This is a genomic window from Paraburkholderia tropica, from assembly GCF_014171495.1.
Lineage (GTDB): Bacteria > Pseudomonadota > Gammaproteobacteria > Burkholderiales > Burkholderiaceae > Paraburkholderia > Paraburkholderia tropica.
On record NZ_CP049134.1, the window covers coordinates 1,377,605 to 1,492,947 of the forward strand.

The 115,343-nt window shown below is 65.1% G+C and carries 96 protein-coding genes, 8 tRNA genes and 2 pseudogenes (2 of these 106 running past the window's edge); 73 read left to right on the top strand and 33 right to left on the bottom strand.

The features are described from left to right. The 3 genes from mutS to G5S35_RS06175 all read right to left on the bottom strand — a co-directional run. On the bottom strand, positions 1–256 hold the 5' end (the start) of the coding sequence (gene mutS, locus G5S35_RS06165) for a DNA mismatch repair protein MutS (RefSeq protein WP_124261199.1). It extends 2,453 nt beyond the left edge of the window; 256 of the gene's 2,709 nt are visible here — the first part of the coding sequence; it begins with the start codon at positions 254–256; its stop codon lies off the left edge, out of view. Between the two features lie 111 nt (positions 257–367). Continuing rightward, a complete protein-coding gene (gene lplT, locus G5S35_RS06170) occupies positions 368–1,666 on the bottom strand; it encodes a lysophospholipid transporter LplT (protein ID WP_065060217.1) in 1,299 nt (432 codons plus the stop codon). A gap of 343 nt (positions 1,667–2,009) precedes the next feature. Then, complete coding sequence (locus G5S35_RS06175; RefSeq protein WP_074984457.1) at positions 2,010–2,810, bottom strand: inositol monophosphatase family protein; 801 nt, start codon at positions 2,808–2,810, stop codon at positions 2,010–2,012. 396 nt (positions 2,811–3,206) lie between these two features. Between G5S35_RS06175 and G5S35_RS06180 the strand changes: the two genes are divergently transcribed. Continuing rightward, positions 3,207–4,022, top strand: a complete 816-nt coding sequence (locus G5S35_RS06180; RefSeq protein WP_065060215.1) for an RNA methyltransferase — start codon at positions 3,207–3,209, stop codon at positions 4,020–4,022. A gap of 238 nt (positions 4,023–4,260) precedes the next feature. After that, positions 4,261–5,133, top strand: a complete 873-nt coding sequence (cysE, locus tag G5S35_RS06185; RefSeq protein ID WP_065060214.1) for a serine O-acetyltransferase — start codon at positions 4,261–4,263, stop codon at positions 5,131–5,133. Positions 5,134–5,233: 100 nt separating this feature from the next. Here the strand turns inward: cysE and G5S35_RS06190 are convergent, their stop codons facing one another. The 4 genes from G5S35_RS06190 to G5S35_RS06205 form a co-directional block, all read right to left on the bottom strand. Then, positions 5,234–6,031 carry a UDP-2,3-diacylglucosamine diphosphatase gene (locus G5S35_RS06190; RefSeq protein WP_065060213.1) on the bottom strand — a complete coding sequence of 266 codons (798 nt, stop codon included), beginning with the start codon at positions 6,029–6,031 and terminating at the stop codon, positions 5,234–5,236. A gap of 24 nt (positions 6,032–6,055) precedes the next feature. Then, positions 6,056–6,550 (bottom strand): peptidylprolyl isomerase, encoded by a 495-nt coding sequence (locus tag G5S35_RS06195; protein ID WP_065060212.1) that lies wholly within the window; start codon positions 6,548–6,550, stop codon positions 6,056–6,058. Between the two features lie 164 nt (positions 6,551–6,714). Next, complete coding sequence (locus tag G5S35_RS06200; protein WP_074984459.1) at positions 6,715–7,296, bottom strand: peptidylprolyl isomerase; 582 nt, start codon at positions 7,294–7,296, stop codon at positions 6,715–6,717. A 63-nt stretch (positions 7,297–7,359) separates the two neighbouring features. Then, positions 7,360–8,067 carry a tetratricopeptide repeat protein gene (locus tag G5S35_RS06205; RefSeq protein WP_074984460.1) on the bottom strand — a complete coding sequence of 236 codons (708 nt, stop codon included), beginning with the start codon at positions 8,065–8,067 and terminating at the stop codon, positions 7,360–7,362. A 375-nt stretch (positions 8,068–8,442) separates the two neighbouring features. Between G5S35_RS06205 and cysS the strand changes: the two genes are divergently transcribed. The 7 genes and pseudogenes from cysS to G5S35_RS06240 all read left to right on the top strand — a co-directional run bounded on the left by cysS (position 8,443) and on the right by G5S35_RS06240 (position 16,395). After that, positions 8,443–9,840: a cysteine--tRNA ligase gene (gene cysS, locus G5S35_RS06210; RefSeq protein WP_065060209.1), complete on the top strand. Its 1,398-nt coding sequence runs from the start codon at positions 8,443–8,445 to the stop codon at positions 9,838–9,840. Between the two features lie 47 nt (positions 9,841–9,887). Beyond that, a complete protein-coding gene (locus tag G5S35_RS06215; protein ID WP_074984462.1) occupies positions 9,888–10,796 on the top strand; it encodes a DNA-3-methyladenine glycosylase family protein in 909 nt (302 codons plus the stop codon). 182 nt (positions 10,797–10,978) lie between these two features. Further along, positions 10,979–11,950: an acetyl-CoA carboxylase carboxyltransferase subunit alpha gene (locus G5S35_RS06220; protein ID WP_065060207.1), complete on the top strand. Its 972-nt coding sequence runs from the start codon at positions 10,979–10,981 to the stop codon at positions 11,948–11,950. A gap of 44 nt (positions 11,951–11,994) precedes the next feature. Then, positions 11,995–13,479 (top strand): tRNA lysidine(34) synthetase TilS, encoded by a 1,485-nt coding sequence (gene tilS, locus G5S35_RS06225; protein ID WP_124261200.1) that lies wholly within the window; start codon positions 11,995–11,997, stop codon positions 13,477–13,479. A gap of 471 nt (positions 13,480–13,950) precedes the next feature. Further along, positions 13,951–15,201, top strand: coding sequence for an aspartate kinase (locus G5S35_RS06230; protein WP_074984465.1), 1,251 nt, complete (start codon positions 13,951–13,953; stop codon positions 15,199–15,201). Positions 15,202–15,396: 195 nt separating this feature from the next. After that, a tRNA-Ser gene (locus tag G5S35_RS06235) sits at positions 15,397–15,490 on the top strand. Between the two features lie 558 nt (positions 15,491–16,048). Beyond that, positions 16,049–16,395: pseudogene (locus tag G5S35_RS06240) on the top strand (hypothetical protein). 174 nt (positions 16,396–16,569) lie between these two features. Here G5S35_RS06240 and fabI read toward each other — a convergent pair. Beyond that, on the bottom strand, positions 16,570–17,361 hold the full coding sequence (fabI, locus tag G5S35_RS06245; protein WP_074984468.1) for an enoyl-ACP reductase FabI: 792 nt from the start codon (positions 17,359–17,361) through the stop codon (positions 16,570–16,572). A gap of 109 nt (positions 17,362–17,470) precedes the next feature. Between fabI and G5S35_RS06250 the strand changes: the two genes are divergently transcribed. From G5S35_RS06250 to G5S35_RS06270, 5 genes are all read left to right on the top strand, one after another. After that, a complete protein-coding gene (locus G5S35_RS06250) occupies positions 17,471–19,450 on the top strand; it encodes an extracellular solute-binding protein (RefSeq protein WP_183038743.1) in 1,980 nt (659 codons plus the stop codon). A gap of 25 nt (positions 19,451–19,475) precedes the next feature. Continuing rightward, a complete protein-coding gene (locus tag G5S35_RS06255; protein ID WP_065060202.1) occupies positions 19,476–20,513 on the top strand; it encodes a microcin C ABC transporter permease YejB in 1,038 nt (345 codons plus the stop codon). A 1-nt stretch (position 20,514) separates the two neighbouring features. Continuing rightward, the gene (locus tag G5S35_RS06260) at positions 20,515–21,621 is read left to right on the top strand and encodes an ABC transporter permease (protein ID WP_065060201.1); all 1,107 of its coding nucleotides are present in this window, start codon (positions 20,515–20,517) and stop codon (positions 21,619–21,621) included. Between the two features lie 5 nt (positions 21,622–21,626). After that, positions 21,627–23,237 (top strand): ABC transporter ATP-binding protein, encoded by a 1,611-nt coding sequence (locus G5S35_RS06265; protein ID WP_065060364.1) that lies wholly within the window; start codon positions 21,627–21,629, stop codon positions 23,235–23,237. Positions 23,238–23,397: 160 nt separating this feature from the next. After that, positions 23,398–24,096: a C40 family peptidase gene (locus G5S35_RS06270; RefSeq protein ID WP_074984471.1), complete on the top strand. Its 699-nt coding sequence runs from the start codon at positions 23,398–23,400 to the stop codon at positions 24,094–24,096. A gap of 116 nt (positions 24,097–24,212) precedes the next feature. Here G5S35_RS06270 and G5S35_RS06275 read toward each other — a convergent pair whose 3' ends face one another. Next, complete coding sequence (locus G5S35_RS06275) at positions 24,213–25,343, bottom strand: patatin-like phospholipase family protein (RefSeq protein ID WP_373681674.1); 1,131 nt, start codon at positions 25,341–25,343, stop codon at positions 24,213–24,215. Between the two features lie 338 nt (positions 25,344–25,681). On the opposite strand from G5S35_RS06275, the gene gltX reads away from it, so the two are divergent. From gltX to G5S35_RS06320, 9 genes are all read left to right on the top strand, one after another. After that, positions 25,682–27,103: a glutamate--tRNA ligase gene (gene gltX, locus G5S35_RS06280; protein WP_065060199.1), complete on the top strand. Its 1,422-nt coding sequence runs from the start codon at positions 25,682–25,684 to the stop codon at positions 27,101–27,103. A 294-nt stretch (positions 27,104–27,397) separates the two neighbouring features. Next, a tRNA-Ala gene (locus tag G5S35_RS06285) sits at positions 27,398–27,473 on the top strand. An 89-nt stretch (positions 27,474–27,562) separates the two neighbouring features. Further along, positions 27,563–27,638, top strand: a tRNA-Glu gene (locus tag G5S35_RS06290). 75 nt (positions 27,639–27,713) lie between these two features. Next, positions 27,714–27,790 (top strand) — tRNA-Asp (locus tag G5S35_RS06295). A 69-nt stretch (positions 27,791–27,859) separates the two neighbouring features. Then, positions 27,860–27,935, top strand: a tRNA-Glu gene (locus tag G5S35_RS06300). 87 nt (positions 27,936–28,022) lie between these two features. Then, a tRNA-Asp gene (locus G5S35_RS06305) sits at positions 28,023–28,099 on the top strand. Positions 28,100–28,155: 56 nt separating this feature from the next. Continuing rightward, positions 28,156–28,231: transfer RNA gene (locus G5S35_RS06310), tRNA-Glu, on the top strand. A gap of 87 nt (positions 28,232–28,318) precedes the next feature. Beyond that, positions 28,319–28,395: transfer RNA gene (locus G5S35_RS06315), tRNA-Asp, on the top strand. A gap of 232 nt (positions 28,396–28,627) precedes the next feature. Further along, positions 28,628–29,092 carry a GNAT family N-acetyltransferase gene (locus G5S35_RS06320; RefSeq protein WP_065060198.1) on the top strand — a complete coding sequence of 155 codons (465 nt, stop codon included), beginning with the start codon at positions 28,628–28,630 and terminating at the stop codon, positions 29,090–29,092. A 7-nt stretch (positions 29,093–29,099) separates the two neighbouring features. Here G5S35_RS06320 and G5S35_RS06325 read toward each other — a convergent pair whose 3' ends face one another. Next, positions 29,100–29,993 (bottom strand): AraC family transcriptional regulator, encoded by an 894-nt coding sequence (locus tag G5S35_RS06325; RefSeq protein WP_074984475.1) that lies wholly within the window; start codon positions 29,991–29,993, stop codon positions 29,100–29,102. Between the two features lie 196 nt (positions 29,994–30,189). On the opposite strand from G5S35_RS06325, the gene G5S35_RS06330 reads away from it, so the two are divergent. Further along, a complete protein-coding gene (locus G5S35_RS06330) occupies positions 30,190–30,618 on the top strand; it encodes a gamma-glutamylcyclotransferase family protein (protein WP_183038744.1) in 429 nt (142 codons plus the stop codon). A 120-nt stretch (positions 30,619–30,738) separates the two neighbouring features. Here G5S35_RS06330 and aceB read toward each other — a convergent pair whose 3' ends face one another. After that, positions 30,739–32,331: a malate synthase A gene (gene aceB, locus G5S35_RS06335; RefSeq protein WP_074984478.1), complete on the bottom strand. Its 1,593-nt coding sequence runs from the start codon at positions 32,329–32,331 to the stop codon at positions 30,739–30,741. Between the two features lie 71 nt (positions 32,332–32,402). Next, on the bottom strand, positions 32,403–33,167 hold the full coding sequence (locus G5S35_RS06340; RefSeq protein ID WP_065060194.1) for a haloacid dehalogenase type II: 765 nt from the start codon (positions 33,165–33,167) through the stop codon (positions 32,403–32,405). A gap of 168 nt (positions 33,168–33,335) precedes the next feature. Between G5S35_RS06340 and G5S35_RS06345 the strand changes: the two genes are divergently transcribed. Together G5S35_RS06345 and G5S35_RS06350 are read left to right on the top strand one after the other, a co-directional pair. Then, positions 33,336–34,244 carry a LysR family transcriptional regulator gene (locus G5S35_RS06345; RefSeq protein WP_183038745.1) on the top strand — a complete coding sequence of 303 codons (909 nt, stop codon included), beginning with the start codon at positions 33,336–33,338 and terminating at the stop codon, positions 34,242–34,244. 197 nt (positions 34,245–34,441) lie between these two features. Continuing rightward, positions 34,442–34,891: a universal stress protein gene (locus G5S35_RS06350; RefSeq protein WP_183038816.1), complete on the top strand. Its 450-nt coding sequence runs from the start codon at positions 34,442–34,444 to the stop codon at positions 34,889–34,891. Between the two features lie 129 nt (positions 34,892–35,020). Here the strand turns inward: G5S35_RS06350 and aceA are convergent, their stop codons facing one another. The 3 genes from aceA to G5S35_RS06365 all read right to left on the bottom strand — a co-directional run bounded on the left by aceA (position 35,021) and on the right by G5S35_RS06365 (position 39,246). Next, positions 35,021–36,328, bottom strand: coding sequence for an isocitrate lyase (gene aceA, locus G5S35_RS06355; protein WP_065060192.1), 1,308 nt, complete (start codon positions 36,326–36,328; stop codon positions 35,021–35,023). A 421-nt stretch (positions 36,329–36,749) separates the two neighbouring features. Continuing rightward, positions 36,750–38,483 (bottom strand): DEAD/DEAH box helicase, encoded by a 1,734-nt coding sequence (locus tag G5S35_RS06360; RefSeq protein ID WP_110328471.1) that lies wholly within the window; start codon positions 38,481–38,483, stop codon positions 36,750–36,752. A gap of 493 nt (positions 38,484–38,976) precedes the next feature. Next, positions 38,977–39,246 (bottom strand): acyl-CoA-binding protein, encoded by a 270-nt coding sequence (locus tag G5S35_RS06365; RefSeq protein WP_183038746.1) that lies wholly within the window; start codon positions 39,244–39,246, stop codon positions 38,977–38,979. A gap of 173 nt (positions 39,247–39,419) precedes the next feature. Between G5S35_RS06365 and tsaB the strand changes: the two genes are divergently transcribed. The 4 genes from tsaB to G5S35_RS06385 are packed head-to-tail and all read left to right on the top strand — an operon-like array spanning position 39,420 to position 42,883. Further along, entirely contained in the window at positions 39,420–40,226 is an 807-nt protein-coding gene (tsaB, locus tag G5S35_RS06370) for a tRNA (adenosine(37)-N6)-threonylcarbamoyltransferase complex dimerization subunit type 1 TsaB (RefSeq protein WP_074984484.1), read from the top strand. Further along, positions 40,223–40,717, top strand: a complete 495-nt coding sequence (rimI, locus tag G5S35_RS06375) for a ribosomal protein S18-alanine N-acetyltransferase (protein ID WP_065060188.1) — start codon at positions 40,223–40,225, stop codon at positions 40,715–40,717. Before tsaB ends, rimI begins: the two co-directional genes overlap by 4 nt. Beyond that, positions 40,704–41,690, top strand: coding sequence for a uracil-DNA glycosylase (locus G5S35_RS06380; protein WP_183038747.1), 987 nt, complete (start codon positions 40,704–40,706; stop codon positions 41,688–41,690). Before rimI ends, G5S35_RS06380 begins: the two co-directional genes overlap by 14 nt. After that, on the top strand, positions 41,687–42,883 hold the full coding sequence (locus G5S35_RS06385; protein WP_237181352.1) for a DUF1853 family protein: 1,197 nt from the start codon (positions 41,687–41,689) through the stop codon (positions 42,881–42,883). Before G5S35_RS06380 ends, G5S35_RS06385 begins: the two co-directional genes overlap by 4 nt. A 7-nt stretch (positions 42,884–42,890) precedes the next feature. Here the strand turns inward: G5S35_RS06385 and thiD are convergent, their stop codons facing one another. Continuing rightward, positions 42,891–43,697, bottom strand: coding sequence for a bifunctional hydroxymethylpyrimidine kinase/phosphomethylpyrimidine kinase (gene thiD, locus G5S35_RS06390; protein WP_110328545.1), 807 nt, complete (start codon positions 43,695–43,697; stop codon positions 42,891–42,893). Between the two features lie 111 nt (positions 43,698–43,808). After that, positions 43,809–45,119, bottom strand: a complete 1,311-nt coding sequence (lplT, locus tag G5S35_RS06395; RefSeq protein WP_065060185.1) for a lysophospholipid transporter LplT — start codon at positions 45,117–45,119, stop codon at positions 43,809–43,811. Positions 45,120–45,337: 218 nt separating this feature from the next. Between lplT (G5S35_RS06395) and alr the strand changes: the two genes are divergently transcribed. From alr to G5S35_RS06410, 3 genes are all read left to right on the top strand, one after another. Beyond that, positions 45,338–46,408, top strand: a complete 1,071-nt coding sequence (gene alr / locus G5S35_RS06400; RefSeq protein ID WP_074984489.1) for an alanine racemase — start codon at positions 45,338–45,340, stop codon at positions 46,406–46,408. Between the two features lie 65 nt (positions 46,409–46,473). After that, a complete protein-coding gene (gene radA / locus G5S35_RS06405) occupies positions 46,474–47,850 on the top strand; it encodes a DNA repair protein RadA (RefSeq protein WP_065060360.1) in 1,377 nt (458 codons plus the stop codon). A 134-nt stretch (positions 47,851–47,984) separates the two neighbouring features. Next, entirely contained in the window at positions 47,985–48,248 is a 264-nt protein-coding gene (locus G5S35_RS06410; RefSeq protein WP_074984490.1) for a DUF2866 domain-containing protein, read from the top strand. 467 nt (positions 48,249–48,715) lie between these two features. Here the strand turns inward: G5S35_RS06410 and G5S35_RS06415 are convergent. Together G5S35_RS06415 and G5S35_RS06420 are read right to left on the bottom strand one after the other, a co-directional pair. After that, positions 48,716–49,735: pseudogene (locus G5S35_RS06415) on the bottom strand (CaiB/BaiF CoA transferase family protein); the annotation flags it as partial. Positions 49,736–49,838: 103 nt separating this feature from the next. Next, a complete protein-coding gene (locus G5S35_RS06420) occupies positions 49,839–51,794 on the bottom strand; it encodes an ATP-binding cassette domain-containing protein (RefSeq protein WP_183038748.1) in 1,956 nt (651 codons plus the stop codon). A gap of 156 nt (positions 51,795–51,950) precedes the next feature. Between G5S35_RS06420 and G5S35_RS06425 the strand changes: the two genes are divergently transcribed. Continuing rightward, positions 51,951–52,433, top strand: a complete 483-nt coding sequence (locus tag G5S35_RS06425) for a glutathione peroxidase (RefSeq protein WP_124261203.1) — start codon at positions 51,951–51,953, stop codon at positions 52,431–52,433. A 9-nt stretch (positions 52,434–52,442) separates the two neighbouring features. On the opposite strand, the gene cls is transcribed toward G5S35_RS06425, so the two are convergent. The 6 genes from cls to dapC all read right to left on the bottom strand — a co-directional run bounded on the left by cls (position 52,443) and on the right by dapC (position 58,819). After that, a complete protein-coding gene (gene cls, locus G5S35_RS06430; RefSeq protein ID WP_074984493.1) occupies positions 52,443–53,885 on the bottom strand; it encodes a cardiolipin synthase in 1,443 nt (480 codons plus the stop codon). 194 nt (positions 53,886–54,079) lie between these two features. After that, positions 54,080–54,976, bottom strand: a complete 897-nt coding sequence (gene prmB / locus G5S35_RS06435) for a 50S ribosomal protein L3 N(5)-glutamine methyltransferase (RefSeq protein WP_074984495.1) — start codon at positions 54,974–54,976, stop codon at positions 54,080–54,082. A 33-nt stretch (positions 54,977–55,009) separates the two neighbouring features. Next, complete coding sequence (gene dapE / locus G5S35_RS06440; RefSeq protein WP_110328462.1) at positions 55,010–56,146, bottom strand: succinyl-diaminopimelate desuccinylase; 1,137 nt, start codon at positions 56,144–56,146, stop codon at positions 55,010–55,012. A 148-nt stretch (positions 56,147–56,294) separates the two neighbouring features. Next, positions 56,295–56,663: an ArsC family reductase gene (locus G5S35_RS06445; RefSeq protein WP_065060178.1), complete on the bottom strand. Its 369-nt coding sequence runs from the start codon at positions 56,661–56,663 to the stop codon at positions 56,295–56,297. Beyond that, a complete protein-coding gene (gene dapD, locus G5S35_RS06450) occupies positions 56,663–57,490 on the bottom strand; it encodes a 2,3,4,5-tetrahydropyridine-2,6-dicarboxylate N-succinyltransferase (protein ID WP_065060359.1) in 828 nt (275 codons plus the stop codon). The genes G5S35_RS06445 and dapD overlap by 1 nt, the downstream gene beginning before the upstream one ends. A gap of 105 nt (positions 57,491–57,595) precedes the next feature. Beyond that, positions 57,596–58,819 (bottom strand): succinyldiaminopimelate transaminase, encoded by a 1,224-nt coding sequence (gene dapC / locus G5S35_RS06455; protein ID WP_074984498.1) that lies wholly within the window; start codon positions 58,817–58,819, stop codon positions 57,596–57,598. A gap of 462 nt (positions 58,820–59,281) precedes the next feature. Here dapC and G5S35_RS06460 point away from each other — a divergent pair, with 462 nt between their 5' ends. The 5 genes from G5S35_RS06460 (at position 59,282) to def (ending at position 68,738) form a co-directional block, all read left to right on the top strand. Further along, positions 59,282–60,490 (top strand): DMT family transporter, encoded by a 1,209-nt coding sequence (locus G5S35_RS06460; RefSeq protein ID WP_183038749.1) that lies wholly within the window; start codon positions 59,282–59,284, stop codon positions 60,488–60,490. Positions 60,491–60,708: 218 nt separating this feature from the next. Continuing rightward, complete coding sequence (smc, locus tag G5S35_RS06465) at positions 60,709–64,227, top strand: chromosome segregation protein SMC (protein WP_183038750.1); 3,519 nt, start codon at positions 60,709–60,711, stop codon at positions 64,225–64,227. Between the two features lie 123 nt (positions 64,228–64,350). Further along, a complete protein-coding gene (locus tag G5S35_RS06470; RefSeq protein WP_065060175.1) occupies positions 64,351–65,721 on the top strand; it encodes a cell division protein ZipA C-terminal FtsZ-binding domain-containing protein in 1,371 nt (456 codons plus the stop codon). A gap of 426 nt (positions 65,722–66,147) precedes the next feature. Further along, a complete protein-coding gene (ligA, locus tag G5S35_RS06475) occupies positions 66,148–68,208 on the top strand; it encodes an NAD-dependent DNA ligase LigA (protein WP_183038751.1) in 2,061 nt (686 codons plus the stop codon). Next, on the top strand, positions 68,205–68,738 hold the full coding sequence (gene def, locus G5S35_RS06480; RefSeq protein WP_074984502.1) for a peptide deformylase: 534 nt from the start codon (positions 68,205–68,207) through the stop codon (positions 68,736–68,738). Before ligA ends, def begins: the two co-directional genes overlap by 4 nt. Before the next feature lie 128 nt (positions 68,739–68,866). Here def and G5S35_RS40170 read toward each other — a convergent pair whose 3' ends face one another. From G5S35_RS40170 to map, 3 genes are all read right to left on the bottom strand, one after another. Further along, entirely contained in the window at positions 68,867–69,616 is a 750-nt protein-coding gene (locus G5S35_RS40170) for a pseudouridine synthase (protein ID WP_321868120.1), read from the bottom strand. Positions 69,617–70,992: 1,376 nt separating this feature from the next. Then, positions 70,993–73,569, bottom strand: coding sequence for a [protein-PII] uridylyltransferase (locus G5S35_RS06490; protein ID WP_065060171.1), 2,577 nt, complete (start codon positions 73,567–73,569; stop codon positions 70,993–70,995). Between the two features lie 328 nt (positions 73,570–73,897). Continuing rightward, a complete protein-coding gene (map, locus tag G5S35_RS06495) occupies positions 73,898–74,719 on the bottom strand; it encodes a type I methionyl aminopeptidase (RefSeq protein WP_065060170.1) in 822 nt (273 codons plus the stop codon). Positions 74,720–75,176: 457 nt separating this feature from the next. Between map and rpsB the strand changes: the two genes are divergently transcribed. The 16 genes from rpsB (at position 75,177) to G5S35_RS06575 (ending at position 91,616) form a co-directional block, all read left to right on the top strand. Further along, complete coding sequence (rpsB, locus tag G5S35_RS06500) at positions 75,177–75,932, top strand: 30S ribosomal protein S2 (protein WP_065060169.1); 756 nt, start codon at positions 75,177–75,179, stop codon at positions 75,930–75,932. Between the two features lie 213 nt (positions 75,933–76,145). Continuing rightward, positions 76,146–77,027: a translation elongation factor Ts gene (tsf, locus tag G5S35_RS06505; protein WP_065060168.1), complete on the top strand. Its 882-nt coding sequence runs from the start codon at positions 76,146–76,148 to the stop codon at positions 77,025–77,027. A 270-nt stretch (positions 77,028–77,297) separates the two neighbouring features. After that, positions 77,298–78,014, top strand: coding sequence for a UMP kinase (pyrH, locus tag G5S35_RS06510; RefSeq protein ID WP_027814826.1), 717 nt, complete (start codon positions 77,298–77,300; stop codon positions 78,012–78,014). 92 nt (positions 78,015–78,106) lie between these two features. Further along, a complete protein-coding gene (gene frr, locus G5S35_RS06515) occupies positions 78,107–78,667 on the top strand; it encodes a ribosome recycling factor (RefSeq protein ID WP_065060167.1) in 561 nt (186 codons plus the stop codon). Between the two features lie 63 nt (positions 78,668–78,730). Then, the gene (gene uppS, locus G5S35_RS06520) at positions 78,731–79,513 is read left to right on the top strand and encodes a polyprenyl diphosphate synthase (RefSeq protein ID WP_074984510.1); all 783 of its coding nucleotides are present in this window, start codon (positions 78,731–78,733) and stop codon (positions 79,511–79,513) included. After that, a complete protein-coding gene (locus G5S35_RS06525) occupies positions 79,507–80,316 on the top strand; it encodes a phosphatidate cytidylyltransferase (RefSeq protein ID WP_065060166.1) in 810 nt (269 codons plus the stop codon). Before uppS ends, G5S35_RS06525 begins: the two co-directional genes overlap by 7 nt. Positions 80,317–80,340: 24 nt before the next feature. Then, entirely contained in the window at positions 80,341–81,522 is a 1,182-nt protein-coding gene (locus G5S35_RS06530; RefSeq protein ID WP_065060357.1) for a 1-deoxy-D-xylulose-5-phosphate reductoisomerase, read from the top strand. 88 nt (positions 81,523–81,610) lie between these two features. Continuing rightward, positions 81,611–83,083 (top strand): RIP metalloprotease RseP, encoded by a 1,473-nt coding sequence (gene rseP, locus G5S35_RS06535; protein ID WP_074984512.1) that lies wholly within the window; start codon positions 81,611–81,613, stop codon positions 83,081–83,083. Between the two features lie 67 nt (positions 83,084–83,150). Then, entirely contained in the window at positions 83,151–85,457 is a 2,307-nt protein-coding gene (bamA, locus tag G5S35_RS06540; RefSeq protein ID WP_065060164.1) for an outer membrane protein assembly factor BamA, read from the top strand. 44 nt (positions 85,458–85,501) lie between these two features. Next, positions 85,502–86,047 (top strand): OmpH/Skp family outer membrane protein, encoded by a 546-nt coding sequence (locus G5S35_RS06545; RefSeq protein WP_074984514.1) that lies wholly within the window; start codon positions 85,502–85,504, stop codon positions 86,045–86,047. Positions 86,048–86,065: 18 nt separating this feature from the next. Beyond that, the gene (gene lpxD / locus G5S35_RS06550) at positions 86,066–87,136 is read left to right on the top strand and encodes a UDP-3-O-(3-hydroxymyristoyl)glucosamine N-acyltransferase (RefSeq protein WP_065060162.1); all 1,071 of its coding nucleotides are present in this window, start codon (positions 86,066–86,068) and stop codon (positions 87,134–87,136) included. A 318-nt stretch (positions 87,137–87,454) separates the two neighbouring features. Further along, a complete protein-coding gene (fabZ, locus tag G5S35_RS06555) occupies positions 87,455–87,919 on the top strand; it encodes a 3-hydroxyacyl-ACP dehydratase FabZ (protein WP_065060161.1) in 465 nt (154 codons plus the stop codon). A 73-nt stretch (positions 87,920–87,992) separates the two neighbouring features. Continuing rightward, complete coding sequence (lpxA, locus tag G5S35_RS06560; RefSeq protein WP_183038753.1) at positions 87,993–88,781, top strand: acyl-ACP--UDP-N-acetylglucosamine O-acyltransferase; 789 nt, start codon at positions 87,993–87,995, stop codon at positions 88,779–88,781. 3 nt (positions 88,782–88,784) lie between these two features. Beyond that, the gene (gene lpxB, locus G5S35_RS06565; protein WP_065060159.1) at positions 88,785–89,954 is read left to right on the top strand and encodes a lipid-A-disaccharide synthase; all 1,170 of its coding nucleotides are present in this window, start codon (positions 88,785–88,787) and stop codon (positions 89,952–89,954) included. Further along, on the top strand, positions 89,951–90,736 hold the full coding sequence (rnhB, locus tag G5S35_RS06570) for a ribonuclease HII (protein ID WP_080180069.1): 786 nt from the start codon (positions 89,951–89,953) through the stop codon (positions 90,734–90,736). Before lpxB ends, rnhB begins: the two co-directional genes overlap by 4 nt. Before the next feature lie 94 nt (positions 90,737–90,830). Further along, the gene (locus tag G5S35_RS06575) at positions 90,831–91,616 is read left to right on the top strand and encodes a TrmH family RNA methyltransferase (protein WP_183038754.1); all 786 of its coding nucleotides are present in this window, start codon (positions 90,831–90,833) and stop codon (positions 91,614–91,616) included. A gap of 99 nt (positions 91,617–91,715) precedes the next feature. Here G5S35_RS06575 and ppsR read toward each other — a convergent pair whose 3' ends face one another. Further along, on the bottom strand, positions 91,716–92,531 hold the full coding sequence (gene ppsR / locus G5S35_RS06580) for a posphoenolpyruvate synthetase regulatory kinase/phosphorylase PpsR (RefSeq protein ID WP_065060157.1): 816 nt from the start codon (positions 92,529–92,531) through the stop codon (positions 91,716–91,718). A gap of 403 nt (positions 92,532–92,934) precedes the next feature. Here ppsR and ppsA point away from each other — a divergent pair, with 403 nt between their 5' ends. From ppsA to G5S35_RS06595, 3 genes are all read left to right on the top strand, one after another. Then, positions 92,935–95,334 (top strand): phosphoenolpyruvate synthase, encoded by a 2,400-nt coding sequence (gene ppsA / locus G5S35_RS06585; protein WP_176079204.1) that lies wholly within the window; start codon positions 92,935–92,937, stop codon positions 95,332–95,334. 161 nt (positions 95,335–95,495) lie between these two features. Next, on the top strand, positions 95,496–95,951 hold the full coding sequence (locus G5S35_RS06590) for an NfeD family protein (protein ID WP_183038755.1): 456 nt from the start codon (positions 95,496–95,498) through the stop codon (positions 95,949–95,951). A gap of 40 nt (positions 95,952–95,991) precedes the next feature. Then, complete coding sequence (locus G5S35_RS06595; protein WP_074984518.1) at positions 95,992–96,948, top strand: SPFH domain-containing protein; 957 nt, start codon at positions 95,992–95,994, stop codon at positions 96,946–96,948. Positions 96,949–97,100: 152 nt separating this feature from the next. Here G5S35_RS06595 and smpB read toward each other — a convergent pair whose 3' ends face one another. After that, on the bottom strand, positions 97,101–97,547 hold the full coding sequence (gene smpB / locus G5S35_RS06600; RefSeq protein ID WP_065060154.1) for an SsrA-binding protein SmpB: 447 nt from the start codon (positions 97,545–97,547) through the stop codon (positions 97,101–97,103). A 102-nt stretch (positions 97,548–97,649) separates the two neighbouring features. On the opposite strand from smpB, the gene G5S35_RS06605 reads away from it, so the two are divergent. After that, positions 97,650–98,093: a type II toxin-antitoxin system RatA family toxin gene (locus G5S35_RS06605; RefSeq protein ID WP_065060153.1), complete on the top strand. Its 444-nt coding sequence runs from the start codon at positions 97,650–97,652 to the stop codon at positions 98,091–98,093. Continuing rightward, on the top strand, positions 98,090–98,422 hold the full coding sequence (locus tag G5S35_RS06610; protein WP_074984520.1) for an RnfH family protein: 333 nt from the start codon (positions 98,090–98,092) through the stop codon (positions 98,420–98,422). Before G5S35_RS06605 ends, G5S35_RS06610 begins: the two co-directional genes overlap by 4 nt. A 142-nt stretch (positions 98,423–98,564) precedes the next feature. On the opposite strand, the gene G5S35_RS06615 is transcribed toward G5S35_RS06610, so the two are convergent. Then, positions 98,565–99,608 carry a DMT family transporter gene (locus G5S35_RS06615; RefSeq protein ID WP_080180070.1) on the bottom strand — a complete coding sequence of 348 codons (1,044 nt, stop codon included), beginning with the start codon at positions 99,606–99,608 and terminating at the stop codon, positions 98,565–98,567. Between the two features lie 313 nt (positions 99,609–99,921). Here G5S35_RS06615 and guaB point away from each other — a divergent pair, with 313 nt between their 5' ends. The 3 genes from guaB (at position 99,922) to guaA (ending at position 103,836) form a co-directional block, all read left to right on the top strand. Beyond that, a complete protein-coding gene (gene guaB / locus G5S35_RS06620; RefSeq protein WP_065060151.1) occupies positions 99,922–101,382 on the top strand; it encodes an IMP dehydrogenase in 1,461 nt (486 codons plus the stop codon). Positions 101,383–101,388: 6 nt separating this feature from the next. Then, positions 101,389–102,087: a hypothetical protein gene (locus G5S35_RS06625; RefSeq protein ID WP_065060150.1), complete on the top strand. Its 699-nt coding sequence runs from the start codon at positions 101,389–101,391 to the stop codon at positions 102,085–102,087. Positions 102,088–102,252: 165 nt separating this feature from the next. Beyond that, positions 102,253–103,836: a glutamine-hydrolyzing GMP synthase gene (gene guaA / locus G5S35_RS06630; RefSeq protein ID WP_183038756.1), complete on the top strand. Its 1,584-nt coding sequence runs from the start codon at positions 102,253–102,255 to the stop codon at positions 103,834–103,836. A gap of 247 nt (positions 103,837–104,083) precedes the next feature. Here guaA and G5S35_RS06635 read toward each other — a convergent pair whose 3' ends face one another. After that, positions 104,084–104,557, bottom strand: a complete 474-nt coding sequence (locus G5S35_RS06635; protein WP_065060148.1) for an Lrp/AsnC family transcriptional regulator — start codon at positions 104,555–104,557, stop codon at positions 104,084–104,086. A gap of 254 nt (positions 104,558–104,811) precedes the next feature. On the opposite strand from G5S35_RS06635, the gene G5S35_RS06640 reads away from it, so the two are divergent. After that, positions 104,812–106,224, top strand: a complete 1,413-nt coding sequence (locus G5S35_RS06640; RefSeq protein ID WP_065060147.1) for an amino acid permease — start codon at positions 104,812–104,814, stop codon at positions 106,222–106,224. 62 nt (positions 106,225–106,286) lie between these two features. After that, positions 106,287–107,483, top strand: coding sequence for an amino acid aminotransferase (locus G5S35_RS06645; RefSeq protein WP_110329132.1), 1,197 nt, complete (start codon positions 106,287–106,289; stop codon positions 107,481–107,483). A gap of 59 nt (positions 107,484–107,542) precedes the next feature. On the opposite strand, the gene G5S35_RS06650 is transcribed toward G5S35_RS06645, so the two are convergent. Beyond that, positions 107,543–107,731, bottom strand: a complete 189-nt coding sequence (locus tag G5S35_RS06650; RefSeq protein WP_183038859.1) for a hypothetical protein — start codon at positions 107,729–107,731, stop codon at positions 107,543–107,545. Between the two features lie 253 nt (positions 107,732–107,984). On the opposite strand from G5S35_RS06650, the gene G5S35_RS06655 reads away from it, so the two are divergent. The 8 genes from G5S35_RS06655 to uraD form a co-directional block, all read left to right on the top strand. Continuing rightward, complete coding sequence (locus G5S35_RS06655) at positions 107,985–108,389, top strand: DnaJ family domain-containing protein (protein ID WP_065060145.1); 405 nt, start codon at positions 107,985–107,987, stop codon at positions 108,387–108,389. Continuing rightward, positions 108,386–109,066, top strand: a complete 681-nt coding sequence (tadA, locus tag G5S35_RS06660; protein WP_074984527.1) for a tRNA adenosine(34) deaminase TadA — start codon at positions 108,386–108,388, stop codon at positions 109,064–109,066. The genes G5S35_RS06655 and tadA overlap by 4 nt, the downstream gene beginning before the upstream one ends. Positions 109,067–109,107: 41 nt before the next feature. Beyond that, positions 109,108–110,034: a muramoyltetrapeptide carboxypeptidase gene (ldcA, locus tag G5S35_RS06665; protein WP_065060144.1), complete on the top strand. Its 927-nt coding sequence runs from the start codon at positions 109,108–109,110 to the stop codon at positions 110,032–110,034. A gap of 305 nt (positions 110,035–110,339) precedes the next feature. Next, a complete protein-coding gene (locus G5S35_RS06670) occupies positions 110,340–111,068 on the top strand; it encodes a GntR family transcriptional regulator (RefSeq protein ID WP_065060143.1) in 729 nt (242 codons plus the stop codon). 323 nt (positions 111,069–111,391) lie between these two features. Continuing rightward, positions 111,392–112,915: an NCS1 family nucleobase:cation symporter-1 gene (locus tag G5S35_RS06675; RefSeq protein ID WP_065060142.1), complete on the top strand. Its 1,524-nt coding sequence runs from the start codon at positions 111,392–111,394 to the stop codon at positions 112,913–112,915. 43 nt (positions 112,916–112,958) lie between these two features. Continuing rightward, on the top strand, positions 112,959–113,747 hold the full coding sequence (locus tag G5S35_RS06680; RefSeq protein ID WP_183038757.1) for an aspartate/glutamate racemase family protein: 789 nt from the start codon (positions 112,959–112,961) through the stop codon (positions 113,745–113,747). A 258-nt stretch (positions 113,748–114,005) separates the two neighbouring features. Further along, the gene (puuE, locus tag G5S35_RS06685) at positions 114,006–114,965 is read left to right on the top strand and encodes an allantoinase PuuE (protein ID WP_183038758.1); all 960 of its coding nucleotides are present in this window, start codon (positions 114,006–114,008) and stop codon (positions 114,963–114,965) included. Continuing rightward, positions 114,962–115,343, top strand: partial view of a 2-oxo-4-hydroxy-4-carboxy-5-ureidoimidazoline decarboxylase gene (uraD, locus tag G5S35_RS06690; RefSeq protein ID WP_065060139.1) — the 5' portion only. Its footprint extends 140 nt past the window's final position; 382 of the gene's 522 nt are visible here — the first part of the coding sequence; the start codon lies at positions 114,962–114,964; its stop codon lies beyond the right edge, outside the window. The genes puuE and uraD overlap by 4 nt, the downstream gene beginning before the upstream one ends.

Below are 115,343 nucleotides of genomic sequence, written 5' to 3' on the forward strand. Positions count from 1 at the left end.
TGGCGAGATATTGCTCGCAGGCGTGATGCGGCACGCCCGCCATCTTGATGGGATTGCCCGCCGATGCGCCGCGCTGCGTGAGCGTGAGGTCGAGCAGGCGCGCGGCCTTCTCCGCGTCTTCGAAGAACAGCTCGTAGAAGTCGCCCATCCGGTAGAACACCAGCGTGCCCGGATGATCGGCCTTGATGCGCAGATATTGCTGCATCATGGGAGTGTGTTGCGCGATGTCGGCTGCGCCTGCGGTGTGTGTAGCCATCCTCGGTGTCTTGCTTAAGGTTCAGGGCGTGAGTGTAACCCGCGCGGGAGGCGCGTGAACCTGGCCGGATGGCCAGCGCATGCGCGCGTCATCCCGTCAGGCGGTGCGCGCTCATTCGTCGACGAGCGCCTGCAGGTCCACGGTGCGGGCGTTCGCGGCACTGCGTCGCATGGCGAGCCAGATCATGCCGGACACGAACACGCCGAATACGACGATGATCCATTGCACCGGCATTTTCGCCGTGAGCAGCAGCGCATAGGCGCCGAGCATCATCAGCACGGCGAGGTTCTGGTTGAAATTCTGCACGGCGATCGAGTGGCCCGCCGACAGCAGCGTCGCGCCGCGATGCTGGAGCAGGGCGTTCATCGGCACGATGAAAAAGCCCGCGAGCGCGCCGAGCGCGATCATCAGCGGATACGCGAACAGCAGATAAAAGGGCAGCACGAAGGTGCCGAAGCGCAGGCCTTCGCCGGCCGGAAACAGATTCTTGCTGTAGAACGCCATCGCCATGGCCACGACGCCGCAGAGCACGCCCACGGGCAGCACGCGCAGCGACGCGCGCAACGACACCCAGGCCGCCGCCGCGCCCGCGCCGAGCGCGATCCCGAGGCCCGTCACGCCCTGCATCACGGCGGCCTTCGAGAGCGTGAGGCCGAGGTTCGCGTCGGCCCATTTGAGCACCAGCAGTTGCAGCGTGACGGCCGCGCCCCACATCAGGGTCGTGACCCACAGCGCGATCTGCGCGAGCTTGTCGGCCCAGAGCACGTTGAAGCAGTGCACGAAGTCGCCCACCAGCCGCGCCGGTTCCTTGAGGCGGTTCTCGTAGCGCGCGCCCGTATCGGGAATGCCGACGTTGATGAGCGCCGCGATCGCATAAGTGATCATGACTGCGAGCATCGCGAGATCGGCGGCCGAGTGGATCAGCGGCATCGGATGGTGCTGGACGAAACGCTGCGCGTAGGTCGACACTAGCGCGCCGCCGAGCATGGTGCCGACGATGGTCGAGAGCACGGTCGCCGATTCGAGCCACGCGTTGGCCGCGACGAGTTTCTCGGCGGGCAGCAATTCAGTGAGGATTCCATACTTTGCGGGCGAGTAGGCCGCCGCGCCGAAACCGACTACGCCGTACGCGATCATCGGGTGCACGCCCGCGATCATCAGCATGCAGCCGGCGGCCTTGAGCGCGTTCGAGACGAACATCACGTGGCGCTTTTGCAGCGCGTCGGCGAACGCGCCAACGAAGGGCGCGAGCAGCACGTACGAGACCGTGAAGAATATCTGGAGGAGCGGCGTGACCCAGGCCGGCGACGAAATCACCGTGAGCAACGCGATTGCCGCGATCAGCAGTGCGTTGTCGGCGAGCGACGAAACGAACTGCGCGGCGATGATCGTGAAGAAGCCTTTTTTCATCGCGGGTTGGAGCGGTTGAACGGCGGCTCGATGGCCCAGGCGACCACGGCGCGGGAAACGCAATGGAAAGAAACCGGGACGCAACAGGAGCGAACCCGGCGCGCCAAAACCTCGGATTCACGACGAAAAAAGCGGCCGAAGCCGCTTGTTGTGGCGGGTGGGCGTCGTGCGGCGCGTGTTCGCGCTGCCGTGTCGCCGCTTTCCCCGCGGGTTGTGTCGCCGTGATCCTGCTTTTTCCAGTTTGCCCGATTGTGACACGGGCCGCTGCGCGCCGCAGTGTTCCTCGCAATCGCCTGACGGCTTCATGCGCGACGGCGGCAGCGCGGATACGGCGTCAGCGCGCTCAGGCTTCCTTCTTGATGCGCGTGTACTTCGAGAGGATCGGCACCATTTGCGCGTAGATCTTCGGGTTGCCCGCGACGATTTCGCCGACGTGCAGGAAGTCCGAGTCGCCCGTGTAGTTGCCGATCAGGCCGCCGGCTTCCGTCACGAGCAGCGCGCCCGCAGCGACGTCCCAGGGATTGAGGCCCTGTTCGAAGAAGCCGTCCATGCGGCCCGCGGCGACGTTCGCCAGATCGAGCGCGGCGGCGCCCGGGCGGCGCAGGCCGGCGCAGGCGTTGGTCATGGCGGCGAACAGATCGCAGTAGCTGTCGAGGCCGTCCTTTTCGCGGAACGGGAAGCCCGTGCCGATCAGGCCGTCGGCGAGACGGTCGCGGCGGCCGACGCGGATACGGCGGTCGTTCAGGAACGCGCCGCGGCCGCGCGAAGCGGTGAAGAGGTCGTTGCGCGTCGGGTCATAGACCACGGCCTGCGTGACGATGCCCTTGTGTGCGAGCGCGATCGAGACGCAGTAGTACTGGAAACCGTGGATGAAGTTCGTGGTGCCGTCGAGCGGATCGATGATCCACTGGTATTCCGACTCGTGGGCCGATTCGCCCGATTCTTCTGCGAGGATCGCGTGGTCGGGGTAGGCGGTGGAGAGCGTTTCGATGATGGCGGCTTCGGCCGCCTTGTCGACTTCCGTGACGAAATCGTTGTGCTGCTTCTTCGCGACCTGCACGAGGTCGAGATCGAGCGACGCGCGGTTGATGATCTGTCCGGCGCGGCGCGCGGCCTTGACAGCGATGTTGAGCATGGGATGCATGAGCCTGGATCCTTGTTGTCCGGCGCGCGCATCGGCACGCGCACCGGTGGTGCGAAAGATAAAGCGTCTAACGATTGGACAGGGCGCGGGCCGAGCGGCCGCGGAACCTGTCCCGCCAACGGAGACGAATTGAATAAGAACGGGGCGCGGCGGCCTTGCGGACCCGGTTTTACGGCCAGACGACTGACCGTAAAACGCGCGCGAATCTGGCATTTTACCCGATTTCCGGTCCGCTTCGGGGAGACTTCGGATGGGCGCGGCGCGGGCGGTGGCGCAATGGCTCAGGGGCTCGCGCGGCCGTCGTCGCTGCGTCATCCCCGCGCCGTCCCCAATAGGCCGGGCGCGCGAGCCGCGCTAACATACACGCTTCACTGACCACGCCGTACGAGATTCATCTTGGAGCACCCCGATTCACATGCCGCCGAAGCGGCTCACGAGCCGCTGCGCGGCGGTTTCACGTCCACGCGCTTCGTGCTGGTCGAGCCCAGCCATCCGGGCAACGTCGGCGCCGCGGCGCGCGCGCTGAAGACAATGGGCTTCTCGCGGCTCGTGCTGGTCGCACCGCGCGTACCGCAGGTGCACTGCGATCCCGAGGCCGTCGCCATGGCAAGCGGCGCCGACGACGTGCTGGCCGCCGCGCACATCGTGCCGACGCTCGCCGACGCGCTCGTCGGCTCCTCCTGGTCGCTCGCGCTGACCGCGCGTACCCGCGAATACGGACCGCCGCCGGCCGCGCCGCGTCTCGCGGTGCAGGATGCCTGCCGCCAGGTCGCGCACGGCGACATCGCGCTGGTGTTCGGCAACGAGCGCACCGGCCTGTCGAATGAAGACGTCGAGCGCTGCACCGCGCTCGCGCACATTCCGGCCAATCCGGCCTATAGCTCGCTCAATCTCGCGCAGGCCGTGCAGGTGCTGGCCTACGAACTGCGGCTCGCGTATCTGTCCGCGGAGACGCCGGGCGTCGCGCTGCCGACCGCCGGCGCGCAGGAAACGGCGACGCCGCTTGCCACCAGCGACGATATCGAGCGCATGTACGTGCATCTGGAAAACGCGCTGATCGCGCTCGATTTTCTCGATCCCGCCAATCCGAAGAAACTGATGTCGCGCTTGCGGCGTCTGTTTGCGCGTTCGGGGCTCGAGCGTGAGGAAGTCAACATCGTGCGCGGCATCGCCAAGCACATTCTCCTGAAGAGCAAGGACGGCGCGAAGTAGGCGTCTGCGGCGGTTTTCGGCGCGCTGGCGGGTCCAACCTTGATGGCCGCGTGGACTTCCGGGGCCGCGCGCGCCTTTCGCCTACAATCGACTGCACATCACAAGCAAATCAGCGTGGCTGCTAAGGGATTCGACTTTCCCTAAAACCACGCACGAGCCGCGCGCGCCACGCAGCGACGTCGCACTGATGACGCGCGGCCGGTTCCCCTGTTCCTCACGTTCGAAGCGTGTGAAAGCCATGTTCAAGAGACTTCGCGAAGATATCGCCACGATCCGCGAGCGCGATCCCGCCGCTCGCAGCGCCTGGGAAGTCCTCACCTGTTACCCGGGTCTGCACGCGCTCGTGCTGCATCGCTTCGCGCATGCCTGCTGGCGCGCGAAACGCCGCTGGCTCGCGCGTTATGTCTCGCAACTCGCGCGCTTTCTTACCGGCATCGAAATTCATCCGGGCGCGACCATCGGCCGACGCGTATTCATCGATCATGGCATGGGCGTCGTGATCGGCGAAACGGCGGAAGTCGGCGACGACTGCACGATCTATCAGGGCGTGACGCTCGGCGGCACCTCGCTCACGCGCGGCGCGAAGCGCCATCCGACGCTCGGCGCGGGCGTGATCGTGGGGGCGGGCGCGAAAGTGCTCGGCGGATTCACGGTCGGCGCGCAGGCCAAGATCGGCTCGAACGCCGTGGTCGTGAAGCCGGTGCCCGAAGGCGCGACGGCGGTGGGCAATCCGGCGCGTATCGTTGTACCGGCGGTTGTGCCCGCGGTTGCGCCGGCAGTCGGGTCCGCGGCCGCGCACGAGAAGGCGTCGCCGCAGCCGTCGAAGGCCGCCGCGCGCGAGGGCTTTTGCGCGTACGGCATTTCGCCGAACGCCGACGATCCGGTGTCGCTGGCTATTCACGGTTTGATCGATCACGCGGCGACGCAAACGCAGCGCGTCGATTCGATCGTCGTCGCGCTCGAACGTCTGGGCGCGCGCCTCGAAGCGCTGCATGGCGCCGATGCCGCGCTTGCCGAATTGCGTCGTCTTTCGGCGGGTTTCGAGGGCGGCGCTGCGCCTCGCGAAGCGGAGCAGGCGCGGTCGCGCGACGAGTCGACCGCGCGCGTTTGAGCGTTTCCGATCGGCGCCATCATCGCTCGCGTCACCAAATAAAACAGCCGCTTGAAGCGGCTGTTTTCGTATCCGGTGCGATCTCTCGCGCCTCGCGCCCTCAATCGAGCGGCAACATCCTGAACCCTTCCGCGTCCACGCGCAGAAAACCGCCACGCGGTTTGCCGTGATCGAGATCCCAGTCGGGCAGCACCCAGCGTGTGCCGCCGGGTTCCTGATGGCGCGCGGGCCGATGCGTATGACCGTGAATCATCGTGTTCGTGCGCGCGCGCTTGAACAGCGCCGCGACGCCTTTCGCCGTCACGTCGTATTTCGGCAGCGACGGCCCGTCGCGCCGTTCCTCGCTCGCGCGTCGCGCGCGTTCCGCGAGCGCGATGCGCCAACGATACGGCCACGCGAGAAACAGCAGTTGCGGCAGCCGGTTGCGCGCGAATTTACGGAAAAACTGATAGCCGCGATCGTCGGTGCACAGGGCGTCGCCGTGCGCGAGCGCGATGCGCGTGCCGAACGCGGTGATCGCGATGGGGTCGGGCAGCCAGATTGCGCCCGCCGCTTTCATGAAGCGTTTGCCCATCAGGAAATCGCGATTGCCGTGCATGATGTACAGCGCGATGCCGCGCTCGGAGAGCGTGTGCATCAACGCGGCCATGCGCGCGAAAAACGGATTGGCGAGCATGTCGTCGCCGATCCAGTATTCGAAGAGGTCGCCGAGTATGAACACCGAGTCGGCCTGATCGGCCGTCACATGGATGAAGTGTTCGAACGCGGCGACCGTGTGCGGAATCGCTTCATTCAGATGCAGGTCCGAGATGAAGAGAAACGGGCGCGCCGCGTGAGGGCGCTTGCCCTCGCCGGGCACGCCCGCGGCGGCGTGTCTGAGTGCCTTGTCCTGCAGCATCGATGAAGCGAGCGCCCTGTTGCGTTATTCGACGACGACAGCCTTCTCGATCACGACGTCGTCGACCGGCACGTCCTGATGGAAGCCCTTCGAGCCCGTCTTGACCGACTTGATCTTCTCGACCACGTCGAGGCCGTCGACGACCTTGCCGAACACGGCGTAGCCCCAGCCTTGCGGCGTCGGCGACGAGTGGTTCAGGAAGTCGTTGTCGGCCACGTTGATGAAGAACTGCGCCGACGCCGAGTGCGGGTCGTTGGTGCGCGCCATCGCGATCGAGCCGCGCACGTTCTTCAGGCCGTTGTTGGCTTCGTTTTCGATCGGCGCTTCGGTCGGCTTCTGCTTCATGCCGGCTTCGAAACCGCCGCCCTGGATCATGAAGCCGTCGATGACGCGGTGGAACACCGTGCCGTTGTAGTGGCCGCTGTTCACGTAGTTGAGGAAGTTAGCGACCGTCTTCGGCGCCTTTTCGGCGTTCAGTTCGAGCTTGATGACGCCGTGGTTCGTATGCAGTTCGACCATGATGGAATCCTTTGCCAGTGGGTGCCTGAGTGTCTGAGGCGGGGGTGAGAGGGCGGTGCGGTTTCGGCACGAGGCGGGGCGTTTGCCTTCGCGTGTGCCGGCGCCGCGCCGCGCGACGAATGGTGGGGTGTGCGGTGCTTGCTGCCTGCTCGCTGCTGGCGCGCTTACTTGCCGACCACGGTGGCCGACTGGATCACGACGTTCGTTTGCGGCACGTCGGACATCGGGCCGCGCGAGGTCGTCGGCGTGGCTTCGATCTTCTTCACGACGTCGAGACCCTGCGTGACCTTGCCGAACACGGCATAGCCGTTGCCGTCCGGATTCGGATAGTCGAGGTTGGCGTTGTCCACGGTGTTGATGAAGAACTGCGCCGTCGCCGAATTCGGGTCGCTCGTGCGCGCCATCGCGAGCATGCCGGTGGTGTTCTTCAGGCCGTTCTTGCTTTCGAGCGGAATGGGCGCGCGCGTGGGCTTCTCGACGAAGCTCGTGGTGTAGCCGCCGCCCTGGATCATGAAGCCGCGGATCACGCGATGGAAGATCGTGCCGTTGTACTGGCCGGACTTCACGTACTGGAGGAAGTTGTCGACGGTCTTGGGCGCCTTCTCGGGATAGAGTTCGACGCGAATGTCGCCATCACTGGTCTTGAAGAGCACCTGCGGATGCGCGGCTTGCGGGCCGTTCTGCGCAAAGGCGGGTGCGTTCGCGATCAGGGCGGCGCTACCGAGCGCCAACATCAACCATTTCATGAGTATCCTCGGAAGTGCGGGGAAAAACGTGTCGCAGTCACGCCGCGCGCGGCGTGCTGCGGCTTAGTTCGATGGCGCCACGAAGGGCGGCATCGCGAGCGACCCGGTCGGGCCGCCGAACTGGATCACCGGATTGTCGAGCATCGGCCCCACGCGCTTGGTGGTGCTTGCGTCCGATGCCGCCGATTCGCCGCGCGCCTTCTTCGACGCCGCCGGCGGATTGACGATCTTCTCGATGTCGGCGAGACGCTGCTGCGTGGGTCCGCTCGTGTGGCCGAGCGAGGAGGCGCGGCGGTACGACGCGTCGGCCAGACGCAGGTACAGGTCGCCGAGATTTTCCCACGCGAGCGTGTACGACGGGTTCGCCTTCGTGGCCGTTTCCAGCGCGATGCGGGCTTCGTCGTAACGGCCGTGCTTCGCGTAGAGCGCCGCGAGATTGTTATAGGGCTCGGGCAGTTCCGGGTAGCTCTGCGTGAGTTCGGTGAAGGCTTCGATCGCGTCGTCGTCGCGGCCGAGACGCGCGAGGATGGTCGCGCGCTTGAATTTCGCCTGCACGTCGCGCGGGTTCGTCTTGATGCGCGCGTCGAGTTCGTTCAGCGCCGAGGCCCAGTTGTGCTGGACGATGGCGGAGTCCGCGCCGGGCGTGCCGTCGGCCGTGGCGGGCGGTGCCGCATGCGCAGCGGACAGGCCGCCGAGAACGAAACCGACGCTCGCGAGAGCCGCCGCCGCAAAGGTCGCAGCGCGTGTCGCGCGGCCGCTGGAAGATTTCATAGGGTGAGGTCGCGGTGTTATACTCCGAGCCATTCTAACAAAAGGTCTGTGCGTTTTCGTCGCGTGAAATCGCAGCGCCCGGTTCGGTGCCAGTTCCGGCTGGTTACGGGAAGTTCCGGAACGGTTGCGCGCCAGCTTCGCGAGCGACATTGCAAACTTCGCGCAAACGTCATGCAGGCGTCGTCGCCCCGCAAGATTGCGCGCGATGCTGTGCTGAACGCCAGGCTTTCTTTCGCCACTCGTGGTCGTCTCCGCCCTGATGACTGATTGAGCGCGACTGTACGCAGCCTCCAGGAGCGCGGTGCTTCGCACGCACCCGCTGGCTGCTGTCGGCGCCGCCGCGGATTTCTTTCGACCCACGTATCCATCGTCTTTATGGAATCACTGCGCATCTACAACACGCTCGCGCGTGACAAGCAAAATTTCGTGCCACTCGAGCCCGGCGTCGTACGCATGTACGTCTGCGGCATGACGGTGTACGACTATTGTCACGTTGGCCACGCGCGTGTGATGGTGGTGTTCGACGTCGTGCAGCGCTGGCTGCGCACGCTCGGTTACAACGTGACCTATGTGCGCAACATCACCGACATCGACGACAAGATCATTCGCCGTGCGGTGGAAAACGGCGAAACCATCAAGCAGCTCACCGACCGTTTCATCGACGCGCTGCACGAAGACGCGGACGCGCTCGGCGTCGCGCGTCCCGATCACGAGCCGCGCGCGACCCAGTACATTCCGCAGATGCTCGACATGATCGGCATGCTGGAAAAGAACGGCTACGCGTATCAAGGTTCGGACGGTGACGTGAACTACGCGGTGCGCAAGTTCGCGCATTACGGCGCGCTCTCGGGCAAGTCCATCGAGGACCTGCGCGCGGGCGAGCGTGTGGCGGCGAACGATGCCAAGCAGGATCCGCTTGACTTCGTGCTGTGGAAACAGGCAAAACCGGAAGAGCCGGCGGACACGAGCTGGGACTCGAAATACGGCCGTGGCCGCCCGGGCTGGCACATCGAATGTTCGGCGATGGGCTGCACGCTGCTGGGCGATCATTTCGACATTCATGGCGGCGGGCAGGATCTGCAGTTTCCGCACCACGAAAACGAGATCGCGCAAAGCGAAGGCGCGACGGGCGAGAAGTTCGTCAATTACTGGATGCACAATGGCTTCGTGCAGATCGACAACGAGAAGATGTCGAAGTCGCTCGGCAACTTCTTCACGATCCGCGAAGTGCTGGCGAAGTACGACGCCGAAGTAGTGCGCTTTTTCATGGCGCGCGCGCATTACCGCTCGCCGCTGAATTACAGCGACGTGCATCTCGACGACGCACGCAACGCGCTCACGCGTCTGTATACGGCGCTCAAGGATGTGACGCCGGATGCCGGCGAGCTCGACTGGAACGAAGCGTACGCGCAGCGTTTCCGTACCGCGATGAACGACGATTTCAATACGCCGGTCGCCATCGCGGTGCTGTTCGAACTCGCAAGCGAAGTGAACCGCACGCGCGACACGGTGCTGGCGCGTCAGCTGCAGCGTCTGGGCCGCGTGCTCGGCGTGCTCGTGCGCGAACCGCGCGCGTTCCTGCAGCAGGCCGCGGGTGCGCAGGACGCGGGCGCGCTCGACGTGGCCGCGATCGAAGCGAAGATTGCCGCACGCGTCGCCGCGAAGCAGGCGAAACAGTATGCGGAGGCGGACCGGATCCGGGCCGAACTGCTCGATGCCGGTGTCGCGCTCGAAGACAAACCGGGCGGATTGACCGAGTGGCGCCGCGTATGAGCGGGCTGTCCAGTTTCCACTGATCGATTCGCGAGGCAGGAGGCAGGATGGCAACGGCCACGAAGACGCAGGCCAGGCGGTCTGCGTCGCTCACTGGCGCGGCAGGCGAGGCGGCGAAACGCGCCGCGCGCGGCCCCCAGAAACAGCAGGAAGCCGACGTCGCGAAGACGGACGGCGTCAAGAAGCGCGCGCTCAACGGCACGGCGCTGGAAGGCGCGGGCAAGACGCGCGCGAAGGCCAATGGCGCCGTCGACGGTGTCGGCGCGATGCCGGCCGCGTCGCCTGAAGGCGCGCATGGCGACGCTGCGGATGCAGCGGCGGCGCCCGCGCGCGGCATCGAGTCCGAGGTGGTGCGCCCCGACTATTGGGACAAGGCCTGCGCGGACCTCGTCAAGCGCGACCGCATCCTCAAGAAGCTCATTCCGAAGTTCGGCCCCGTGCATTTGATGAGCAGCGACGATCCGTTCGTCACGCTCGCGCGCTCGGTGGTCGGTCAGCAGATTTCGACGGCCGCGGCGCAGGCGCTGTGGCAGAAAGTCGAGGCCGCGTGTCCGAAGCTCGTCCCGCAGCAGTTCATCAAGCTCGGCCACGAAAAGCTCGCGGCCTGCGGGCTCTCGAAGCGCAAGACGGAGTACATCCTCGATCTCGCGCAGCATTTCGTGTCCGGCGCGCTGCACGTGGGCAAATGGACCACGATGGACGACGAGGACGTGATCGCCGAACTCACGGCTATCCGCGGCATTGGCCGCTGGACCGCCGAGATGTTCCTGATCTTCAATCTCGCGCGCCCGAACGTGCTGCCGCTCGACGACCTCGGTCTGATTCAGGCGATCAGCGTCAATTACTTCAGCGGCGAGCCCGTCACGCGCAGCGAAGCGCGTGAAGTGGCGGCTAACTGGGAGCCGTGGCGTACCGTCGCAACCTGGTATATGTGGCGCAGTCTCGAGCCTTCGTAAGCCCGGGACGATCGGGCGGAGCGCCGCGCGCGGGGTGCGTGGCAGTTCCGTCCCCGATTGATTTGTCCTGGTTCATTCAGAATTTTCCTATCGTTATCTCAATTCGATAGTTCTGCGCCGATTTCGACACGGGCCGGCGCGGTTAGAATACGCGCTGCCGCAAAGTGCAAGGATTCCAACACATGAAAACCACGTTTCTGGATTTCGAGCAGCCGATCGCTGAACTCGAAGCGAAGATCGAAGAACTGCGCTTCGTTCAGGACGACTCGGCTGTCGATATTTCGGAAGAGATCGACCGGCTGTCGAAGAAGAGCCAGCAACTCACGAAGGACCTCTACGCGAACCTGAGTCCGTGGCAGGTTTCGCAGATCGCGCGTCACCCGCAGCGTCCGTACACGCTCGACTACGTGCATGAGCTGTTCACCGATTTCCACGAACTGCATGGCGACCGTTCGTTCGCGGACGATCTCTCGGTGGTCGGCGGTCTCGCGCGCTTCAACGGCCAGGCCTGCATGATCATCGGTCACCAGAAAGGCCGCGACACGAAGGAGCGCGCTGCGCGCAACTTCGGCATGCCGCGTCCGGAAGGCTATCGCAAGGCCGAGCGCCTGATGCGTCTGGCCGAGAAGTTCGGCCTGCCCATCTTCACGTTCGTCGACACGCCGGGCGCGTACCCGGGCATCGGCGCGGAAGAGCGCGGCCAGTCGGAAGCCATCGGCCACAATCTGTACGTGATGGCCGAGCTCAAGACGCCGATCATCACGACGATCATCGGCGAAGGCGGTTCGGGCGGTGCGCTCGCGATCGCAGTCGCCGACACGGTCATGATGCTGCAGTTCTCGACGTACTCGGTGATCTCGCCGGAAGGCTGCGCGTCGATCCTGTGGAAGAGCGCCGCCAAGGCGCCCGAAGCGGCTGAAGCGCTGGGCCTCACGGCGCACCGCCTGAAGGCGCTTGGTCTGATCGACAAGATCGTGAACGAGCCGCTCGGCGGCGCGCATCGCGATCCGAAGGGCATGGCCGCGCTGCTGCGCCGTGCGCTGTCCGACTCGCTGCGCCAGTTCCAGGGCATGAGCATCGCCGAGCTGAAGGACCGCCGTTTCGAGCGCCTGATGGCCTACGGCAAGTTCAAGGAAACGACGCCGGGCGCGTAAGCGCACGCCGTCATCAACGTCCGGCGCTCGCGCGCCGTCACGCCTTGACCGACCATCCCGCATCCGACGCCGGGCGCATCGTTCTCGATGCGCTCGGCGTTGTGCTTTCCACGCTCCCCGACGACGCGCGTATCGCGATTGCATACAGCGGCGGGCTCGACTCGTCTGTGCTGCTCGACGCGGCGGTGCGCGCGGTCGGGCCGGCGCGTCTCGTGGCGCTGCATGTCCACCACGGCCTGAGTCCGAACGCCGATCATTGGCTCGCGCACGGCGAGGCGACGGCGCGCGCGTATGGCGTGGCGTTCGACGCACGCCGCGTGGAGGTGGCGCACGACGATCCGTCCGGTGTGGAAGCGGCCGCGCGCGAGGCGCGTTATCGTGCGCTGGACGCGATGTGCGCCGCGCACGGCGCGCAGTCGCTCTGGCTCGCCCAGCACGCAGACGATCAGGCCGAAACCGTTTTGCTGCAATTGCTGCGCGGTGCCGGGCTGGCGGGCCTCGCCGCAATGGCGCCCGAGCGCGCCGTGCCGGGCGCGGTGCCGCGCGTGCGGCCGCTGCTGCATTTGTTGCGCGCGCAACTTGAGCGCTACGCGCACGCCTGCGATCTGCGCTGGATCGAGGACGAATCAAACGAAGACACGCGTTACGCGCGCAACGCGCTGCGTCACGACGTAACGCCCGCGCTCTCGGCGCATTTCCCCGGCTTTCGCGAGGCGCTCGCGCGCACGGCGGCACATGCGGCGTCGGCGCAGCGTCTACTCGACGACCTCGCGCGCATCGATCTGCGCGACGCCTCGCAGGGGGACGGCGACGCGCTGTCGCACGCAGCGCTCGTCGCGCTCGACGACGCGCGCGCGCTCAACCTGCTGCGCTACTGGATGCGCACGCGCGGCATGCCCGCGGCGTCGACAGCGCGTATTGCCGATGCCTTGCGTCAGCTGCGCGAGGTCGCGCTCAAGGGCGAAGGTGGCGATCACGCGTTGCGCGTCGATCATGCGGGCTTCACGTTGCGCTGTTATCGCGGACTCGTCAGCTGGGGCGATGCGCGCGGCGCAATCTCATCAATTGGCTCATCACGCAACGCATCAGACAGCGAGGAATCGATGGACGACGGCAATGTACGCGCACCCGTGCAACTGGACTGGCGCGGCGAGGAAGTGTGGCGTTTGCCGACGTGGCGCGGCAGTTTCGTATTCGCGCCCGCCCACGCCGACGATCCCGACGCCGTCCCCGAAACCGTGCTTCAGCGCACGCCGCTGATTGCGCGTGCGCGTTCCGGTGGCGAGCGTCTGCGCGACGAAGCGGCCAACGTGAGCCGCACGCTCAAGAATCTTTTTCAATCGCACGGCGTGCCCGCCTGGGAGCGCGACGTGCCGCTGCTTTACGCGGGTGAGACGCTGTTGTTCGTGCCCCGCATCGGCGTGAATCGCTCGGCGTTCAGCGCAAGCGAAGGCGGCGAGGGCGATGCTGCGGCGGTAGGCCAGCGTTGGCGTCGCATCGAATGGCGCGAGGATCTGACGATCGCGTGATCGGCCGTCACGCGTCGTACGAGACGCGCCCGCGCGTCGCGGTCAAATTTGCCGTTTCGCCGGAGTTCGTGCGCGCCGACCTGGACCGTACGCCGCAAATCCTTGCCACACAAGCCTTTTTCGCCTCCCGCAGACCATTTTCGTCTTGTAATTTTGACCTCGATCGGGTAGGGTAACTCGTTTGTCCAGCCCGCTTTTTCGCGTTCACGGACGCCGTCAAAAGCGGCGCTCGCCGTGAAGGCGCGATTTTTCCTTCGAGCGGTTTCCATCCGACGGTTGCAAGGATGTCGTAGCGGTATGCGGGCGGAGCGCGCGGGTCAGCACGGCCACGCGGTTCCGAGGGCAAACTCCGCGTGTGCTGCACGCGCCGGAGCGCCGCCGCGGCCTCTATCCCGGGACACCCCCGGGCTTCCCCCGGCGGTGCCGAATCCCGGCGCGCCAGCGCGGTAACATCTCCAGTTCAGAACGACAATGGCACTCATCGTACACAAATACGGCGGCACCTCGATGGGCTCGGTCGAGCGCATCAAGAACGTCGCCAAGCGCGTCGCCAAATGGCACAAGGCTGGCCACAAGATGGTCGTGGTGCCCTCGGCGATGTCCGGCGAAACCAATCGTCTGCTCGGTCTCGCGAAAGAAATTTCGCCGCAGCCGAATCCGCGCGAGCTCGACATGATTGCGTCGACCGGCGAACAGGTGAGCGTCGGTCTGCTCTCGATCGCGCTGCAGGAAGCGGGCGTGGACGCCATCAGCTACACGGGCTGGCAAGTGCCGGTCAAAACGGATAGCGCCTTCACGAAGGCGCGTATCAACGACATCGACGGCGAACGCGTGCTGGCCGATCTCGACGCCGGCAAGGTGGTCGTGATCACGGGCTTCCAGGGCATCGATCCGGAAGGCCACATCACCACGCTCGGCCGCGGCGGTTCGGACACCTCGGCTGTGGCGGTCGCCGCCGCGCTGAAGGCAGACGAATGCCTCATCTACACGGACGTGGACGGCGTCTACACGACGGACCCGCGCGTGGTCGACGACGCGCGCCGCCTCGACCGCATCACGTTCGAAGAGATGCTGGAAATGGCCAGCCTCGGTTCGAAGGTGCTGCAGATCCGCTCGGTGGAATTCGCGGGCAAGTATCAGGTGAAGACGCGTGTGCTCTCCAGCCTGACCGACCCGATGATGAACCTCGACGAGGAAATGAAGTCGGGCACCCTGATTACCTTTGAAGAAGACGAGACCATGGAAAAAGCAGTCATCTCGGGTATCGCGTTCCAGCGCGACGAGGCCCGCATCATCGTGATGGGCGTGCCCGACAAGCCGGGCATCGCGTATCAGATTCTCGGCCCGGTCGCCGACGCGAACATCGACGTCGACATGATCATCCAGAACCAGAGCGTGGACGGCAAAACCGACTTCACGTTCACGGTGCCGCGCGGCGACTATCAGCGCGCCATCGACGTCCTCAACAACCAGGTGAAGGGCCACGTGAACGCGGAGCAGGTGCTGGGCGACGCGAAGGTCTCGAAGGTTTCCGTGGTTGGCGTGGGCATGCGTTCGCACGTTGGCGTCGCGAGCAAGATGTTCCGCACGCTGTCGGAAGAGGGCATCAACATCCAGATGATTTCGACGTCGGAAATCAAGATCTCGGTGCTGATCGACGAGAAGTACATGGAGCTGGCGGTTCGCGCGCTGCACAAGGCTTTCGAGCTCGAGCACGCGTAAATCGCGCATGGCGTGACGCGAATGTGACGGTCAGTTTTGTCTTGAGATGCCACTGCAAACCTTCGCCTCCACCTCGTCTGCAGGGCAGCAGAAAAAAGTTTGCGAAAAAAGCGTCTTATGAATTGACCGAAGCGTTTTAACCCGCTATGATCTTGGCTTCGTTGCGCTGCCTCCCTGGCGCGAACGAAGTTTTCGGGAGACGTGGCCGAGAGGTCGAAGGCACTCCCCTGCTAAGGGAGCATCTGGGCCAAAACCTGGATCGAGGGTTCGAATCCCTCCGTCTCCGCCAGTAAAATGGCGGTGAAAACCCCGCAAGTCTCGGCTTGCGGGGTTTTTCTTTTTCCGCGCGGAAAATCGTCATACGCGAATTTGCGGTGTTTGCGTGATCGTATTTTTCTGAAAGACATTTCGCGGCTTCCTGCCTTTCTGCTTCCATTCTTTTTTCAATTCGATCGACGTTTCGATTCAACGGATTTTTCCCAACAATCGAGATAATCAGGATGGCGAAGTAAATGGCGCAAAAGTTTTTTCCTTGTCAGCCGTTATTGCGTTCGTGCGTTCTAGACACTGCGTGACGTCGATGCATGCGGGTGGCACGGCGATGACAGGCCGCCTGCAGGTGGAGCCGATACGCTGCGCCAGTCGGTGCTATTCTCGCGTCGCTGTTGCGTCTGTCGTGTCGGTTGCTGCGTTCGCTGTTGCTTTAAATCGTCGCTGTGTAACCAGACGTTACCCCGGTGAACGCGCCGTGCTTTTGTGCATCAGTTATTACAAAGTTGAAATACGCGGGCCGGGGAGCCTGCGCTATATTGGCTTCAACAAAACATCAACCCCAAAAGGTGAGTCCATGAAGTTCGCTCGTGTTGTTGCAATGCTGCTCGGGGCTTGGCTATCGGTGCGTCGAGCGTGGCGATGGCTGGCGTGAGCGTCGGTGTCAACATCGGTATTCCGGCCCCGGTTTATGTCGCGCCCGCACCGGTCTATGCGCCGCCTCCGCCTCCGCCGGTCGTCTATCAGCCTGCGCCGGTCTATGCCGCGCCGGCCATCGTGATCGGCTGGCACGGCGATCGTTATTGGGATGGTCGCCGCTACTGGGGCCGCGACGACTGGTATCGCCATCATGGCGGTTACGGTCCTGGTGGCCCGGGCCGTGGTCATGGCGATCGTGGCGGTCCTCCGGGACACTGGCACTAAGCCACTCAGGCGCGCGTGCGTGACACGCGCGGTGGCCTCTGGCGTTCGCGCCTGAAGATGCGCATCGCGCAGGCCAAAGAAAAAGCCGCCCTCGGGCGGCTTTTTTCATGCGGTAACGCGTGACGCTGCTAGCGTTTCGCCGTTGCGTCCTCAACGAAGCAACGCAGCTCGGACTTACTCGCCGAGATTCGCCATTCCGCCAACGACGGCGTTGAAGCCCGCATCGACATGGACGATTTCCGCCGTCACGCCGCCCGCCAGATCGGAGAGCAGGAACGCGGCCGTATTGCCGACCTGTTCGATCGTCACGTTGCGTTGCAGCGGTGCATTGTGCTCGACGAAGTCGAGAATCTTGCCGAAGCTCTTGATGCCCGCAGCGGCGAGCGTCTTGATCGGGCCGGCCGAGATGCCGTTCACGCGCACGCCCTTTGCACCCAGCGACACCGCGAGGTAACGCACGCTCGCTTCGAGCGACGCTTTCGCGAGACCCATTGTGTTGTAGTTCGGGATCGCGCGTTCGGCGCCCAGGTAGGTGAGGGTGAGCAGCGACGCGTTGTCGGCGAGCATCGGCTGCGCGGCTTTGGCGAGCGCGGGGAAGCTGTACGCCGAGATGTCGTGCGCGATGCGGAAGTTCTCGCGCGTCATGCCGTCGAGGAAGTTGCCCGCGATGGCTTCGCGCGGCGCGAAACCGATCGAGTGCACGAGGCCGTCGAGCGTGTCCCAGCGCTGCTTGAGGTCGGTGAACAGCGCCTCGATCTGCGCGTCGTCGGCGACATCGCAGGGGAACACCAGGTTGCTGCCGAATTCCTGAGCGAATTCCGTGATGCGGTCCTTGAAGCGATCGCCGACATACGTGAACGCGAGTTCTGCGCCTTCGCGCTTGCACGCCTGCGCAATGCCGTAAGCGATCGAACGGTTCGACAGCAAGCCGGTCAACAGGATGCGTTTGCCAGCGAGGAAGCCCATGAATTCTCCTAAATCAGGTCAATACGCCGGGCGCCGGACGAGGCGGCGCCGCGCGGTTTGGGTAGAATTCTCTCACAATTGACTTGGCACCCCGGACAAATCCCTTTCTATGACGACAGGTACGCGAGGCAGGCAAACGCGCGTGGCGCGTGGGGCAAATCATCCTGCCTGGCGGCACGGCTGGCGATCCACGCTGGCGGGCGTCGCCGCGATGCTGACCGTGTGCTTCGCGGCCATGCCGCAGGCGCACGCGGTCTATGCGATCGCGCAGTATGGTGAGCCGAAGTATCCGGCCGACTTCAAGCACTTCGATTACGTGAACCCGGACGCGCCGCGAGGCGGCACGCTCGTGCTCGCGAATCCCGACCGTCTGACGAGCTTCGACAAATTCAATCCGTTCACGCTGCGCGGTAATTCGGCGCCGGGTCTCGGCATGCTGTTCGAGAGCCTCACGACGGGCAGCATGGACGAAGTCGCCTCCGCGTACGGTCTGCTCGCCGACGACATCCGCATCGCGCCCGATCGTCTCTCGGTCACGTTTCATCTGAATCCGCGCGCGCGTTTCTCGAACGGCGACCCCGTCACCGCCGACGACGTGAAGTTCTCGCTCGACACGCTCAAGAGCCGCCAGGCCGCGCCGTCGATGCAGGCGTATTACAGCGACGTCACGCGCGCCGTGGTGGTCGATCCGGCGACCATCCGCTTCGAGTTCCGCAGCAACAACCGCGAGCTGCCGTTCATCGCGGGCGGCTTGCCGGTGTTCTCGCACAAGTGGGGGCTGCGCCCGGACGGCAGCCGCATCGCCTTCGACCAGCTTGCGTTCGAGCAGCCGATCGGCAGCGGACCGTACGTGATCGAGCGCTATTCGAACGGCCGCACCATCACCTATCGGCGCGACCCGAACTACTGGGGCAAGGATCTGCCCGTGCGTATCGGGCAAAACAACTTCGATCAGATCGTCTACAAGCTTTATTCCGACGACGTCGCGCGCCTCGAAGCCTTCAAGGCCGGCGAATACGATGCGCTCGTCGAATACGTCGCGCGCAACTGGGTGCGGCGCGACGTCGGCAAGAAGTTCGACAGCGGCGAACTCATCAAGCGCGAGTTTCCGCAGCATAACGGCACCGGCATGCAGGGCTACGTGATCAACCTGCGCAAGCCGATGTTCCAGGACGTGCGCGTGCGCCAGGCGCTCGATCTCGCGCTCGATTTTCAGTGGCTCAACCGCATGCTGTTCTACAGCCAGTACAAGCGCATCGACAGCTGGTTCGTGAACACCGATCTGCAGGCGAAGGGCGCGCCGTCGCCGGGCGAACTCGCGTTGCTCGAACCGTGGCGCAAGCAGCTCGATCCGGCCGTGTTCGGGCCGCCGCCCGCGCAGCCGAATACCGATCCGCCGGGCTCGCTGCGCGCGAATCTGCTCAAGGCGCGCGAACTGCTCGCGCAGGCCGGCTGGACCTATCGCAACGGCGCGCTGCGCAACGCGCAAGGTCAGCCTTTCGTGTTCGAGGTGATCGACGATACGGCCGCCTCCGCGCAATGGGCGCCGATCATGGCGCAGTACACGCAGGCGCTCGCGCGGCTCGGCATTCGCATCAACTATCGCTCGGTGGATTTCGCGCTGTATCAGAAGCGTCTCGACGATTTCGATTTCGACATCACGACGATCCGCTTTCCCGACGTGCAGGTGCCGGGCGCGGAGCAGCTCGACCGCTTCGGCAGCAAGGCAGCGGGCGAACCGGGTTCGGGCAATCTGATCGGCCTGAAGTCGCCGGCCGTCGACGCGATCCTGAAGGCGATGATGCAGGCGCAGACGCGCGAGCAACTGCTCGACGCCACGCACGCGCTCGACCGGGTGCTGATGCACGGCTACTATGTGGTCCCGCAGTGGTATAGCGCGACGCATCGCGTGGCCTACAAGAACACGCTCGCGTATCCGTCGAAGCTGCCGCTGTACTATGGCGCGACCGACTGGATCATCTCGACGTGGTGGCTCAAATCGCCGGCGCCATCGTCACAGCCATCGCCAAAGCCATCGCCAAAGCCATCGCCAAAGCCATCGTCAACGCCGCCGCAGCCGCAGCACTGATCCTCTTCGAAGCGAGCACAGAATCATGTGGAGCTACATCGTCAAACGCCTGCTGCTGATGATCCCGACGTTGCTCGGCGTGCTCACGCTGACCTTCGCCGTGATCCAGTTCGTGCCGGGCGGGCCCGTCGAACAGGCCGTGCGCGATCTGCGCCGCGGCGCGGAGCAGGGCATGCCGTTCGGCATGCGCGCGCACTCGGGCGTCGACGCGCAGCAGATCGCGCAACTCAAGCAGCTCTACGGTTTCGACAAGCCGCCGCTGCAACGCTATTTCCTGATGCTCGGGCGCTTCGCGCGTTTCGATCTGGGGCAGAGCTACTTCCATCATCAGAGCGTGTGGAAGCTGATCATTTCGAAGCTGCCGGTGTCGATCAGCATCGGTTTGTGGACCTTCTTTCTGACCTATCTGATATCGGTGCCGCTGGGCATCGCGAAGGCGGTGCGCAACGGCTCGCGTTTCGATCTGATCACGAGTCTCGTCGTGCTGATCGGTTATGCGATTCCAGGTTTCGTGCTGGGCGTGCTGCTGCTCGTGCTGTTCGGCGGCGGCACCTTCCTGCAACTGTTTCCGCTGCGCAATCTCACCTCCGACGACTGGGACACGCTCTCGCTCGGCGGCAAGATTCTCGATTACCTCTGGCATATCGCGCTGCCGGTGACGGCTTCGGTGGTCGGCAGTTTCGCCGTGACCACCATGCTCACGAAGAATGCGTTCCTCGAAGAGATTCGCCGCCAGTACGTGCTGACCGCGCGCGCCAAGGGGCTGTCCGAGCGCACGGTGCTCTGGAAACACGTGTTCCGCAATGCATTGCTGCCGCTCGTGGTGGGCTTTCCGGCGGCGTTCATCGGCGCGTTCTTCACGGGCAGTCTGCTGATCGAAACGCTGTTTTCGCTCGACGGCCTCGGCCTGCTGTCGTATGAGTCGGTGGTGCGGCGCGACTATCCGGTCGTGCTCGGCACGCTGTACCTCTTCACGCTGATCGGTCTGCTCACCAAGCTGATTTCCGATCTTTGCTACGTGTGGGTCGATCCCCGCATTCAATTCGAACAACTGGAGCGCTGAGTTGAACCGAGTCCGCACCGGCGCCGAATCCGACCTGCGCACCGAGAGCGTGCGCGCCTTCAAGTCGCCCACGCCCGCACGCCGCGTATGGCTGCGCTTCAAGCAGCAGCGCCTCGGCTACTGGAGCCTGATTATCTTCGTCGTGGCGTTCGCGGCGAGCCTCGCGGGCCCGCTGTGGTGCAACGACAAACCGATCGTCGTGCGCTACGAAGGGCATCTGTATTTCCCGCTTTTCAAGGACTATCCGGAGACCGCATTCGGCGGCGACTTCCCGACGCCCGCCGACTATCTCGATCCGTACGTGCGTCATCGCTTCGATGCGCCGGGCAACTTCGCGATCTATCCGCCGAACCCGTACTACTACGACACGCTCAATTATTTCTCGAAGGTGCCGAACCCCGCGCCGCCGTCGCGGCAGAACTGGCTCGGCACCGACGCAAGCGGGCGCGACCTGTTCGCGCGGCTCCTGTACGGCTTCCAGGTGTCGGTGGAATTCGGGCTCGTGCTCACGGCCATCGGCACGGTGCTCGGTGTGCTGGCGGGGGCGATACAGGGCTATTTCGGCGGGCGCGTGGATATCGTCGGTCAACGGCTGATCGAGATATGGAGCGCGATGCCCGAGCTGTATCTGCTGATCATTTTCGCGTCGATCTTCGAGCCGGGCTTCATCCTGCTGATCGTGCTGCTCTCCCTGTTCGGCTGGATCGGCTTGTCCGATTACGTGCGCGCGGAATTCCTGCGCAACCGCAATCAGGACTACGTCCTCGCCGCGCGTGCGATGGGTTTGTCGAACTGGCAGATCATCTGGCGTCACGTGCTGCCCAACAGTCTCACGCCCGTCATCACGTTCCTGCCGTTTCGCATGAGCGGCTCGATTCTCGCGCTCACCAGTCTCGACTTTCTGGGCCTCGGCGTGCCGCCGCCCACGCCGAGCCTCGGCGAGCTGCTCGCGCAGGGCAAGGGCAATCTCGACGCCTGGTGGATTTCGATGTCGACGTTCGGCGTGCTCGTCGTCACGCTGCTGCTGCTCACCTTCATGGGCGACGCGCTGCGCAACGCGCTCGACACGCGCATCGCCGACGCGATGAAAGCCGGAGGCAATCAGTGAGCGCCATGCCTCAAGACATCCCCGCGCCGCTGCTCTCGATCGAGCATCTGAGCGTGCGCTTCGGCGACACGCTGGCGGTCGACGACATCGCGCTGGCGATCGGGCGCGGCGAGCGTGTGGCGCTCGTCGGCGAATCGGGTTCGGGCAAGACGGTGACGGCGCTCGCGATCCTGCGTCTGCTGAGCGACGCGCGGATCGACGGCACGATCCGCTTCGACGGCGAAGACCTCGTTGCGAAGAGCGAACGCGAGATGCGCGGCCTGCGCGGCAACGACATCGCGATGATCTTCCAGGAGCCGATGACCGCGCTCAATCCGCTCTATACGATCGGCGAGCAGATCGCGGAAACCATCGTGCTGCACGACGGCGTGACGAAGAAGGAAGCCTATGAGCAGGCCGTGGGGCTGCTGGAGCGCACGGGCATTCCCGAGCCGCGCCGGCGCCTGTTCAACTATCCGCATCAATTGTCGGGCGGTCAGCGTCAGCGCGTGATGATCGCGATGGCGCTCGCGTGCCGTCCGCGTCTGCTGCTCGCCGACGAACCGACCACGGCGCTCGACGTGACCATTCGCGGTCAGATCGTCGAGTTGCTGCTCGAATTGCAGCGCGAGGAGGCGGCGCGGCGCGGCATGTCGGTGCTGCTGATCACGCACGACCTGAACCTCGTGCGCCGCTTCGCGCAACGCGTGGCGGTGATGGAGAAGGGCAAGCTTGTGGAGACGGGCGCGGTCGAGCAGATTTTCGAGGCGCCGAAGCATCCGTACACGCAGCGCCTGATCGCGAGCCGGCCCGAGCGCAACGTGCTGCCCGTTTTGCCGATCGCGCCGGTGCTGCTTGAAGCGAAGCAGGTGAGCGTCGATTTCGCCACGAAATTGCCGGGGTTCAAGGGCTGGTTCGAGCGCGGGCGGTTTCGCGCGGTAAACGATGCGAGCGTGTCGGTGCGCCAGGGCGAGACGCTGGGCATCGTCGGCGAGTCGGGGTCGGGCAAATCGACGCTCGCGATGGCGATGCTCGGTCTGCAGCGCACGGCGGCGGGCGCGGTCGAGTTCCAGGGGCGTGCGCTCGCGAGTTATCAGGGCCGCGACAAGCTCGGTTTGCGCTCGCATCTGCAGGTGGTCTTTCAGGACCCGTTCAGTTCGCTTTCGCCGCGCCAGACCGTGGAGCGCATCGTGGGGGAGGGGCTCGCGCTGCATCGCGCCGATCTCTCCGCCGAGGAGCGCCGCAAGCGCATCGTGGGCGTACTGCGCGAAGTGGGGCTCGACCGCACGGCGCTGCAACGCTATCCGCACGAATTTTCCGGCGGCCAGCGCCAGCGAATCGCCATCGCGCGCACGCTGGTGCTGGAACCGCGCGTGATCGTGCTCGACGAACCGACCAGCGCGCTCGACGTCTCGATCCAGCAGCAGGTGCTGCGTTTGTTGACCGATCTGCAACGCAAGTACAACCTGGGCTACGTGTTCATCAGCCACGACCTCGAAGTGATCGGGGCGATGGCGCACCGCGTCGCCGTGATGCAAAACGGGGCCATTGTCGAGACGGGAGATGTAACAAAAATCTTTGACGACCCCATTCATCCTTACACGCGAAAGTTGCTGAAAGCTGCGTTCGATCGATGAACGTTCGAAGAACTTTAGGGGGAATTTTGGTGAAATTCACCAATGAGGTGCGCATCGCGATTGTATTTTTCTATAAGTTTTGACACACAAATACTTACTGGCTAGTATCGTCCAAACTTTTCTTCTAACTCCCTGATTTACGGGCAATTTCTACCGACCCATGCAGCACCGATACTTGACCCAGGCTTGCACGCGCGTCGTCGCCGGGATGTTCATCGGCGTCCTGATGGCAGCAGCTCCCGGCGCGTTCGCCGACGAAGCTAGCAGCTTCAACCAGAATGTCTCATTTTCGCCGAGCAATTCGGCGAATGCGCAGTCGCTCCCCGCCGTTCAAAACGCTACCCAGACCGCATCGCCGGCTGCCCCGGCTCCGTCCGAAGGCGGCGCGAAGTCGTTCCTTTCCGGCATGGCCGGCAAAGCGGGCGACGTCGTGGTGGGCGCGCTGAACATGATCGGCGTGCGTTACCGCTGGGGCGGCAACACGCCGGATTCGGGGCTCGATTGCAGCGGTTTCGTGCGCTACGTGTTCCAGGACACGCTGGGCCTGAACCTGCCGCGCCGCGCCGAGGAAATGAGCCGCGTCGGCGAGAAGGTGAGCATGAGCAACCTCAAACCGGGCGACCTCGTGTTCTTCAACACGATGCGCCGCACGTTCTCGCACGTGGGCATCTATATCGGCGACAACAAGTTCGTGCACTCGCCGTCCACCGGCAGCACGATCCGTGTCGACGATCTGGACGACGGCTATTGGGAAAAGCGTTTCACGGGCGCACGCCGCGTTGAAACGTCGTTCACGCCGGATCAGGCGCAAAGCCTCAAGCAGCGCGTGAGCGCGCAGTTCGACGGCAGCGGCAACTAAAGTATTGCGTTGGGGTCTGCCGGTCCGCTACTGCGGCATCGGCGCAAAAAAAGCCTGCTTCATACGAAGCAGGCTTTTTTGCGTTCGGGCGCTTATGTAGCGCGTGGTTCGCGCGCTCAGGCCGCGCGTGCCGCCGCGAGCTTGCGCTCGATTTCCGCCGCCGCGCGCGCGCCGGCTTCCTCGCCCGCGAGTATCGCGGCGTTGCGCTGCGTGAAGTCGCTGCTCGACATCGCGTTGAGGCTCGGACGAATCACTACGTCGGCGTACTTTTCGAGCTCGTAGGTCTTGATCGACTGACCCATGATCGTGAAGGTCTGCATCAGCACGTCGAACTGGCTCAGCGTCGAGGCCGTTTCCGGGCGCGCCGAGATGTCCACGGCGATCACGAAGTCCGCGCCCATCTTTTTCGCGAACGAGGCCGGCACGGGGCTCACGAGGCCGCCGTCGACGTATTCGTGGCCGCCGATCTTCACCGGCTCGAAAATCGACGGAATGCTGCACGACGCGCGCACCGCAATGCCGGTGTTGCCGCGCTGGAACAGGATCGGCTGGCCGGTTTGCAAATCGGTGGAGACCACGCCGAGCGGCTTGGCCATTTTCTCGATCGGGCGGTCGTGCAGCGTCGTGTTCAGGAAGTTCTGCAGCGCGATGCCTTGCAGAATGCCGCGCGTGCGGAACGGCATGGCCCAGTCGCTGATCGAGGCTTCGTCCATCGTCAGCGCGAGCTTGTTGATCGCGAAACCGTTCAGGCCCGACGCGTAGAGCGCCGCGACCACTGAGCCCGCGCTCGTGCCGGTGATCAGATCGACCTGGATGTTGCGCGCCTCGAGTGCCTTGATTACGCCAATGTGCGCGAAACCGCGCGCAGCGCCGCCGCCGAGCGCGAGACCCACGCGGATCGGGCGCGGATTGCGCGCGACGGGCGGTGGAGCGACCTGCGGCTTGTTCTGCGGCGTCTCCGTGCCCGTGGTCGTGCAGGCGGCGAGGACCGAGGAGGCGGCCGCGAGCGAGGTGAGCGACGCGAGCGAGAAATGGCGGCGGCTCAGTGACAGCGAGGCGGCGGGCGCCGCAGACTGCGGCTGATCGAGATCGTTGTGCTGGTCAGGCTTCGAACGGGACTTCAAGCAATTTCTCCAGGCGGCGCGGGCAGGAACGTCGAGCGTGTGGCGGGCGCGCCGCATTTTTTCTCGCGGACCGCGGCTGCGGACCGGGCGAAACTGGCGAGGAAGCCAGCGCGCCGACATGATAAGGCAAAGCAATACGCGATCACGCTTCGTACGTGTAACGCGGCGTGACGTGGCGCGCCATCGCGTCAGGTTCTTGCCGGCTGCGGGCCGCGCCCACTCCCGGCAAGGCCGAAGCCGCTGGCGGCGGGTATAATCCCGTCTCTAATTTTCCCGGTTTTCGTTCGCGTGAGCGCCGTGCGCCGTCGGGCTTTTCCACGAGCCCGCCGCGCCGCCACGGCCCGCGCCGCGAACCTTCGCCGAGCGCCGCCGACAGAACGCGTGCGCGACGTTGTCCGCCTTTCGCGCAACGCCGCCGCGCCTTCCGCTCGCCGGCCGGCATCGTCCTCGAGTATTCGCCCATGACCACGACTCCCGTCCGTACCCGCTTCGCGCCGAGCCCGACCGGCTTCATCCACCTCGGCAACATCCGCTCCGCGCTCTATCCGTGGGCGTTCGCGCGCCGCAACGAGGGCGTTTTCGTGCTGCGGATCGAGGACACCGACGTCGAGCGTTCGACGTCCGAATCGGTCGACGCGATCCTCGAAGGCATGCAGTGGCTCGGCCTCGATTTCGACGAAGGCCCGTTCTACCAGATGCAGCGCATGGACCGTTATCGCGACGTGCTCGCGCAAATGCAGCAGCAGGGTCTCGTGTACCCGTGCTACATGTCGACGGAAGAACTCGACGCGCTGCGCGAACGTCAACGTGCCGCAGGCGAGAAGCCGCGCTACGACGGCACGTGGCGTCCGGAGCCGGGCAAGGTCCTGCCGGTGCCCCCCGAAGGCGTGCAGCCCGTGCTGCGCTTCCGTAATCCGCTCACGGGCGTGGTCGCCTGGGACGACGCCGTTAAAGGCCGCGTGGAAATCTCGAACGAGGAACTCGACGACCTCGTGATCGCGCGTCCGGACGGCACGCCGACCTACAACTTCTGCGTGGTCGTCGACGACCTCGACATGAAGATCACGCACGTGATTCGCGGCGACGACCACGTGAACAACACGCCGCGCCAGATCAACATCCTGCGTGCGCTCGGCGCCGAGCCGCCGGTCTACGCGCATCTGCCGACCGTGCTGAACGAGCAGGGCGAGAAGATGAGCAAGCGCCATGGCGCGATGAGCGTGATGGGATATCGCGACGCCGGTTATCTGCCGGAAGCGGTGCTCAACTATCTCGCGCGCCTCGGCTGGTCGCACGGCGACGCGGAAGTGTTCACGCGCGAGCAGTTCGTCGAGTGGTTCGACCTGGAGCATCTGGGCAAGTCGCCGGCGCAGTACGACCACAACAAGCTCAACTGGCTCAACAACCACTACCTGAAGGAAGTCGACAACGCGCGCCTCGCGGAGCTGTCGAAGCCGTTCTTCGCGGCGCTCGGCGTGGACGAAGCGGCGCTCGCGAAGGGCCCGGCGCTCGACGGCGTGGTCGCGCTCTTCAAGGATCGCGCGAACACGATCAAGGAAATCGCTGAAAGCGCGATGATGTTCTATCGCGAACCGCAGCCGGAAGCGGATGCGCTCGCGCAGCACGTCACCGACGCCGTGAGTCCGGCGCTCGCCGATCTCGCTGTCGCGCTGAAGGCTGCCGAGTGGACCAAGGAAGCGATCTCGGCCGCGTTCAAGGCCACGCTCGCCACGCACAAGCTCAAGATGCCGCAACTCGCGATGCCGGTGCGTCTGTTCGTTGCGGGCACCACGCACACGCCTGCAATCGACGCCGTACTCACGCAGTTTGGCCGTGACGTCGTGGTGAGCCGTATCGAACAAGGGCTTGCGAAGGGCGCTTGAAGTGGCTTGTCGTGGCTTGTTGTGAGCATTGCGCATGCTCCCGGCGGCGTGCAAAAAGCAGGGGCGTGAACTTTTTTTGAAGATTTTTCGCTCTGGCACTAGCGCGACGCCGAGAGTTCTTGTAGTATTCGGGCTCCGTTGAATACGGAGCGCGAAACAGCAGCAAGTTTCACGCAAAGAGTGCTTGAATCGAGCAACGATGTTTCTCCGAAACACCGAAGCGATGAAAAAAAGATTCAAAAAGCTCTTGACGAAAGCGAAATTGATGTTTAAAATCTCGCTTCTGTTCTGCAAGGGGGTATAGCTCAGCTGGGAGAGCGCTTGCATGGCATGCAAGAGGTCAGCGGTTCGATCCCGCTTACCTCCACCATCAGAACAGGTAGTTTCCCAGTCGCAGTAAAGCTGGTGATTCGCAGGAATAGCTGTAAAGTGTAGTCAGGCATTATCTGAAAAGATCATGTCCCCTTCGTCTAGAGGCCTAGGACATCACCCTTTCACGGTGAGTACAGGGGTTCGAATCCCCTAGGGGACGCCAGACATGAGCGTCGTCAACGAGGTTGGCGAGGCAGCAGGTGGGAGTCAACCAACGCCCATCTGTGATTGTCGCGTTGGAGCGGTAGTTCAGTTGGTTAGAATACCGGCCTGTCACGCCGGGGGTCGCGGGTTCGAGTCCCGTCCGCTCCGCCAGATAGAAGCCCGTTCAGAAATCGTGAGCGGGCTTTTTAGTTGTAGCAGGATAAGGTGTAAGCCTGTGTTGTCCCCTTCGTCTAGAGGCCTAGGACATCACCCTTTCACGGTGAGTACAGGGGTTCGAATCCCCTAGGGGACGCCAAAGTTTTTCTGCGGCGCCACAAGTAGCAAGGCGACGCCGCCAGCGGGAGCTAACCAACGCCCGCCGGTGTAGTAGCAGAGCAGCACTGGAGCGGTAGTTCAGTTGGTTAGAATACCGGCCTGTCACGCCGGGGGTCGCGGGTTCGAGTCCCGTCCGCTCCGCCAGATTCGAGTTGTGCGCGCAAGCGTGCAGCGTGTAGTTCAAGGCGCAAGCCTGTGTTGTCCCCTTCGTCTAGAGGCCTAGGACATCACCCTTTCACGGTGAGTACAGGGGTTCGAATCCCCTAGGGGACGCCAAAGTTTTTCTGCGGCGCCATCAAGCAGTCAAGGCGACGCCGCCAGCGGGAGCTAACCAACGCCCGCCGGTGTAGTCAGAGCAGCACTGGAGCGGTAGTTCAGTTGGTTAGAATACCGGCCTGTCACGCCGGGGGTCGCGGGTTCGAGTCCCGTCCGCTCCGCCAGAATCAAAGCCCGCTGGAAGTTCCAGCGGGCTTTTTTCTTTTGCGCCGCCGGTTCCGGTTCGCGCGTTCTCTTTCTCTTCCGATCTTTGGTGCGGCGCCGGTACGGTGTTGCTGCGGCTCATTTCTGCGCGCGAAACGTGCGGGCGTACGGACAAAACGCCATTGCCTGAGGCGACGCGTTATCGTAGCGTTGTCGAAACTCCGAATTTCCGCGATTGCCGCCTTGCCTGCCATGTTCGCACCGAACGACATCCCGTCGCGCTTCCAGCTGCGTCACGCCACCATGGACGACTTCGAGTTCGCCGAGTCGCTCACGCGCCGGAACATGGGCGGCTATTACCAGCGGCATCATCTGATCTGGCGGGGCGATCTGTTCCTCGCGAGTTACCGCGAGTCGGAGAATTTCATTCTCGAACTCGACGGCGAGGCGATCGGCGTGCTGCGCGTGACGCAGGAGGGCGATTCGCTGCACATCCGCGACGTGCAGATCGCCGAGGGCTGTCGCGGCAACGGCGCGGGCACGTTCCTGCTCGACATCTCGCATCAATGGGCGCGCGAGCGCGGCTTGCGCGAATTGCAGTTGCGTGTATTCGTCGATAACCCGGCGGCGCGGCTCTATCTGCGCATGGGTTACCGCGTTGCCGGACCGCGGCTCGCGCGGCTCGGCTCGATCCGGCACATGACGCGCCCGGTGTGATCGCGCGTCAGTCGCCCGGCGCTTCGAGTGGTTCGTCGTTCGCGGAATGCGTTTCGTCGAGGTCCTGCTCGCGGTCGCCGGTGCCGCGCGCGATAAAGGCCCGCGGGCTTTCGCCGAACGCGCGCCGGAACATCGCCGAGAACGCACTCTGGCTTTGGTAGCCGAGTTCCTGCGCGACGATCGACATCGGCTTGCCCTGATTCAGCAGCGGAATCGCGCGCGCGAGGATCGCTTGCTGACGCCACTGCGAAAAACTCACGCCCAGTTCCAGCCGGAAAAGCCGCGCGATCGTGCGCGTGCTGGCGCCCACGTGCGCGGCCCAGTATTCGAGCGAGCCTGGACCGGCCGGATCGGCGAGCAGCGCTTCGCAGAGCGCGCGCAGGCGCTTTTCCTCGGGCATTGGCACCGCGAGCGGCAGGGGCGCAGAGCGCGTGATTTCGTCGAGTGCGACCGCACCGAGCAGACGCTCGCGCGCCGGGGCGATGCCGTGTTCGTCGAAGGCGGCGATCGATTCGCGCAGCAAGCCCGAGACTTCGACCACGCGGCACGCGTCCAGCCCGGCGGGAATCACCGACTGATCGACATAGAGCGTGCGCAGGAACGCGTCCTCGACGATGGACACTTCGTGCGTGACGTACGGCGGCACCCAGATCGCGCGCGACGGCGGCACCATCCACGTCGTGCCGGGCGTGGCCATGCGCAGCACGCCACGCGACGCATAGGCGAGCTGCGCCCACGCATGCGTGTGCTTCGAGATGCGCACGCCGGCGGCCATCGGCCGCGAGCGTACGCGGATCGGATGCTCAAGGTTCGGCGCGAACTCGGGCGGGATCTCGGCGAAGGCGGCGGGCAGGGCGTCGCTGACGCGGGTGGCGTCGAAGGTGGTGGCGTCGGCGGTCATGGCGGCATGCGGATGCTGATTTGCGCTGATCTGTGCGGGTTGGCGCTGACAGGGGCAACGGAGTGCCTCATTGTAGGCGCGTGCACGGATCGGCGCGCATCGATGCTTAACGCGCCTCTGCACGCCCGCCACGTCGCCCGAAAACATGCTGGCTATCGCATAATGACGCGGAGATCAGGAGCAAGGAGCGGAATTCATGAAATACGTGTTCGTCTACGGCACGCTGCGCGCGGGCGAGATCAACGACATCAACCTCGCCGCGGATCGCCATGCGATCGCGCGTCCGCGTCATCTCGGGCTCACGTCGCTGTCGGGTCGGCTGTTCGACTTCGGCACGTATCCGGGCATGGTGGCGGCCGCGCACGACGACGCGGCGATCCAGGCGGATCAACCCGCGCGCGTAGTCGGCGACGTCTATGAAATCGACGATGCGCTGCTGGCCGTGCTCGACGAAATCGAGCAGGTCTATCCGGGCGTCGACGGGCTGTTCGTCTCGAAGGCGGTGAGCCTCGAAGTGCAGGGCGAGCGCGTCGACTGCCTGTACTATCCGGTCGCGCCGGGCGCGGTCGCGGGCCGTCCCGAGATCACGAGCGGCGACTGGGTGGAGCATCGGCGCGCGCGCTAGGCGCCCACCTCGCGCACCACGAAAAACTCGCAGAAAACACGAAGGCCCGGCGGACTCCCATCCGCCGGGCCTTTTTTATCGACGCATCGGCTCATCGCATCCAGCGACGAGCGAAGCCGATCAGATTTCCTCGTACAGCGGCAGCGTCAGGAATTCGACGAAATCTTCCGACGTCGACATCTGTTCGAAGATCTGCGCGGCGCGCTCGTACGGCTTCGTATCGCCGCCGACCACGCCCTTCACCTTGTCCAGTTCCTGCGGGATCAGTTCGCGCACGAGTTCGGCCGTGACCTTGCGGCCGTCGTCGAGCTTGCCCTTCGGCGAGCGGATCCACTGCCACACCTGCGAGCGCGAGATTTCGGCGGTCGCGGCGTCTTCCATCAGGTTGTGGATCGGCACGCAGCCATTGCCCGCGAGCCACGAACCGAGGTAGTGGATGCCGACGTTGATGTTGTTGCGCAGGCCCGTTTCGGTGATCGGCGCTTCCGGACGGAAGTCGAGCAGATCCTTGTTCGTCACGTTGACGTCGGGGCGCTGCTTGCCGATCTGGTTCGGCTTGTCGCCGAGCACCTTCACGAACTCTTCCATCGCAATGGGCACGAGGCCCGGATGCGCAACCCAGCCGCCGTCGTAGCCGTCGCCCGCGTCGCGCGCCTTGTCCGAGCGCACGCCGCCCATTGCCTTGTCGTTCGCTGCCGCGTCGTTCTTGATCGGAATCAGCGCGCTCATGCCGCCAATCGCCGGCGCATTGCGCTTGTGGCAGGTCTTGAGCAGTTCGAGCGCATAGGCGCGCATGAATGGCACGTTCATCGTGATCTGCGAACGGTCCGCGAGGCAGAAGTCCGCGTCCTTCTTGAACTTCTTGATCGCCGAGAAGATGTAGTCCCAGCGGCCGGCGTTCAGGCCCGAGCTGTGTTCGCGCAGTTCGTAGAGGATTTCGTCCATCTCGAAGGTGGCGAGAATCGTTTCGACCAGCACCGTCGCGCGAATCGTGCCGCGCGGAACGCCCACGCCTTCCTGCGCCGCGACGAAGATGTCGTTCCACAGGCGCGCTTCGAGGTGGCTTTCCATCTTCGGCAGATAGAAGTACGGGCCGCTGCCGCGCGAGATCAGTTCCTTCGCGTTGTGGAACAGATAGAGCGCGAAGTCGAAGATGCCGCCGGACACGCGCTGGCCGTCGACCGTCACGTGCTTTTCGTCGAGATGCCAGCCGCGCGGACGCACGATCAGCGTGGCGGTCTTGTCGTTGAGCTGATACGACTTGCCGTTCTGTTCGAGCGAGATCGTGCGGCGCACCGCGTCCTTGAGGTTGATCTGGCCGGTGATCTGGTTGTCCCAGTTCGGCGCGTTCGAATCCTCGAAGTCGGTCATGTACGAATCCGCGCCCGAATTCAGCGCGTTGATGATCATCTTGCGCTCGACCGGGCCGGTGATTTCCACGCGGCGGCATTCGAGATCCTTCGGCAGCGCGGCGATTTTCCAGTCGCCTTCGCGGATCGACTTCGTTTCTGCGAGGAAGTCCGGACGCTCGCCGGCGTCGAGACGCTTCGTGCGCTCGACGCGCGCCTTCAGCAGTTCCTGGCGACGCGGTTCGAAGGCGCGGTGCAGCTTCGCGACGAGTTCGAGCGCCTCGGGCGTGAGGATCTGTTCGAAGCCGGGTTGGATCTCGGCCGTGATCTGCATGCCTTGCGGCAGTTGCAACGTGTTCGCCATTTGCTAACTCCTTGGTCGGTCAGATTGTGAATGCGTGGTGTGCTGCTATCCGTGCTCGCTGAGCGATGTCGTCATGCGCCCGGGCTGGGGCGGGGGCGGCTTCGTTCGGCGGGCGCGGCGGTTTCGATGAAGGCGGCCAGTTCAGCCATGCCGCCGCCGGTGCCGTGCGGCGCGACGCCGAGTTCTTCGGCGGGCAGACGCTGGCGGTTGATCCAGAAGGTGGTGTAGCCGAACCAGCCGGCGCCCGCGGCGTCCCAGCCGTTCGACGACACGAAGACCAGCTCGCGCGGCGCCGCGTCGAACGCGGCGGTGCCGAGCGCGTACGCGGCGGCCGCGGGCTTGTAGGCGCGCACGGCGTCCACGGACAGCACGTGGTCGAACAGGCCGGTCATGCCCGCGCTCTTGACCGCAATGTCGAGCATCTGCGGATTGCCGTTCGAGAGGATCGCGAGACCCGTGCGGCTGCCGTCGGCGCGCGTTTCGCGCAGGCGGCGCAGCACCGGCAGGACGTCGGGGAAGGCAGACAGGCAGGCGTATTCGTCCATCAGACGCTTTTCGCCCGCGCCCGTGAGCGAGAGGTTCAGGCGGCGCGCGGCGTAGCGCAGCGCGTCGAGCGTGACGTCCCAGAACGGCTTGTAGCGCGCGCCGGCGGGGTCCGAGAGCGTGCGCAACTGCGTGTACTCGATCTGCTTGAGACGCCAGAGCTGCGAGAGCGCTTCGCCCTGGCCCGGGAACATCTGCTCGGCGGCGGCGACGACGGAATGCACGTCGAAGAGCGTGCCGTACGCGTCGAAGATCACCGCCTTGGGAAAAAGAGTTGTCGTTGTGGCCGACATAGCCTTGCACTCCGTCGTCAGAGGTCGAGGTGAATTGTATTCATGAGGTGGATTGCTGAAAAAGGCGCGATTGATCACTTGATCTTTTACTTTTACCCACCTAATCTGACGATCATTCGCTTCTTTGCAGCCATTTGCGCTGCGCAATCCGGCTCCCTTTTTCTCCAGATGGATCGATTCAAGCAGATCGAAACCTTCGCGATCGTCGCCGCGAAGGGCAGTCTTTCGGCGGCCGCGCAGGCCGAAGGCGTGGCGCCCGCGATCATCGGACGCCGTATCGACGCGCTCGAGGAACGCCTCGGCGTGAAGCTGTTCGTGCGCACCACGCGGCGTATCACGCTGACTTTCGAGGGCTCGGCGTTTCTCGAGGACTGCCAGCGCATCATCCACGACATGCAGAACGCCGAGGCGAGCGTCTCGGCGGGCGGCGTGAAGGCGAGCGGACATTTGCGCGTGTCGGCGCCAGCGGGTTTCGGACGACGTCACGTCGCGCCGCTCGTGCCCGATTTCACGGTCGCGCATCCGGACGTGACGATCACGCTCGATCTCTCGGACCGGCTCGTCGATCTGGTCAACGAAGGCTTCGACTGCGCCGTGCGGCTGGGCGAATTGCCCGATTCGTCGCTGGTCTCGCTCAAGCTCGGTGAAAACCGCCGCGTCGTCGTTGCCGCGCCCTCGTATCTGTCGCGGCGCGGCGAACCCGAAACGCTCACCGATCTCGCGCGCCACAACTGCCTCGCGTTCGGCGCGAGCGCGAATCAGCAGCGCGGCTGGACGTTCCAGCAGGACGGCAAGGTCGTGCAGATTCGCGTGGCGGGCACGATGGAGTGCTCGGATGGCGCGGTGCTGCACGAATGGTGTCTGGCGGGCCACGGTCTCGCGTGGCGCTCGTGGTGGGAAGTCGGCGAGGACATTGCGGCGGGCCGGCTCGCGCGCGTGCTCGACGCCTACGCCGCGCCGCCCATCGGCATTCATGCCGTGTTTCCGCAGCGCCGGCACCTGCCGTTGCGCGTGCGCCTCTTTCTCGACTTTCTCAAGCATACGTACGGTCAACCGGGTTACTGGGGTCAGGACTGACGCGATCCGTCCCGCGACATTCGCTCGACGCGCGGCCTGACGTGGGTGTTGCCGATATGCGGAGATGCCCGCATGCCCGCCGCGGCGTGTTTTTTAGCGCACTACAATCGGCAGAAGACCGGGCAGCAGACTGGGTAGAAGCGTTGGCAGAAGCGTTGCCGGAAGCGCCGGCAGCGCAGACGAACACGGAGGGCGTCATGTTCAAGCACATCCTCGTTCCGACCGACGGCACGGATCTGTCGAAAAAGGCGATCGACGGCGCGATTGCACTCGCACGGACGCGGGGCGCGCACGTCACGGCCTACGCCTGCATGCCGCAGTATCCGTACTCGCCGTATCCTGGCAACATCGCCGGCGACATCGCCATCGAACTTCCCGGCGACTTCCAGACGCGCAGTGAGCGAGAGGCGCGCACGCATCTGCAGGCAGTCGAGGAGGCGGCGCACAGCGTGGGCGTGGCGTGCGACAGCTGCACCAGCGTGCATCCTTCGCCTTATCTGGGCATTATCGAAGCCGCCGAAAACCGGGGCTGCGACGTGATTTTCATGGCCTCGCATGGACGTCGCGGTCTGGGCAGCCTTTTGATCGGCAGCGAAACCCAACGTGTGCTCAGTCATACGAAGATTCCGGTGATCGTCTATCGGTGAAAAGCGTCCGGCGCGCGTCCGGCGGTGGCGGTGGCCGGCATGCCCCGCCAAGGTTCACATGCCGGCCGCCGCGCCGTGCGGACGGCGCCTGAACGGGCGAGGGTTCCCCAACCCGCGCCAACGGTGGTCTTACGCCACCTTTTTATCGAAAAACTGCTCGTCTTCCGTCGAACCGTGCAACGCCGTGGTCGACGCGTTGCGCTCGACCGTCTGCGTCACGGCGTCGAAGTAGCCCGTGCCCACTTCGCGTTGATGCTTCACGGCGGTGAAGCCCTTCTCGGCCGCGGCGAACTCGGCCTGCTGGAGTTCCACGAACGCGCTCATGTTCTGACGCGCATAGCCGTGCGCGAGGTTGAACATCGAGTAGTTCAGCGAGTGGAAGCCCGCGAGCGTGATGAACTGGAACTTGTAGCCCATCGCGCCCAGCTCGCGCTGGAACTTGGCGATCGTCGCGTCGTCGAGATTCTTCTTCCAGTTGAACGACGGCGAGCAGTTGTACGAAAGCAGCTTGCCCGGGAATTCCTTGTGGATCGCTTCGGCGAACTGCTTGGCGAACGCGAGATCCGGCTTGCCCGTCTCGCACCAGATCATGTCGGCATACGGCGCGTAGGCGAGGCCGCGCGAGATCGACTGTTCGAGGCCGTTGCGGGTGCGGAAGAAGCCTTCCACCGTGCGCTCGCCGGTAAGGAACGGCTTGTCGTTGTCGTCGATATCCGAGGTGACGAGGTCGGCGGCTTCGGCGTCGGTGCGGGCGAGCAGCACGGTCGGCACGCCGCAGACGTCGGCGGCCAGACGCGCGGCCGTCAGCTTGGCGACGTTTTCGCGCGTCGGCACGAGCACCTTGCCGCCCATGTGGCCGCACTTCTTGACCGAGGCGAGCTGGTCTTCGAAGTGCACGCCCGCGGCACCGGCTTCGATCATCGCTTTCATCAGTTCGAACGCGTTCAGCACACCGCCGAAGCCCGCTTCGGCGTCGGCCACGATCGGCTGGAAGAAGTCGGTATAGCCTTCGTCGCCCGGATTCTTGCCTTCCGACCACTGGATCTGGTCGGCGCGCGTGAGCGTGTTGTTGATGCGCTTGACCACCTGCGGCACCGAGTTGGCCGGGTAGAGCGACTGGTCCGGATACATCTCGCCCGCGAGGTTCGCGTCGCCCGCGACCTGCCAGCCCGACAGATAGATCGCCTTGAGGCCGGCCTTGACCTGTTGCATCGCCTGGTTGCCGGTGAGCGCGCCCAGCGCGTTGATGAACGGCTCGGTGTTCACGCCTTTCCAGAGCTTTTCCGCGCCTTGCTTCGCGAGCGTGTGCTCGGGCTGGATCGATCCGCGCAGGCGCACCACGTCGTCGGCCGTGTAGTTGCGCTTGATGCCTTTCCAGCGCGGATCCGTGTCCCATTGCTGCTGGAGTTGCTCGGCTTGCTGTTGACGCGTCGACATGGTGGGCTCCTTCTGTTGACCTGATAGATGAACCGCTGATCGGAACGACTAAACCGGTGAACTTCGCGAAGCTTGTGTCTCGTTGTGGGGACGGAGGCGTTTTGTTTCGCGAACTCTTATATAAGAGTCTAGGCAAATCGATCACCCCGCAACAGGGCGGCAATGAGGATTTTTATGGATTTTTAATCCAATTAAATCAATGATTTATTGTGTTTATTTCGCGATGAGGAATGCGATTTTCCATCTCGCAATGGCCCGGTTTGTGCCACGCAGCACGCGATTTTACGGAGCAAAAATTTTTTTCATATCGTGAAATCCAGCGTGCGGGCAAAAAAAGACCGGTGACGAAGCACCGGTCTTTTTTGGGGCTGCGGACGCCGGGCGGTTGTGAATCGCCGCCCGGTGCCGTTTTCAGCGTGGTTTAGCTGTCGCGACGCGCGCCACGCGGGCCGCCGTCACGACGGCCGCCGCCGAAGCCTTCGCGCGAACGGCCGTAGCCGTCGCCGCGCGGCTGGCTGTAGCCGCCACGATCGCCGCCTTCGCGACGCGAGGCGCCGTAGCCGCCTTCACGCTGGCCGTAGCCGCCGCGCGAATCCGACTTGTTGCCCCAGCTGTTGCCGTTGCGGTCGCCTTGCGGACGATCGCCGAAGCTGCGCTCGCCATTGCCACCGCCGTTGCCGCCGGCATTGCCGCCGTAGCCGCCACGGTTGTTGCCGTAGCCGCCACCCGGCTTGCCGCCGAAGCGACGGCCGCCGCCGTTGCCGCCGCCCGGACGGCCGCGACCGCCGAAGCCGCCACGGTTAGCCGGCGGTGCCTTGCGCGGCTCGAAGCCTTCGACGACGTTGACCGGCAGCGTGCCGCGCACGAAGCGTTCGATGCGCTTGAGCGCGCCTTGCTCGGCGTGGTGCACGAGGCTCACCGCGGTGCCCGAACGGCCCGCGCGGCCCGTACGGCCGATACGGTGAACGTAGTCTTCCGCGAACTTCGGCAGGTCGTAGTTGAAGACGTGCGTGATGCCCGGGATGTCGATACCGCGTGCGGCGACGTCGGTCGCGACCAGCACGCGCACGCGACGCTCGCGCAGCGCGCGGATCGTGCGGTTACGTGCGCCTTGCGGCAGGTCGCCATGCAGCGCGGCGGTTTCGAAGCCGGCGTCGGCCAGCTTGCCGGCGAGCTGGTCGGCGTCCATCTTGGTGGCCGTGAACACGACGGCCTGGTCGAGCTTTTCGTCGCGCAGCAGGTGGTCGAGCAGACGATCCTTGTGATCGCGGTCGTCGACGTAATGCACGGTCTGGGCGATGTTCGAGCTCGCTTCGATCTTGCGGACGATCTCGATACGCTCCGGATCCTTCAAGAGGCGGCCGGTGATCGAGGCGATCTTGCCGTCGAGCGTGGCCGAGAACAGCATCGTTTGACGCGTTTCGGGCGTGGCGGCCACGATCGTGTCGATGTCGTCGATGAAGCCCATGTCCAGCATGCGGTCAGCTTCGTCGAGCACGAGCATCTTCAGCTCGGACAGGTCGATACGGCCGCGCTCGAGGTGGTCGAGCAGACGGCCCGGCGTTGCCACGAGAATTTCGGGGTTCTTGGCGAGCAGCATCAGCTGCTGGCCGTAGGCCACGCCGCCGAGAATGCTGACGGTGCGCAGGCGGCGCAGGTGCTTGCCGTACGTCGAAGCGGCCGTCGTCACCTGCATGGCGAGTTCGCGCGTCGGCGTGAGGACGAGCAGGCCGGGGCGTGCCACCGGCTGCGGACGGCGTTGCGGGCGGCGATCGGCTTGCTGGCCGTTCGCGCCTTGCGGACGCGGCTCGCGCGGTTGCGCGGCTTGTGCTTTCTGGATCTGAGCGAAGCGCTCGATGGCAGGCAGCATGAACGCTGCGGTCTTGCCCGAACCGGTCGGGCTGGAGACCAGCAGGTCGCGGCCCGCGATGGCTGCAGGAATGGCGCGTTCCTGAACCGGCGTCGGGGCCTTGTAGCCCGCTGCGGTCAGCGCGGAGACAATCTCCGGCGACAGACCGAGCGACTCGAACGTCGGACCTGCCGGCGTGTCGGCAGCAGGCGCGACGCCTTCAGCGGCGGCGGCGACAGGCTGCTCGAGGCCGAGGGCGTCGTTGGCGATCGCGTCGAGGGGGCTTTGGGTATTGCTCGAAGTCATGAAAATCCTTGGTACACAGGAAATAGAACGTCGGCGCCAATCGGCATACCCAAGTCGTCGGATTGTGCAAACAAATCGAAAAACGGGGGCAATCCGCACACGGGGGCGGATTTTCGTTAGAAGCTGTTTTGGGTGCGGCTCAGCCCGGATTGGCCAACCGCCAGCCTGATACTTGACGGCCCGAAAGCAGGGCCACGGCAGGGAGGGACAGGTTCTAAACTGGATTGGAGCTTAACGCTACGTGGCGTTGGGCTGATCGCAATGGCGACCGGAGCGCAACGCAGCGTGGATTATATCTCGTTTTGTTGCAGCGCGCCAGCGCGAGCGCAAACGATTTGCGGTGCGCGGATAGTTGCACGCGGATCGGCGCAAAAGAGGGTGGGAACGGCGGGGGATCGCGGCGAGATCGCGGCGAGTTCGCGGCGAGTTCGCGGAGGGGAAATTCGGGCGAGGCGCGGCTGGGCGTGCCGCGCCGACCGGTGCGAAGCCGGGCTTAGCTCGCCGCGCCGCTCTTGAGCGACTCGACCAGTTCTACATACTGCGTCTTCGCCGTGTCCTGCGCCGTGCCTTGCAGCGCGGCCCACGCCTCGTACTTGTATTTGCCGACGATGTCGGTGAAGCCCGGCTTGTCGCCGTGCACGTCGCCTTCGCTCGCCTGCTTGTACAGCGCGTACAGACGCAGCAACGTCAGGTTGCCCGGACGCTCCGACAGCTTCTGCACGTCTTCCTGCGCCTGCGCGAACTGGGCGTTGATATCGCTCATTGCTGTTTCCTCCACTTGAATTCGATCGAGTCCGACGATGGTAGCAGCGTCGTCTGGCATGGGGCTGGAACGATTCCTCCACTCTAGAAGGACTCTCGCCGACGGTGAGCGCGGCGCGCAGCGCGCATGCCTGGGCGGCGACTGGGCGAGGGCGCCGCATTACAATAGCGGTCATGACTGAAACCGTGCTGCTTGCCATCGATACGTCGACCGAATTCTGTTCGGTCGCGCTGCTTCGCGCCGCCGCATCCGCGGGCGGTGCATCTGCCCCGGGCTCCGCTCAGGATGCCGCTGAGGATGCCGCTCAGAAACCGACCTCTTCGCGCGTCTGGGTGCGACATGAAGCCACGGGCGCTGTCTCCAGCACGCGCCTGCTGCCTGCCATCGGCGAAGTGCTCGCCGAAGCCGGCCTTACGCTCGCCGATTGCGACGCGATCGCGTTCGGCGCGGGCCCCGGCTCCTTCACGGGCTTGCGCACCGCCACGGGCGTGGCGCAAGGCCTCGCGTTCGGCCTCGATATTCCGGTCGTGCCGGTCAGCACGCTGCTCGTCTGCGCGGAAAGCGCGCGGCTGCGCGACGCGTCGGCGACGCGCGTGCTGGCGGCGCTCGACGCGCGCATGGACGAAGCCTATTGGGCCGACTACGCGTGGGACGCGGCGACGGGCGAATGGACGACCGTGCACGCCGCTTCGCTCGATGCACCCGAAGCCGTCGTCGCGCCCGACACGCCGTTCACGCTCGCGGGTAACGCGGCGGCGGCCTTCGGTACGCGCCTGAGCGCCGCGGCGGCCGCACGCGTGATCGACGCCGAGGCGCTGCCGCACGCCGTGCCGCTTGCGCATGCCGCGCTGCGTGCGTTCCGCGCCGGCCGCACGGTGCCCGCCGACCAGGCCGCGCCCGAGTACATCCGCAACAAGGTCGCTCAGACCACGGCCGAGCGCCTCGCCGCCAAATCGGCCGCGTCCGGGGAGGGACGATGAGCGGTGTGCTGATGACCGACCGCTATCTGTCCCAGATGACCGAAAGCGATCTCGACGAGGTCGTGGTCATCGAAAAGAACGCCTACGAATTTCCGTGGTCGCGTGGCAATTTCGAGGACTCGCTGCGCAACGGCTACTACGGCATCTGCATGCGTCATGTGACCGGCACGCTGATCGGCTATTGCGTGCTGATGCCGGTGGTCGACGAGATGCATCTGCTCAATCTGTGCGTCGCGCCGGCGGCGCAGGGCGCGGGCGCCGGGCTCGCGCTGTTGCGCGAAGGCGTGCGGATGTCGCGCGCGCAGGGGCTCGAAGGCCTGCTGCTCGAAGTGCGGCCGTCGAATCATCGGGCGATCCGGCTGTACGAGCAGTTTGGTTTCGTGACCGTCGGGCGGCGCAAGAACTACTATCCGGCGCGTCACCACACGCGCGAGGACGCGATGGTGATGCGTCTGACTTTTGCAGAGGAGGGCGCGGATGGCGCTCGATGAATACGCGCTCGAGGAGCTGGGACTCGCGCCGCGCTGGGTGCGCAAGGGTGCGGCGGCGGCCGTGGAAAGCGTGGCGGTCGAGGCCGTTAGCGTCGGCACTGGCGTTGCCAGCCATGTGACGGAGGTTGCGCCGTCGGTCGAGGCTGTCGTGGCGCGCGCCAGCGCGCCGTCGCAAGCCGAAGCACCGACGCCGGCGCGCACGCCGCAGCGCGAGCCGGGCGCTGCCTCGCCGTCACCCGAGTCACGTCGACCGGCGCCGTCCGAAGCGAAGCGCGCCCAACCGGATGCCGACGAGCCGCCGCCGTTCACCGACGACGATTTCGCGTGGTTCGATTCGGTCGCCGAGCCGGTGCTGCCGCAAGACATCGACGCGCCCGCGCGCGCGCCGCGCGACGACATCGCGACGCTCGACTGGGACGCGCTCGCCGAGCGCGTCAAGTCGTGCGAGCGCTGCCGCCTGTGCGAAAAGCGCACCAACACCGTCTTTGGCGTGGGCGACCGCGAAGCCGACTGGATGCTGATCGGCGAAGCGCCCGGCGAAAACGAAGACCGCCAGGGCGAGCCGTTCGTCGGCCAGGCGGGCAAGCTGCTCGACAACATGCTCCATGCGCTGACGCTCGCGCGCGGCGAAAACGTCTATATCGCCAACGTCATCAAGTGCCGCCCGCCCGGCAACCGCAATCCCGAACCGGACGAAGTCGCGCGCTGCGAGCCGTATCTGCAGCGCCAGGTCGCGCTTGTGAAGCCGAAGATCATCGTCGCGCTCGGACGTTTCGCGGCGCAGAGCCTGCTCAAGACCGACGGCAGCATCGCGTCGCTGCGCGGTCGCGTGCACGAGTACGAAGGCGTGCCGGTGATCGTCACGTATCACCCGGCGTATCTGCTGCGTAGCCTGCACGACAAATCGAAGGCGTGGGCCGATCTGTGCCTCGCGCGCGACACGTGGCGCAAGGCGGCGGGCGGCGAGTCATGAACGTCGAAGGGCGCGGCGGGGTGGGGCTCGTCGCGTCCGATGCGGTGACCGAAGTCGCGTCCGACCTTGCCTCGAACGCCGCGCGCGATCCACTGGCCTGCTACGCCGATCCGGCCGTGCGCGATCTCGCGTGGCTCCTGCTGAGTGCGGACTTGTTGCGTCCGCAACCGCAAGCGCCGCTCGCGCAGCCTTGCGCCGATTCGACGTCGGCCCATGCCGTCGCCGGTTGGCTCGCTCAACTCGATCGCGATCCGGCGCCGCTGCACGCAATGCTCGAAGCGGCGAATCTCACCCGCCTCGGCCGTTATGCGGAAGCGCTGCTTGGCGCGTGGCTGACGCTCGGTCCCGCGCCGCGACTCGTCGCCGCCGGTCTGCCGCTGCGTCACGCAGGACGCACGCTGGGCGAATGCGATTTTCTCGTCGAGACCGCCGATGGCCAAAAGCTGCATTGGGAACTGGCGGTGAAGTGCTATCTCCATGCGGGCGCCGATGAGCCTCACGAGGGCCGTCTCGCGGATTTCGTCGGGCCGAATTTGCGCGATCGCTTCGACTGGAAATTCGCGCATTTGCTCGACCATCAATTGCGGCTGACGCAGCGCGAGGAATTCGCGGCGCTCGGCCTGGTTGGGCCCTGGCTCGCGCAGATGTTCGTGAAGGGCTGGCTGTTCTATCGCGCCGATCCGCACGCGGATCATGCCGCGACGAATGCGCCGGAAGTGGCGGCGGCGCATGGGCGCGGCTGGTGGGTCACGCACGCCGATTGGGCCGATTTCGCGGCGCGTCACGGCGCGGATGGCTGGAGTGTCCTGCCGCGTCTCGCGTGGCTTGCGCCGCGCCACCTTGACGCGCGTGAGCTCGCGGAACGCGATCGTCCAGAGATTGCAACTAACGGCCAATCCGGCGATGCGGCAGCAAGTGGTGGTGGGTCAGGCGTCCACGAAAGGCTGGCAGCCGGATCGGCGGACGAAATGTCTATCAAGCGCGCCACGCAGGCTGACGGATTTTTAAACCGTCTCGCCGTCGCGCGCCCGACCGATTCCGCGACGCTGTTCGCGAATCTGCTGCGCAAGCACGATCCGGTGATGGTCGCTGCGTTCGTCGCCGATGGCGTCGGCGGCTATATCGAGCACTCGCGCGGTTTCATCGTCCCCGACGACTGGCCCGAGCGGGCGAGCGCCTTCGCGCGGCAATAACCCGCGCCTACCACCAACGCCAGAAGTGATGCACCGGGCCCACGCCGTGCCCGACATGGAGCCGGTCGCTCGCTTCCAGCGCGCCGGTGAGATAAGTCTTCGCCTGCGCGACGGCGTCCGCGAGCGTCGCGTTCTGCGGCCACAGCGCGGCAATCGCGGAAGACAGCGTGCAGCCCGTGCCGTGCGTGTTCGTCACCGGCACGCGCGGGCCGCCCAGACGCAGCGTGCCGCCGGCTTCGATCAGCCAGTCGGGGCTGTCGTCGCCGCCGAGGTGGCCGCCTTTCATCAGCACGGCCTGCGCGCCGAGCGCACGCAGACGCTCGCCTTGTTCGACCATCGCGGCTTCATCGGTGGCCGCTTCGATGCCGAGCAGCGCCGCCGCCTCCGGCAGATTCGGCGTGACGATGTCCGCGAGCGGCAGCAACTCCTCGCGCAGCGCCGCGACGGCCTCGGGCGCGAGCAGCGCGTGATTGCTCTTCGAGATCATGACCGTGTCGAGCACGATGCGCGGCGGCTTGTGACGGCGCAGCGCGTCGGCCACCGCACGCACGATCGACGCGTTGGCGAGCATGCCGATCTTCACGGCGTCGATGCGGATGTCGTCGAACACGGCGTCGAGTTGCGCTGTCACGAAGGCGGCGTCGGGTGCGTGGATCGCCGTCACGCCGCGCGTGTTCTGCGCGGTCAGCGCGGTGATCACGCTCGCGCCGTACGCGCCGAGCGCCGAGAACGCCTTGAGGTCGGCCTGGATGCCCGCGCCGCCGCCCGAATCGGAGCCGGCGATCGTGAGGACGTGGGAAATCGGTGAGGTCATGGCAGCGTCGCGAAGGCGCCGCGCGCGCATCGCTCCGAAAGCTCGAAGACCGCCGCGCGGACGCTGAAAAATTCGATGAAGGGGACGACGGCGGCGCGTTGGCGCAGCCGGTCAGTGTCCGTGATTTTCGCCGATCAGCGCGACCGAGTCGAACGCGCGCTGATTGGCCTGGTGGCGCCGCATCACGAGCCACATCATCAGACAGACGAAGGTGCCGAACAGCACGATCACGATGGTCACCGGCACGTCGAGCCAGACGAGCACGGCGTAGAGGCACAGCATCACGAGCACCGAGAGATTCTCGTTGAAATTCTGCACGGCGATCGAATGACCGGCGGACAGCAGCACGTGGCCGCGATGCTGGAGCAGCGCGTTCATCGGCACGACGAAGAAGCCCGACAGCGCGCCCACGACCATCAGGAACATATAGGCGAACAGCAGATAGCCCGGAATGCGCAGATGGCCGATATGCAGGCCCCAATGCGGCGGAAAGAGGTTGCGCGTGTAGAACGCCATCAGCATGACGGCGATGCCCATCAGAATGCCGACTGGCAGCACCGAAAGCGATTTCTTGAGCGGGATGCGCGCGGCCGCGATCATCGCGCCGGCGGCCACGCCCACGGCTACCACGGCCTGCAGCACGGCGCCTTCCGAGAGCGACATGCCGAGCGAGACTTCGGCCCATTTCAGCACGATGAATTGCAGTGTGGCGCCCGCGCCCCAGAACAGCGTCGTGACCGCGAGCGAAATCTGGCCGAGCTTGTCGTGCCAGAGCGTGTTGAAGCAGTCGGCGAAATCGGTGATGAGACGGATCGGACCATGCTGCTGGCGCGGATAGCGCGCGCCGGTGTCGGGAATGCGCAGATTGAAGAGGGCGGCGATCACGTAGATGGCCATGATCACGAGCATCGCGGCTTCGGCCGGCGTGTTGATCGAGGCGGGCGTGTGGCGGATCACGTGGGCGGCGATGTGCGGGCTTATCAGCGCGCCGCCGAGCACGGTGCCGAGAATGATGGAGCCGACCGTGGTGCCCTCGATCCAGCCATTGGCGGCGACGAGCCGTTCGGGCGGCAGCAGCTCGGTCAGAATGCCGTATTTGGCCGGCGAATACGCCGCCGCGCCGAAACCGACCACGCCGTACGCGAGCAAGGGATGCGTGCCGGCCAGCATCATGGCGCAGCCCACGACCTTGATCGAGTTCGTGATAAACATCACTTTGCCCTTAGGGCGGGAATCAGCAAAGGCGCCGACGAATGCGGCAAGAACGACGTAGGAAAGGACGAAGAACAGCTTGAGCAGCGGCGTCATCCAGTTCGGGGCGTGGAGGTCTTTCAGCAGTGCAATCGCAGCGATCAGGAGCGCATTGTCGGCCAACGACGAAAAAAACTGCGCGGCCATGATGGTGTAAAAGCCTTTTTTCATCTGATGCGATGCTGTCCTCGCTGCGGTCCGTCCGCCCCGGACGGGTGGGAGGCATCCGGGCTTATTACGTTCGAAATGGGTTGTGCGCAGGGCTTTATATCACGAAAATAGCTGCATTCGGACTAGCACATTCCTTGACCGCCCAGCAGGCGGGCCTGCCGGGCGCTGAAAACACCCTGTAAGCTCCTGATTCGAAAGCGTCTTTACGAAAATCTCCCATGCCTCGCCCCCTCTCAGCCACGATTCACACCGCCGCACTCGCCAATAATCTCTCCGTCGTCCGGAAATACGCGCCGAAGTCGAAAATCTGGGCCGTGGTCAAGGCCAATGCCTACGGGCACGGGCTTGCGCGGGCGTTCCCCGGACTGCGCGCCACCGACGGTTTCGGCCTGCTCGACCTCGAAGAGGCCGTGAAGCTGCGCGAACTCGGCTGGGCGGGGCCGATCCTGCTGCTCGAAGGCTTTTTCCGGCCGACCGACATCGACGTGATCGACCGTTACAGCCTCTCGACCGTCGTCCACTGCGACGAGCAGATGCGCATGCTCGAAATGGCGCGTCTCTCGAAGCCCGTGAACGTGCAGCTCAAGATGAATAGCGGTATGAACCGGCTCGGCTACACGCCCGAGAAATACCGCGCCGCATGGGAGCGCGCGCGGGCGGCGGCCGGCATCGGTCAGATCACGCTGATGACGCATTTCGCGGACGCCGACACGCCGCGCGGCATCGGCGAGGCGATGGCGGCGTTCGAGCGTGGCGCGCAGGGGATCGCGGGCGCGCGCAGTCTCGCGAATTCGGCGGCCACGCTCTGGCATCCGGAGTCGCATTTCGACTGGGTGCGGCCGGGCATCGTGCTGTACGGCGCGTCGCCTTCGGGCGAGGCGTCGGCGCTCGACGGCACCGGCCTGCAACCGGCGATGACGCTCGCATCCGAATTGATCGCCACCCAGAACGTTGCCGAAGGCCAGACCGTCGGCTACGGCTCGACCTTCACGGCGCGCAAGCCCATGCGCATCGGCGTGGTGGCGTGCGGTTACGCGGACGGCTATCCGCGCGTCGCGCCCGAGGGCACGCCGGTGATCGTCGACGGCGTGCGCACGCGGGTCGTCGGCCGCGTCTCCATGGACATGCTGACCGTCGATCTCACGCCGGTGCCGGGCGCGGGCATGGGCACGCGCGTCGAGCTGTGGGGCGCGAATCTGCCGATCGACGAGGTGGCCGCCGCGTGCGGCACGATCGGTTACGAGCTGATGTGCGCGGTCGCGCCGCGCGTGCCGGTGCGCGCGGAGTAAGCGGGGCGCCTGGGGAAGCGGGACAGGACAACGACACCAGAAACAAAGGCGGTATGGCGAAAAGCATGGCGAAGGTTAAGACGCTCTATATCTGCACCGAATGCGGCGGACAGGCGCCGAAATGGCAAGGACAGTGCCCCGCGTGCAGCGCGTGGAACACGCTGGTGGAAAGCGTCGCGGAGCCCGCGGGCAATCACCGTTATCAGGCGCTCGCGAAGAGCGCGCCGGTGCGCCGTCTGGCCGATATCGAGGCGTCCGACGTGCCGCGCTTCACGTCCGGCGTGGGCGAATTCGACCGCGTGCTGGGCGGCGGCCTGGTCGCGGGCGGCGTGGTGCTGATCGGCGGCGATCCGGGCATCGGCAAATCGACGTTGCTGCTGCAATCGCTCGCCGAAATCGCGGCCGACCGCCGCGCGCTCTATGTGAGCGGCGAGGAATCGGCGGCGCAGATTGCATTGCGCGCGCAACGTCTCGGTCTGCTCGAAAAGGGCTCGAAGATGAGCGAGCTGCAACTGCTCGCCGAAATCCAGCTCGAAAAGATCCAGGCGACCATCGAGGCAGAGAAGCCCGACGTTGCCGTCATCGACTCCATCCAGACGATCTATTCCGAAGCGCTGACGTCCGCGCCCGGCTCGGTCGCGCAGGTGCGCGAGTGCGCGGCGCAGCTCACGCGCATCGCCAAGCAGTCGGGCACGTCGATCATCATGGTCGGCCACGTGACGAAGGAGGGCAACCTCGCGGGCCCGCGCGTGCTGGAACACATCGTCGATACGGTGCTGTACTTCGAGGGCGACACGCACTCGTCGTTCCGTCTGGTGCGCGCGTTCAAGAACCGGTTCGGCGCGGTCAACGAACTGGGCGTGTTCGCGATGACCGAGCGCGGCCTGCGCGGCGTTGCCAATCCTTCCGCACTGTTTCTGTCGCAACACGAGCAGAGCGTGCCGGGTTCGTGCGTGATGGTGACGCAGGAAGGGTCGCGGCCGCTGCTCGTGGAAGTGCAGGCGCTCGTCGACACGGCGCAGGTGCCGAATCCGCGCCGACTCGCGGTCGGGCTCGAGCAGAACCGGCTCGCGCTGCTGCTGGCGGTGCTGCATCGTCACGCGGGCATCGGCTGTTTCGACCAGGACGTGTTCCTGAACGCGGTGGGCGGCGTGAAGATCACCGAACCGGCCGCCGACCTCGCCGTGCTGCTTTCGATTCATTCGTCGATGCGTAACAAGGCGTTGCCCAAGGGTCTGATCGTTTTCGGCGAAGTGGGCCTGGCGGGCGAGATCCGGCCCTCGCCACGCGGCCAGGATCGTCTGAAGGAAGCGGCGAAGCTCGGTTTCACCTGCGCGCTGATTCCGCGCGCCAATGCGCCGAAGCAGCCGATCGAGGGACTCAACGTGATCGCGGTCGAGCGTATTGAGGAGGCGATCGACCGGGTGCGCGAACTGGAGTGATATCGATGCGACAGGCATGGTCTGTCGCGTAATCATTGGTAACAACCCTGGTTCGCACTGTAACCAGAAAATTTTGCGATTTCCCTATCCTTGCCCGCATATGCAACCCCGCATCCAGCGGAAAGGATAGCGACTTGAAACAGACAGAATCGTCCTTCGTCGGAAACTCGATCGTCGTGCGCGGCTGCCGCGTCTCCGAGCCGCTTGTGCAGCCTTTCGGCGGCACTTGCCGCATCGTCGAGTGGATCGACGGCGACGGCCGCATTTCACGCCAGGTGGTGGCCGGCAATGTGACGGCCGCGCAGGTGCGCAGCACCATCGCCCATCACGTGGAAGGCCGCAAACACGTCATGTACGACGACGAGCGCATGCCGCGTCAAACGCTGCCGCGGCGCTAGGCGCGCGGCGAGGTCTCGGGTGGCGCCCGAGGGTGGCGGCGAGGTCATGGTCACGACACAGGCACTTGCCAGAAAAATGGGCGCATCGAGCGCCCATTTTTCATACAGCTTGCCTTTCCTTAACTTACATTGCGCCTGCTCCTGGTTGCTCCTTGGCAGCCCCTCCGCCGCGCCCTGGCCGCGTTCGCTCACGGGCCGTAGCTGAACGGTTTCTTGCCCGGCGGCTGGCCCGGTGCGTGGGTGCCGCCGCCTTGCGGAGCATTTTGCGCATAGCCCTGCATGCCGGGCGTATTGGTCGCGAAAGCGGTTTGCGGATTGGGCGGCGGAGGCGCTACGGGTGCGCTTTGCGTACCCGCCATGCCGTAGGCCGCAGCGGCGGCGCCCGCCTGGGCAAACGGCGCCGCGGCCGGCGGCAAGCCCGCGGCACGGCGCGCTTCCGCTTCACGCTGCGCGGCGATTTCGTCGAGCACCGCCTGGAGCGCTTCCGGATTGAAGAGCGGATGATTGGCTGCCTCGCCGGGCGTGAGCACCGGCGACACGCAGCAGTCGATCACTTCGAGCCGGTCGATCCACGTTTGCAGCGGCTCGGCCGCAATCATCGCGGCGAACTCGTGCGTGAGCGCTGCCGCGTCCGTGCCACCGATCGCCTGACCGAGGCTCCAGTGCCGCTGCGCCCAATCCTCGCGGCCAATGGCCGTGCAGAGCGCCTGCCAGAACTTCAGCTCCAGCGCACCGACGGCCAGCCAGCGATCGTCCTGGGTGCGATAGAGGTTGTAGCAGGGCACGCCGCCGTTGAGCAGGCCGCCGCCCGCCTCGAGCGCGGCCGCGTCGTCGTTGGCGAGCGCGACCTGGGCGACCACGTTGTGCGTGTGCGAGACATGCGCCATCGAGATATCGACGAAACGTCCTTCGCCGCCACGCGCGACTTGCCAGAGCGCGGCGAGAATCTGCGTGACCGCCGCGAGCGCGCCGCCCAGCAGATCGGCGATCTGGAAATTGGGCAGCACGGGCGCGCCGTCCCGCGCGGCGATCTGATGGAGCACGCCGGAATACGCGACGTAATTGATGTCGTGGCCGGCGCGCTCGGCGAACGGACTGGTCGTGCCGTAACCCGTGATCGCGCAGTAGACGAGCTTGGGGTTGATCGCGCGCAGGGTCTCGTAGCCGAGCCCGAGCCGGTCCATGACGCCGGGCCGGAAGCTCTCGACCAGCACGTCGGCGTCGCGGGCGAGCGCGAGCAGCACCGCGCGGCCGCCCTCGGACTTGAGGTCGAGCCGCGTTTCGCGCTTGCCGCGGTTCACGATCTGATAGAACGCGCCCGGACGGCCCGCGATTTCGTCGGCGCTGTTGCGCATCATGGCGCGCGAGGCGTCGCCGGCGCCCGGCGGCTCGATCTTGAGCACGTCGGCGCCCATTTCCGCGAGGCGCAGCGTGGCCACCGGCCCGGGCAAAAGACGGGTCAGATCGAGAACGCGGAGGCCTTGCAAGGCGGGTGTCGACACTCGGGTGACTCCTGGCGGTGAGAGCGGTGACGTCGTTAAGGTCAACAGGCGGATCAGGATCGATTGTGCCGCACGTGCGGTGCGGGCATCAGCCGATCTGCTCGAGTTCTTCGTGCGCTTCGAGCCATTCGGCTTCGAGCGTCTCGAGGCGCGACTGGACGTCGGCCTGACGGCGGATCGCGTCGGTCAGACGCGTCTTCTGCTCGGGCTCGTAGCTGGCCGGGTCGGCGACGAAGCCGTCCAGCGTGCCTTTCTCGGCATTGAGCGCGTCCATTTCCTTTTCGATCTTGCCGATCTTCGCCTGCAGCGGCTTCTTCAGATGCGCAAGACGTTGGCGCGTTTCCGCTTCCTGACGACGCTGTTCCTTGCGGTTGACGCCCGCATCGGCGCCATCCAGTTCGCTGGCCGCATTCCCCGTGCCGCCGGCTGCCGCCGCCTTGAGCGCCGCGCGTTGCTCGGCCGCGTGCTGGAGCAGCCAGTCGCGGTAGTCGTCGAGATCGCCGTCGAACGGTTGCAGCCGGTGTTTGGCGACCAGCATGAACTGGTCGGTGGTTGCGCGCAGCAGATGGCGGTCGTGCGACACCAGAATGAGCGTGCCTTCGAACTGGGCGAGCGCCATGGTCAGGGCGTGACGCGTTTCGAGGTCGAGGTGGTTGGTCGGTTCGTCGAGCAGCAGCAGATTGGGCTTTTGCCAGATGATGAGTGCGAGCGCGAGGCGTGCCTTTTCGCCGCCCGAAAAGGGCGCGATGGGCGCCGTGGCCATTTCGCCGGGGAAATTGAAGCCGCCGAGGAAATCGCGCAATTCCTGCTCGCGCGTGTCGGGCGCGAGGCGCGCGAGATGCTGGAGCGGCGAGTCGTCGGGGCGCAGCGTTTCGAGCTGATGCTGCGCGAAATAGCCGATCTGCAGGCCTTTGCCCGTGCGCGTCTCGCCCGAAAGCGGCCCGAGCGTGCCCGCGAGCGTCTTGATCAGCGTCGATTTACCCTGGCCGTTCGCGCCCAGCAGCCCGATGCGCTGGCCGTTCTGAATGGACAGCGCCACACGCTCGACGATGGGCGTTTCGGTGCCGTCTTCGGCGCGATAGCCGCAGCGCACGTCTTCCATCACGAGCATGGGATTGGGCGCGGAATCGGGCGTGCGGAACTCGAAAGTGAACGGCGAGGCGGCATGCGCGGGCGCGATCAGCTCCATCTTTTCGAGCGCCTTCACACGGCTCTGCGCCTGGCGCGCCTTGGTGGCCTTGGCCTTGAAGCGGTCAATGAAGCTCTGCAGATGCGCGACGGTTTTCTGCTGCTTTTCGTAGGCGCTTTGCTGCAGCGCGAGCTGCTGCGCGCGCTGCAGCTCGAACTGCGAATAGTTGCCGCCGTAGCGTTTGACCTGCTGATTTTCCAGATGCAGCGTGACGTTGCAGATTGCGTCGAGGAATTCGCGGTCGTGCGAAATGACGACGAGCGTGCCCGGATAGCGATGCAGCCAGTCTTCGAGCCAGACGATGGCGTCGAGGTCCAGGTGGTTCGTGGGTTCGTCGAGCAGCAGCAGGTCGGAGCGGCACATCAGCGCCTGCGCGAGATTCAGGCGCATGCGCCAGCCGCCCGAGAAGCTCGCCACGGGCTGGCGCGTCTGGTCGAGCGTGAAGCCGAGGCCGAGCAGCAGCGCTTCGGCGCGCGCGGGCGCGGTGTAGCCGTCGGCGTCGGCGAACGCGGCGTGGGCTTCGGCTTCGGCCGCGCCGTCGTGGGCCGCCGAGGCCGCCGCAATACGCGCTTCGATTTCGCGCAGGTCGGCGTCGCCGTCGAGCGTGTATTCGAGCGCGCTCCTGTCGACCGCGGGCGTTTCCTGCGCCACGTGCGCGATCTGCCACGAAGGCGGCAGCGAGAAGTCGCCGGCGTCCGCGTGCAGTTCGCCGCGCAGCACGGAGAACAGCGTGGATTTGCCCGCGCCGTTCGCGCCGACGAGACCGGCCTTTTCACCCGGATTCAGGGTGAACGAGGTCTGGTCGAAAAGCGGCTTGGTGCCGCGAGCAAGGCTGAATTGGTTGAAGCGGATCACGGGAGCGCGGGCGCGGACGGGGCCGCGAACAAAACGTAAAGCGCTATTTTAACTGGGTGGAGGGCCTCCAATGACTAGCCGAACGGCTAGCCATTCGGCCAGGGTGCGGGACGGCCCCTTTCTCCATTAGACTGGCGCTTTCCTTTGGAGAGCCAGATGACGACGGTGTATGCGTTTTCGGCCGAGCCGCTGGGCGGCGGCGCGCCAGTGAGCCTCGAACAGTATGCGGGCAAGGTCCTGTTGATCGTGAACACCGCGAGCGAATGCGGTTTCACGCCGCAATACGCGGGTCTGCAAAAGCTCCACGATCAGTACGCCGCGCGCGGCCTCGCGGTGCTCGGCTTCCCGTGCAACCAGTTCGGCAAGCAGGAGCCGGGCGACGCATCGCAGATCGGCGCGTTTTGCGAGAAGAATTTCGGCGTTACGTTCCCGATGTTCGCGAAGATCGACGTGAACGGCGCCCACGCGCACCCGCTCTACCAGTGGCTGACCGAGGAAGCGCCGGGCGTGCTGGGCCTCGAGCGCGTGAAGTGGAATTTCACGAAGTTTCTGGTCGATCGCAACGGCAACGTGGTCAAACGCTATGCGCCGGTCACGAAGCCCGACGCCATCGCCGCCGACATCGAAACGCTGCTGTAACGCCGGGCGCTAGAGAATCGGCGCAAACAGCCGCGCGAGGTGCATGGTGATCTTGCGCCACGCGGGCGCGTTGCGGTATTCGCCGCGGTCGATCTCGAAGGTGTGCGCGAAGTCGCGCTCCAGCATCGCTTCCACTTCGGCGGCGAAGCCGCGGTGCACGGTCAGCACCATGATCTCGAAGTTCAGGCGGAACGAGCGGTTGTCCAGGTTCGCGCTGCCGATCGCGGCGGCGACGTCGTCGATCAGCACGACCTTCTGGTGCAGGAAGCCCGGCTTGTAGCGGAAGATGCGGATACCCGCGCGCACGGCGTCGTAGGCGTAGAGCGTCGAGGCTTCGAACACCACGTAATGGTCGCGGCGGCTCGGGATCATGATGCGCACGTCCACGCCGCGCAGCGCCGCGAGGCGTAGTGCGGACAGCACGGCCGAGTCGGGCACGAGATAGGGCGTGGTGATCCAGATGCGCTTGCTGGCGGCGTTGATCGCCTCCACGAAAAAGAGCGAGCAGGTTTCCTGGCGGTCGGCGGGGCCGGTGGGCATGACGAGGCACTGCATGTCGTCGCCGTCGCGCGGCGTGACGGCGGGCGGCTCGGAGCCCGGCAATTCCTGGGTGACCCAGTACCAGTCCTCGGTAAACGCGAACTGGATGCTGGCCACCACCGGGCCGCGCACTTCGATATGCGTGTCGCGCCACGGCGAAAGCCGCGCGTTCGCGCCGAGATACTCGACGCCCACGTTGTGGCCGCCCACGTAGGCGCGCTCGCCGTCGACCACCACGATCTTGCGGTGATTGCGGAAGTTGAGCTGGAAGCGGTTGACGAAGCGGCGCTTCGCCGAAAACGGATGCACCTCGATGCCGCCCGCGCGCAGATCGCGCACGTAGCTGGCGGGCAGGTCGAAGCTGCCGATGCTGTCGTAGAGGAAGTACACGCGCACGCCGCGCTGCGCGGCGGCGAGCAGCACGTCCTTGAGCATCTCGCCGAGCGCGTCCGCGTGCACGATGAAGAACTGCACGATCACGTACTGCCGCGCCTGTTCGATTGCGTCGAAGATGGCCGCGAAGGTGGCCTCGCCGTTCACCAGCGTGCGCACCGCGTTGCCCGGCACGAGCGGCATGCCGCCCAGTTGCGCAAAGGTGCGGATCACGCGTTCGCTGAGCAGATCCGTCGGGCCGATGCTGGTGGTTGCCGGGCGGTCGCGTTCGGGGGCGTGTGCGCGTGTGCGCAAGGTTTCGTCGCGGATGCGCCGCGCGTCTGCGTAGCCTTCGAACTTGCTGCGGCCGAGGAACAGATACGGGATCAGCGTGAGGTAGGGCATCGTCGCGAGCGAGACGGCCCAGGCGATCGCACCTTGCGAGGTGCGCGTATTGAGAATGGCGTGGCAGGCCGCGATCAGTCCGAATACGTGGACGACCGCGAGCAGGGTGCCGAGCGTTGACCAGTCGAAGTGCATAAAGGCGCGAGACGTTGCCGACGCGTCAGGCAAGGTCCAAGCCGCGTGAGCCGGGAAACGGTCATCTTACCCAGGGCGGCGCAACGTGCGCCATCAGACCGGCGGCGGAAGACCAGGCCGCCGGTGTTCCAGCAATGCGAGAGGTGGCTGACTGACGTGCGCCCGCTGCCACGGGCGCACATTCAAACGTCAATTCAGACCGGCAGATCGCGGGCCTGGATCAGGAACACCTGGTCGTCGCCGGCGCTCGTCGACAGCCAGACGAGATCGAGGCCGCCGAATGCCGCTTCCACGTTCTCGCGCTCGTTGCCGATCTCGACCACGAGCACGCCGTCGTCGGTCAGCCAGTTGCGCGCGTCCTTGATGATGCGGCGCACGATGTCCATGCCATCCGTGCCGCCCGCGAGCGCCATTTCCGGCTCGTGACGGTATTCGGGCGGCAGCGCGGCCATCGAATCGGCGTTCACATACGGCGGATTCGTGATGATCACGTCGTAACGGCGCTCCGGCAGCGGCGCGTACAGATCGCCTTCGAACAGCGAGATCTGGTCGTCGAGATCGTGTTCGTGAACGTTGCGCTTCGCGACTTCGAGCGCGGGCGCGGAAAGGTCGACGGCGTCGATGTCGGCGTTCGGGAACGCGTGCGCCGCGAGAATCGCGAGGCTGGCCGAGCCGGTGCACAGTTCGAGCACGGCGCCCACTTGCTCGGGATCTTCCACGTACGGCTGCAGGCCGTCCGCGAGCAGCTCGCCGATGAACGAGCGCGGCACGATCACGCGTTCGTCCACGTAAAAGCGCAGGCCGTGCATCCACGCTTCCTGCGTGATGTAGGCGGCCGGCACGCGGTCGTTGGCGCGGCGCTCGATCACGCCGAGCACCTTCTCGATTTCCTCGGGCGCGAGGCGCGCGTCGAGGAACGGATCGAGCAGGTCGAGCGGCAGATGCAGCGTGTGCAGGACCAGATAGGCGGCTTCGTCATAGGCGTTGGACGAGCCGTGGCCGAACGAGAGTTGCGCCGAGGAAAAACGCGTGACGCCGTAGCGCAGCAGATCGCGCACGGTCGAAAACGTAGTGGAAAGCGGATGGGTCATATCAGGGGCTCCAGTGCGTGCAGGCCGATCGCGTCAGGCGATCAGCTGTTCGAGCACGCGGCGGTACACGTTCTTGAGCGGGTCGATGAATTTGACTTCGATGTGCTCATCGATCTTGTGGATGCTGCCGTTGGGCGGCCCGAACTCCACGACCTGCGGGCACATGCGCGCGATGAAGCGGCCGTCCGAAGTCCCGCCAGTGGTCGACAGCTCGGTGGTCACGCCGGTTTCGTCGTGAATCGCTTTTTCGAGCGCGTTCGAGAGCGCGCCGCGCGGCGTGAGGAAGGGCAGGCCGCTGATGCTCCAGTGCAGATCGTATTCGAGACCGTGCTTGTCGAGAATCGCATGCACGCGCTGTTGCAGACCTTCCACCGTGCTCGCGGTCGAGAAGCGGAAGTTGAACTGCACGTCGGCGTGGCCCGGAATCACGTTGCTCGCGCCCGTGCCGCTGTGCAGGTTCGAGACCTGCCACGTGGTGGGCGGGAAGTATTCGTTGCCGTCGTCCCATTTTTCGGCGACGAGTTCGGCGAGCGCCGGCGCCAGCAGATGCACCGGATTCTTCGCGAGATGCGGATAGGCAATGTGGCCCTGCACGCCCTTGACGACGAGCTTGCCCGACATCGAGCCGCGGCGGCCGTTTTTCACGCAGTCGCCGAGCGTATTCGTCGACGTCGGTTCGCCGACGATGCAGTAGTCCATCTTCACGCCGCGCGCCTGAAGCGCCTCGACCACCTTGACGGTGCCGTCGGTCGCGGGGCCTTCCTCGTCGCTCGTGATCAGGAAGGCGATCGCACCGCGATGCTGCGGGTGCGCCGCCACGAATTCTTCGCTGGCGACCACGAAGGCGGCGAGCGAGGTCTTCATGTCGGCGGCGCCGCGGCCGTAGAGCACGCCGTCGCGGTGCGAGGGCTGGAACGGCGGCGAGCTCCATTGCTCGATGGGGCCGGTCGGCACCACGTCGGTGTGACCCGCGAAGGCGAGCAGCGGCGCGTCGGCGTCCGTGCCGCGCTTGACGGCCCACAGGTTGGTCACGCCGTTGGATTCGATCGTTTCGCACGCGAAGCCGAGCGCGCTGAGGCGTTCGGTCATGATGCGCTGGCAGTGCTGGTCGTCGGGCGTCACGGACGCGCGCGCGATCAGGGCTTCGGTAAGGGCGAGGGTGGCGGACATGAAGGGACCACTTTCAATAAAAATGCCGGCGCCGCTGCAATGCAGGGGCCGGCAACAGCTTGTGACGATGATGCGCTAGCGGATTCGCGAGGCCATCGAAGACTTCCGACGGCTGGGCGCTCCGCTCGCGCAGTGCCTCAAACACAGTTCAGGCAAACAGCTCCGCGTACTGCTCGGCCGAAAAACCGAGCGTCTTCACGCGGCCGTTTACGGCCACGACCGGGCGCTTGATGATCGACGGCTTGTGGATCATCAGCGCGATCGCGCCCGCGGTCGAATCGGCTTCGGCCTTGTGAACCTCGGACAGGCCGCGCCACGTCGTGCCGCGCTTGTTGATCAGCTGATCGAGCGAGACATCCTTGAGCCAGTCCTGCACCAGCGCGTTCGACACGCCGGCTTTCTTGAAGTCGTGGAATTCGAACTCGATGCCGTGCTCTTCCAGCCACACGCGGGCCTTCTTCACGGTGTCGCAGTTCGGAATGCCGTAGACGACCACGGTCTTTGCGGCCTTCGCCATCAGTCGCCTCGCAGCAGCTCGTTCAGGCCGACCTTGGCGCGCGTCTTCGCGTCGACCTTCTTGACGATCACGGCGCAGTACAGGCTGTGCGAGCCGTCCTTCGAGGGCAGGTTGCCGGCCACGACGACCGAGCCTGCCGGGATGCGGCCGTACGAGATTTCGCCGGTTTCGCGGTCATAGATCTTGGTCGACTGGCCGAGGTACACGCCCATCGAGATGACCGAGTTTTCTTCGACGATCACGCCTTCCACGACTTCCGAGCGCGCGCCGATGAAGCAGTTGTCTTCAATGATGACCGGGTTGGCCTGCAGCGGCTCCAGCACGCCGCCGATGCCCACGCCGCCCGAAAGGTGGACGTTCTTGCCGATCTGCGCGCACGAACCGACGGTTGCCCACGTGTCGACCATCGTGCCTTCGTCGACATACGCGCCGATGTTGGTGTACGACGGCATCAGCACGACGTTCTTGCCGATGAACGAGCCGCGGCGCGCGATGGCCGGCGGCACGACGCGGAAGCCGCCTGCGGCGAAGTCTTCAGCCGTGTAGTTGGCGAACTTCGAGGGCACCTTGTCGAAGAACTGCGTGAAGCCGCCGGCGGCCATCGGCGCGTTGTCTTCCAGGCGGAACGACAGCAGCACGGCCTTCTTCACCCACTGGTTGACGACCCAGTCGCCGTCCTTCTTCTCGGCGCAGCGCAGCGTGCCCTTGTCCAGTTCGGCGATGACGTGGGCGACGGCTTCACGCACGTCGTTCGGCGCGGACTTGGGCGAAAAGTCGGCGCGGTTTTCCCAGGCGGTGTCGATGATCTGCTGAAGTTGTTGCGACATGGTGATGATTTCGTGTGAGTTCAAAAGCCGTTGGACGGCGGGAATTCGGTGGCGATACGCGCGCGGCGGGGCGCGCGTTCGGCGGTGGCGTTACGGCTGACGGTGTTATGCCTCGAGCGAGCGGCAGAAGTCGACGATGCGCTGCGCGCCCTCGGTGCATTCGTCGACGTCGGCGACGAGCGCCAGACGGACAAAGCCTTCACCCGGGTTCGCGCCGTGCGCTTCGCGCGCGAGAAACGAGCCGGGCAGGACCGTCACATTATAGTCGGCGTAGAGGCGCTGGGCGAACGCGGTGTCCGAGAGGCCGGTGCGCGCGACGTTGGCCCAAAGGTAGAACGCGGCGTCCGGCAGCTTCACGTCGAGCACGTCGGCGAGCATGGGCGTGACGGTCGAGAACTTCTGCACGTACTTCGCACGGTTCTCGCGCACGTGCGCCTCGTCGCCCCACGCGGCGATGCTGGCGGACTGCCAGACCGGCGACATCGCCGAGCCGTGATAGGTGCGGTACAGCAGGAACTGCTTGAGGATCGCCGGGTCGCCGGCCACGAAGCCCGAGCGCATGCCCGGCGCGTTCGAGCGCTTCGAGAGGCTGGACAGCATGATCAGGCGCTCGAAACCGCGGCCGAGCTGGTGCGCGGCTTCGAGACCGCCGAGCGGCGGCGTCGATTCGTCGAAATAGATCTCCGAATAGCATTCGTCGGACGCGATCACGAAGCCGTAGCGATCGGACAGCGCGAACAGTTCGCGCCAGTCGTCGAGCGTGAGGACGGCGCCCGTGGGGTTGCCCGGCGAGCAGACGTAGAGCAGCTGCGTGCGCGCCCAGATGGCTTCCGGCACCTGCGAATAGTCGCAGGCGAAGTTGCGGGTCGGATCGCTGTTGACAAAGTACGGCTCGCCGCCCGCGAGCAGCGCCGCGCCTTCGTAGATCTGGTAGAACGGGTTCGGGCAGAGGACGATCGCCCGTTTTGCGGGGTCTTTGGCGCCCGCCGTGGGGTCCACGACCGCCTGAGCGAGTGCGAACAGCGCCTCGCGCGAGCCCGAGACCGGCAGCACTTGCGTGCTGGCGTCGATGGCGGGCAGGCTGTAGCGTTCGCTCACCCATTTCGCGATCGCTTCGCGCAGCGCCGGGCTGCCGCCCGTGGCCGGATACACCGACAGACCGTCGAGCGAGGCGACGATGGCGTCGCGGATCAGCGCGGGCGTCGGGTGTTTCGGCTCGCCGATCCCGAAGCTGATGTGGCGCAGGCCAGCATTCGGCGCGACGTCCTTGAAGAGCGCGCGCAGCTTTTCGAAGGGATAGGACTGGAGGGTGTCGAGTAGCGGATTCACAGGGCTGGCGGGCGTAAGCGAAAAACGGATGGAGCGACGGGCGCGGGCACGCGGCGGGATCGCGGCGCAGGGTGTGCGTCGCACGGACCGGCTGATTGACGCGCTGGTTGGCACGCGGTTGACACACCGGTTGACGCACCGGTTGACCCGCATGGCCGGGTGGGGCCGTGCCGGGCGGTGCGACTGCCGTCGCTGGCAAAACGTGAATTATAGCGTGGCCGCCGTTTGCTGATTGGGTCGCGGTGGCGCGCGGGCCGGGGCGTGGATCGGGCTTGAGGCGGGCTTCGGTCGGGCTTGGGTCGCGCACGGCCTGGCTAAAGATCGCTCACGAATCGGGCGCGAACCCGGTCGGCGGCCCGAGCGGCCATCAAGCTGAAACTGAACAAGGATTGGAATGCAGTCTGAAAAACGCTGGATGGCCGCGATCAACGCGATGCGCGCAATGTCCGCGAGGTTCGCGCGATGAGCGCCGCCTGGTTGACCGCGCGCAATCTGAAATCGGGCTGGCCGACGCTCGCGATCATGATCGGCGCCTCGGTGTGGGGCGTGATCTGGTTTCCGCTGCGCACGCTGGCGAGCTTCGGTCTGACCGGCACGGCTGCCGGCGCGGCGACGAGCGCGGCGGCCTGCCTGTTCGTGCTGCTGCTGCGCCGCCGCTCGATTTCGACGGTGCGCTGGCACTGGGTGTTGCCGCTGCTCGGGTTGGCGGCGGGCGTCACCAACATCGGATTCGTATGGGGCGCGATTCACGGCGAAGTGATGCGCGTGCTGTTGCTGTTCTATCTGACGCCCGCGTGGACGGCGATCTTCGCGCACTTCATCCTGCACGAGCGGCTGACCTGGTCCGGCGCTGCGCTGGCCGGGCTGTCGCTGGCGGGCGCGGTGCTCATGCTCTGGTCGCCCAGGCTCGGCGTGCCACTGCCGGGCAGCGCCGCCGAGTGGGCGGGCCTCGCGGGCGGCATGGGTTTCGCGATGAGCAATGTGCTCGTCGTGAAGACAAGCCGGGTGCTGCCGCAAATGAAGCCCGAAATGCGTACCGCCGTGATTTTCGGCGGGGCGGCGATATTCGGCGTGATCGCATCGTTTTTCGAACCGATGCCGGCGCTCCATGCCGGCGAGCCGCTCGCCCGCGCGGTTTTGCTCGTGCTGGCGCTCGGTGTGCTGCTGGGCGTGAACAACATGCTCGTGCAATACGGGCTCGCGCGCGTGCCAGCCAACCGGGCCTCGATCATCATGTTGTTCGAAATCGTCGTGACCGCACTTTCTTCGTGGCTGCTCGCCGGCGAGACGCCGGGGCCGCGCGAATGGGCGGGCGGCGCATGTATCGTGCTTGCCTCGCTGCTGTCGAGCTGGGTGCATCGCGCGCAGGAGGCGCGCAAGCGTCCCCGGCAGGTGGCTCACGCGAGCGCCGAAGCCAGCGCGATCGCCCACGCCGACGCGGGCTTGCTCGACGATGAAACTCGCGGCGAGACCAGCGGGGAGATCAGCGCCGAAGGCCGCGACGGTGCCGGTGCCTCGTCCGACCAGCACGACTACGATCGCCGCCACGACGAGTCCGATGCAAACGTTGACCCGACCGCCGACAAAAGTGCCGATAAAACCCGCAATCACCACGACGGCCGTGGCGCCCGGCCCGATGGCGGGCAGAATGGCACGCGTGCGATGGTATGATTGCCCCTGATCCTCGCCGGCCGGGCGCGCACTGAGGTGCATCAGGCGCTTCGCACGGCGAGCCGTGGCGGCTGTCCGTGCTGTGCGCGCCGTTCGTTCGGCCAGATGCGAATCCTGCGGCGCCTCGCGCCGCCGTGCGACTGAAGTGACGGTCGACGGTGCGCGGCGGCGGTCCGGGCGGTCCCGTTCACTCTTCCAATTCAAACAGCGATATCGCCGTGCGTCTGACCTCGATTAAACTCGCTGGCTTCAAATCATTCGTCGATCCCACGCATTTCCAGGTACCGGGCCAACTCGTCGGAGTGGTCGGACCGAACGGCTGTGGTAAATCGAACATCATCGACGCCGTGCGCTGGGTGCTCGGCGAATCCCGCGCGTCCGAATTGCGCGGCGAGTCGATGCAGGACGTCATCTTCAACGGTTCCACCGCGCGCAAACCCGGCAGCCGCGCGAGCGTCGAACTCGTGTTCGACAACGCCGACGGGCGCGCCGCTGGCCAGTGGGGCCAGTATGCCGAGATCGCCGTCAAGCGCGTGCTTACGCGCGACGGCACCTCGAGCTACTACATCAACAATCTGCCGGCGCGCCGCCGCGACATTCAGGACATCTTCCTCGGCACCGGTCTCGGTCCGCGTGCTTACGCGATCATCGGGCAGGGCATGATCGCGCGCATCATCGAGGCGAAGCCCGAAGAACTGCGCGTGTTCCTCGAAGAAGCCGCGGGCGTGTCGAAGTACAAGGAACGCCGTCGCGAAACCGAAAACCGCCTGCACGACACGCGCGAGAATCTCACGCGCGTGGAAGACATCGTGCGCGAGCTTTCCACGAATCTGGAAAAGCTCGAAGGCCAGGCGGTCGTGGCGACGAAGTACCGCGAACTGCAGGCCGACGGCGAAGAAAAGCAGCGCATGCTGTGGCTGTTGCGCAAGAACGAGGCGGCGGGCGAGCAGCAGCGCCAGCAGCGCGCCATCGAGCAGGCGCAGATCGATCTCGAACGGCATACCGCGCAACTGCGCGAAGTCGAAGCGCAGCTCGAAACGCTGCGCGTGGCGCACTATTCGGCCAGCGACGCGATGCAGGGCGCGCAAGGCTCGCTCTATGAAGCGAACGCCGAGGTGAGCCGGCTCGAAGCCGAGATCAAGTTCATCGTCGAATCGCGCAATCGTGTGCAGGCGCAGATCGCGGCGCTCACGGCGCAGCGCGAGCAATGGCAGGTCCAGGCGCAAAAGGCGCAGGACGATATCGAAGACGCTGAAGAACAACTCGCGATGGGCGAGGAAAAAGCCGCCATCGCCGAGGAAGAGGCCGCCGCGAAGCAGGAAGCGCTGCCTGCGCTCGAAAACCGCTGGCGCGACGCCCAGTCTCAACTGAACGACGAGCGTGCGGGCATCGCGCGCACGGAACAGGCGCTCAAGCTCGAAGCCGCGCATCAGCGCAACGCCGATCAAATGCTCCAGCAGCTTCAGCAGCGCCACGAGCGCCTGAAGTCGGAGGAAGGCGGCCTCGACGCGCCGGACGAAGTGCAGCTCGAAGAGCTGCGCATGCAACTGGCCGAGCAGGAAGAAATTCTTCGCGACGCCCAGGACCGCCTCACGGACGCGCAGGAAACCGTGCCGCGTCTGGACGCCGAGCGCCGTGCCGCGCACGATCGCGTGCAGGCCGAAAACGCCCAGATTCACCAGTTCGAAGCGCGTCTCGCGGCGCTCAAGCAACTGCAGGAGAGCGTCCAGACCGAAGGCAAGATCCAGCCGTGGCTCGAACGTCACGAACTGGGCGCGTTGCCGCGTCTGTGGAAGAAGCTGCATGTCGAGGCCGGTTGGGAAACCGCGCTCGAAGCTGTGCTGCGCGAGCGTCTCGCGGCGCTCGAAGTGTCGAATCTCGATTGGGTCAAGGCGTTCGCCACCGACGCACCGCCTGCCAAGCTCGCGTTCTATGCGCCGCCGCTGGCGGGCCAGACGGCTAGCGTACCGGCAGGTCTCACGCCGCTGCTCTCGCTCGTGCGTATCGACGATGCAGGCCTGCGCGCAGTGCTCAACGAATGGCTCGGGACGACCTTCGTCGCGGACGATCTGGCGCAAGCGCTCGCGCAACGCACGCAATTGCCCGAAGGCGGCGCGTTCGTGGTGAAGGCCGGTCACTCGGTGTCGCGCGTGGGCGTGCAGCTTTACGCCGCCGATTCCGAGCAGGCGGGCATGTTGGCGCGCCAGCAGGAAATCGAAAATCTCGCGCGCCAGGTGCGTGCCCAGGCGCTGCTCGCCGACGAAGCCCGCTCGGCCGTGGTGCGTGCGGAAGCCGCGCATACGCAGGCCGCTCAGGTGCTCGGCGAGGCACGCCAGCAAGCCGACCGCGCCACGCAACGCGTGCATGCGCTGCAGATGGACGTGCTCAAGCTCACGCAGGCGCACGAGCGCTACACGGCGCGCAGCACACAGATCCGTGAAGAACTGGACGAAATTCGCGCGCAGATCGAAGACCAGCGCGCGCTGCGTGCCGAATCGGAAGCGAATTTCGAGCGCCACGACGGCGAGCTCGCCGAACTCCAGGCGCGCTTCGAAGACAACCAGCTCGCGTTCGAGGCGCTCGACGAAGAACTGGGTGCGGCGCGCAACGCCGCGCGCGATCTCGAACGCGCCGCGGGCGACGCGCGCTTCGCGGCCCGTAATCTGGCCGCGCGCATCGAAGAACTGCGCCGCAACATCCAGATCTCGCACGATCAGAGCGAACGCGTGGCGGGCTCGCTCGAAGACGCGCGCGCCGAACTCGAAACGATCAACGAGCAGACCGCGCACACCGGCCTGCAAGACGCGCTGGAAATTCGCGCGGAGAAGGAAGAACTGCTGCGCAACGCGCGCGCCGAACTCGACGATCTGAGCGCGAAACTGCGCGCCGCCGACGAAACGCGCCTTGCTGCCGAACGCGCGCTGCAACCGCTGCGCGACCGCATTACCGAATTGCAGCTCAAGGAGCAGGCCGCGCGCCTGAACGGCGAGCAGTTCGTCGAGCAGTTGCAGGCGGCCGGTGTGGACGAGGCGGCGCTGCAGGAAAAGCTCACGCCGGACCTCAAGCCCTCGTATCTGCAAGGCGAAGTCACGCGCATCAACAACGCGATCACGGCGCTCGGACCGGTCAACATGGCCGCGCTCGACGAACTGGCCGCGGCGAAGGAGCGCAAGACCTTCCTCGACGCGCAGTCGGCCGACCTGACGAGCGCGATCGAAACGCTCGAAGACGCGATCCGCAAGATCGACCAGGAAACTCGCACGTTGCTGCAAGGCACGTTCGACGAAGTGAACAAGCATTTCGGCGATCTGTTCCCGCGTCTTTTCGGCGGCGGTCAGGCGAAGCTCATCATGACCGGCGACGAGATTCTCGATGCGGGCGTGCAGGTCATGGCGCAGCCGCCGGGCAAGAAGAACTCGACGATTCACCTGCTGTCGGGCGGCGAGAAAGCGCTGACCGCGACGGCGCTCGTGTTCGCGATGTTCCAGCTCAATCCTGCGCCGTTCTGTCTGCTCGACGAAGTGGACGCGCCGCTCGACGACGCCAACACGGAGCGTTTCGCCAACCTCGTGCGTGCGATGTCGAACAAGACGCAGTTCCTGTTCATCTCCCACAACAAGATTGCGATGGAGATGGCGCAGCAGCTGATCGGCGTGACGATGCAGGAGCAGGGCGTGTCCCGGATCGTGGCCGTCGACATGGAAACGGCTGCGGGTTTCGCACAGAATACGATCTGATTGGCGATGGAACGCGCGATCTGACTCGCGTGTTACTTCGCGGTTTGAATTGCTGTCTATATCGATAGACGAGGACGGCGCGCCGGGCGCGCCGCCGGAAAAAGAATTGCTGATGGAGCATGCATGGATCAGTTGACTCTCGGGTTGATCGGCGCGGGTGCCGTGGTCGTCGGGGGCGTGGTGGTGTACAACGCATGGCAAGGCGCCAAGGTGCGCCGGCGCATGCCGCGTCCGATGCCCGAAGAGGCGGTCGAGACGCCGCTCGGCGGCGAACTCGAGGAACAGAGCCCGTTCATCGAGCCGGCTCGTGCACCGTCGCGCCGCGAGCCCTCGCTCGCGGGCGGCGAACTGGCTGAAGAACGCGTGGAGCCGGGCTTCGGCTCCGTAGCGCCCGCCGATACGCCCGTGGACATTCAGGCGGAGAACACCTCGCCGAACGGTTTCGCCGAAGCTGAACCGGCGCAGGTCGCGAATGAGGACGGCGAGCCGGCCACGGTTGCCGCCACGTCTGATGCAGCCGACGCGCAGCCAGGCGAAGCGGTTGCAGGCAAGGACGCTACAGCCGAGGTAAAAGCGGAAGCCAAGCCGGCTAAAGACGCCAAAGAGGCGAAAGGCGCCGAAGGCGAGCGCGTCGAACCCGTGCTGCCCGCTGCTACGACCATTTCGTCGGCGCCTCCGGCGGTCGTGGATCGCCGCATCGACTGTATCGTGCCGATTCGTCTGGGCGCGGTGCTGCCAGGCGAACGGGTGATTCCGCTCGCGCAGCGTTTGCGCCGCGCCGGCAGCAAGCCTGTGCACATTGAAGGCAAGCCCGAGGGCGGCGACGGCTGGGAGCTGCTGCAGAACGGCGTGCGCTACGAGGAACTGCGCGCGGCGGCGCAGCTTGCGAACCGCAATGGCCCGCTCAACGAGCTGGAGTTCTCGGAGTTCGTGACGGGCGTGCAGCAGTTCGCCGACGGTGTGGACGGCTTGCCCGAATTCCCCGACATGATGGAAACGGTCGCGATGGCGCGCGAGCTCGACGGATTTGCCGCGCAGTGCGACGCGCAGCTGTCGATCAACGTGCTGTCGGACGGCGCACCGTGGTCGGCGAACTATGTGCAGGCGGTGGCGGCGCAGGACGGTCTGCTGCTGTCGCGCGACGGCACGCGTTTCGTGAAGCTCGACGCGAAGCAGAGCCCGGTGTTCATGCTTCAGTTCGGCGACACGAATTTCCTGCGCGACGACCTCACGTACAAGGGCGGCCAGATGATCACGCTGATCCTCGACGTGCCGGTGGCCGACGAGGACATCCTGCCGTTCCGCCTGATGTGCGACTACGCGCGTTCGCTCGCCGAGCGCATCGGCGGTCGGGTGGTGGACGACCAGCGCCGTCCGCTGCCGGAGTCGGTGTTGCAGAACATCGACAAGCAGCTCATGACGCTCTACGCGAAGCTTGAGCAAGCCGGCATTCCGGCGGGCTCGCCGGCCACGCGCCGCCTGTTCAGCCAGTAAGAGCTGAAATAAGTCGAGCGCGAAAGGCGCGGTGCTGTCGTGGCGCCGCGCCTTTTTTGCGTCTGGGTTTGCGTCCGGGTTTGCGCCCGGGAAGCAACGGGGCGCCAGAGCAGAGTGCGCGCGGGTGCGAAGAGGCGGAACGGCACACGCTGCCGGCACGGAGCATGGATTCGGCATGTTCATGAGCGGTTGGCAAGTGTGGCTTCCGGGCCGGTTACGATGCTTTCAAGTTCGCATCGGCGCGGGGGCTTCGTCAATGGATTCGGGCCAGCGTTAGCCGTTCGGCCAGGAGAATCGAGCGTCGCGTACGGGAGCGCACGCAGCCACCCCGAAGTTCTCCCGACGTTAGCCATTCGGCCGATGCGACACGGGCGGCTTCCTGAGATAATCTGACTCCGAAAACATTCGTCAGAAACCGTTCCCAGCATGGTCCGTCATCCCGCCCGTCCCTCTGAAGCATCCACCGCGACCGAGCGCGCGGCGTGGCTGCGCGCCGAACTCGAGCGCGCCAATCACGCTTACTACGTGCTCGACCAGCCGGAGCTGCCCGACGCGGAATACGACACGCTGTTCCGCGAGTTGCAGGCGATCGAGGCCGAGCATCCCGACCTCATCACGCCCGATTCCCCCACGCAGCGCGTAGGCGGCGAGGCGTCAGAGGGTTTCGAGCCGGTCGTCCACGACGTCCCGATGCTGTCGCTCAACAACGGTTTCGCCGACGAAGACATCGCTGCGTTCGACAAGCGCGTGCACGACACGCTCGGCAAGCCCGAAGGCGAACTGGTCGAATACGCCTGCGAGCTCAAGTTCGACGGGTTGGCCATTTCGCTGCGTTATGTCGACGGCGTGTTCGTGCAGGCGTCCACGCGCGGCGACGGCGCGACGGGCGAGAACGTCACCGAGAACGTGCGGACGATCCGCTCGCTGCCGCTGCGGCTGAAGGGTAAGCGCGTACCGAAGGTGCTCGACGTGCGCGGCGAAGTACTGATGTTCCGCCGCGACTTCGCGCGCATGAACGATCGTCAGCGCGAGGCCGGGCACAAGGAATTTGCGAACCCGCGCAACGCGGCGGCGGGCAGCCTGCGTCAGCTCGATTCGAAGATCACGGCGCAGCGTCCGCTGTCGTTTTTCGCTTATGGGATCGGCGTGCTCGAAGGCGAGCCGATGCCGGCCACGCATAGCGAACTGCTCGACTGGTACGCGGAAATGGGCCTGCCGGTGAATGGCGAGCGCGCGGTCGTGAAGGGCGCGCAAGGCTTGCTCGACTTCTTCCGCGCGGTCGGCGAGAAGCGCGAGAGCCTGCCGTACGACATCGACGGCGTGGTCTACAAGGTCAACCGCCGCGACGAGCAGGACGCGCTTGGTTTCGTCTCGCGCGCGCCGCGCTTTGCGCTCGCGCACAAGTTTCCGGCGCAGGAAGCGCTCACGAAGCTGCTGGCCATCGACGTGCAGGTGGGCCGTACCGGCGCCATCACGCCGGTCGCTCGGCTGGAGCCGGTGTTCGTGGGCGGCGCGACCGTTACGAACGCCACGTTGCACAATGAAGACGAAGTGCGCCGCAAGGACATTCGCATCGGCGACACGGTAATCGTGCGGCGCGCCGGCGACGTGATTCCGGAGGTGGTGAGCGCGCTGCTCGATCGTCGTCCGGCCGACGCGGCCGAGTTCGTCATGCCGACCGAATGTCCGGTGTGCGGTTCGCGCATCGAACGTCTGCCCGACGAGGCCATCGCGCGCTGCTCGGGCGGATTGTTCTGTCCGGCGCAGCGCAAGCAGGCGCTCTGGCATTTCGCACAGCGGCGCGCGCTCGACATCGACGGTCTGGGCGAGAAGATTATCGACCAGCTCGTCGAGCAGAATCTCGTGCGCACGCCCGCGGACCTGTTCAATCTCGGTTTCGCGACACTCGCGGAACTGGATCGCATGGCCGAGAAATCGGCGCAAAACCTGCTAGATTCGCTCGAAAAAGCCAAGTCGACCACGCTGGCGCGCTTCATTTATGCACTGGGCATCCGTCAGGTGGGCGAGTCCACCGCGAAGGATCTGGCCAAATACTTCGGCTCGCTCGATCCGATCATGGACGCGAGCATCGAGCAACTGCTCGAAGTGAAGGACGTGGGGCCGATCGTGGCGGAGTCGATCCACCAGTTCTTTGCGGAAGAACATAACCGCACCGTGATCGAGCAACTGCGCGCGCCGGGCAAGGTCACATGGGCTGAAGGTCCGCCTGCGCCAAAAGCGCCGGTTGGCGTGCTCGCGGGCAAGACGGTGGTGCTCACGGGCACGTTGCCCACGGTCACGCGCGACGAGGCGAAAGAGATGCTGGAAGCGGCTGGCGCGAAGGTGGCCGGCTCGGTGTCGAAGAAGACCGACTACGTGGTGGCGGGTGCCGAAGCGGGCAGCAAGCTCGCGAAAGCCGAGGAACTCGGCGTGCCGGTGCTCGACGAGGATGGGTTGCACAAGCTCCTGGAGGGGCACACAACATGATTCGCGAAATTCTCAGGATGGGCGATCCGCGCCTGCTCGGTATCGCCAGACCGGTCGATCATTTCGATACGCCCGAACTGCACGAACTGATCGCCGACATGTTCGACACCATGCACGCCGCGAACGGCGCGGGTCTCGCCGCGCCGCAGATCGGCGTCGACCTGCAGGTGGTGATCTTCGGTTTCGAGCAGAACGAGCGTTATCCGGAAGCGCCGGCGGTGCCGCAAACCGTGCTGATCAACCCCGTTATCCATCCCTTGTCGCACGACATGGAAGAAGGTTGGGAGGGCTGCCTTTCGGTGCCCGGCCTGCGCGGCGCGGTGAGCCGTTATTCGATGATCCGCTACAACGGCTTCGACCAGTACGGCACGCCGATCGAGCGCGTCGCGGAGGGCTTTCATGCGCGCGTGGTGCAGCACGAATGCGATCACCTGATCGGCAAGCTGTACCCGATGCGCATCACCGACTTCTCGAAGTTCGGTTTCACGGACATTCTGTTCCCGCATCTCGATCCGAATAGCGACGACTGACGCGCGAGGCGCGCAATCCACGCGCTCTGCGCCATTGGTGCCATTCGCGCCTCGACGTACCAATAAAAACGGGAGCCACTGGCTCCCGTTCTTCATGGCTTGCGGTTCAGGCAGAACCGCGTCGCGCTTTAAAACCCTTCGTCGGCGGACAGGTAACGCCACTGGCCTTGCGGCAGCGCGCCCAGCATCACGCGGCCCATACGCACGCGCTTGAGGCCTACGACGTGCAGACCGACCAGTTCGCACATGCGGCGGATCTGGCGTTTCTTGCCTTCACGCAGCACGAAACGCAACTGCTCGCCGTTCTGCCAGCTGACTTCGGCGGGCTTGAGCGGCACGTCGTCGAGCGACAGACCGTGGCACAGCTTCGCGAGCAGATCGGCCGGGAAATGCTGGTCGACTTCGGTTTCGACGTCGCCGTAGGTGACGCGCACGAGGTATTCCTTGTCGATGTCCGAGCTTTCGCCGATCAGCTGCTTCGCGACGCGGCCGTCCTGCGTCAGGACGAGCAGGCCGGTTGAGTCGATATCGAGACGGCCCGCCGGCGCGAGTGTGCGCAGATGCTGCGCCGAGAAACGGATGCCCGAGCGGTCGCCGTCCCAGTGGTTGTCGCCGGTAACGAGCGTCACGGCGGGTTCGTAGCCGTCTTCGGCCTGACCGGAGACAAAGCCGACAGGCTTGTGCAGCAGGATCGTCACCTGGCGCGCCTGGGCGGCGAGGGCGGCGGGATCGACTTCGATGCGCTGTTCGGGCGTGACCTTGGCGCCGAGCGTGTCGACAACTTCACCGTCGACGAAGACCCAGCCTTTTTCGATCCATTCGTCGGCTTCGCGGCGCGAGCACAGGCCCAGTTCCGACATGCGCTTGGACAGACGCATGACGTTGTCGCCATCGATCTCCACGCGCGCGGCGCGTTGCGGTGCGGCGTTCTCGCTGTCGCGGCGCGGCGCCTTGTCGAACGACCTGGCAGCGGGCTTGCGCGCGGGCGCGCCATCGCGCTCACCCCACGACGCCTTTACGGGGCGTGCGGAACCGCGGTCTTCGCGCGGACGGAATTCGCGGCGGTCGCTGCCTTCGTCGCGGCGCTGGAACGGACGACGTTCGCCACCTTCCTCACGCGGACGGAATTCGCGACGCTCGCCACCTTCGTCGCGGCGTTGGAACGGACGACGTTCGCCACCTTCCTCACGCGGACGGAATTCGCGACGCTCGCCACCTTCGTCTCGGCGCTGGAACGGACGGCGTTCACCGCCTTCATCGCGGCGTTGGAACGGACGACGTTCGCCACCTTCCTCACGCGGACGGAATTCGCGACGCTCGCCACCTTCGTCGCGGCGCTGGAACGGACGGCGTTCACCACCTTCGTCGCGGCGCTGGAACGGACGACGTTCGCCACCTTCCTCACGCGGACGGAATTCGCGACGCTCGCCACTTTCGTCGCGGCGCTGGAACGGACGGCGCTCGCCACCTTCATCGCGGCGAGGGAACGGACGACGTTCGCCACCTTCTTCGCGCGGACGGAACTCGCGACGCTCGCCGCCTTCGTCACGGCGTTGGAACGGACGGCGCTCACCGCCTTCATCGCGGCGAGGGAACGGACGGCGTTCACCGCCTTCATCGCGGCGCTGGAACGGGCGGCGTTCGCCACCTTCCTCACGAGGACGGAATTCGCGACGCTCACCGCCTTCGTCACGGCGCTGGAACGGACGGCGGTCGCCACCTTCGTCACGGCGCTGGAACGGACGGCGTTCACCACCTTCCTCACGCGGCCGGAATTCGCGACGCTCACCGCCTTCGTCACGGCGCTGGAACGGACGGCGCTCGCCACCTTCCTCACGCGGCCGGAATTCGCGACGCTCACCACCTTCATCGCGGCGAGGGAACGGACGGCGGTCGCCACCTTCCTCACGCGGCCGGAAAGGACGGCGCTCGCCACCCTCATCCCGGCGCTGAAACGACCGACGCTCATCCCCCTCGCCACGGCCGCGCGAGAACCCGCGCTCGCCGCGTTGATCGCCATCGGCGCGTCGCGGGGGACGCGCGTCGCCCTCGCGCGGCGCGCGCGGTTTCGACGACGCGCCTTTCGGCCCCGTCGACTGGGCAAAAGGCTTCGCCTCGGCCGGACGCACCGGTTTGCGCGCGGTCGTAGCGCCGCGGCGGACGGGGGCGCGTTCCGGGGTAGTCGGGCGCGGATGCTTGGCTGTCAGTTTGGCTCGCATGATTCCAGGTATTTCGATGTTGCTCGGTGTTGCATTCAGACTGCGATCGCGCGCAGCAATTCAGTTTCGACGCGGATTTGCAACCGGTTGTCGGAAAGTCCCGACCCGTCCAGCAGGAAAACGTCCTCGACGCGCTCGCCGAGCGTATTGATTCGCGCCGCCTGGACGCCAATCCGGTGCTCGGCCAGCACGCGCGCGATCGAATAGAGAAGGCCGGGCCGGTCATTCGCCGACACGGACAGGATGTAGTACTGGCCGCGCTCGTCGGCCCGCAGGTCGACGCGCGGCGTCACCGGGAAGGTGCGCGACAGGCGCGAGAGGCGGCCCTTGGACGGCTCCGGCAGCACATGGCTTTCGGCCGTCAGCCGCTCGGCGAGTTCCTGCTCGACGAGGTTCGCGATATCGCGATAATGCACTTCGTCCTCGGTATTCGCGACGATGAAATTGTCCAGCGCGTAGCCGTGGCGCGTCGTGCTCACGCGCGCGTCCAGCACCGACAGGCCGCTGCGGTCGAAGTACGCGCACATCGTCGCGAACAGATCCGGACGGTCCTTCGCATAGACCAGCACCTGCAGCGCTTCGCCGACCGGCGACGGGCGTGCGCGCACGACGGGCGACGGTGTCTCCACGTGGCGGTACAGCACGCGCGTCTGCCAGGCGATGTCAGCGGCGTCGTGACGCAGGAAATAGCCCACGTCGAGCTTGTCCCAGAGCGCGCGATGCGCGTTTTCCGGGACGGTCTCCAGACGCAGCAGCGCGAGCGCCAGCTCCTGGCGCGTCTTCAGCTCGGAATGCGCGTCGGGCTTGGCGCCGCCGAGCACCGCGAGCGTCGCGCGGTAAAGGTCTTCGAGCAGCTTGCCCTTCCAGTTGTTCCAGACCTTCGGGCTGGTGCCGCGAATATCGGCGACCGTCAGCAGATAGAGCGCGGAAAGGCGGCGCTCCGTGCCCACGAGATCGGCGAAACGCTTGACCACTTCGGGATCGCTCGTGTCCTGCTTTTGCGCGACCTGGCTCATGGTCAGATGCTGCTCGACGAGCCAGACGATCAAGTCGGCGTCCTCGCGCTCGATGCCGTGTTCGCGGCAGAAGCGGCGCGCGTCGGCCATGCCGAGCTGCGAGTGATCGCCGCCGCGACCCTTGGCGATGTCATGAAACAGCGCCGCGACGTAAAGCACCCACGGGCGTTCGAAGTTGGCGATCAGCTGGCTGCAGAACGGGTATTCGTGCGCGTGTTCGGCCACGGCGAAGCGGCGGATGTTGCGCAGCACCATCAGAATGTGCTGATCGACCGTGTAGACGTGATAGAGGTCGTGCTGCATCTGCCCGACGATGCGGCGGAAATTGAGCAGATAGCGCCCGAGCACGCTCGTCTGGTTCATCAGCCGCATCGCGTGCGTGATGCCCGCCGGCTGACGCAGGATCTCCATGAACAGGCGGCGGTTTTCCGGGTCGCGACGCCAATGCTGATCCATCGTGTCGCGCGCGTTGTACAGCGCGCGCATCGTGCGCGCCGACAGGCCCTTGACGCCGGGCACCTGTTCGTAGAGCAGGAAGGCTTCGAGGATTGCGTGTGGATCGCGCTCGAACACGTCGTCGGCGACGATTTCGAGCATGCCTTGCTTCTCGACGAAATGGTCCGAGAGCGTGCGCGTGATGCCGCTCGTGCTCGGGAACAGCTGGGCTTCGATGTTCTGGATCAGGATGCTCGAGAGCTGCGTGACTGCCTTGGCCGCCCAGTAATAACGGCGCATGAGCTGTTCGCTTGCGCGCCGCGAGCTGCTGGCCTTGAAGCCGAAACTTTCGGCGACGGCGGTTTGCAGGTCGAACACGAGAATGTCCTGCCGACGCCCCGTGATGACATGCAGACGCGCGCGCAGCGTCTTCAGAAAGGTTTCGTTGCGGCGCAGTTCGCGCGCCTCGCGGCCGGTGATCAGGCCGCGCTGGTCGAGTTCCTTCCAGCTGCTGCCGAACGCCGCCGCTTCGGTCATCCAGAGAATCAGTTGCAGATCGCGCAGGCCGCCGGGGCTTTCCTTGACGTTCGGTTCGAGCGCGTAGGGCGTGTCCTGGAAGCGCGCGTGACGCTGGCGCATTTCGAGTACTTTCGCCTGGAAGAACGCGCGCGGGTCCATGGCGTCGCGATAACGCTGGGCGAAGTCGCCGAACAGAGTCGGGCTACCGGTCAGGCGGCGCGCTTCGAGCAGCGAGGTGCGCACGGTTACGTCGTTGGCCGCTTCCTCCAGACACTGCGAGACGCTGCGCACGCTGCTGCCGATCTCCAGCCCGAGATCCCACGCGAGTCCGATGAAGCGCTCGATGCGCGCTTCGAGCGGCGCGAGCGGTTCGTCGTCGGGGAGCAGGACCAGAATGTCGACGTCGGAAAACGGTGCGAGCTCGCCGCGACCGTAGCCGCCCACCGCGACGAGCGCGAGCGAGGCCGGCAGCTCGCACAGGCTCCACGCGCTGCGCAGCGTGTCGTCAGTGGTGTGGGAGAGGGCGTGCATCAGCGTGTCGACGTTGGAGGCCGACTTGAACCGTTCGAGTAACTGGGCCTTGGCGGCCTTGTAATCGGACCTCAGCGACGACGTATCGGGTGCGGCGGCGAGAACGCTCATGAACTGGAACTGGACGATGGTTGGCGCACGTGGCGCGGTCGAAGGGGCAGGCCACCGGGGCCGGGGAGCCGCTGGCGCACGCGGGCGCCTTCACTGCATGTCTTGCCTGAACTGCTGCGAGCCGGTCGCTGGATGCGCGCCCGCCTTGCGGCTGCGGGATTACGGGGCCGGATGCGCGACGGCACGCTTTCCGGCGGACTGCTCATGATCGACTGTCGCTCGCTGCGTTGCGCGCTTCGTGCTCCGTGCCACGGAATCGTCGATCAAACGTGGCCAGGACTGACGCGGCGGCCGCCCCGGGAAGGGCGACGCCGCCATGCGGGCCCGCTCAGGCCGGGCTGCCCGCCATCTGCGCGACGATCGCCGGCTTGGCGGGCGTGCCCGCCGACACCGTCAGCACTTCGTAACCGGTTTCGGTCACGAGCACCGTGTGCTCCCATTGCGCCGACAGGCTGCGGTCCTTCGTCTTGACGGTCCACTGGTCCGGCATGGTGCGGATGTCACGGCGGCCGGCGTTGATCATCGGCTCGATCGTGAAGATCATGCCCGGCAACAGTTCAACGCCCGTACCGGCGCGGCCGTAGTGGAGCACTTGCGGCTCGTCGTGGAATACGGTGCCGATGCCGTGGCCGCAGTATTCGCGCACCACGCTGTAGCCTTGCGACTCGGCGTAACGCTGGATGGCATGGCCGATGTCGCCCAGATGTCCGCCCGGACGCACCTGGTCGATGCCAAGCCACATGCATTCATACGTGGTCTGCACGAGACGCTTCGCGAGAATCGAGCCTTCGCCCACAATGAACATGCGGCTCGTGTCGCCGAAATAGCCTTCCTTGATGACGGTGATGTCGATATTGAGCGTGTCGCCGTTCTTCAGCGCCTTGTCGCCCGGAATACCGTGACAGATCACGTCGTTGACCGAGGTGCAGATCGCCTTCGGGTAGGGCGGATAGCCGGGCGGCTGATAGTTCAGCGGCGCGGGCACGGTGCCCTGCACATTGGTCATGTATTCGTGACAAAGGCGGTCGAGCTCGCCGGTCGTCACGCCCGCGACGACGAACGGCGTAATGTAGTCGAGCACCTCGCTTGCCAGGCGGCAGGCGACGCGCATTTGCGCGATGTCGTGTTCGTTCTTGATCGAAATGGCCATGGTGTGCGCCCGAAAATGCAGTCGAATATCGAATTATCGCACCTAATCCCGGCGGTCGCTGGCCTATCGCTATTAGATGCGCGGTATACAGGTGGCCGCGGCCGGCGACGGCGAGGCTCGGGTTGCCGAGGGGACTGTCGGTTCGGCATCCGCCTGCCGCCCACGTTTCGAGGGTAATAGCTGGCTTGAGTGGTGCTGATTTCGCGTGCTATAATCATCGGCTAAGTCGCTCCCCGTATTCTTTCATTCCCTGACTAACATGGGTGGAAGGTGTGGCGGGGTGCTGGCTGAGTCCGCAGTCGCCGCGGGCTCAGTTAATCGGTAGCGAGTCTTACCAGGCGGCATTTTTTAAATCGCGAGCCGGCGCACCCAGGGTGTCGGGCGTTTATCCGCAAAAGCGGAGGGCGTCACGATACGGCAGCCGGCTTAAGACCCAAACCCTAGCGGAGAAATTCTCATGGCAGTTACCATGCGCCAAATGCTGGAAGCCGGTGTCCACTTCGGCCACCAAACGCGCTTCTGGAACCCGAAGATGGCCCCCTTCATCTTCGGTCATCGCAACAAGATTCACATCATCAACCTCGAAAAGACGCTGCCGATGTACAACGACGCACTGAAGTACGTGCGTCAGCTGGCATCGAACCGTGGCACGATCCTGTTCGTCGGCACGAAGCGTCAATCGCGTGACACGATCGCCCAGGAAGCGCAGCGCGCTGGCATGCCGTTCGTGAACGCACGCTGGCTCGGCGGTATGCTGACCAACTTCAAGACGCTGAAGGTTTCGATCAAGCGCCTGAAGGACATGGAAGCGGCTGTTGAGGCAGGCGAACTCGAAAAGATGAGCAAGAAGGAAGCGCTCCTGTTCGAACGCGAAATCGCCAAGCTGCAAAAGTCGATCGGCGGCGTGAAGGACATGGGCGGCATTCCGGACGCGATCTTCGTGGTCGACGTCGGCTACCACAAGATTGCCGTGACGGAAGCCAACAAGCTGGGCATCCCCGTCATCGCCGTGGTCGACACGAACCACTCGCCGGAAGGCATCGACTACGTCATCCCGGGTAACGACGACGCCAGCAAGGCAGTCGCGCTCTACACCGCAGGCGTGGCCGACGCGATCCTCGAAGGCCGTGCGAACTCGGTCAACGAAGTCGTCGCAGCCGCGCGCGGCAACGACGGCGACGACGAGTTCGTCGAGGTCAACTCGGAGGCGTAAGCTGCCCAGTGTCCGGCAAGAAAAGGGGGCTTTCCATAGGCCCCTTTTTTTTAAGCCGCGACTTTCGTCGCCGCGTCATCACCGCGGCACCGTAGTCCTGTAGAAGCAGCTGTAAAAAAGCGTTTCAGAACAGACTCGAACGGAAACGAATTCCAGCCGGCCGCATCGAAGCATGCGGCGCGGCGTGTACCAGACAGACTCAAGGAGCGAATGATGGCGGCAATTACCGCAAGCATGGTGGCAGAACTGCGCGCAAAGACCGACGCGCCGATGATGGAATGCAAGAAGGCGCTGACGGAAGCCGACGGCGATCTGGCGCGTGCTGAAGAACTGCTGCGCGTGAAGCTCGGCAACAAGGCAAGCAAGGCAGCATCGCGCGTCACGGCTGAAGGCGTGATCGCTTCGTTCATCGGTGGCAATGCTGGCGCAGTCGTCGAACTGAACTGCGAAACCGACTTCGTCGCCAAGAACGACGACTTCCTCGCCTTCGCGAACACGGTGGCCGAACTGGTCGCCACGCAAAACCCGGCTGACGTCGCTGCCCTGTCGGCGCTGCCGCTGGAAGGCTCGACGGTCGACGCAGTGCGCCTCGCACTGGTCGGCAAGATCGGCGAAAACGTTTCGATCCGCCGTTTCGCGCGCTTCGAAACCGCCAACCAGCTGGCTTCGTACCTGCACGGCACGCGTATCGGCGTGCTGGTCGAGTACACGGGCGCGGAAGAGCAGGTCGGTAAGGACGTGGCAATGCACATCGCCGCGATGAAGCCGGTCTCGCTGTCGTCGGACGAAGTGCCGGCCGACCTGATCGCCAAGGAGCGCAGCATCGCCGAACAGAAGGCTGCCGAGTCGGGCAAGCCGGCTGAAATCGTCGCCAAGATGGTCGACGGCTCGGTGCAGAAGTACCTGAAGGAAGTCTCGCTGCTGAACCAGCCGTTCGTGAAGAACGACAAGCAGACGATCGAACAGATGCTCAAGGCGGCTAACACGTCGGTGCAGAAGTTCTCGCTGTTCGTCGTTGGCGAAGGCATCGAGAAGCGCCAGGACGACTTCGCTGCTGAAGTGGCCGCGCAAGTCGCTGCTGCAAAGCAGCAATAAGGGCCGCGCAGCCTTTAGCCGTATCGAGTCGTACCCGTATCAAAGTCTCATCGCAGTCCCGTAGTACGCCGCGGCGGCGCATTTCCGCCGCGGTGGGGCAGCGTAGCGACGCTCGATGTAGCGACGCCCGGCGAACTTGCCGGGCGCAGCGGTCTCCCGCTGTGCCCCGTGGCGCCAACTCTCGCTATTTCTGGTGGCGCTTGCCCCAAGTCGTATTTCACCCCTACAGTTTCAAGTTATTGCCCTTTGCGCGCGATCCTGGATACCTCCATGCCCACACCCGCCTATAAACGCGTCCTGCTCAAACTTTCCGGCGAAGCCCTCATGGGCGATGATGCCTTCGGCATCAATCGCGCCACGATCGAACGAATGGTGGCAGACGTGGCCGAGGTGGTGCGGCTCGGCACCCAGCTCGCAGTCGTGATCGGCGGTGGCAATATTTTCCGCGGCGTCGCGGGCGGCGCGGCCGGTATGGACCGCGCGACCGCCGACTACATGGGCATGCTCGCGACCATGATGAACGCGCTCGCGCTGCAGGACGCCATGCGTCACGCCGGTATCGAAGCGCGCGTGCAGTCCGCGCTGCGCATGGACCAGGTGGTCGAGCCGTACATCCGCCCCCGCGCGATCCGTCAGCTCGAGGAAGGCAAGGTCGTGATCTTCGCGGCCGGCACGGGCAACCCGTTCTTCACGACCGACACGGCCGCCGCCCTGCGTGGCGCCGAAGTGGGCGCGGAAGTCGTGCTCAAGGCCACCAAGGTCGACGGCGTCTACTCGGCCGACCCCAAGAAGGACCCGACGGCCACGCGTTACTCGACGATCAGCTTCGACGAGGCAATCGGCCGCAATCTGCAGGTGATGGACGCCACCGCTTTCGCGCTGTGCCGCGACCAGAAGCTGCCCATCCGCGTTTTTTCGATCGTCAAGCCGGGTGCGCTCAAGCGCATCATTCAAGGCGAAGACGAAGGCACGCTCGTCCACGTGTAAACTCTCGTTTCACACGAGATCGATTCTGGGCCGCGCCGCCCTTCATGCGCGCGGGCGGGCCCACACCGTAACAAAGGTTCGGAGGTATCAAAATGGCTGTGGCTGACATCAAGAAGGGCGTCGAGCAGAAGATGCAACGCTCGATCGACGCGTTCAAGAGCGATCTCGCGAAGATCCGCACGGGCCGCGCCCACACGGGCCTGCTCGATCACATCCAGGTCGACTACTACGGTTCGCCCGTGCCCATCTCGCAAGTGGCCAACCTCACGCTCGTCGACGCCCGTACGATCGGTGTGCAGGCGTGGGAAAAGAAGATGGTTCAGGTCATCGAAAAAGCCATCCGCGAGTCGGATCTGGGTCTGAACCCGGCCACGCACGGCGACCTGATCCGCGTGCCGATGCCCGCACTGACCGAAGAGCGCCGCAAGGAACTCACGAAGGTCGTCAAGAACGAAGGCGAAACGGCCAAGGTTGCCGTGCGTAACCTGCGTCGCGACGCCAACGAGCAACTGAAGAAGCTCGTGAAGGACAAGGAAATCTCGGAAGACGACGAGCGCCGTGGCGGCGACGACGTCCAGAAGCTGACGGACCGCTTCGTCACGGAAATCGACAAGCTCGTCCAGACCAAGGAAGCCGAGATCATGACGGTTTGAGGCCGCCAGGCTCTCATCCCGCCAGGGTTTCTCTTTCCTTATCGCAGTTATAGTCCGACGGCCATGACCTATACCAGCTCAACCGTTCGCGTGCCCGAAGTGGCGGCCGTGCCGCGCCACATCGCGATCATCATGGACGGCAATGGCCGTTGGGCGACGCAACGCCGCTTGCCGCGCGTCGCGGGCCACACGCGTGGCGTGGACGCCGTGCGTGCGGTCGTCGAGGGTTGCGTCGAGCGCGGCGTCGAGTACCTGACGCTGTTCGCCTTCAGTTCCGAGAACTGGCGGCGCCCGACCGACGAAGTCTCGTTTCTCATGCGCCTGTTCATTTCGGCGCTGGAACGCGAGGTAGGGCGCCTGCACGCGAACGGCATTCGCCTGCGCGTGGTCGGCGACCTGTCGATGTTCAACGAGCGTATCCAGGATCTGATCCGCCGCGCCGAAACCAAGACCGCGCGCAACACGCGTCTGACGCTGACCATCGCCGCGAACTACGGCGGCCGCTGGGACATCCTTCAGGCCACGCGCAAGCTGGTCGAAGCCGCCGTGGCGGCGGGCGAACCGGTGCCGGTCACCGAAGACACGCTCGGCCAGTATCTCGCCATGAATTACGCGCCTGAGCCCGACCTGTTCATCCGTACCGGCGGCGAGCAGCGCGTGAGCAATTTCCTGCTCTGGCAACTGGCTTACGCAGAATTCTATTTCACCGATACGTTCTGGCCCGACTTCGATCGCGACGCGCTCAACCGCGCGATCGCGTCCTACACCGAACGTGAGCGCCGCTTTGGCCGTACCAGCGCGCAGCTCGAAACCCAGTCCCAGAACGCCGACTCCCTTTCATGCTAAAGACCCGTGTCATCACGGCGATCGTCCTGCTGGCCGTGCTTTTGCCGGTCACGCTGTTCGCGCCGGTGGCCGCCTTTGGCGTGCTGATCCATGTCGTGGTGGCGTTCGCCGCGTGGGAATGGGCGCGCCTGCTCAAGGCGGGCAAGGTCGGTTCGATCGTCTATGCGCTGATCGCCGCGCTCGCCGTGCTGGCGAGCGAGCGTCTCGCTTCGCCGCGTCCGCTGTTTCAGGCGGCCGGTATCTTCTGGATCGTCGCCGGGCCGTATGTGCTGGTGCGCAAACCGGTGCTCGCCGCGGGCGCCTGGCGCGCCTTCCTGCTGGCCGCCGGGCTCGTGATCTTCTGCGCCTGCTGGCATGCGCTGGTGCTCGCACGCACCTCCGGCGTGGCCTTCGTGCTGTCGCTGCTGCTGGTGGTCTGGCTGGCCGATATCGGCGCATACTTTGCCGGTAAGGCATTCGGCAAGCATAAGCTTGCGCCCGCCATCAGCCCCGGCAAGACCTGGGAAGGGGCCGTCGGCGGCTGGGCGGCCGTGATGATCGTCGCCGCTGCCGCGCTTGCGCTGCACGCGTTCGAACCCACGCTTTATTCGGCGCTGGCCGGCCAGCTTGGTCTGGGCCGCGCGTTCTTCGTGCTTACCGTGCTGGTCGCGTTCAGCGTGGTCGGCGATCTGTTCGAATCGATGCTCAAGCGCCAGGCCGGCGTGAAGGATTCGAGCGGCCTCCTGCCGGGTCACGGCGGAGTCCTCGACCGCATCGATGCGCTGTTGCCGGTGCTGCCGCTTGCCATGCTGCTGCTTGGCTAAAGGCGTTCGGCTAGAGAAATGGAAATGCAAAAACGACTCACCTTGCTCGGTTCGACGGGCTCGATCGGAGACAGCACGCTCGACGTCGTCGCGCGTCATCCGGACCGCTTCACGGTTTATGCGCTCACGGCGCACCGCAACGGCGACAAGCTCGTCGAACAATGTCTGCGTTTCGCGCCTGAAGTGGCCGTGGTCGGCGACGCCGCGACGGCTCAGGACGTCGAGCGCAAGCTGCGCGCGGCCGGTTCGAAGACCATTGTGACGCACGGCCCGCAGGCACTCATCGATGTCGCGAAGAGCGACGGCTGCGATACGGTGGTCGCGGCCATCGTCGGCGCAGCGGGCCTCGAGCCCACGCTCGCGGCGGCGCAGACCGGCAAGCGCATCCTGCTCGCGAACAAGGAAGCGCTCGTGATGTCGGGCGACATCTTCATGAACGCGGTGCGCGACAACGGCGCGGTCCTGCTGCCCGTCGACAGCGAGCACAACGCCGTGTTCCAGTGCTTGCCGCGCGAAGCGGCCATGCACGGCGGCGTGACCAAGATCATCCTGACCGCCTCGGGTGGCCCGTTCCGCACGCGCGAACCGTCGACGCTCGTCGACGTCACGCCGGAGCAGGCCTGCAAGCACCCGAACTGGTCGATGGGCCGCAAGATTTCGGTCGACTCGGCCACGATGATGAACAAGGGTCTCGAGGTAATCGAGGCGCATTACCTGTTCGATCTGCCGGGCGATCGCATCGACGTGCTGATCCATCCGCAGAGCGTGATCCACTCGATGGTCTCGTACGCCGACGGTTCGGTGCTCGCGCAACTGGGTAACCCCGACATGCGCACGCCGATCGCGCACGCGCTGGCGTATCCGGATCGCGTGGATTCGGGCGTCGCGCAACTCGATCTCGTGCAGGTCGCGACGCTCAACTTCGAGCATCCCGACTACACGCGCTTCCCGTGCCTCGCGCTCGCCATGAAGGCGCTGAACGAAGGCGGCGTGGCGAGCGCCACGCTCAATGCGGCCAACGAAATCGCGGTCGAGGCCTTCCTCAACCGCCGCATCGGCTTCATGGCCATCGCGCAGACGGTCGACGCCGTGCTCAACGCACTGCAGAATCGTCCCGCCACGAGCCTCGAAGTCGTGCTCGAAGCCGACGCCGCCGCGCGCCGCGCGGCACACACCATCATCGACAGCCTGCCGGTGCCGGCGTAAGGTCCGGCAGCGGGCCCAGCGGCGAGGCCGGGCGATCCCCGGCGCGCCGCTCCAGCACCAGCGTGCTGCTTCCAGCAGAGGAGGCGCTATGAATCTGCTCACCGAACTGGTGGCGTTTGTCGTTGCGATCGGCGTGCTCGTCGTCGTACACGAGTATGGTCACTATAGCGTCGCGCGCTTGTGCGGCGTTAAGGTTCTGCGATTCTCGATCGGCTTCGGCCGTCCGCTGCTGCAATGGGTCAGCAAAAAGACCGGCACCGAGTGGACGATCTCGGCGTTGCCGCTCGGCGGCTACGTGAAGATGCTCGACGAGCGCGAGTCGCCCGACTCGATCGATGCGGCCGATCTGCCGCACGCGTTCAACCGTCAGCCGGTCAGCAAGCGTATCGCCATCGTGGCGGCCGGTCCGGTCGCGAACTTCATTCTTGCCATCGTGCTGTTCGGCGCGGTCTACGCGAGCGGCGTGACCGAGCCCGCGGCGATCGTGGCGACGCCGCCCGCGCAGTCGGCCGCGGCGCAAGCCGGTTTCCAGGGCGGCGAAACCATTCTCTCCGTGAGCAACGCCAGCGGCAGCCACACCGAACCCGTGCGTTCGTGGGCGGATCTGCGCTGGAAACTCATGTCGACGGCGTTCGAGCACGGCCGCGTGGTGCTCGCCGCGCGTGACGGCTCCAGCACCTACGATTTCCCGCTCGATCTCTCGCGTCTCACGAGTCAGGATCTCGACGACGACTTCATGTCGAAGCTCGGCCTCGAACCGGGCGGCGGCACGCTGCGTATCGCGGGCATCGAACCGGGCAGCGCGGCGCAGCGGGCGGGTCTGGAAAAGGGCGATCGTCTGCGCGCTATCGACGGTCGTCCCGTTGATAGCGCAAGCAGTTTCATCGCATATGTGAAGGCGCACGCGGGCAAGCCCGTGCAGTTGTCGATCGAGCGCGGCGGCGCCGTGCCGGCCGAGGTCGCGGATAGCGACGCGGACAATAATGCCGACGACAACGCCGGCGCCACCCGCGGCAATCCGTCGAACGCCGCGCCCTCGAAGCCGCAAACGCTCACACTGAGCGTGACGCCGGCCGCGCAGCGCGACGAGGAAACGGGCAGCGAGGTGGGTCGCATCGGTGCGGCGCTGTCGGCGCAAGCGCCTTCGGTGGAGGTGCGCTACGGTCCGATCGAGAGCGCGCGGCTGGGTGCTTATCGCACGTGGGATATCGCGTTTTACTCGCTGCGGATGTTCGGCCGCATGCTCACGGGCGAGGCTTCGCTGAAGAATCTTTCGGGGCCGGTGACGATTGCTGACTATGCCGGCAAGAGCGCGCGGCTCGGTCCTTCCGCATTCCTGTCGTTCCTCGCCCTTGTCAGTATTAGCCTGGGCGTACTCAACCTGCTCCCAATTCCCGTATTGGATGGGGGGCATCTGTTATATTATGCGGTTGAAGCCGTAACGGGCAAAGCCGTCTCGGATCGCTGGCAGCTCGTGCTGCAGCGAGCGGGACTTGCCTGCATCGTCGCGCTGTCGGCGATCGCGTTGTTCAACGATCTGGCTCGGTTAATCCATTTCTAAAGGTGTCTGGCGGCGTCCTAGGGCGAGCCGCCTGACCTGATGCAGCTATACATACTGGGGAAGCACGTTGTTTAGACCTCATCGCTTGGTTCCAAAAACGGTTGCGGCTGCGGCGATCGCCGCACATGGTCTCGTTGTCCACGCAGCGACGACGCCTTTTGTGGTACAGGACATCCGCATCGAAGGACTGCAACGCGTCGAGCCGGGCACGGTGTTCGCGTACCTGCCCATCAAGCAGGGCGATACCTTCAACGACGACAAGGCTTCCGAAGCCATCCGCGCATTGTATGCGACGGGCTTTTTCAACGACGTGCGCATCGCTACCGAAGGCGGCGTCGTGGTCGTCCAGGTGCAGGAGCGTCCCGCGATCGGCACGATCGACTTCGCCGGCATCAAGGAATTCGACAAGGACAACCTCACGAAGGCGCTGCGCGCAGTCGGTCTCTCGCAAGGCCGCTACTACGACAAGGCACTCGTCGACAAGGCGGAGCAGGAACTCAAGCGCCAGTACCTCACGCGCGGCTTCTACGCCGCCGAAGTGACCACCACCGTCACGCCGATCGACCGCAACCGCGTCGGTCTGCTGTTCTCCGTGGTCGAAGGTCCGAGCGCGAAGATCCGCCAGATCAACTTTATCGGCAACAAGGCATACAGCAGCGGCACGCTCCTGAGCGAAATGCAGCTGTCCACGCCGAACTGGTTCTCGTGGTACACGAAGAACGACCTGTACTCGAAGGAAAAGCTCACGGGCGACCTCGAGAACGTGCGCTCGTACTACCTGAACCACGGTTACCTCGAGTTCAACATCGACTCGACCCAGGTTTCGATCTCGCCCGACAAGAAGGACATGTACCTCACGATCGGGCTGCACGAGGGCGAGCCGTACAAGATTTCGGGCATTCATCTCGCGGGCAATCTGCTGAACCGCGAAGCCGAGCTCACCAAGCTAATCAAGATCAAACCGGGCGATACGTTCTCGGCTGAGAAGCTGCAGGCAACGACCAAGGCGATCGTCGACAAGCTCGGCGAATACGGTTACGCCTTCGCGACCGTCAACGCGCTGCCGCAGATCGACCAGGCGCATCACACGGTCGAACTCACGCTGCAGGTCGACCCGAGCCGCCGCGTCTACGTGCGCCGCATCAACGTGGTGGGCAACACCCGCACGCGTGACGAAGTCGTGCGCCGCGAAATGCGCCAGCTCGAAAGCTCGTGGTTCGATTCGAGCCGCCTCGCGCTCTCGAAGGACCGTATCAACCGTCTGGGCTACTTCACCGACGTCGACGTGACGACGGTGCCGGTGGAAGGCACGGCCGACCAGGTGGACGTCGACGTCAAGGTGGCCGAAAAGCCGACCGGCGCGATCACGCTGGGCGCGGGCTTCTCGTCCACGGACAAGGTGGTGCTCTCGGCGGGCGTGTCGCAGGACAACGTGTTCGGTTCGGGCACCTCGCTGTCGGTGAACGTGAACACCGCGAAGACCTACCGTACGCTCGCGGTCACGCAGGTCGACCCGTACTTCACGGTCGACGGCATCAAGCGCATCACCGACGTCTACTACCGCACGTATCAGCCGCTGTACTACTCGACCGATTCGAGCTTCCGCATCATCACGGCCGGTGGCGACCTGAAGTTCGGCATTCCGTTCTCGGAAGTCGACACGGTCTTCTTCGGCGTGGGCTTCGAGCAGGACCGCCTCGACGTCGACTCGTACACGCCGCAGAGCTACATCGACTACGTGAACCAGTTCGGCCGCGTGTCGAACAACGTGCCGCTCACGATCGGCTGGTCGCGCGACGCGCGTGACAGCGCGCTCGTGCCGAGCCGCGGTTACTTCACGCAGGCGAACGCCGAATACGGCACGCCCGCGGGCGCCACGCAGTACTACAAGGCCGACGTCCAGGCGCAGTACTATTACTCGTTCGCGCGCGGCTTCGTGCTGGGCATGAACTTCCAGGCCGGTTACGGTAACGGTCTCGGCGGCAAGCCGTACCCGATCTTCAAGAACTACTACGCTGGCGGTATCGGTTCGGTGCGTGGCTATGAACCGAGCTCGCTCGGTCCGCGCGACAAGACCACGAACGATCCGATCGGCGGCTCGAAGATGGTGGTCGGCAACATCGAACTCACGTTCCCGCTGCCGGGTACGGGTTACGACCGTACGCTGCGCGTCTTCACCTTCGTCGATGGTGGTAACGTCTGGGGCGACGAGGGTTCGAGCATCGGCTCGAACGGCCTGCGCTACGCCTACGGTGTGGGTCTTGCGTGGATCTCGCCGATCGGGCCGCTCAAGCTGAGCCTCGGCTTCCCGCTCACGAAACACGAAGGCGACCAGTATCAGAAGTTCCAGTTCCAGATCGGGACGGCATTCTGACGACGCGCATCGCCACAGGCAATTTCAGAAACGAGAGGATAACTTTGCTAACGGGATTGTTTTCCAGACGGACGATCGGGGCCATGACGCTGTCGCTGGCGATGCTCGCTCTCGGCACGGGCGCGGCCCATGCGCAGGAAGCGAAGATCGCGGCGGTCAACTCCGACCGCATCCTGCGCGAATCCGCCCCCGCGAAGGCCGCGCAGACCAAGCTCGAAGCCGAGTTCGCGAAGCGCGACAAGGACCTGCAGGACATGGCGCAGCGTCTGAAGACCATGTCGGACTCGATCGACAAGAACGGTCCGTCGATGTCCGCGACCGACCGCGCGCAAAAGCAGCGCGATCTGTCGCAGCTCGACAGCGACTTCCAGCGCAAGCAGCGCGAGTTCCGCGAAGACCTGAATCAGCGTCGCAACGAAGAACTCGCCGCGGTGCTCGACCGCGCGAACAAGGTCATCAAGCAGATCGCCGAACAGCAGCATTACGACCTGATCGTGCAGGAAGCGGTGTACGTCAGTCCGCGCATCGACATCACCGACCAGGTGCTGAAGGCGCTCGCAGCCAACAGCACCGGCAGCAACAGCAACTAAGGCAGGAGCAGCACGCGTATGGCATTTACGCTTGAGGAAATCGCCGGGCGGTTCGGCGGCGAAGTGGTCGGGAATCCGGCGCAACGCGTCGGCTCGCTCGCGCCGCTCGACCAGGCCGGTCCGCAGCAGCTGGCGTTCCTTGCCAATCCGAAGTATCTGTCGCAGGTGGATGCCACCCGCGCCGGCGCGGTCCTGATCAGCCCGAGCGATCTGGAAAAGCTCGCTTCGCGCGAGGGCCGCAACTTCATCGTCACACCCAATCCGTATGCTTATTTCGCGCGTGTCGCGCAGGCGTTCATCGACCTCGCTACGCCGAAAACGCAGCCGGGCGTGCACCCGAGCGCGCACGTCGACGCGTCGGCGAAGATTGCCGCAAGTGCGGTGATCGGGCCGAACGTCACGGTGGAAGCGGGCGCCGTGATCGGCGAGAACGTGCGCCTGGACGCGAATGTGTTCATCGGCCGCGGCACGCAGGTGGGCGAGGGCTCGCACTTCTATCCGGGCGTTACGGTCTATCACGGCTGCAAGTTCGGCGCGCGCGCGATCGTGCATGCGGGCGCCGTGATCGGCTCGGACGGCTTCGGCTTCGCGCCCGATTTCACGGGCGAGGGCGAGGCGCGCACGGGTAGCTGGGTCAAGATTCCGCAAGTTGGCGGCGTCACGATCGGACCGGACGTCGAAATCGGCGCGAACACGACGATCGACCGTGGGGCCATGGCCGACACGATCATCGAAGAGTGCGTGAAGATCGACAACCTTGTGCAGATCGGCCACAACTGCCGCGTCGGCGCTTACACCGTGATCGCGGGCTGCGCGGGTATCGCCGGCAGCACGAGCATCGGCAAGCACTGCATGATCGGCGGCGCGGTCGGCATCGCGGGGCACGTCACGCTGGGCGACTACGTGATCGTCACGGCGAAGTCGGGCGTCTCGAAGTCGCTGCCCAAGGCCGGCATCTACACGAGCGCCTTCCCGGCGGTCGATCACGCCGACTGGAACAAGAGCGCCGCGCTGCTTCGCAACATCGACAAGCTGCGCGACCGCATCCGCGCGCTCGAAGCCGCCCAGAAGCCGCAAGGCGACGCCTGAGCAGGCTCGGGCAAGAATCAAAGCAGTTTCGGGGCACCGGGCAGCGCGCCGCCATTCTTCATTTGCTAACTGTGTTGGCGGAGATGGGCGGCGCACAGCCTGGCCGGCACGCAAAAGCCGGCGTCACGCGCGGGCGCCGTTTTTTGCGTGCCGCTTTGCGTTCCGGGCCTCGGGCCATCGGCCCCGGGGCAATCCGCATGCACGAAGCGCCGTGCGTGGCGCATACTGCGCCTCAGCGCGGGCCGTCGAGGTACGTCAGGCACTTCAGGCATCGCATCCGATAGTCACACGCGCAATTCCTGCGTGAGCAGAAACACCATGAACATCGAAAAACTCAACTTCGACATCCACAAGATCCTCACGCTGCTGCCGCACCGCTATCCGTTCCTGATGGTGGACCGGGTTATCGAGCTCGAGCCGCACAAGAGCATCAAGGCGTTGAAGAATGTGACGATCAACGAGCCCTTTTTCACGGGCCATTTCCCGCAGCGTCCGGTCATGCCCGGCGTGATGATTCTCGAAGCGCTGGCCCAGACCGCCGCGCTGCTCACGTTCTCGGAAGAGGAGCAGGACTTCGAGAACACGCTGTACTACTTCGTCGGCATCGACGGCGCGCGCTTCAAGCGCGTGGTGGAACCGGGCGACCAGCTCGTCCTGAACGTGACGTTCGAGCGCTACATGCGCGGCATCTGGAAGTTCAAGGCAGTCGCCGAAGTCGAAGGCTCGGTTGCCTGCGAAGCGGAACTGATGTGTACCGTCAAGAAAATGGACGCAGCGCAATAAGACGCGCCGCGCATTGCCGTCGCGCGCCGGGTGGCGCGCGGGCACGCTAACAGAATTCGGAGAGCCAGGACGAATGAGCAGGATCCATCCCACTGCGATCGTCGAGCCGGGCGCACAGGTCGATGAAACGGTCGAGATCGGCCCGTATGCGATCGTGGGCGCGAACGTCACCATCGGTGCGCGCACCAAGATCGGCTCGCACAGCGTGATCGAAGGCCACACCACGATCGGCAAAGACAACAGCATCGGCCATTACGCGTCGGTCGGCGGCCGCCCGCAGGACATGAAGTACAAGGGCGAACCCACGAAACTCGTGATCGGCAACCGCAACACGATCCGCGAGTTCACGACGCTGCACACGGGTACGGTGCAGGACACCGGCATCACCTCGATCGGCGACGACTGCTGGATCATGGCCTACGTGCACGTCGGTCACGACTGCCGTCTGGGCAACAACATCATCATGTCGAGCAACGCGCAGCTCGCGGGGCACGTGATCGTCGACGACCACGCGATCGTCGGCGGCATGACCGGCGTGCACCAGTTCGTGCGCATCGGCGCGCACTCGATGGTCGGCGGCGCCTCGGCGCTCGTGCAGGACGTGCCGCCGTTCGTGATCGCCGCCGGTAACAAGGCGGTGCCGCACGGCATCAACGTCGAAGGTCTGCGCCGCCGCGGTTTCTCGCCCGACGCGATTTCGGCGCTGCGCTCGGCGTACCGCACGCTCTACAAGAACGGTCTGTCGCTCGAAGAGGCGAAGGTGCAACTCGCCGAACTCGCCCAGGCGGGCGGCGACGGCGACACGCACGTGAAGGCGCTGCTCGATTTCGTCGAGCTGTCGCAGCGCGGCATCATCCGCTAAACGATGGCGCTGCAAAACCGTCCGCTGCGTCTCGCGATGGTCGCCGGCGAACCGTCCGGCGACCTGCTCGCGTCGTCGCTGCTCAAGGGGCTCGTCAGCAAGCTGCCGGATAGCACGCAGTACTACGGAATCGGCGGCCCGCGCATGCAGGCCGTCGGTTTCGACGCGCACTGGCCGATGGACAAGCTGACCGTGCGTGGCTACGTCGAGGCGCTCAAGCACATTCCCGAAATCCTGCGCATCCGCAACGAGCTCAAGCATCAACTGCTCGCGGAACCGCCCGACGCCTTCATCGGCGTCGACGCGCCGGATTTCAACTTCGGTCTCGAACACCCACTGCGCGACGCCGGCATTCCGACGATTCACTTCGTCTGTCCGTCGATCTGGGCGTGGCGGGGCGGCCGCATCAAGAAGATCCAGAAGTCGGTGGATCACATGCTCTGCGTGTTCCCGTTCGAAACGGCGATTCTCGAAAAGGCCGGCGTGGCTGCGTCCTACGTGGGCCATCCGCTCGCCGACGAGATTCCGCTCGAACCGGACGTGCCGGGCGCGCGTCGCGCGCTCGGTCTGCCCGAGAGCGGCCCGGTGATCGCCGTGCTGCCGGGCAGCCGTCGCTCCGAGATCAACCTGATCGGCCCGACCTTCTTCGACGCGATGCAGATCATGCAGCAGCGCGAACCGGGTCTGCGTTTCGTGATGCCGGCGGCGACGCCCGCGATCCACGCGCAATTGCAGGAACTCGCGAATTCGCATCAGGGTCTCGCGCTCACGATCATCGACGGTCAGTCGCAAGTCGCCATGACGGCCGCCGACGCGATCCTCGTGAAGAGCGGCACGGTCACGCTGGAGGCCGCGTTGCTCAAGAAGCCGATGGTCATCTCGTACAAGGTGCCCTGGCTCACGGGTCAGATCATGCGCCGCCAGGGCTATCTGCCGTATGTCGGTCTGCCGAACATTCTCGCGGGACGTTTTGTCGTGCCCGAGATTCTTCAGCATTTCGCCACGCCCGAGGCGCTGGCCGAAGCCACGCTCACGCAGTTGCACGACGAGGCGAACCGGCGCACCCTGACCGAAGTGTTCACGCAGATGCACATCGCGCTGCGCCAGAACACCGCGGAGCGCGCGGCGGAAGTGGTCGCGCGCATCACCGAAGGCCGCAGGAGCAAGGCATGACCGGAAGCACGACCCGCGCCAAGGCCGCGCCCAAGGGTGCGGCGGGCGGCGCGACGCGGGCGAAGGCGCCGTCGCAGGCGGCGCAAAAGCGCGCTGCGCGTCTGCAACTCGCGGAACAGGCCGGCTTGCTGTTCGAGTCGCCCGACGACGTGATTTGCGGCGTCGACGAAGCCGGGCGCGGCCCGCTCGCCGGTCCCGTGGTCGCGGCCGCGGTGATTCTCGATCCGGCGCGCCCGATTGCCGGACTCGACGACTCGAAGGTGCTCACGGCCAAGGCGCGCGACGCGCTCTACGATCTGATCGTCGAGCACTCGCTGGCCTGGTGCGTGGCCGAAGCGAGCGTCGAGGAAATCGACACGCTCAACATCCTGCACGCGACGATGCTGGCCATGCGCCGCGCTGTCGAAGGCCTGAGCGTCACGCCGACGCTGGCGAAGATCGACGGCAATCGCTGCCCGGTGCTGCCGGTGCGCAGCGAAGCGGTGATTGGCGGCGACGCGCTCGTGCCCGCGATTTCGGCGGCGTCGATCATCGCCAAGGTCACGCGCGACCGCATGCTGACGCAGTTGCACGCAACCTTCCCGTTCTACGGCTTCGATGCGCACGCGGGCTACGGCACGGCGCAGCATCTGGCCGCGCTGCGCGAACATGGTCCGTGCGAACATCATCGCCGCTCGTTCGCGCCGGTGCGCGAAGCGTTTGCGCTGCACGGCGCGGTGCTGACCGCAAGCGTCGCTACGGCGGCGTCCGCGGCCGAAGGCGACGCATTCGCGCCGCTCTAGACGCACGCGTGTCGCCGCGCAGCCCTATCGGCGTCGCCTCGTGCGGCGCCGTTTTCCTTTTCATTCATCGCATTACTGATCGTCAGGCCTGCCCGTGAAAGCCATTACCTCGCGCGACAATCCGCTCTACAAGCGCCTCAAGGCGCTGGCCGGCTCGACCCATCAGCAGCGCCGCGCGCATCAGGCGCTGCTCGAAGGCTTCCATCTGGCGAGCGCCTGGCTCGATGGCGGCTCGCAGCCCGAATATTGCGTCGTGACCGAAGGCGCGCTCGCGCACGCGGAGGCGCAGCACATCGTCGCGCGCGTGGACGAGCGCCGCATCATCACGCTCCCCGACGCGCTGTTCGGCCAGCTTTCGAACGTAGTGCACGGCGCGGGCATGCTGCTGCTCGTCGATATGCCCGAAGCGACGCTGCCGCAGCGCGTCGAATCGACTTGCCTCGTGCTCGACGGTTTGCAGGATGCCGGCAACGTCGGTTCGATTCTGCGCAGCGCGGCGGCGGCGGGTATCGACAAGGTGTTCTGCACGCCGGGGACCGCCTACGCGTGGTCGTCGAAGGTGCTGCGCTCGGCGATGGGCGCGCATTTCCTGTTGCAGGTGTTCGAGAACGTCGAGCCCGAGACGCTCGTCGATCTGCTCGGCGTGCCCGTCGTGATCACCGATTCACACGGCGCGCAGGCCATCGACGAGGCCGATCTCTCGGGTCAGGTCGCCTGGGTGTTCGGCAACGAAGGCGCGGGCGTCTCGCAGGTCTGGCGCGACGCGGCCGCGCTGCGCGTGACCATTCCGCAGCCAGGCGGCATGGAGTCGCTCAACGTGGCGGCGGCCGCCGCCGTGTGCGTGTTCGAGCAATGCCGGCAGCAGCGCCGCGCGCGCTGAATCTTGCGGATCGTCGCCACAAATTGAAAAAGGCCCGCTGCGTGCGGGCCTTTTTGCGTTTGCAGCGATCTGTTTCAGCGATCGGCCGCGCTCGATCGCTCAATAGGCGGGCTTGTCGATGCGGATTTCCTGCAGGATCGTGGTGGCGATTTCCTCGATCGACTTGTGCGTGGAGGAGAGCCACTTGATGCCTTCGCGGCGCATCATCGCCTCGGCCTCGTTCACTTCGTAGCGGCAATTTTCCAGCGCCGCGTACTTGCTGCCCGGACGGCGTTCGTTGCGGATTTCCGTGAGGCGCTGCGGATCGATCGACAGGCCGAAGATCTTGCCGCGATGCGGCAGCAGCGAATTCGGCATCTTGCCGCGCTCGAAGTCGTCGGGGATCAGCGGATAGTTCGCGGCCTTCACGCCGTATTGCATCGCCAGATAGAGGCTCGTCGGCGTCTTGCCGCTGCGCGACACGCCCACGAGGATCACGTCTGCGTCGGCGAGATTGCGGTCGGACTGGCCGTCGTCGTGCGCGAGCGAGAAGTTGATCGCCTCGATGCGGTTCTTGTATTCGTCGGTGTCGGCGTTCTGGTGGCCGCGACCCATCGCGTGGCTCGACTTGAGCTCCAGCTCCTGTTCGAGCGGTTCCACGAAAGTCTGGAACATGTCGAGCACGAGCGCGTTCGCGCGTTTGACGATCTCGTTCGAATTGCTGTCCACGAGCGTCGTGAAGACGATCGGACGGCGGCCTTCCTGAACGGCGGCTTCGTTGATTTTTTCGGCGGTCGAGTAGGCTTTTTCCGTCGAATCGATGAACGGAACGCGCACGAGGCGGAATTTCTGGTCGAACTGCGACAGGATCGAATGCGCGAAAGTCTCGGCGGTGATCCCGGTACCGTCGGAGACGATGAATACGGTTGGCGGCATCGGATGAGGCTGGGTACGTGAACTGCTGTGCGGCTCACAGGACGGGCTTGGGCGCCCGGACTGCGCCTGCGGGCGGGGCCCCGGCGCGATTCTCGCCGACTGACACAATTTCTGTAGTCGGCACGGTAGAATAGCGGCAACCTGTTGGATAAGCAATTGCAGTGCAACCACGCCAAACGGCAGTCCATCGTGGCTCAATCTGGCGTCAACTTGCAGCGATTTTGCATAACTCCCTGCAATCGCGCGCATCTTCCTGCTTTTCCTTCCGCTGCGTGTGAGCTTTCGCACCTCTCGCGATTGCTTCTCCAACAGGTTGCGCAAGACGCGAATCCGCTTCCAATGGGCGGTCCGCGTTCGAGCCCACTTGCGCAATCGTGAATTTTTTTCACACTTAGGGGCTTGTATGACTAACACCGTTGCCAAGGATCAGGCTTATGTAGTGCCTTTCGAGCAGTTGCGGATGACCGACGTCGAGATCGTGGGCGGCAAGAACGCCTCGCTCGGCGAAATGATCAGCCAGTTGGCTGAGGCTGGCGTGCGCGTGCCCACGGGTTTCGCGACGACCGCGCTCGCATTCCGCGACTTCCTGAAGCACAACAACCTGACCGAGCGGATCGCCGCCCGTCTGGAAACGCTCGACGTCGACGACGTCAAGGCGCTGGCCGAAGCGGGTAAGGAAATCCGTCAATGGATCATCGACGCGCCGCTGCAGCCGAAACTGGAAGCGGACATCCGCGCCGGCTTCGAAACGCTGAAGGCGAGCTCGCCGTCGGAACTCTCGTTCGCCGTCCGCTCGTCGGCAACGGCGGAAGACCTGCCCGACGCTTCGTTCGCCGGTCAACAGGAAAGCTACCTGAACGTGGTCGGCATCGAAGACGTGCTCGACCGCCTCAAGCACGTGTTCGCGTCGCTCTACAACGACCGCGCCATCTCGTATCGCGTCCACAAGGGCTTTACCCACGCCGAAGTCGCCCTGTCGGCTGGCGTGCAGCGCATGGTCCGTTCGGACCGCGGCGCGGCTGGCGTGATGTTCACGCTGGACACGGAATCGGGCTTCAAGGAAGCGGTGTTCATCACGTCGAGCTACGGCCTCGGTGAGACCGTGGTGCAGGGCGCGGTGAATCCGGACGAGTTCTACGTCTTCAAGACCACGCTCGCACAAGGCAAGGCGCCGATCATTCGCCGCTCGATCGGCTCGAAGCTCATCAAGATGGAATTCACGCAGCCGGGCGAGCCGGGCCGCGTGAAGACGGTCGACGTGTCGCACGAACAGCGCAACCGTTTCTCGATCACCGACGAAGACGTGATCGAGCTGGCCAAGTACGCCGTCATCATCGAGAAGCACTACCAGCGTCCGATGGACATCGAGTGGGGCAAGGACGGTCTCGACGGCAAGATCTTCATTCTCCAGGCGCGTCCGGAGACGGTGAAGAGCCAGGCCGCCGGCAAGGCCGAGCAGCGCTTCAAGCTCAAGGGTCAGTCGCAGGTGCTGGCAACGGGCCGCGCAATCGGTCAGAAGATCGGCGCGGGCCGCGTGAAGGTAATTCACGATCCGTCCGAAATGGAACGCGTGCAGCCGGGCGACGTGCTGGTCGCCGACATGACCGACCCGAACTGGGAGCCGGTGATGAAGCGCGCAGCGGCCATCGTCACGAACCGTGGCGGCCGTACCTGCCACGCGGCGATCATCGCGCGTGAGCTGGGCGTGCCGGCAGTCGTGGGTTGCGGCGACGCAACCGACCTGCTCAAGGACGGTGCGCTCGTGACGGTGTCGTGCGCGGAAGGCGACGAAGGCCGCATTTACGACGGTCTGCTAGAAACCGAAGTCAGCGAAGTCCAGCGTGGCGAGCTGCCGGCCATTCCGGTCAAGATCATGATGAACGTCGGCAACCCGCAACTCGCGTTCGACTTCTCGCAACTGCCGAACGCAGGTGTCGGCCTCGCGCGTCTCGAGTTCATCATCAACAACAACATCGGCGTTCACCCGAAGGCGATTCTCGAGTATCCGAACGTCGACGCGGACCTGAAGAAGGCCGTGGAAAGCGTGGCGCGCGGCCATGCGTCGCCGCGCGCGTTCTACGTCGACAAGCTGACGGAAGGCATCGCCACGATCGCGGCGGCGTTCTATCCGAAGCCCGTCATCGTGCGTATGTCCGACTTCAAGTCGAACGAGTACAAGAAGCTGATCGGCGGTTCGCGCTACGAGCCGGACGAAGAAAACCCGATGCTGGGTTTCCGCGGCGCGTCGCGCTATATCGCCGACGACTTCGCGCAGGCGTTCGAAATGGAGTGCCTGGCGCTCAAGCGCGTGCGTGAAGAAATGGGCCTCGCGAACGTCGAGATCATGGTGCCGTTCGTGCGTACGCTGAAGCAGGCGGAGCGCGTGGTTGGCCTGCTCGCGAAGTACGGTCTGAAGCGCGGCGAAAACGGTCTGCGCCTGATCATGATGTGCGAAGTGCCGACGAACGCGATTCTTGCCGAAGAGTTCCTGCAGTACTTCGACGGCTTCTCGATCGGTTCGAACGACCTGACGCAGCTCACGCTCGGTCTCGACCGCGACTCGGGCATGGAACTGCTGGCCGCCGACTTCGACGAACGCGACCCGGCCGTCAAGTTCCTGCTCAAGCGTGCGATCGAAACCTGCCGCCGCCTGGACAAGTACGTCGGCATCTGCGGGCAGGGCCCGTCCGATCATCCGGACTTCGCCCAGTGGCTTGCTGAAGAAGGCATCGCTTCGATTTCGCTGAATCCGGACACGGTTGTCGAAACGTGGCAGGCGCTGGCCAAGTCGCAAGGCAAGTAAGGCAGCCCGCGTCACATGCGTTTCGTGTGTGACGCGCCGTGCGCGAAGGTTGAGGCGGTCGAGGTACCTTACGCTTCACTTTCGCGCGCTGCGGAAAAAAGTGTCAGCTTCGTGCTATAACACCCCGGTCTATCCGGGGTGTTTTGCTTTGGGAGGTCGAAGTGGGTCCGCATGGTGTGTTCTGGTGGATCGGCGCGGGCGTGCTGATCGTGGCCGAGCTGATGACCGGCACCTTCTATCTGCTGATGATCGCGCTTGGCTTTCTCGCGGGCGTGGCGGCGTATGAGCTGGGCGCGCCGCTCGATCTGCAGCTCATGTGCGCGGCGCTTGTGGCGTTGATCGCGGTGATCGTGCTTCGCCGCTCGCGGTTTGGACGTCGCCGCCGCATGGTCGATGCGTCGACCGATCCTGGCGTGAACCTCGATATCGGCTCGACGCTGACTGTCGCCGCGTGGCATGAAGGCCGCGCGCGCTCGATGTATCGCGGCGCCGAATGGGACGTGGAGCTCGCGCCCGGCGAGCCCGATAACGTGCCCCTCTATGAAATCCAGGCCGTGCGCGGTAACTGTCTGATCGTGGGCGCGCATCGCGCAGCGGGCGCGCCGCGTCACGCGTGATCAATCGAAACAAACCAGTCGAAGCTCAGGGGGAAAGTGTATGCAAGTGCCTATCGTCGGATTGATTTTGCTCGTGATCGTCATCGTGATGGTGTCGAAGACGGTCAAGATCGTGCCGCAGCAGCACGCGTGGGTGTTGGAGCGGCTGGGCCGCTATCACGCAACGCTCACGCCGGGCCTCACGATCGTGCTGCCGTTCATCGACCGTGTGGCGTACAAGCACGTGCTCAAGGAAATTCCGCTCGACGTCCCGAGCCAGATCTGTATCACGCGCGACAACACCCAGCTTCAGGTCGACGGCGTGCTGTACTTCCAGGTCACCGATCCTATGAAGGCGTCGTATGGTTCGAGCAATTTCGTGTTCGCGATCACGCAGCTTTCGCAAACCACGCTGCGCTCGGTGATCGGCAAGCTGGAGCTCGACAAGACTTTCGAGGAACGCGATTTCATCAACCACAGCGTGGTGTCGTCGCTCGACGAAGCGGCGTCGAACTGGGGCGTGAAGGTGCTGCGCTACGAGATCAAGGATCTCACGCCGCCGAAGGAAATCCTCCACGCGATGCAGGCGCAGATCACCGCCGAGCGCGAGAAGCGCGCGCTGATCGCGGCGTCGGAAGGGCGCAAGCAGGAGCAGATCAACCTCGCGGCAGGCGCGCGCGAGGCGGCGATCCAGAAGTCGGAAGGCGAGCGGCAGGCGGCCATCAACCAGGCGCAGGGGCAGGCGGCGGCGATTCTGGCCGTGGCCGAGGCGAATGCGCAGGCGATCCAGAAGATCGGCAATTCGATCCAGGCGCAGGGCGGTATGGACGCCGTCAACCTCAAGGTGGCCGAGCAGTATGTGAACGCGTTCGGCAATCTGGCCAAGCAGGGCAACACGCTGATCGTGCCGGGCAATATGAGCGATCTGAGTTCGATGATCGCGTCGGCGCTCACCATCGTGAACCGCACCGGCATGAAGGAAGGGCAGTTGAGCCGGGACGCGGCGAAGGGCGTCTGAGCGGGCCGCCCGGCTGCGGCAAATCGGCACATTTGGGGACCGATTTCGCGCCGTTTCGTACTGTTCGGATTGGCGTGGTTCAGACGAAAAAAGGGCGGCTCGAAGCCGCCCTTTTTGCATCCGGACGCACGTGACGCGTGGAACGCGTGCGATCAGGTCGGCGTGCGCATCAGGCGCGCCTTTTCGCGCTGCCAGTCGCGCTGCTTCTCGGTTTCGCGCTTGTCGTGCTGCTTCTTGCCCTTCGCAAGGCCGATTTCGCACTTCACGCGGCCGCCCTTGTAGTGGAAATTCAGGGGCACGAGCGTGAAGCCGCGCTGCTCGATCTTCCCGATCAGCTTGTCGATCTGGTCGCGGTGCAGCAGCAGCTTGCGCGTGCGCGTGGGATCGGGATTGATGTGCGTCGAGGCCTCCGGCAGCGGGCTGATGTGCGTGCCGATCAGGTAAAGCTCGCCGTCCTTGATGATGACGTAGCCTTCCTTGATCTGGGCCCGCCCGGCGCGCATGGCCTTGACCTCCCATCCTTCGAGCACGAGTCCTGCCTCGTAGCGCTCTTCGATGAAGTAGTCGAAGAACGCTTTTCTGTTGTCGATGATGCTCATAGGAAAATGGAAAAGGCCCAACTCTTGTAAAATTACGATTTTAGCAAAGCGGGCCAGCGAAAGCCCGTCGCGCTTTCACCCTTGCCTCGCATTGCGCAATTTATGGCGGATGTCCAGAAAACCGTGTTGATTCGCCATTCGGCGGAACAGATGTTCGACCTCGTCACCGACGTCGACGACTACCCCAACTTCCTGCCGTGGTGCGGCGGCGTCGAGGTTCGTCGCAAGGACGAAACCGGTATGGAGGCGAAGATCGACATCAACTTCAAGGGTATCAAGCAGCACTTCGCCACGCGCAACACGCAGACACGCCCGGAACGTATCGATATGGAGTTCACGGACGGTCCTTTCAAGAAGTTCACGGGCGCCTGGCGCTTCACGCCGCTGCGCGCCGATGCCTGCAAGATCGAATTCGCGCTGCATTACGAGTTTTCGAACATCATTCTCGAAAAGATCATCGGGCCGGTGTTCCATCACATCGCGAACACCTTTGTCGATTCGTTCGTCAAGCGTGCCGACCAGCGCTACGGCAAGAACAAGGTATGAGCGCGACACTGTCCATCGACGTCTGCTACGCGCTGCCCGACGCGCAGACGCTCATCGGCGTGCAACTGGCGCCGGGCGCCACGGTGCAGCAGGCGATCGAGGCGAGCGGCGTGCTCGCGCGCCATCCCGAGATCGATCTGACGACACTGAAGGTGGGCGTCTATGGCAAGCTCAAGCCGCTCGACACGGTGCTCGCCGACCACGATCGCGTGGAAATCTACCGTCCGCTGCTGGTCGATCCCAAGCTCGCGCGCCAGCGCCGCGTCGACAAGACGCGCAAGGAAGGCTCGATCGAAGGGCGCAAGTGGCAGAACAAGGATTCGCGCTGAGCCGGTTCGGCGTGTCTTCGGCGTTTTAGTCTGAGCGATCAGCATTTCGGCGCGGCCATCGTTCGATGGACCGCGCCGAATTCGTTTTAAGCGCGCGGTTTTCGCGCCCGCTCCACAAGGGATCAAGCGGGATCAAGCGGGATCAGGCCGTCGTGCTGCGTCGCTCGCTGCCGTTGCCGGGCGTGCGCGGGCCCGAATCGCCGCCGAGACCCGGCAGATCGCCGTCCGGCACGAGGCCGTCGCCGTGCGCGGTGTCTTCCGGGCCGCCCGCGTGCTGGCGCACCGACCAGCTCACGCCCGCCATCAGCAGGACGATGGCGGCGACTTCGAGTACGCGCGGCAGGCGGTGATCGTAGATAAAGCCGTAGAGCAGCGCGAACAGCGTCTCGAATACGATCATCTGCCCGGACAGCGTGAGCGGCAGGCGCTTGGCGGCGGCGTTCCAGAGCCCGTTGCCGAGCCACGACGCGCCGATCGCCAGCACCAGATTGAGTTGCCAGAACGTGGTCCAGCGGCCGTCGGCGACGGTTGCCTGCACCGCGCCGGAGGGCAGCACGAGAATCACGAGCCACAGCAGCGCGCCGAGCGCGCCCGTCACCACGCCCCAGAGCACCGACCATTCATTGCCGCCGAAGTGGTCGTTGCGCTGGAGGTAGCGCGCGTTTTCGACCGCGAACCACGTCCAGCAGACCAGCGCGCCCAGCGCGCAGCCGAGCCCGGCGATCTTGGTCAGCACGCTCGCGTGGTCGGAGGCGTCGGCCGTGAACACATCCACGTTGATGCAGACGATGCCGGCCGCGATCATCGCGAGCGGCCAGACGAGCTTCGAAAGCGGCACGGCGCCGTGATCGCCACGACCCAGATACGTGACGGTCACCGGCAGCACGCCGACGATCAGCGAAGCGGGCGCGATGCCCACGAGATGGATTGCACTGGCGAGAAAGAGGTAATAAAGCAGATTGCCCATCAGCGCGAGCTTGACGAGCGCGATCAGATCCGCGCGCGTGATGCGCGGCCAGACGCGGCGCAGCATCGGCACGAGCGCCGCGAGCGAAACGAGCCCGTACATGACATAGCGTCCGGCGCTCAGCAGCAGCGGCGAAAACTCCGGCAATTGCCGGGGCACCAGAAAGACGGTTCCCCATAACGCACCGGCCAACACGCCGTACAACACACCACGCTGCATTTCACTTGCCTCCGCTTCGGCTTTGCTTGAACGCGCTGATTGCGCGCTGGCGGCCCGCATGGCCGCTCAGAATGGGTGCCAGCATAGCGGGGCGGTGCGTGCGCGTCTTGTTCAATCCTGCACCGGACTCGCGTGCGGCGGAGCTGAAGTGAAAATCGGGTCGAAATCCCGGTGCGCATACGATGGCCGAGGCGCCGCGAGACCCCTTCAAAACTTCGCGGAAATCCCAAATTCGGCGCTAAGCTACTGTAGGCACTGATGATTTCCAGGGCGGTATCCCGTATAATCTGCTTTTGCGCCTATAGGATTTGCCATGCGTCTGATCCAGAAAGCACTCACGTTCGATGACGTGCTCCTCGTTCCCGCCTTCTCCGACGTTCTCCCGCGCGACACCAGCCTGAAAACCCGGCTGACCCGCAATATCTCCCTGAACATTCCGCTCGTGTCGGCCGCTATGGATACCGTCACGGAAGGTCGTCTGGCGATCGCCATGGCGCAGCAGGGCGGCGTCGGTATCGTCCACAAGAACCTCACGCCGTCCGAACAGGCGCGCGAAGTGGCGAAGGTGAAGCGTTTCGAGTCGGGCGTCGTGCGCGATCCGATTACCGTGCCGCCGCAGATGAAGGTCGCCGACGTCATCGCGCTCTCGCAGCAGCATGGCATCTCGGGCTTCCCGGTCGTGGAAGGCGCGCAACTCGTCGGTATCGTGACCAACCGCGATCTGCGCTTCGAAACCCGTCTCGACGAACCCGTGCGCTCGATCATGACGCCGCGCGAGCGCCTCGTCACCGTCAAGGAAGGCACGCCGCTGGCCGAAGCCAAGTCGCTCATGCACAGCCACCGCCTCGAGCGCGTGCTGGTCGTGAACGAAGCGTTCGAACTGCGCGGCCTCATGACCGTCAAGGACATCACCAAGCAGACCGAACACCCGGCCGCCTGCAAGGACGAGCACGGCAAGCTGCGCGCGGGCGCGGCAGTCGGCGTCGGTCCTGACAACGAAGAGCGCGTCGAGCTGCTGGTGCAGGCCGGCGTCGACGTCATCGTCGTCGATACGGCGCACGGCCACAGCAAGGGCGTGCTCGAGCGCGTTCGCTGGGTCAAGCAGAACTTCCCGCACGTCGAAGTCATCGGCGGCAACATCGCCACGGCTGACGCTGCGCGCGCGCTCGTCGAGTACGGCGCGGACGGCGTGAAGGTCGGTATCGGCCCGGGTTCGATCTGCACGACGCGTATCGTCGCGGGTGTGGGCGTGCCGCAGATCACGGCCATCTCGAACGTCGCCGAAGCGCTCAAGGGCACCGGCGTGCCGTGCATCGCCGACGGTGGCGTGCGCTACTCGGGCGACGTGTCGAAGGCGCTGGCCGCCGGCGCGAACGCCGTGATGATGGGTAGCATGTTCGCGGGCACCGAAGAATCGCCGGGCGACGTGTTCCTGTTCCAGGGCCGCCAGTACAAGTCGTACCGCGGCATGGGTTCGGTCGGCGCGATGAAGGACGGCGCGGCGGACCGCTACTTCCAGGACAACTCGGCGAACATCGACAAGCTCGTGCCGGAAGGCATCGAAGGCCGTGTGGCCTACAAGGGCCCGATCAACGCGATCCTGTTCCAGATGATCGGCGGCGTGCGCGCCTCGATGGGCTACTGTGGTTGCCGCACGATCGACGAACTGCACACGAAGGCGGAGTTCGTGCAGATCACCGGCGCCGGCTTGAACGAATCGCACGTGCATGACGTGCAGATCACGAAGGAAGCGCCCAACTACCACGTGGACTAAGCCCTGATGAAGCCGCTGCTGCGCATAGTGCTGATTGTCGATGCGTTGACGTTGCTGGGTTTCGGCGTGCTGTTTCTGCTCACGCCGTGGACCTCGCTCTACAACGCGCTGCAACTCGTGCAGGCGCAGCCGGCGCTCATCGGACAGGCGTTCGGGGTCGTGCTGATCGGTTTCGCCTGGCTCGCGCTGCGCGGCGCCATCGACGGCGCGCTGACCGCCACGGTCGGACGCACCGCGGGCCACGTCAACTGGATCGCGGGTGTGCTGATGCTGGTCTGGCTGATCGGTCTGCACGAGCCGCGGCTCACAGGCTTCGGTCAGCTTGTGGCGGGCGCGGTCGGGGTCTGGCTGATCATCGTCGGACTTGGCGGCGCGCGTCTCGCGGGCGCGGTGAAGCAGCGCGATCGCGTGCTGGCTTCCGAAGCCGCTGCGCAGGAGCGCGAAGCGCGTGCGGCGGCGAAAGCCCGCCGCGACGAGCCGGTCGTCTACGCGAAGCCGGTTTTCGCGGGCGAGAAGACGGCGCCTGCCGTCGAGCCGGTGGTGGTCGAGCCGCTTGCGCCCGCTGCACCTGTTGCGCCCGCTGCCGGATCGACAACGGTCCCGCATCCGGTGGCCGAAGCCGCCGGGTCGACCGAAGCCGCGGACGCGCGCCTCACCGCGCGCGACGAAGCCGCCGACGCGCCGAGGCCGCCGCTGCGTGGCTAAGGCCCGCGAAACCGGCCGCCGTTTCGACAGACGTAGTCCGCCCGAACCGCGCCGCTCCACGGCGGCAAGGTTCCGCGCCCCGGTCCGAAAAATTCATGCCGCGCGCCATGCTCAGCCAGCGCGCGGCTTTCTGTATCCGTTCTTTTTGAGGTCTCGTCCGCTGCCATGCATGACAAAATCCTGATCCTCGACTTCGGTTCGCAAGTCACCCAGCTGATCGCGCGCCGCGTGCGCGAAGCCAACGTCTACTCGGAAATCCACCCGTACGACGTCGACGACGCGTTCATCCGCGAATTCGCACCGAAGGGCATCATTCTCTCGGGCGGCCCGAATTCGGTCACCGAAGCCGACACGCCGCGTGCACCGCAAGCCGTGTTCGAGCTGGGCGTGCCCGTGCTCGGCATCTGCTACGGCATGCAGACGATGGCCGAGCAGCTCGGCGGCAAGGTCGACGGCGGCCACCTGCGCGAATTCGGCTATGCCGAAGTGCGCGCGCGCAATCACACGAGCTTCCTGAACGGCATCGAAGACTTCCGCACGTCGGAAGGCCACGGCATGCTCAAGGTGTGGATGAGCCACGGCGACAAGGTCATCGAAATGCCGGCGGGCTTCCAGCTGATGGCGTCGACGGAATCGTGCCCGATCGCGGCGATGGCCGACGAGGCGCGTCACTTCTACGGTCTGCAATGGCACCCGGAAGTCACGCACACGGTGCAGGGCCGCGCGATGCTCGAGCGCTTCGTGCTGGGCATCTGTAACGCGAAGGCCGACTGGGAAATGGGTCACTACATCGACGAAGCCGTCGAAGCGATCCGCAAGCAGGTCGGCAAGGAACACGTCATTCTCGGTCTGTCGGGCGGCGTGGATTCGTCGGTGGCGGCGGCGCTGCTGCATCGTGCGATCGGCGACCAGCTGACCTGCGTGTTCGTCGATCACGGCCTCCTGCGCCTGAACGAAGCCGAACAGGTCATGTCGATGTTCGCGGACAACCTCGGCGTGAAGGTGATTCACGTCGATGCGAGCCAGGCGTTCATGTCGAAGCTGGCGGGCGTGACCGATCCGGAAGCGAAGCGCAAGATCATCGGCGCCGAATTCGTGGAAGTGTTCCAGACGGAAGCGGGCAAGCTGACGGACGCGAAGTGGCTCGCGCAAGGCACGATCTATCCGGATGTGATCGAGTCGGCGGGCAAGGGCAAGAAGGGCGCGCACACGATCAAGAGCCACCACAACGTGGGCGGCCTGCCGGAAACGCTGAACCTGAAACTGCTCGAGCCGCTGCGCGAACTGTTCAAGGACGAAGTCCGCGAACTGGGCGTGAAGCTCGGTCTGCCGCACGACATGGTGTATCGCCACCCGTTCCCTGGTCCGGGTCTGGGCGTGCGGATTCTCGGCGAAGTGAAGCGCGATTTCGCGGATTTGCTGCGCCGCGCGGACGCGATCTTCATCGAGACGCTGCGCAACACCATCGACAAGGAAACCGGCAAGTCGTGGTACGAGCTGACGAGCCAGGCATTCGCGGTGTTCCTGCCGGTGAAGAGCGTGGGCGTGATGGGCGATGGCCGCACGTATGAGTATGTCGTCGCGCTGCGCGCTGTGCAGACGCTCGACTTCATGACGGCGCATTGGGCGCATCTGCCGCATGAGCTGCTCGGCCATGTGTCGAATCGCATCATCAATGAAGTGCGCGGTATTAACCGTGTCGTGTACGACATTTCGGGTAAGCCGCCTGCGACGATCGAGTGGGAATAATCCCGTTCTAACCGACGCGCTTGCGCGTCGGCGTCAACAAAAAACCCGCGTACGGATCTCGATCCGGCGCGGGTTTTTTGTTGGCGGCATCCGCGTCCCCTACAAAATCTGATCCCTTCGTACTTATTCGATTTCGCCCTTGCTCACAGGGCCAAAACGCAATCTTCCCTCATCTGCGGCATGCAAATGAGATAAAATTGTGTACCCGCACGGGACTTATCCCCAGCGAGCCGGCTTCACGCTCCGCTCACGCCTCCAACGGCATCGCGCTCGTACCCTTGAGTTCATCGAGGCAGACAATCGAATGCACGCTGCTCACGCCAGGCGCGCGCATGAGCGTGTCTAGCAGGAATTCGGACAGCGCCTTGAGATCGCGCGCCACCACTTTCAGTACGTAGTCGATATCGCCGGTCACGGAGTAGCACTCCTGCACCTGCGGCAACTGCGCGACGAGTTCCTTGAACTTCATAAGCTCGCGCATGTGCCCGCGCTCCATCGTCACCTGAATGAACGCGACCACGCCAAAGCCAAGTGCTTGCGGGTCGAGGCGCGTCTCGTAGCGCTTGATCACGCCCAGTTCTTCGAGTCGGCGATGGCGTCTGAGCGTCTGGGCCGGCGAGAGCTTCACGGCGGCGGCCAGCTCGAGGTTCGAGGCGCGTCCGTGCTGCTGGAGCGCGGCAAGTAGCCGCAGATCGATGGGGTCGAGGGCGATGTTTTGCACTTTTCTTGCTCGGGATAAGTTCGATGCGAAAGGAAATTGTACCAATCAGGGTTTGCCTGCGTATCAGATGAAATCATATTTTCCCCCGTCGCCTATACACTGGGCGCACCTGACGGGCTTGTCGGCTGCTGCCGATGGTCTCGTAAGCGCGCCAGCGCAGAAAGTTGCGCGCGCAATTTTATTTCGCGCGGCCGTGCAGGGTCCCCAGCCGGACACCTCGCGGGCGCATCGATAAAGAAGAGACAGGAAGAGACATGGTTTCCCACGATACAAGCGGCGCACGCGGTCAGCAGGACGCGAACGGCCACCTCAAGCGCGGCCTCAAGAACCGTCACATTCAACTGATCGCGCTGGGCGGCGCAATCGGCACGGGCCTGTTCCTCGGCATCGCGCAGACGATCCAGACGGCCGGTCCCTCGGTGCTGCTCGGCTATGCCATTGCCGGCGTCGTCGCGTTCTTCATCATGCGGCAACTGGGCGAGATGGTCGTCGACGAGCCCGTCGCCGGTTCGTTCAGCTATTTCGCCGATAAATACTTCGGCCCGTTCGCAGGCTTTCTCTCCGGCTGGAATTACTGGGTGCTCTACGTGCTCGTGAGCATGGCGGAACTGTCGGCGGTCGGGATCTACATGCACTACTGGTGGCCGACTCTGCCGACATGGGTCTCGGCGCTCGGTTTCTTCGTCGTCATCAACGGCATCAATCTGGCGAGCGTCAAGTCGTACGGCGAGCTCGAATTCTGGTTCGCGATCATCAAGGTGCTCGCCATCGTCGGCATGATCGCGTTCGGCGGCTGGCTGCTGCTCTCGGGTTCGGCGGGGCCGGAAGCGGGCGTGTCGAATCTCTGGCGTCACGGCGGCTTCTTCCCGCACGGCGTGTCGGGTCTCGTGATGTCGATGGCCGTCGTGATGTTCTCGTTCGGCGGTCTCGAACTGGTCGGCATCACCGCCGCCGAAGCCGACGATCCCTCGCACACCATCCCGCGCGCGACCAACCAGGTCATCTATCGCATCCTGATTTTCTACGTCGGCGCGCTGGGCGTGCTGCTCTCGCTGTATCCGTGGGAAAAGGTCGTGTCGGGCGGCAGCCCCTTCGTGCTGATTTTCCACGCGATGAACAGCAATCTCGTCGCGCACGTGCTCAACGTGGTCGTGCTGACGGCGGCGCTCTCGGTCTATAACAGCGGCGTGTACTGCAACAGCCGCATGCTCTACGGTCTCGCGCTGCAGGGCAACGCGCCGCGCGCGCTGCTCAAGGTGAACAGCCGCGGCATTCCGCTGGCGGCGCTCGCGGTGACGGCGGTCGCGACGGCGGCTTGCGTGCTGATCAACTACTTCATGCCGGGCAAGGCTTTCGAGCTGCTGATGGGGCTCGTGGTCTCCGCGCTGATCATCAACTGGGCGATGATCAGCCTGATCCACCTGAAATTCCGCCGCGAAAAGGCGCGCGCCGGCGAGACGACGGCGTTCAAGAGCCTCGGCTATCCGCTCACGAATTACGTGTGCCTGGTGTTCCTCGCGGGCATTCTCGTTGTAATGTATTTGATTCCGGACCTGCGCATTTCCGTGTATCTGATTCCCGTGTGGCTGGCCGTGCTCGCCGGCGCGTATCGTTTCTGGCGTCGTGGCGCGGCGCCCGCGCTGCAAGGCAGCGTGCCGACGCGATAAGCGAGTCGACAAACTGCGCCGGCCACTTCGTAACCTGCTCATCAACGAAACAAGCAACCGTCATGTTCGAACATATCGATGCCTATCCCGGCGACCCGATTCTCTCGCTCAACGAGAACTTCCAGAAAGATCCGCGCCAGAACAAGGTCAATCTGAGCATTGGCATCTATTTCGACGACGACGGCCGCTTGCCGGTGATGCAGGCCGTCCACGCAGCGGAAGCGGCGATTCTCAACGAGCCGGGTCCGAAGCCCTATCTGCCGATGGCCGGTTTCGCGCAGTATCGCGATGCGGTGCAGGCGCTCGTGTTCGGCGCCGAGTGCCCGTCGCGCGCGGCGGCTCGCATCGCGACCGTGCAGACGCTCGGCGGCTCGGGCGCGCTCAAGGTCGGCGCCGATTTCATCAAGCGCTATTTCCCGCAGAGCCAGGTGTGGGTGAGCGATCCGACGTGGGAAAACCATCGCTTCATCTTCGAGCGCGCGGGCTTCGAGGTGAACACGTATCCGTACTACGACGAGGCGACGGGCGGCCTGAAGTTCGACGCGATGCTCTCGGCCATCGACGCGCTGCCCGCGAAGAGCGTGGTGCTGCTGCATGCGTGCTGCCATAACCCGACCGGCGTCGATCTGAACGACGCGCAGTGGGTGCAACTGATTGACGTGCTGCAAAAGCGCGATCTGCTGCCGTTCGTCGATATGGCGTATCAGGGCTTCGGCGCGGGCCTCGACGCCGATGCGTTCGCCGTGCGCGAACTCGGCCGCCGTGGCGTGCCGGCGCTGGTCGCGAACTCGTTCTCGAAGAACTTCTCGCTGTACGGCGAGCGTTGCGGCGGTCTGCATGTGATCTGCGAAGACGCAGCGGCCGCGGATCGCGTGCTGGGTCAACTGACCGGCGCGGTGCGCTCGAACTACAGCAATCCGCCGACGCACGGCGCGAAGATCGTCACGCGCGTGCTCTCGACGCCGGAACTCAAGCAATCGTGGGAAACCGAGCTGGCGGCGATGTGCGAGCGCATCGCGCGCATGCGCGTGAAGATTCACGACGGCCTCAAGGCGCACGTGAGCGGCGAGGCGCTGGAGCGCTACGTCAAGCAGCGCGGCATGTTCACGTACACGGGGCTGAGCGCGGAGCAGGTCGATCGGCTCAAGGAAGAGTTCGGCGTGTACATCCTGCGTTCGGGCCGCATGTGCGTGGCCGGGCTCAATGAGAAGAACGTGAGCGTCGTGGTCGATGCGGTGGGCAAGGTGCTGAAGGACTAAGCAGCGAATCGATCCACGCATTGCAGGCAAAGGCCCCGTGAAAGCGGGGCCTTTGCTTTTTAGAAGCGCATGCCGGTTCCGCACCCGCCGGCGACGCCGCCACCGCTGCCGCCCGCTGCGCCGCAGAACACGCCGCAGCCGCTGAGGCTGACGGCGATCAAGAGGCCGATCGCGCCCAAACGCGCCTTGCGCGCGAGCGCCACGCGAAATTTAACCGGATTGTCATCAAAACTCGTGTGTTTCGTCATTGCGTGCGCACCAGAGAATGTTGAGCGATGGCGGCGTCGATCCTGCGCCCCGATTGGCCACGCTAACGCCGTGCCGCGGCTGGGCGCCATCAGACGTATCCGGTTTTTCCGGTATTGGTCTGAGTTAATGCGCTTCGCATCAAACAGGGCGCCTGTCAACCTGTAAGAGCTTGACGTGTCACACGACAGACGTCGACGGTCTTCCAGGTCTTACCCTGATAGAATGCGTGGGCCGCAACGTAGTGGATTGCCGATGAAATTGCTTGATGCCCTCGTCGAACAACGGATTGCCGCCGCAGCAGCGCGCGGCGACTTCGACGATCTGGATGGCGCACGCGCCCCCCAGGAACTCGACGACGACCCGTTCGTGCCCGATGACGTCCGGGTCGCGAACCGCATCCTGAAGAACGCCGGTTTCGTGCCGCCCGCGGTCGAACAACTGCGCGCGCTGCGCGATCTCCAGGAAGAACTCGCCAAGGTCGGCGACAACAAAGCCGCGCGCTGCCGCCTGCGCGCGCGCATGCTCGCGCTCGACATGGCGCTGGAGTCGCTGCGCGGCGGCCCGATGGTCGTGCCGCACGAATATCGACGCCGTATCGCCGAACGCCTGTCCGAACGCGCGGCAGGCGAGGGCGGCTTCGCGGCGGGCAGCGCGTGAACGTCGATCCGGGCGCCACGCCGCCCGACGAGACGCCGCAGCCGGGCGTCAGCGCCGAACCGGCTGCCGCTGTCGACCCTTCAGTCGCTCCTTCCGCCGATCATTCGGCTGACGCCTGCGCCGCTCCTCAACCCGATCCCGTCGCCGACCGCGACCGCCATTTCATGCGCCTCGCGCAAGCCGCCGCCGACGAAGCGCGCGCGGCCGGCGAAGTGCCGGTCGGCGCGGTGCTGGTGCGCGGCGACGAGGTGATCGCCACGGGCTTCAATCATCCGATCGGCACGCACGACCCGTCGGCGCACGCGGAAATGGCGGCGCTGCGTGCGGCCGGCGCCGCGCTGGGTAACTACCGCTTGCCCGGCTGTGAACTCTATGTGACCCTAGAACCGTGCCTGATGTGCGCGGGCGCCATCATGCACGCCCGCATCTCGCGCGTCGTGTACGGCGCGCGCGACCCGAAGACGGGCGCGTGCGGCAGCGTCGTCGATGCCTTTTCGAACGGCCAGCTCAATCACCACACGAGCGTGATGGGCGGCGTGCTCGAAACGGAATGCGGCGACGCGCTGCGGTCGTTCTTCGCCGAGCGGCGCCGTGCCAGCCGCGAAGCGCGACGCGCAGCGGCGGAGCAGGCCACCGACGCCTCCGCTGGCGCGCCGTCCGACGACAATCCATCCTGACTCCGCTCGCCGCGCTCCGGCGAGCTTCCACCGCCTCGAACATGATCAAGCATCGCACCATCGAACTGATCGCGCCGTCGGGCTATCCGCATGATCCGGCGGCGGTGCATCGCGGGATCGCGCGTCTGCGCGCCGAAGGTCACCGCGTCGAGAACGTCGACGCCACCGAACGCCGCTTTCAGCGCTTCGCGGGCACCGACGGCCAGCGCGCCGCCGAACTGAACCGTCTCGCCGATCCCGCGCGCGCCTTGCCCGACATCGCGCTGGCGGTGCGCGGCGGCTACGGCGCGGTGCGCGTTCTGCACGGACTCGACTACGAAGGACTGCAGCGACGCCTGACCGATCAGCCGATCGCGTTGGTCGGTCATAGCGATTTCACGGCGATCCAGCTGGCGCTGTTCGCGCGCGCGGGTATCAAGACGTTCGGCGGCCCGATGCTGCTCAGCGATTTCGGCGCGGAAACGCTCAGCACTTTCACGATGCGCCACTTCTGGGACGTGCTGACGAAACCCGAGTACACGCTCAAGGTGCACGCGCCGCAGGCGCAGCAGGCCGACGTGTCGGGCATGCTCTGGGGCGGCAATCTGGCCGTGCTCACGTCGCTGATCGGCACGCCGTATATGCCGCCGGTGGAGGGCGGCATTCTTTTCGTCGAGGATGTGAACGAGCAGCCGTTCCGCGTCGAACGCATGCTGTATCAACTGCATCTTTCCGGCATCCTCGCGCGGCAGAAGGCACTCGTGCTCGGCGATTTTTCGGGCGGCAAGCCGTTCGACTACGACAACGGTTACGACCTGCACGCAGCGATCGAACAGATTCGCTCGCTGGCGGGCATTCCGGTGATCACGGGCCTGCCGTTCGGCCATATCGCCGATATGGTCACGCTGCCGTTCGGCGCGCAGGCGCAATTGAGCGCCCACGCGCATGGTTTCGAGTTGCAGATGAGCGGGTATCCGCATCTTGGCTGATCGACGTGACTGCGAAGCGCCTTCGGGCGCTTTTTTTGACGCCTTATTTGCAACTAACTGCCAAAAAATCGAGCGCCATACCCATGTCAAGGAACCGCCTCGATACTAGATTGTTGACAAAAAATTGGGCCAATGTGGGGCAGTGGATCACCATGAATGTGCGATTCGCCCCGTATTGACGCGGGTTTCACCGTTGCGATGCACGAACGCCTTGCGTCGGTGTGGGTGTCTTCCCCAGGATGGCCGATAAAATTGTTGACAATCTTTATGTCCAAACTAGCATACCCAACATCAAGGTGACAGACATGCGAAACACCGAAACCGATACCGAAGCCGACGCGACCGGCACGAAACCCGAGGCGATCGCCGCGCGTATCCGCGCCGCGATCCTCGAACATCGTTTGCCGCCTGGCGCGAAGCTGACGGAAGCGCAGTTGTGCGAAGTGTTCGGCGTGAAGCGTGGCCCGATCCGCCAGGCGCTGGCGCTGCTGGCCACCGATCATCTCGTCGATCTGGAACCGAACCGGGGCGCGTTCGTCGCGAGTCCTTCGCTACAGGAGGTTCACGAGGTGTTCGAGATGCGCCGCATCATCGAACTCGCGGTGGTGGAGCGCGTTTGCAGCGCGCAGCACGGCAACCGGCGGTTGAAGAGCATCGGCGAGACGATCCGGCGCGAACGCAAGGCGTTTGAGAGCCGCGACTTTCCGGCGTGGATTCGCCTCTCAGGCGAGTTCCACACGGCGCTCGCGACGCTTACCGGCAACACGGTGCTGTGCGACTGCCTGAACGGACTGGTGGCGCGTTCGACGCTGATTTCGGCGCTTTACGAATCGCCGGGACGCAGCCCCTGTTCGTACGACGATCACGAGGCCATTTTGACGGCGCTCGAAAGCGGTCAGGCGCAGGAAGCGGCGGCGCTGATGGTGCGGCATCTGCAGGGCGTCGAGCTGAAAATGCTCGACCGGCCGGCGGGCGCATCGGTCGATTTGCAGGATGTGTTCGGCACGCGCGAGACCGCGGCGTCCGGACGTTGAACCAGACGCCGAATCGGGCAGGGCGGCGAGCGTTGCGGCGAGCAACCGCCGCCGCATAAAAGAACGAAACAGAGCAAACCAGGGAATTCGAACGATCGTGATGCGTACGCCGCCAGGCGTTCTCCGCACACGCATCGGCATGACGGTGGGCACGGCGATCAGGGCGCGCGCAAGCGGCGACCGACGCGGTGCCCAGCACGCGGCGCAAGGCCCCGTGCATCCGCAGGGAATCATCGCGGCGGCCGCAACGAGCGGCGCGGCGCGCGTGTCGAGGCGTTCAGGCGTCTTTTTTCCGTCGGCGTATCCATCCCAAGGAGCGGGTCATGGCTCAGTTCAGCGCATCTCCAGGCAGTCCGGCAGTGCCCGGTTTCGATTCAGGCGAAAGCGGCAACAGCGGCGATGGCGCCGACAATCTGACGATCCCGGCCGGCTACAGCGAGCGGCTCTACAACCACGATCTTGCGCCGCTCAAGGAGCAAACCTGGGGCGCGTACAACATCTTCGCGTTCTGGATGTCCGATGTGCACAGCGTCGGCGGCTACGTGTTCGCGGGCTCGCTGTTCGCGCTTGGTCTCACGAGCTGGCAGGTGCTGGTCGCGCTGATCGTCGGCATCTCGATCGTGAACGTGCTCTGCAATCTCATCGCGCGTCCGAGTCAGCGTCACGGCGTGCCGTATCCGGTCGCGTGCCGCGGCACGTTCGGCGTGCTCGGCGCGAATATTCCCGCCGTGATTCGCGGCCTCATCGCGGTGGCGTGGTACGGCATCCAGACCTTCCTGGCGTCAAGCGCGCTTGTGATCGTCGTGCTCAAATTCTTCCCGCAACTGATGCCTTACGCCGACGTGCACAAGCACGGCATGCTCGGTCTTTCCACGGTCGGCTGGGCCGGCTTCATGACGCTCTGGGTGCTGCAGGCGTTCGTGTTCTGGAACGGCATGGACACCATCAAGAAGTTCATCGACTTCGCGGGCCCGGCAGTCTACGTGGTGATGTTCGCGCTCGCGGGTTACATGGTTTATCGCGCGGGCTGGCAGAACATCGGCCTGAATCTCGGCGGCGTGAAGTATCACGGCACCGAGGTGATTCCGGTGATGATCACGGCGATCTCGCTGGTGGTGTCGTATTTCTCGGGGCCGATGCTCAATTTCGGCGACTTCTCGCGCTATGGCAATTCGCTGCGCAGCGTGCATCGCGGCAACTTCTGGGGCCTGCCCGTCAACTTCCTCGCGTTTTCGCTGGTCACGGTGATCACGACGTCGGCGACGCTGCCGGTGTTCGGGCAACTGATTACCGATCCGGTCGAAACGGTGGGTCGTATCGATCATCCGACCGCCGTGATTCTGGGCGCGCTTACGTTCACGATCGCGACCATCGGCATCAACATCGTCGCGAACTTCGTGTCGCCCGCGTTCGACTTCTCGAACGTCGCGCCGCGTCTCATCAGCTGGCGTGCGGGCGGCATGCTCGCGGCGGTCGCGTCGATCTTCATCACGCCGTGGAATCTGTTCAACAATCCGGGCGTGATTCACTACACGCTCGACGTGCTCGGCGCGTTTATCGGGCCTTTGTATGGTGTCCTGATCGTCGACTTCTATCTCGTGAAGCGCGGCCGGCTCGCGGTCGACGACCTTTATTCGGTTTCGCCGAAGGGCGCGTACTGGTACAGCAACGGCGTGAACTGGCGCGCGGTCGCGGCGCTGTTGCCCGCAGCCGTGATCGCGGTGCTCTGCGTGATGGTGCCGTCGTTCGGCAATGCGGCGAACTTCTCGTGGTTCATCGGCGCGGCGCTCGGCGCACTGTTCTATCGCGCCTTCACGATGGGCGAGCGCGCCCGCGCGCAGGCCTGAGCCCGCGAAAGACGCAAGAGACAAAGGAGACGAAGGAACTGCCATGCGTATCAAACTCATCAATCCGAACACCACGCAGCGCATGACGACCGCCATGGAGCAGTGCGCGCGCGCCGTCGTTGCGCCGGGCACCGATGTGGTGGCCGTGAGTCCGACCATGGGGCCGCCCTCGATCGAGGGCTATTACGACGAGGCGCTCGCGACGCCCGGCTTGCTCGCGGAAGTGGAGGCGGGCGAGCGCGAGGGCTATGACGGCTACGTGATCGCCTGCTTCGGCGATCCCGGTCTGTACGCCGCGCGCGAACTGGCGCGCGGGCCGGTGGTGGGCATCGCCGAAGCGGCCATGCACGCGGCGAGCGTGCTCGCGCCCGGCTTCTCGGTGGTGACGACGCTCTCGCGCACCCGCGCGATGGCCTGGCATCTGGCCGAACGCTATGGCATGACGCGTTTCTGCCGCAACGTGCGCGCGATCGACGTGGCCGTGCTCGAACTCGACGAGCCGGGTTCGGCGGCGCGCCGCGCGATCGTCGACGAATGCCGGCGCGCGCTCGAGGAAGACGGCAGCGATGCCATCGTGCTCGGCTGCGCGGGCATGACGAGCCTGTGCGCCCAGGTGGAGGACGCGCTGGGCGTGCCGGTCGTCGATGGCGTGACGGCGGCCGTGAAATGGGTCGAGGCGCTGGTCGCGCTGCGCCTGACGACCGCCAAGCGCGGCGACTTCGCGCGTCCGCTCGCCAAGCGCTACGACGGCGAATTCGCCCGCTTCAGCCCGACCAGCCCCGCGAGCGCGACGGACACGCCGCCGCCGGTGCGCCCGCTGCGCTACGGGTAAACGCGTGTCCGGCGAGCGTGCAAGCCGGGCGCGGCCCGTCCGGCTCATACACCTCGCTTGACCCGCACTATCTGAGCGTGCATATGGGCGCGGCCTGACGATTTCGCTACACTGGGCCGGTCCGTGAAGCAGATCGCCGTCGAATCCCGCCAACCCTTGCGGCGCAGGGCTTGCAGGCGGGTGGTACCGGTATCGCGCTGACCCGGAAGCCGTTTTCAGCGTGTGTTTTATCCTCACCATTCGATTGATTCGACCAGCATGCCACTCGATCCCCACTATCCCCGCGATCTGATCGGTTATGGCCGCCATCCGGTGCAGGCCAACTGGCCTGGGCGCGCGCGCGTCGCTGTGCAGTTCGTGCTCAACTACGAAGAGGGCGGCGAGAACTGCGTGCTGCACGGCGATCCCGCGTCGGAGCAGTTTCTCTCCGAGATCGTCGGCGCGGCCGCGTATCCCTCGCGTCATATGAGCATGGAGTCGATCTACGAATACGGCTCGCGCGCGGGCGTCTGGCGCATCCTGCGCGAGTTCGAGAAGCGCGGTCTGCCGCTGACCGTGTTCGGCGTGGGCATGGCGATCGAGCGTTATCCCGACGTCGCGCGCGCATTCGTCGAACTGGGTCACGAGATCGCGTGCCACGGTTATCGCTGGATTCACTATCAGGACGCGACGCCGGAACTCGAAGCCGAGCACATGAAGCTCGGCATGCAGGCGATCGAGCGCGTGACGGGCCAGCGCCCGCTCGGCTGGTACACGGGGCGCGACAGTCCGAACACGCATCGTCTGGTGGCGGAATACGGCGGCTTTCTCTACGACTCCGACAATTACGGCGACGACCTGCCGTTCTGGATGGACGTGGCGGTGACGGGCGGCAAGACCTCGCCGCAACTGATCGTGCCGTACACGCTCGACACCAACGACATGCGCTTCGCCACGCCGCAAGGCTTCAATACGGCGGATCACTTCTTCACCTATCTGCGCGACGCGTTCGACGTGCTCTACGAGGAAGGCGACGAAGCGCCGAAGATGCTGTCGATCGGCATGCACTGCCGACTGCTCGGACGTCCTGGGCGCTTCCGCGCGCTGCAGCGCTTTCTCGATCACATCGAACAACACGAGCGCGTATGGGTCACGCGCCGCGTGGATATCGCGCGCCACTGGCGCGAGCACCATCCCTATCAACCGCAACAGAACGAGAACCGCGGGGCCGCCGCATGAAGGCAATGCACTACACCCTCGACCAGCTGAATCAGGCCTCGACCGACGCCTTCGTGGCGGCGCTCTCGGGCATCTTCGAGCATTCGCCCTGGGTGGCCGAGGCGGCCGCGCAGCAGCGCCCCTACGCGAGCATCGACATGCTGCACACGACGATGTCGAACATCGTCGAAACCTCGGGCGAAACGCGCCAGCTCGCGCTCATCAACGCTCACCCGGAACTCGCGGGCAAGGCGGCGGTGCGCGGCGAACTGACCGCCGAATCGACGCGCGAGCAGAGCGGCGCGGGCCTTAACCAGTGCACGCAGGAAGAGTTCGACAAGCTGCAGGCGCTCAATCGCGCGTATCGCGAGAAGTTCGGCTTTCCGTTCATTCTCGCGG

Coding starts and splice junctions, on each gene's coding strand:
- lplT (WP_065060217.1), bottom strand. CDS start 1,666: ATGAAAAAAGGCTTCTTCACGATCATCGCCGCGCAGTTCGTTTCGTCG.
- G5S35_RS06175 (WP_074984457.1), bottom strand. CDS start 2,810: ATGCATCCCATGCTCAACATCGCTGTCAAGGCCGCGCGCCGCGCCGGA.
- cysE (WP_065060214.1), top strand. CDS start 4,261: ATGTTCAAGAGACTTCGCGAAGATATCGCCACGATCCGCGAGCGCGAT.
- G5S35_RS06190 (WP_065060213.1), bottom strand. CDS start 6,031: ATGCTGCAGGACAAGGCACTCAGACACGCCGCCGCGGGCGTGCCCGGC.
- G5S35_RS06195 (WP_065060212.1), bottom strand. CDS start 6,550: ATGGTCGAACTGCATACGAACCACGGCGTCATCAAGCTCGAACTGAAC.
- G5S35_RS06200 (WP_074984459.1), bottom strand. CDS start 7,296: ATGAAATGGTTGATGTTGGCGCTCGGTAGCGCCGCCCTGATCGCGAAC.
- G5S35_RS06205 (WP_074984460.1), bottom strand. CDS start 8,067: ATGAAATCTTCCAGCGGCCGCGCGACACGCGCTGCGACCTTTGCGGCG.
- cysS (WP_065060209.1), top strand. CDS start 8,443: ATGGAATCACTGCGCATCTACAACACGCTCGCGCGTGACAAGCAAAAT.
- G5S35_RS06215 (WP_074984462.1), top strand. CDS start 9,888: ATGGCAACGGCCACGAAGACGCAGGCCAGGCGGTCTGCGTCGCTCACT.
- G5S35_RS06220 (WP_065060207.1), top strand. CDS start 10,979: ATGAAAACCACGTTTCTGGATTTCGAGCAGCCGATCGCTGAACTCGAA.
- G5S35_RS06230 (WP_074984465.1), top strand. CDS start 13,951: ATGGCACTCATCGTACACAAATACGGCGGCACCTCGATGGGCTCGGTC.
- fabI (WP_074984468.1), bottom strand. CDS start 17,361: ATGGGCTTCCTCGCTGGCAAACGCATCCTGTTGACCGGCTTGCTGTCG.
- G5S35_RS06250 (WP_183038743.1), top strand. CDS start 17,471: ATGACGACAGGTACGCGAGGCAGGCAAACGCGCGTGGCGCGTGGGGCA.
- G5S35_RS06255 (WP_065060202.1), top strand. CDS start 19,476: ATGTGGAGCTACATCGTCAAACGCCTGCTGCTGATGATCCCGACGTTG.
- G5S35_RS06265 (WP_065060364.1), top strand. CDS start 21,627: ATGCCTCAAGACATCCCCGCGCCGCTGCTCTCGATCGAGCATCTGAGC.
- G5S35_RS06270 (WP_074984471.1), top strand. CDS start 23,398: ATGCAGCACCGATACTTGACCCAGGCTTGCACGCGCGTCGTCGCCGGG.
- gltX (WP_065060199.1), top strand. CDS start 25,682: ATGACCACGACTCCCGTCCGTACCCGCTTCGCGCCGAGCCCGACCGGC.
- G5S35_RS06320 (WP_065060198.1), top strand. CDS start 28,628: ATGTTCGCACCGAACGACATCCCGTCGCGCTTCCAGCTGCGTCACGCC.
- G5S35_RS06325 (WP_074984475.1), bottom strand. CDS start 29,993: ATGACCGCCGACGCCACCACCTTCGACGCCACCCGCGTCAGCGACGCC.
- G5S35_RS06330 (WP_183038744.1), top strand. CDS start 30,190: ATGAAATACGTGTTCGTCTACGGCACGCTGCGCGCGGGCGAGATCAAC.
- aceB (WP_074984478.1), bottom strand. CDS start 32,331: ATGGCGAACACGTTGCAACTGCCGCAAGGCATGCAGATCACGGCCGAG.
- G5S35_RS06340 (WP_065060194.1), bottom strand. CDS start 33,167: ATGTCGGCCACAACGACAACTCTTTTTCCCAAGGCGGTGATCTTCGAC.
- G5S35_RS06345 (WP_183038745.1), top strand. CDS start 33,336: ATGGATCGATTCAAGCAGATCGAAACCTTCGCGATCGTCGCCGCGAAG.
- G5S35_RS06350 (WP_183038816.1), top strand. CDS start 34,442: ATGTTCAAGCACATCCTCGTTCCGACCGACGGCACGGATCTGTCGAAA.
- aceA (WP_065060192.1), bottom strand. CDS start 36,328: ATGTCGACGCGTCAACAGCAAGCCGAGCAACTCCAGCAGCAATGGGAC.
- G5S35_RS06360 (WP_110328471.1), bottom strand. CDS start 38,483: ATGACTTCGAGCAATACCCAAAGCCCCCTCGACGCGATCGCCAACGAC.
- G5S35_RS06365 (WP_183038746.1), bottom strand. CDS start 39,246: ATGAGCGATATCAACGCCCAGTTCGCGCAGGCGCAGGAAGACGTGCAG.
- tsaB (WP_074984484.1), top strand. CDS start 39,420: ATGACTGAAACCGTGCTGCTTGCCATCGATACGTCGACCGAATTCTGT.
- rimI (WP_065060188.1), top strand. CDS start 40,223: ATGAGCGGTGTGCTGATGACCGACCGCTATCTGTCCCAGATGACCGAA.
- G5S35_RS06380 (WP_183038747.1), top strand. CDS start 40,704: ATGGCGCTCGATGAATACGCGCTCGAGGAGCTGGGACTCGCGCCGCGC.
- G5S35_RS06385 (WP_237181352.1), top strand. CDS start 41,687: ATGAACGTCGAAGGGCGCGGCGGGGTGGGGCTCGTCGCGTCCGATGCG.
- thiD (WP_110328545.1), bottom strand. CDS start 43,697: ATGACCTCACCGATTTCCCACGTCCTCACGATCGCCGGCTCCGATTCG.
- lplT (WP_065060185.1), bottom strand. CDS start 45,119: ATGAAAAAAGGCTTTTACACCATCATGGCCGCGCAGTTTTTTTCGTCG.
- alr (WP_074984489.1), top strand. CDS start 45,338: ATGCCTCGCCCCCTCTCAGCCACGATTCACACCGCCGCACTCGCCAAT.
- radA (WP_065060360.1), top strand. CDS start 46,474: ATGGCGAAGGTTAAGACGCTCTATATCTGCACCGAATGCGGCGGACAG.
- G5S35_RS06425 (WP_124261203.1), top strand. CDS start 51,951: ATGACGACGGTGTATGCGTTTTCGGCCGAGCCGCTGGGCGGCGGCGCG.
- cls (WP_074984493.1), bottom strand. CDS start 53,885: ATGCACTTCGACTGGTCAACGCTCGGCACCCTGCTCGCGGTCGTCCAC.
- prmB (WP_074984495.1), bottom strand. CDS start 54,976: ATGACCCATCCGCTTTCCACTACGTTTTCGACCGTGCGCGATCTGCTG.
- dapE (WP_110328462.1), bottom strand. CDS start 56,146: ATGTCCGCCACCCTCGCCCTTACCGAAGCCCTGATCGCGCGCGCGTCC.
- G5S35_RS06445 (WP_065060178.1), bottom strand. CDS start 56,663: ATGGCGAAGGCCGCAAAGACCGTGGTCGTCTACGGCATTCCGAACTGC.
- dapD (WP_065060359.1), bottom strand. CDS start 57,490: ATGTCGCAACAACTTCAGCAGATCATCGACACCGCCTGGGAAAACCGC.
- G5S35_RS06460 (WP_183038749.1), top strand. CDS start 59,282: ATGAGCGCCGCCTGGTTGACCGCGCGCAATCTGAAATCGGGCTGGCCG.
- G5S35_RS06470 (WP_065060175.1), top strand. CDS start 64,351: ATGGATCAGTTGACTCTCGGGTTGATCGGCGCGGGTGCCGTGGTCGTC.
- ligA (WP_183038751.1), top strand. CDS start 66,148: ATGGTCCGTCATCCCGCCCGTCCCTCTGAAGCATCCACCGCGACCGAG.
- def (WP_074984502.1), top strand. CDS start 68,205: ATGATTCGCGAAATTCTCAGGATGGGCGATCCGCGCCTGCTCGGTATC.
- G5S35_RS40170 (WP_321868120.1), bottom strand. CDS start 69,616: ATGCGTCTGTCCAAGCGCATGTCGGAACTGGGCCTGTGCTCGCGCCGC.
- G5S35_RS06490 (WP_065060171.1), bottom strand. CDS start 73,569: ATGAGCGTTCTCGCCGCCGCACCCGATACGTCGTCGCTGAGGTCCGAT.
- map (WP_065060170.1), bottom strand. CDS start 74,719: ATGGCCATTTCGATCAAGAACGAACACGACATCGCGCAAATGCGCGTC.
- rpsB (WP_065060169.1), top strand. CDS start 75,177: ATGGCAGTTACCATGCGCCAAATGCTGGAAGCCGGTGTCCACTTCGGC.
- tsf (WP_065060168.1), top strand. CDS start 76,146: ATGGCGGCAATTACCGCAAGCATGGTGGCAGAACTGCGCGCAAAGACC.
- pyrH (WP_027814826.1), top strand. CDS start 77,298: ATGCCCACACCCGCCTATAAACGCGTCCTGCTCAAACTTTCCGGCGAA.
- frr (WP_065060167.1), top strand. CDS start 78,107: ATGGCTGTGGCTGACATCAAGAAGGGCGTCGAGCAGAAGATGCAACGC.
- uppS (WP_074984510.1), top strand. CDS start 78,731: ATGACCTATACCAGCTCAACCGTTCGCGTGCCCGAAGTGGCGGCCGTG.
- G5S35_RS06525 (WP_065060166.1), top strand. CDS start 79,507: ATGCTAAAGACCCGTGTCATCACGGCGATCGTCCTGCTGGCCGTGCTT.
- G5S35_RS06530 (WP_065060357.1), top strand. CDS start 80,341: ATGCAAAAACGACTCACCTTGCTCGGTTCGACGGGCTCGATCGGAGAC.
- rseP (WP_074984512.1), top strand. CDS start 81,611: ATGAATCTGCTCACCGAACTGGTGGCGTTTGTCGTTGCGATCGGCGTG.
- lpxD (WP_065060162.1), top strand. CDS start 86,066: ATGGCATTTACGCTTGAGGAAATCGCCGGGCGGTTCGGCGGCGAAGTG.
- fabZ (WP_065060161.1), top strand. CDS start 87,455: ATGAACATCGAAAAACTCAACTTCGACATCCACAAGATCCTCACGCTG.
- lpxA (WP_183038753.1), top strand. CDS start 87,993: ATGAGCAGGATCCATCCCACTGCGATCGTCGAGCCGGGCGCACAGGTC.
- lpxB (WP_065060159.1), top strand. CDS start 88,785: ATGGCGCTGCAAAACCGTCCGCTGCGTCTCGCGATGGTCGCCGGCGAA.
- rnhB (WP_080180069.1), top strand. CDS start 89,951: ATGACCGGAAGCACGACCCGCGCCAAGGCCGCGCCCAAGGGTGCGGCG.
- ppsR (WP_065060157.1), bottom strand. CDS start 92,531: ATGCCGCCAACCGTATTCATCGTCTCCGACGGTACCGGGATCACCGCC.
- ppsA (WP_176079204.1), top strand. CDS start 92,935: ATGACTAACACCGTTGCCAAGGATCAGGCTTATGTAGTGCCTTTCGAG.
- G5S35_RS06595 (WP_074984518.1), top strand. CDS start 95,992: ATGCAAGTGCCTATCGTCGGATTGATTTTGCTCGTGATCGTCATCGTG.
- smpB (WP_065060154.1), bottom strand. CDS start 97,547: ATGAGCATCATCGACAACAGAAAAGCGTTCTTCGACTACTTCATCGAA.
- G5S35_RS06605 (WP_065060153.1), top strand. CDS start 97,650: ATGGCGGATGTCCAGAAAACCGTGTTGATTCGCCATTCGGCGGAACAG.
- G5S35_RS06610 (WP_074984520.1), top strand. CDS start 98,090: ATGAGCGCGACACTGTCCATCGACGTCTGCTACGCGCTGCCCGACGCG.
- G5S35_RS06615 (WP_080180070.1), bottom strand. CDS start 99,608: ATGCAGCGTGGTGTGTTGTACGGCGTGTTGGCCGGTGCGTTATGGGGA.
- guaB (WP_065060151.1), top strand. CDS start 99,922: ATGCGTCTGATCCAGAAAGCACTCACGTTCGATGACGTGCTCCTCGTT.
- G5S35_RS06625 (WP_065060150.1), top strand. CDS start 101,389: ATGAAGCCGCTGCTGCGCATAGTGCTGATTGTCGATGCGTTGACGTTG.
- guaA (WP_183038756.1), top strand. CDS start 102,253: ATGCATGACAAAATCCTGATCCTCGACTTCGGTTCGCAAGTCACCCAG.
- G5S35_RS06640 (WP_065060147.1), top strand. CDS start 104,812: ATGGTTTCCCACGATACAAGCGGCGCACGCGGTCAGCAGGACGCGAAC.
- G5S35_RS06645 (WP_110329132.1), top strand. CDS start 106,287: ATGTTCGAACATATCGATGCCTATCCCGGCGACCCGATTCTCTCGCTC.
- G5S35_RS06650 (WP_183038859.1), bottom strand. CDS start 107,731: ATGACGAAACACACGAGTTTTGATGACAATCCGGTTAAATTTCGCGTG.
- G5S35_RS06655 (WP_065060145.1), top strand. CDS start 107,985: ATGAAATTGCTTGATGCCCTCGTCGAACAACGGATTGCCGCCGCAGCA.
- ldcA (WP_065060144.1), top strand. CDS start 109,108: ATGATCAAGCATCGCACCATCGAACTGATCGCGCCGTCGGGCTATCCG.
- G5S35_RS06670 (WP_065060143.1), top strand. CDS start 110,340: ATGCGAAACACCGAAACCGATACCGAAGCCGACGCGACCGGCACGAAA.
- G5S35_RS06675 (WP_065060142.1), top strand. CDS start 111,392: ATGGCTCAGTTCAGCGCATCTCCAGGCAGTCCGGCAGTGCCCGGTTTC.
- G5S35_RS06680 (WP_183038757.1), top strand. CDS start 112,959: ATGCGTATCAAACTCATCAATCCGAACACCACGCAGCGCATGACGACC.
- puuE (WP_183038758.1), top strand. CDS start 114,006: ATGCCACTCGATCCCCACTATCCCCGCGATCTGATCGGTTATGGCCGC.